This is a genomic window from Cyclobacterium sp. 1_MG-2023 (genome assembly GCF_030546805.1).
In the GTDB taxonomy this organism is placed as follows: domain Bacteria; phylum Bacteroidota; class Bacteroidia; order Cytophagales; family Cyclobacteriaceae; genus Cyclobacterium.
In genome coordinates, this window is record NZ_JAUOPC010000016.1 from 1 (window position 1) to 112,798 (window position 112,798).

Here is a 112,798-nt window from a genome sequence, read left to right on the forward strand (position 1 = left end):
GAGTTTAGCTCAGTTGGTTCAGAGCATCTGCCTTACAAGCAGAGGGTCGGGGGTTCGAATCCCTCAACTCCCACATCAAGCCTTTATCTTAAAGGCTTTTTTTATTTATGGATTGCCACTTTTATATATTGTTCTCCAAAACCAGAAACCGTTTCTACATCGGTGCTACTTGTGACGACCTTGACGAGAGGGTTCGAAGGCATAACTCATTACATAAAAAAGGCTTTACCGGAAAGCTTAATGACTGGAAGGTGGTTTATTCTGAAGACTTTAAAACTAAGGAGGAAGCCTTTGCCAGAGAGCGGGCAGTGAAAAAATGGAAAAGTCGAAAGAAAATAATAGCCCTAATTAACTCAGAAACTTAACGATATAGAGCATTCCGATTCACATCGGAAGGGTCGGGGGTTCGAATCCCTCAACTCCCACATCAAGCCTTTATCTTAAAGGCTTTTTTTATTTATGGATTGCCACTTTTATATATTGTTCTCCAAAACCAGAAACCGTTTCTACATCGGTGCTACTTGTGATAACCTTGACGAGAGGGTTCGAAGGCATAACTCATTACATAAAAAAGGCTTTACCGGAAAGCTTAATGACTGGAAGGTGGTTTATTCTGAAGACTTTAAAACTAAGGAGGAAGCCTTTGCCAGAGAGCGGGCAGTGAAAAAATGGAAAAGTCGAAAGAAAATAATAGCCCTAATTAACTCAGAAACTTAACGACATAGAGCATTCCGATTCACATCGGAAGGATCGGGGGTTCGAATCCCTCAACTCCCACATCAAGCCTTTATCTTAAAGGCTTTTTTTATTTATGGATTTCCACTTTTATATATTGTTCTCCAAAACCAGAAACCGTTTCTACATCGGTGCTACTTGTGACGACCTTGACGAGAGGGTTCGAAGGCATAATTCCATAAGAGAATAGACTAATTTTGCCCAAAACCACATTAAATAAAAAGGCTACCAATTGGTAGCCTTTTTATTCTTTATTACAATACTTTTTAGGAAGTTATAGGTCCAATTCGTAATAGGAACGTTGACCATTTGGATAAACTCCTAAAATAATTACTTCCTCACCTTCATAGCTCTTTAGTGCTTTAATAACATCCTCGCCACTAAGTATTTTTGTTCTACCTATTTTGGTGATAATAAAACCTTCCTGCACACCTGCTTCTCTCCATACTTTGTTATCTATGGATGTAATGGTTGCTCCACCTTCCAACTCAAGTCTTTCTTGATAATCTACTTTCAGGTCCTCAAAAACCACTCCTTCAAATTCAGTGATTTTTGGAAGCACTTTAACCACTACTTTAGTGTCGCCTGAAGTGTTCTTAAGTGTAGCAGTCGTTTCCATTTCCTTGCCATCTCTAAGGAATTTAACCACAACCTTGTCTCCCGGACGCTTTCTGGCTACTCTTTCCTGTAGAGAGGAAGTAGTATAGGTATCTGCGCCATCTACTCCTATGATAACATCCCCTCTTTTCAGACCGGCTTCTTCACCACCACTGCCTTCTCTTACTTCAACAACAAACACCCCTCTGTCAGCCTTGACTTCTTCACCAAGAGTTTCTTCAAGGTCTGCATTGACATCTTGAATGGTCACTCCTAACAAACCTCTTTGCACGGCACCAAACTCTAACAGGTCATCCATTACCTTCTTGGCGATGCTACTTGGTACTGCAAAGGAATAACCACTAAAACCACCAGTTCTGGAAGCTATAGCCGTGTTAATCCCAACAATTTCCCCATTTAGATTCACCAATGGGCCTCCGGAATTACCGGGGTTAACCGCAGCATCGGTTTGGATAAAGGATTCTACCTGTAGGTTATTTTCATCCCTTAATATTCCAATATTCCTAGATTTAGCACTTATTATCCCTGCTGTTACCGTTGAATTCAATTCATAAGGATTTCCTACTGCCAGCACCCATTCACCAATCTGCGCTTGGTCTGAATCCCCAAATGGAATATAAGGAAGATTATTGGCCTCAATTTTTAATAAGGCAAGGTCTGTGGTCGGATCTGCTCCTATTACCCTTGCAGTAAACCTTCGGTTATCTTCCAAAGTAATCTCCACCTTAGTGGCATTCTCTATTACATGGTTATTGGTGACAATATAACCATCCTCCGAAATCACGGCTCCGGAACCCGAACTTCTTCCTTCTCTGGGAGTAGACTCACCTCTCGGAGATCTAAAACCAAATAATTCTTCCATTGGATCCACTCCCTGCTGACTTCTACTTACTGTAACTGTACTTCTTACATGCACCACAGCAGGCGTAACCTGAGCCGCAGATGCTACGAAATTAATCCCTTCAGGAACCACAAAATTTTCATCATTAAGCCAATTTACTAAACTAGCATTTTGCTTTTCTGTAAAATTCGTAGATGTTTCTTGGTTGGGTTGCAATAGCCCAACCCCAAGCACAGCCACCAAGCCTCCAATTAAAGAAGCAAGCACGATCCCAAGGAAAAATTGTTTTCTATTCATTGTATACCTTTCTTTTAATTTACATCAATTAATACCTAGTATTTTATACTAAAATCACTTCTAAAACGATGCCACTTGTTCTTTAGGTTTCGTATTTAACAGCATTTAACATAAAAACGGAAATTTCTTTCAACTTATTCTCTATTGAATAACGGAAACCAAATAATCCACACATTCATTCAAATCAAAGCAGTTAACCTCTTGTATATTATTAACAGGATGTCAGGTCAAAAGGTTGAACCTTTATACAACCTTTTGGCTTTTTTTTCGAAAGAATGCAGCCAAACTTATCACATTGGCAAAAAAACCACAAGAATATGATAAAAAACATTCCTCGGAATATTAAATGACACCAAAGATGCTTATCAATAACTCACCTAATCCTTTGAATAAAATAATTCAATCCAAAACCATTCCAAATTTTAATTTCAAAAGGACTTAAAAGCACAAAATGACAGTTTGAAACTGTCATTTTGTCAATATTTTAAAGCCAAGTTGGATTTACTGAAGCGCATCAGCTAATCTAACTCTTAATTATTGATTTGTAAGTAAGTCCTTTCGGCTGACTTTTGCTATTGGGAAAAATCAAACTGAAAATAAAACCTATTGCAACACAACTCACCACTCCAATGGCTCCATAAAGGTAGCCATTCACCTCCGTAAATCTACTGACCAGAAAAGTTATACCGGCCCCTGATAAGGTGCCAATGACCACACCTGTAGCATTGGCTCTTTGACTGAAAATAGCCAATATAAAAACCCCTGCAAGGCAGCCACCAATCATCCCTAATAGTTTCTGGAAAAAGTCAAAAATAAACCCTACTTCAGTAGCTGCTATCCAAATGGCTGTCAGTGTACCAAAAACACCCATTATTATGGTAATGATTTTAGCCAATTTCAGATAGTCTTTGTCTTTTAACCCTGGCTTCAGGTATTTATGGATATCTGTAATATAAGCTGTAGCAATACTATTCATACTACTATCCAATGAAGACATACTTGCGGCAAAAATCCCAGCAATTACCAACCCGGCAATACCAAGAGGAAGTTCTGCTACAATATAATAGGGCAAAAGTTCCTCAGGATTAGCACTTCCAATTTTTTCCGGATTGGTAAGGTAATAGACGAAAAGCACCGTCCCTAAACCAAAAAACAAAAATATTCCCGGAATGGTAATAAGGCCATTGGTCCATAGACTTTTTGCAGCCTCCTTTTCATTTTTTACCGTTAAGTATCGCTGAATGACTACCTGATCAGAAGAATAAGGAATTAAATTCAAGAAGAAGAAACCTATGATGGCCACCCAAAACACAAGTTGGGTATAATCCCAGGACCAGTCAATTAACTTAAATTTCTCGAATCTCATACCCACCTCAACTACTGTAGAAAATCCCCCATCAATATTGGCAATTGCAATAAAAATGGAAAGCAAGGCTCCTCCCAACAATACAACTACCTGAATCACATCTGTCCAAATAACTGCTTCCATCCCTCCTAACACAGTATAAATGGTACTGAAAACACCCATTATGGCAATGCAAAGAAAGATGTCCATATTGGTAACTGAGGAGATTGCTATGGCAGGTAAATATAGCACTACTCCCATGCGTGCCAATTGCAGCAAAATAAATGTCAAACTCCCCAATAACCTAACCCTTACATCAAACCTTAATTCCAAATATTGATAAGCCGTAGTAATATTCAACCTTCTAAAAAAAGGCAGGTAATATTTAACTATCAAAGGGACAATTGCCAATATCATAAAAGATCCCACAGCTAAGCGCCAGTTGGTGGCGTAGACAATGACTGGAATAGCCATAAACGTAATGGCACTAAGTTGGGTACCATATATGCTCAGCCCTGCGGCCCACCAGGGAATTCGCTTACCGGCTAAAAAGTACTCTGTAGTCGTATTCTCCCTCCTAGAAAAATAAAAGCCTATCCCCAACATGCAGGCCAAATAGGCCCCTAAGGTTATCCAATTGGCCATACCAAATGGGTTTTGTGTGGCTAAGCCCATTACTTTTGGGGACCTAACCCCCGGCCCTTTTTCCCCATTAGGAACTACCCAATATCCTTCCCAAAAAACAGAAGGTGCAGTAACTCTAGAAATACCTTCAGGCATTTCTCCCATTTCCACCCATTCCTTCGCATTGCTATTGTAGGCCAACATCTTATCCAAAAAACCAGGATGACTGGCAGGATCCGTATGTAGTAAAGTTTCCCCATCCAAACCTCCTGCAATTAAAATATGATCTCCTCCTAGGCTAAATGCCGGTGAAGGCGCTGCTGCCACTCCTCTAGGCAAATCCTCTAATTTCTCCCAAATACCTTGACCCGGTTGCTCTCCCGGATTATACCTATAAGCATCCTTTAATAAAGTTCTTCCCAGACTTCCATCTGTATTATTAAAGAGAGAAAACCCACTAAAAATATAAAATGATCCTTTGTGAGAAGCTCCTACTGCTTGGATTCTAGGCATTCCGGGGAATTCAGGGCCTTCCTCCCATTTCATCTCCCCCTTTTTTTGCTTTAAATCAAGCATATAAAACTTTCTCTCTGCCAAACCTGTAGTTGTTTTCTGTCCTCCTAAAACATAAAAAACACCATTTACAATCGTTCCAGTCATGCTTGCCAACGGAATTGGGAGTTGTGGGTAATCATTGTCGACAACGACTTCTCCATCCCGATAAACCAAACTAATCACCAAATTGGTATGCGCCTGAGCATCATTACCACCAATGACCCAAACTTTATCCTTATATGTTCCTGAAACAGAATAAGCCAGAGGTTGGGGGAGTTTTTGCGTAGACAGTTCCCAGCCAGTCTTGGTGTTCTCCATGAAATAGATTTCATCATACCAAACTTTTTCTCCGCCTTCCCAAGGTCTTTTTCCCGGAAAATTGGCACCGCCACCTACCAATAACACGCCATTGCTTGTTCCGGCAAACATCCCTGCAAATCCTTCTTTATCAGGAATAGCGGGTAATTCCTCCCAAACTACTTCCTTACCAACTGCTTGAAAAACTATGAATATTAAGAATAGGCTGATTAAAAAGTGTTTTTCTAAGGTTGAATACATTTTTATCTCTAATTATCGTAATTTTTTTATTTAATTAAGCCTGATAGACTTTCCTGTAGAAGCGGATTCAAAAGCGGCAAATACCACTTTCATTACCTTTAAGGTGTGATTTCCTGAAGCCCTAGGCTCTCGATTTTCAAGTATAGCACTGGAAAATTCCTTCCATTGATTTACCAAAGCTTCGCTCATCCAATTTTTGGAAAAAGAGCCTGGTAGAAGGCTATACTTTTGATCTTTCCCCAAAAATGCACCTTGGGTATTGTCTATTTTTAAACTGCCCATACTTCCATTAAGATCCAAGCAAATATCATTCACCCCCTGCTTAAAACCTGTGTAATGCAGTGAGGCCTTTTGTCCATTTTTAAAATCCAGCAAAATCACTCCTCCATCATCCACTTCATCTTCATGAAAAGTATTGGTCATATGGGCAGAAACGCAACTTACTTCAGAAGGCACCAAAGCACATAAAGCATCCAATTGGTGAATAGCCACCGTAAGTAAATACCCTCCACCGGATATTTTCTTTAAATGCCAATCCTTCCTGTCCCCATGTTTCCAAAATGAAATTGAAGTAGCCTTGACCATAAATATTTCACCGATTTCTCCTGAGGCAATACATTGCTTTGCCGCTACAAAACCGGGGGAAAACTGAGCAACCTGACCAATCATTAATTTTACTCCTGATTGATTACAGGCATCATTAATGGCTTTACAATCCGCATAGGTGGAAGCCATTGGCTTTTCCAGCAGTATATGCTTTCCAGCTAAAGCAGCCTCAATGGCAATTTTGGTATGCAAATGATGAGGCGTGGCAATAAGCACCGCATCAATCTTCGGGTTATTTATTAATTCAAGGTAATTTGTCTCCCCCAAAAGCTTATACTTATCAGCAAGCTTGGCCAGTAAGGCCGGATCCCTTCTGCAAATTGCACTGATTTCAAGTTCCGGAATTTGCTGAATAGCTTCAATATGCCTAGAACTAAAATTTCCTGCCCCAATAATTCCTATACTTATCATTCTTTGCTTGGTTCCCCTCATTTAGGTTTATCACATTCCTTTTACACCAACATGGATTCGACTCAATCTACCCGGCCCCGGCTCACCCAAACCTCCGGTTATCCAAAGATATCCCTCTGCAAAGCAAAGGTTGCTGGTAAGCGGGATTCCTGAATCATAGCTCGCAAGTAATTCACCTGATTCAGAAAGAACCTGAATAGCCTGCATTCCATAATGAGCTACCCAAAGCCTTCCTTCTATATCCATTGCCAATCCATCCGGAAGATTTCCTGTCTCCCTATTCTTATCATTAAAAGGGAGAGTGGCCAGTATGGTCATGTAGTCAGGGCTGGATTCCGGAAGCTTAAGATTAATTTTAAGCACTCTATTTTTATAACTCTCAGCAATATATAAGAGCGATTTTTCCTTATGGTAAACAATGCCATTTGGGAAATCTATGCCGGAAGCAACAGCGAATGCCTCTCCATCCCAACCCACAAAATAAACACCTCCATTATGCCTTATGGAATCGGTAAAGAAAAAGCCTTTATCGGTATGAATAGCAATATCATTGGGACAATTGATCTTTATTCCATTTATAAAGGCAGGCGAAACATCTCCCAATTTTTTACCCATGGGATCATAATGTACAACTCTGGAAGTTAAACTGTCACAAAGTAAGTGGTCTCCATTGGCCATAATGGCTTGTCCGTTTGGCCGCTTACCTTTGCCCCACAAAATGGGTTCTCCACCTTCATACCTGTAAATCCCTTCACCGGCAAGGTTTGTATAATAAAGGGAACCATCATTGCCAAGAACAGGACCCTCCGTATAATAATCCAGTTCCAGCATGATTTGAGGTTGAATGGTCTTGGCCTCGGGAAGCTCTTGGAATGCATGATTTTCTCTTGTCATTTCACTTCAATTTTATCTAATGGAAACAAAGGTTTTCTCCTGTGTTGGTAGGTCAAACTCGCCATGTCGGCACGGGTAACACCCGGAGTGTTGGCCCTGATAATGGATTTACATACCGGCTGGTAGGCCGCCAATGGTGCATTAACTCCTTTGGCTACCAATACATCATAAGTGGTAGGATCAATATCAAAATGGATCAATTGCTGTAAACTGAATGGCACTATCCGTAAGGAGGTCAGCATAATGGTATTGCCCGCCTTGCTGGTTACAATTGCAGTTTCTCCCATATTGAAATTAACCTGCCCACCATGTCTTGGTTCTTTCTCTGTAAACTTCCCATCGACGATGCGTTCCAACTTTACATCCATAAGCATGGTTTTGCCGTGTAGATTGTCTGATTTTGCTCCAATTTTCACAGGAATATACCCCTCAGGGTTTTTGGCTTTTATTTCAGCCACAGCTTCTGGATCATAAATACACATAAAACCTTTTACTCCGGGACAGGATTCCAATACCTCTAGTAAAAAGGTACTGTCTGCAGGTGAACCTCCACCTACATTGTCTCCCATATCCAATATTAGCAAGGGCTTTTCTGCCTTACTGATATGCTCAGGCAATTCATCCAACCCTATCTTATTGCCCGAAAAATCTTCGTGATTTTTTAGCAAATAATCATTGAGAATTGCTGCATTTTTGTCAGCAAGTTTTTTATCATTATTGGTAATCACAATAAAACTGGTACCCATTTCCGGCACATCAGCATAAGGAAATCCCAAAACAACATTTGTGGACAAGACCTCAGGATCATCCATAATATTCCTTGCCAAGGCAAACAATGGTTTGCAAGGATCTGAACCTGTATGTTGCATTTCGATACTTATCGCAACATTTGTTTGAAAAAGGACCATTTCCGGTTTCACTTCACCCTTAAGGGTGTCTACCATAATTTTAGCAGCTGATCTTCCCGCATCCCTTTGATCCACATGGGGGTTGGTTTTATAGGCAACAAGTGCATCTAAGGCCTCCACCATCTTAGGACTTAAGTTGCAATGGGGATCAATCGTCCCTATAACAGGAAGATCAGGCCCCATAATCTCCCGAACCATTGTTAACCAATGACCATCAAAATCCAAATAAGGAACACTTACTGCAGCACCATGGGGCACTACCATCAAACCATCCAATGGAAGGTTCTCTTTCAAAGTACGGCTCAACTCTTCCAACAAACGCTCAGCCGTAGCTTCTGCAATGATTCCTCCGGGGGTAGCTTCTCCATAAAATATGGGAACAAGCGTTATATCATCCTCAGCGCTCAAAACCTCAACGATCCCACCAATCTCATGGAAAGCGGAGCGATATTCTTCAATAATATCTTCCCCATATAGCATATGCCCATTTTCAAAATCTTTCCAGGTTGTCTCCTGATCCAAAAAGGTATTTGACTCATGGTATACACCAATGATACCTATCCGCTTTTTTGAATTATTTTGCATGCGCCAATAGGTCAACTTCAAACTTCAGTAAAGTACCCAAACATCCTATCAAGGTTGTTCTAGCAGGGTAAGGTTCCTGAAAATAATCCTTATAAATGACATTGAATGCTGCCAAATCTTCCTGATTTCCAACATAATTTCTTACTTGAACCACGTCACTAAAATCCAAACCTGCCGCTGCCAATATCTTTCTGGCGTTTTCGAAAGACCTTCTCACTTCTCCTTCAAAAGTATCGTTAACAATATTTCCGTTTTCATCTACAGATGCCTGACCGGAAACAAATACCAAATCATTCACTTTAAGTGCCGGAGAAAAAGGCAAAGCACTTTTTGGAACACCTTCTCCTGAAACGACTTCTTTTTTTACCATAATATTATTGAATAGTTTTAATACAAATTATCACCTTTAATAAAGGTGGTTGGTTTTCAATTTCAATTTACCGATCTAAAATGTCAAATATTGTTTTTAAGTCATTTTATGCAAAAGAATTCCTTATAAACTGCCTCGATTATCTCGGATAGAGGCAAATCACAAGGGAATAATACCAACTAAAAGCTGAGACTTCAGTTCGTTTACCAAGAACCTGCAAACCCGGAACTATTCCCCCATTTTATTAAGAATTCAACTACACACCTAGGACTTAACCATCTATTTTAGCAGCTTTTATTACACGGTTTACTAATTCCTCCACTTTCTTCTCTTCCCAAACTTTATTGGTATTGCCAACAGGAGCAATCGATGGCCCGATATCAACACTGTATCTCATTTGAATGGCCTGTCTAAAGAAAGTCCAAATATTCGGTAAGGATTCAGCAATCACTTCTTGGAACACCAACATAAAGTCTGTTCCTAGTTTCACATTTCCATTTACGAATTCATTCCTAACATACTTGCACTCTCGCTCAAATACGTTATAGTAAGAACCGATCGCACCATTGGTGCCACATAATACGGCTTGACACATTAACTCATCTGCTCCACTAAAAAGCACCAGCTTACCTTTTGAACTGTAAGAAATCGTACTGATATCTAGCAGATTATTGGTGGTAAGTTTCATGCCAACCATATTGGGCATCTTCAGCAATTTATCAACAAAACCTACCAAGCCATCTGAAAAGCTAGCCGCCCCCAATTGGTAAGGAAAGAAAGGCAAATCGCTGGCTGTCGCGATTGACTCATAATGTTTCAAAGCCATCCCGGAACTCCCATCTGCGGGACCATAATACACAGGGGCCACAGAAGATATTCCGTCAACTTTACACTGAGAAGCATGTTTGGCCAAACGTACGGACTCCTGCGTAGTCATTGATCCAACCTGTACCATAATTGGCACCTTGCCGGCATTAACACTTGCAGTAATTTCCGTTACCTTTTTCCGATCTTCTTCACTAAGCAAAAACCCTTGCCCCGTGGAACCTAGCAGATACAAACCATCTACTCCTTGGGATAACAATTCCTCTACCCACTTCTCCAATTGCTTAAACTCAGGACGTCCATTTCCATCCATAGGCGTAAGCATTGCTGGCCACACCCCTTTTAAATTCTCATACATAGTTTACTTGATTTGTCTTTTATACTGCAAAATATTGATCCATTTCTTTATAACTTTCTAAATAACTTACCGGGTTTTGAACTATCAAATTATCGGTGGCTTCGGGGTCTTTGAAACCACTCCCCGAAACTATACAAACTGCGTTGGCATTTTTATCCAATTCACCATTTTCCACTGCTTTCATAAAACCGGCTAAAGCTACTGCGCCGGCAGGTTCAGCATATATCCCTTCTTTTATCGCCAATAATCGCTGGCATTCAAAAGTCTCTTCATCACTTACCAAAAAGCCATTCCCGGCAGTACTTTTACACGCTTGTAAAGTCTCATTTCCATCAATTACCACAGCTACCTGAAGTCCACTCACCTTGGTGGTGGCGTTTTCAACAGCTTTGGCTTCATCCAAGCCTTTCCTAAGGTTACCTGCTATCGTATCATTTCCTTCGGGCTGAACACAATGCACTCTAGGTACTTCAAAATCAGCATACTCTTCTTTCCATCTTTGGAAACCCCGGGCTACAGCCAAGGTCAAGCCTCCTCCCCCTGATGGTACAAATACATTATCTACCCTCTCCAAGTCTTCTGCAAGCTCAAAACTTAGGGTTTGCACACCTGTCATACCTACAGGACTGTATTTGAAGGCACTTACCTGTAAGCGGGTTTGATTTTCAGCTGCCACTTCCCCAAGCTTATTAAAGACCTTTTCTGTAGCCTCTTTGTTTTTCCCAAAACCTTTGATGACATACAAAGCGGCACCATAGGCTCTCATTTGTTTTAATTTCCCTTCAGGAGCTCCATCCACTATGGCTATTTTGCAAGGGATTCCTGCTGCTGCCGAATAGGCCGCAAGTGCTGCTCCTGTGTTCCCACTAGAAGTGGCCAAACAAAGTCTTCCCTTGTTCGCTAGTACATCTGCTACCGCATAGGCTGCAAAACGATCTTTGTAGGAGCCTGATGGATTCGCAGATTCCAGTTTAAAATAAAGGTTTGGAAAGCCCAAGGCCGGACCAATCTGTCTTGATTTAACCAGCGGGGTATTCCCCTCTCCCAAAGTAAAAGGTGCTATGCCTTCCGGGAGGTTTAATAATTGTGTGTATTTGTCTATTCCTTTCAAAATTCGTTGGGGAATTGTAGTTTTTTACTTTTATAACTGTTGAAATTATGTGCGAAGCCACCATCTATTGTCAATGATGTTCCATTGACAAATGAGGCCTTATCAGAAGCCAACCAGAATACGCCATTGGCAATTTCTTCGGGGCTGGCACTTCGTTGTAAAGGTGTCATGCCTTCCATTTCTCCGACCAAGCTTTCGCTCACATTGCTACCATTTTGGTCTTTGAAATCACTGCTCATAGCTGTGGTAACATTTCCGGGACAAACCGCTACTACCCTGATCCCCGACGAACCGTACAAGGCAGCCATTTCATAAGTTAAACTCAGCAATGCTCCCTTTGCGGCAATATAAGCCGGGCTTGTCCCTCCTGCTCTATTCGCCATAACGCTACTCATGTGAACAATCACACCTCCATTATTTGCTGATTCCATTTTTTTTGCTGCAAGTTTTGACAGAAATACCGGAGAGGTAAGACAAATTTTTATGGTCTTTTCCCAGTCTTGTATGGAAATGGTCTTTAAGGTCTCAATGGTTCTCCAAGCAGCATTATTAATCAACACATCTATTTTCCCCCATTTGCTGAAGGTTACCTCCACTATTTCATCAACAAAACCATCTATGGCCAAGTCCCCATGCAAAACCAGAACATTCTCCGGTTTTGAAATGGAGGTTGCCGCCGCCAACAATTCTTCTTTGTTTTCAGAAACCATGGTCACTAAATCCCCATTGGCAACAAATGCCTCGGTAATCGCCTTGCCTATGCCTCTGGATGCTCCGGTTACAATTACAACCCTTTGCTTTTTATCCGCTTCACTTTTCATCGTATACTTTTTTATTTACAGGTAAAATCCCAGCCAATGCTTCTCCTGCTTTGGCCATTGGTACTGCCCTTTTCAAGAATACCATCCCTGATTGCTGGGCTGGGATCTCTGCTCCTTTTTCACCATTTTCTCTTAATAAACACCCTAATTTATCCCCTTTTGTAACTAGATCTCCCAAATCTACAGAGGGTAGAAATATTCCTTCTTCCGGCGCAGGGTGCATCACCTGCAAATGACCGCTTCCCGGTTTATCATCTTCGATTTTAACCTTTGGTTTCACCTGACACTTCTGGTCCGACAACATACCAAAATACTGCAATACATTCTTACAGCCCTCTACCAGATCATTAACTCCTTCAGAGTGAAACCCAGCCCCTCTATACTCGCTATAAATAGCAGGCACATTGGCATCTCTAGCCACCGACAGGGTTCTTCCTTCCAATTCTGGACTTGTACCCCAAACAATAGGCAAGTTAAAGGCTTCTGCCATGGCTCTTTGTGTTTCCAATACCTTTGAGTTCGGGTGAAGCATATAACCTGAAAGTGGAGAGATGTCAAACAAATCACCTCCGGTATGCATATCAATAAAAAAATCTGCCTTTTTAATCATTTCGCTGATTTCCACCGCCACTTGTTCAGTAATGCTACCATTGGCATTTCCCGGACAAGTCCTGGCAAGGTCTAGGTGGTCTTCCCCAACTCGTGCTGCGGAGAAGTAGGCATTTCTATTGGTGATCGGTACAAGGGTAACAGAACCGGAAGCCAGCTTGCCTTCCAATTGATTCATTAGCTCTAATACCGCCAAGACAGGTTCGTATTCATCTCCGTGAACTCCTGCAATAATAAGCCCTTGTGGACCTTCTTTTGCGGATTTTATAACTCGGGAAGAAAATAATTCAGCCATTTCTTATTTAATTTTTTAACATTTCGATTTTCACTATTTCTTGACTTATTCTTTCAGCCATTAATGCATGTCCCTTGTCATTGGGATGCACTCCATCTAACAATAATTCTTCCCCCGATTTATCTTGTGCATAGTAAGCAGAAAATAGTTTGAAATTATCTATGAGTCCTGTATTGTATTTTTCCGACAATTTTTTCACAACTTCTACATATTGCGCCAACCTTACATTTTGGTATTCTGGATATTTACCCCTAAGCCCGTTTGGGGCTATTAAAATCACATCAACACCAATGCTCTGAAGCTCCTTAATCATAAATTTAAGGTTACGTTTATACTGCTTTAATGGAATCCTTGATTGTCCAACAGGCTCGGAACCATCAATATGGGCATCGTTTGTCCCAAAACCTATGATTACCAAATCAGGATCATGTGCCAGCACATCCGTTTCAAATCTGTCCCTAGCATGTTTTATTTTAAACAAATCGTGGTCTTTTATGCTGCCGGTATGACTTCCGGGAATCCCGGAATTAATCACTTCTGCTTCGATACCTTCCGCTGAAAGAAGTGAAGGCAGTCTTTGGGCAAAAACCTGATCAATGGTATTCCTTGTGGCAGTTATGGAATTGCCAAAAGCGACAATTTTAAGGGCTTGTTCTCCCAATGAAGAAGCTTCTACCTCAATTGGTTTTCCTCCATTTGTAGGCAAACAATCAGCCAAAACTGCAAAGGGAAATATCCATAGTAAAGCCAAAACAAGGACTGTATTTTTTCTCATATATAATTAGATGGTCTGCACAGATTTTCAAGACTAAATAAACTCAAAAGCACATTATTCCCCATAAAGCCAATCAAGGTCTAAAAGACTCAATCGCGTAATGGAAAGCCCGGTCCCTTCCGGTCTATTTCCTGCACAATAAGAGAGTAGCACCTGCTCATCATTGACAAAATGAATGGCTGTATAACAATACCAACCATCAGGATCATCTTCGAGTACTTTTTCTTTTTCCCAGGTTTTACCTTCATTCTTAGAAATGGCTATATTTAAAGGAGTCCTTTTCCCCTTGTATAATCCTTCCTTCACCCCATTATTATTCCAAACCATCATAAGGTCTCCAGTAGATGGTATCCTTGCGATAGTAGCAGGGGACAAGGGAGATGCGATTTTAGTAGGCTTTGCAGAAGTCCATTTTTCTCCTAAATTTTTTGAAAAAGCGGCGTATTGTACACCATCATCGGTACGGATGATCATCATTAGTTTTCCGTTTTTCAGCGCTATAAGTCCGGGTTCTTGTAAAATGACATTTTTAGGATTCCTTACTTCTTTACTTGATTTCCAAGTAGCTCCATTGTCATCTGAAAAATAAGTAAACAAGCGCCCATTATTGTTAAAATCTTCATCCTCTGCTGTTTGATGTAAAGCAACGGGCATAATGAGTCTACCATTGTCCAATTGTAACACCCTGTTATTGTTGAGCACGAAATAACCTTCCCTATCAGTGATACATGGAGTCGGTTCTGACCAGGTTTCTCCTTCATCTTTAGAGATTCGCATTAAAGGTATACAGTCACTTATTCCATTTTTTCTTGCATAGAACAAGGCAATTTCTCCGTTCTGAAGCCTAAGCAATGAAACAGACATTACATTCATTTTCCCATCATTGGGTACTATTACCTTATCATTATCAGTCCAGGTTTGACCATCATCTTCAGAATACCTCGCAGCCAAATGGGCGGAGCCAAAATCACTCCCGGACTTACCGGTAAAATGGGTATAAATAAACATGATTCTCCCATCCTTTAAGCGAACAAAATCTCCTTCGCTGTTACGGGGATTGTTTTCGCCCGGATTTAATTGCAGAACAGTTTTTACTTGCTGGGCACTAACCTCATCCAATAAATGAAAGCCAATCAATAGAAAAAGTAGTATTATTTTATATCTAGTCTTCATATTTAATTTTATTCAGCATTTAACACGTAATCCCCAAAATATTCTGGATAGTTCCAATGAAAGGCAGTGTCTTTTTGATAGCTATGGTCCGGATATACCTTATTTATTGAGTCAACTTCCGCCCTGATCCTTTTAAAATTAACTGAATCAATAAATGGATCTCTAGTTGTCACTCTCCAATTATTTAGCACTTGCTTTAACCTCTCCATCTCCTCGCGGTAATCGGGATCATCTGCCAGATTTTTAAACTCCCAAGGATCATTCTCCAAATCATATAATTCAAAGGCCGGTGGATTTTCCCACCTATCATAGACCGCTTTGATTTCATCTGTTGATGTAGCTATTTCTTCCCTTGAGGTGCCAGACAAAACCGTAGGGTAAATGTGATCCGTGTACACCGAAAAATAGGGGTCAGGTTCACCACTGTACAAATTGTGAATCAACTTGTAGTTTTTGCCCCGAACACTTCTTTTGGGATAAAAATATTTAGCCGTTCCAATCAAGCCACCTGCATAAATATACTCATGCCCAGTTGCTTCTCCCTTGCCCACCTTTATAAGTGATTTTCCCGGAAGCGCTGATTTTTCTTTGCCGGAAACCGCATCCACAATGGTTGGAAATATATCAATTACAGATGTCATCTGATCATTTATCACCTGCCCTCCGGTTAACCCTTCAGGCCAGGTAATTATCAATGGTATCTTTAGCCCTGCCTCATAATTTGTGGTTTTGCCTCTGGAAAACTGGGCTCCGTGATCACTGAGGTAAATAATCAGTGTGTTTTCAGCTTTCCCTGTTGCTTTAAGCGAGTCTAATAGCATACCTATTGATTCATCCAAACGATTAATCTGACTATAGTAATCCGCTGTCTGCTCTCTTAATCGTTCTGTGTTAGCACCTACAAAAGGAAGCGTACTTGAAAAATTATCCCCTGTAACTTCAATCGTCGGCAGGCCTTCAACCTTTCTTAGCAATGGAAAATGGGCATCCGGGAAATTGACCATAAGAAAAAATGGTTTTTCACCTGCAGCTCTTATAAACTCAGAAGCTTTAATCGCATAATCACCCATTTTTCCCTTGGCAAAGTTTGAACTCTCAATTTCATGAAAGTCGAATGGAAATGCAGATTCCGGATTGACATGCAGTTTCCCCAGGCAACCTGTACTATACCCCTCTTCTTTCAAATAGAAAGGGATATTCTCAAAGGCCTTATACATTTCAAAATCATGAGTAGCCAGGCCAATCTGTCCATTTTGATGGGGGTAAAGTCCCGTCAAAATTGATCCTCTGGAGGGGCTACAAACAGAATAAGTAGTGTACGCATCTAGAAAAATGACACCATTTTTTGCCAATGAGTCAATGTTAGGCGTCGTCACTATGCTATTACCGTAAGCTCCCAGGTCCTGTCCATGGTCTTCAGAAACGATTAAGATAATATTGGGCTTTGTTTGCTCACTATTTTTTAGCTCAGATTCGCATGAAGCCATCATTAACATGGCCAATAAGCCTGATAAAGTCAATTCAAATCTGTTGCTAAAAAAAACTCTCATAGTCACCTATTCTTTATAAAACCAGTCCGCTCCCAGTTTGGTTACTTTGGTAACCGAAAGGCCCGTTCCGGCAGGTCTGTCACCGGCACAGTAACCCAATAATACCTCATCACCCACGAAATCCATGGCTATGTAACAATACCATCCATCGGGATCATCTTCCAAAGTTTTAATATTTGTCCAGGTTTTACCTTCATCCTTTGAAATCGCTGAGTTAAGAGGCGTTCTGAGCTTAGCAATGTCGGGATCATCCGAAAGGTTATTATTCCATACTGCCAACAAATCTCCCGTTCCGGGTATTCTTTCTATAGTCGCCGGAGAGACCGGAGAAACCAAAGTACTCTCCTCCACTTCTGACCATGTTTTACCTTTGTCTTTTGAATAAGAATAGCACTGAACACCTGCGTTGGTTCGAATAACCATTAAAATGGACCCATCTTCCAACTCAACTAAACCCGGCTCTTGTAATACAATACCTTTGGGATTTGGCACTTGTGCACTTCTTTTCCAGTTTTGTCCATTGTCTGTAGATGAGTAAGAATAAACATCAGCTCCACCGCTCCACTCCATACCCGGACCTGCATGTTTGGCTACTGATAGCATTAATGTCCCATCTTCCAATTGAATAACACGGTCATTGTTTAAAACAAAATAACCTTCATCATCCGTTATACATGGAATAGGTGCTGACCAAGTTTGTGCTTCATCCTTTGAAATTCTCATGAATGGAATACAATCGTCGGTATTGTTTTTCCTTAAATAAAACATGGCGATGTCATCATTTTGCAAGCGAAGCAAAGAGACAGACATTACATTCATACCGCCTTCATTAGGCAAAATTTCCACATCTTCAGCAGTCCAGGTTTTACCCTTATCTTCTGAATACCTTCCTGCTAAATAGGCTGTTGCATGATCGCTTGAGGATTCACCATAGTAATGAGAATAGACAAATAGAATTTTACCGTCCTTCAATGTTATGAAATCACCCTCACTGTTTCTAGGATTATTGTCTCCAGGATTCAGTACCAAATTGCCTGGAACACTTATAATTTCTTTTTCGGTAGCATTGGATGTTTCCGTTTGGTCCTCCACCGATTTACCAGCACAACCATAAGTTACCAAAGCGGTTAAAACCAGCATTTTGATTGCTCCTTTTAATCTGTTCATTGCCATATTCATATCATTTAGTCTTAAAATTCATCCAAACTTAATTTCCGTACTACCAAAGGTATTTTTTCTTTTAGTCTCAATCTTTCAGCAGCCATGTATCCTAAGAGCACTTCATTGCCTATAAAGGAGATCGCTGTATAGCAGAAAAAACCTTCAGGATCATTTTCAAGAACTTTAAGATGCATCCAGCTTTTTCCTTCATCCTTAGAAATAGCTGCGGTGAGCGGTGTTCTGAAAGTGGCTGTCTCTTTTACTAAACCTTTATTATTGTTCCAGATCAACAACAGGTCCCCCGTTGCCGGAATTCTTTTTAGAGAAGCAGGAGCTCTTGGTGAAGCGATGTCAGAAGGATATACCTCTTCCCAGCTTAGACCCTTGTCTTTAGATTTGCTTAGGTACTGAACACCACGATCCGTTCGCAACCACATCAAAACCTCACCATTTTCCAATAAAACCACTCCGGGTTCTTGCACAACCACCTTGTCATTATTAGGCATTTCCTGACCCGAATGCCAGGTTTTCCCATTGTCATCAGAGTAATAGCAATAAATAGTCCCGCGCATACTAAAATCGTTGCCGGCAGTTTTATGTAGGGAAACAGGTGCCAGCAGTCTTCCACCGGGGAGTTGAATTACCCGATCATTATTTAGTACAAAGTATCCTTTTTTATCTGTGATTACAGGAACTGGGTCAGACCAGGTCTTGGCCTCGTCATTGGAAATCCGCATCATGGGAATACAATCATCCAAAGAATTTTTTCTGGCATAAAACAAGGCAATTGCACCGCTTTTTAACCTCAGGAAAGAAACAGACATCACATTCATGCCTCCTTCATTAGAAACGATTACCTCATCTTTTCCGGTCCAGGTATTGCCACCGTCCTCAGAATAACGCCCGGCGATCAATCCACTGGCATGGTCCCCTGATCCCCCTTCAAATTTGGAATAGGCAAATAAAATCCTTCCATCATTCAACCGGATAAAACTCCCCTCACTATTTCTAGGTGGCAGCCCATCTTCTCCAATATGAAGCACAACTTCTGATGGGTTGAGGAGTGTCTGAGCTTTAGAAAAACTCCCTGCCCCCAGAAGGGATATACCAAATAGTAATACTAACTTAAATTGCTTCATAATTAATGGTTTGCACCTTCTCATTTAGTGTTCTCCTTCATAATAAACACCTCCGCAGGTCGGAGCTTCAGGATCAAAAATCCCTAGGGATTTGAACATCAACCTTGCTATTTCTGAATGGCCATCACCATCCGGATGCAGTGGATCATTTAGCCATTCTTTATAGACCTTTACGCCATTTGGATTTTGGAATTCTTCACACCAATGGCCATAATTATCAACCAAAATCACCTGCTCTTTTTCCGCAATACTTTTTATTACTTTCACGTATTTCTCCAGACTTGCTCTAGAAGGATCTAAGGCTTCGATAATAGGATTAGGTGTATGCAGTATAGGAATGGCCCCAAGACTTCTAAACTTCTTCACCAAACTGATCATATTTTTCTCGAAAGCATCTACTGGGACCCTCCCCTTGGCGCAATCATTTGTGCCTATCATTATTGACACCACATCGGGCTTAAACTGGCTGACCCTCCATTCAAAATCGTCAAGGATATTCCGGCTTGTATTTCCACTGATTCCTGTATTGATAATAAGATCCCTTACTCTACCAAGCTCCCACCTTATCCGCTCCGAGAAAATTTCCGGATAGGAGCGATAGCCATAGGTATGTTTTGCGCCATGAGTAATGCTATCACCTGTAAAAACCCAAATCAACGAATTTTTCCCTTTAAGCAATAAGGCAATTTTCTCTTTGTCTATCTCTCCTGAATTAGGGGAAAAAGAACCTGCCTCTCTACCATTAAGCTTGGCTCTAAAGGACAATAGGGTCGGTAATGGGATTAGGCAAAGAGATTTTATAAAAAACCTTCTTCTGGAAAGGCTATTCATTTTTTATATTATTATTGATTGAAATCAAGCTTGTAATTTCCAAGCCTATTTTTTATTTAATAAAATCCTTTTCATACAACCTGACCCGAAGACCTCCTTGCATGGTGGTAATCCACAATTCACCCGGATTTCGTTCAAAAACGTAAGGGTACGAAATTCTTCTCAGCGGGGGATCCATATTTTTGCTTTTATCAATTTTAGCAATTACCGTAGGTGTAGACCATGTTTTCCCATCATCTTCTGAGAATGCCATAGACAATTCATCTCTGTGGTTACTTGCCGCCACTTCCGACCATTGGTTATCTCCCCCTCTTAGTGGGTATTGATCCGTACCTTCAGGAAACCTTCTATTCCACACCAAAACCAACCTGCCACTTTCCAGCCTTTTCAATAAGCCGGGAGCAGAACTTGCCGGTATATCTGTTGGTCGGATACCCTCCCAGGTTTTACCATCATCAGTGGAAAAAGCCTCCCAAAAAGTCCCCCAATTGGTCCGCATTAACAACCATAATTTCCCTAAGGGGAGTGATTCGAGCGTAGCTTCAGTTACTCCACTGTGATGCCCAATCCCTCCTAGGTCGATAATATTTGACCTTTCCCAGGTCTTGCCTTCATTCCCCGACTTATAAGTCAGCACCGTATGGTGTCCCGGGTGATGCCGCATCATCATTGAAGTGAAAACAACATTACCATTTTCAGTTTCTATCATGTCACGAACAGCTCCGGTCCATTCATTATGGAGCTTTTGAACGTCTTGCCAAGTTTTGCCACCATCTAAACTTCTAACGGTATAGGTAGGCAGTCTGGCACCTGGTGAATCTGAAATATCTTCATTCCATTCCCAGTTGGCCCGTTCTTTCAAGTTCATAAAAGCCAAAACAATCACACCATTGCTTGTTTTAAGAATGGCCCGTTCATCTGAAATCAGAAAGTTTTCCGGTTTTTCAAATACAGGGTACCTTTGCCAGGTTTTACCCTCATCGCCACTTATGACACAATCTGTTCCATCTACAGTTAGGATGTCACCATCGTCCAACTTGACAAATGGTCCCATCATCATGTCTTTCAATTCATCAACATCCGGTTGTACCAGTGCTCCAATGGAGATTGATTTACCATTGTCTGCATTTAAATAAGCATGCTGCGCCTTTCCCGAGAAGGAAAGGGCAGCTATGATCAAGGTTAGGGTTAGAATTCGGTGAATTTTAAACATGGTTGTCAGGGCTATTTATAGGTTTAGGGCTACATATTTATTACTGTTCGTAACCTGGGTTTTGGGTTATTTTCGAATTCAAACTAATGGTTTCTAAAGTAATTGGCCAAACCAAAAGATAATCTTGACCTTCTTTCCCCTGTAAGGAAGGTACTTTCTCGAATGCTTTGTCGAAACGAATAAGGTCCCACCATCTTTTTCCTTCAAAAGCCAATTCAAACAACCTCTCCTGTAAAATGGCCTCATCATTTTCTTCTTGAGAAGCACTTACAAATTCAAAACTAGAGAAATTCTCACCATAAGCTCTTGCTCTTATCTCATTCATTTCAGCTGAAGGATCCTGACCAAGGGCATTTTTTGCTTCAGCAATTAGCAATAATAATTCTGCATACCTGTAAATCACAATATCATCAAGGAACCATCTAGTACCTGAATCAGTATACCCATTGCCTTTTACTACAATTGTAGTGATAAAGGTTTGGGCTTCATCTGTGTCGTATATTTCAAAGAAACTACCATTCTTTCGGCTATCTTCATCCATAAATTGATCTCTCATTGTAGCAGATGGTGCCCACCAATTGTAACCTCCTGGGGTGCCAATGGTGGCAAGGGTTTCTTCTCCATAAGATTCTTTTAAATCTAGAGAATTAATGTACATGTCTGAATACATATTGTTAGAAACCTCAAAATCATTGAAATGTACAGAGAAAATAATCTCATTATTTCCCTTATTGTCAAAATCAAAAACCCTAGCGTAATCATCCAAAAGCTCAAGGTCAGCAGTTCTAGCTTCAGTCAAGGCACTCAATGCCGTCGTAATATCAGTGTCACCACCATCCATGGTTTTTCCCGTCCACAAATAAACGTCTCCTTTAAGCGTATTGACCGCTGGCTTGGACCACATCGAACGGCCATTATCAAAACCATTGTTTGGAAAAAGTTCAATGGCCTTTTCTAAATCCGCTTTTATCAATTCAAAAACGGAAGAAACAGCAGCCCTTTCTTGAAATGTAGTTTCTGCATCAAATCCTTCAACAGGTGTTGTAATCAAAGGAACACCTCCCCAAGTTTTGGCAAGAACAAAGTACATAAAAGCCCTCATGCTATAAGCCTGAGCCAGCAAATCATTTTTACTGTCTTCATTAGGGAAGGTAATATTGGGAACGTTAGTAATGACCAGATTGGCATAATTGATCACCTTATAGGACTGCAACCAATCAAGGTCTGCATTACTCTCATTCATGTCATTTTCAAAATACTTTCTTCTATAATCCGCATTTTGAAGTCCTTCACTCATGATCTCACTCCTAGCTTCTCCCATAAAATAGAGGGTTCTGCTAGACAAATCCCTAAACTGGTTGTACATCCCAATTACCCCGCCATAAGCATCTTGTTCAGACTGCCAAAAAGAGTTAGCGCCAATTGAACTAATAGGGGCTAATTCCAATGGCTCTGTACAGGAGTAATTAAGTAGAAAAATAGCGACTCCTAGGAGGTATATCTTTATATTAACTAATTTTTTCATGATATTTTATATTTGATCAGGACTTAATTAAAGAGAAAGGTTAATACCTAACATGATATTACGAGGAACAGGAAAACGCCCCCTATTCATTCCTCCTTCTTCTGGAGAAAGACCACTAAAATCAGTCAAATAAAATAAGTTGGTTCCTGTAAGATTGAGTCGGACACCTTCAATTCCTATCTTCCTGTACCAGCCGGCTGAATAATCGTAACTTAAGGTAAGTTCTCTTAAAGCTAAGAAATCACCTTTCTCATAATGCACAGAACTTCCTCCTCCGTTGTTTACGTTCCTTGGGTCACCTCTCCAATAGTTACTTTGTGCCACTTGATCTGCCCAGTAAAACTTAGGGACATCCGTTACATCTCCTTGGTTTTCCCAAGAACGTGCAATATTTGAGCTCATATTGGTATTCCCTACAAACTCTCCATCCAAATTGGCCCTTACATAGTTGTAGATGGTATGTCCGGTGGTATAGTCCATTCTCAAGTAAAGATTAATCCCTTTATAATTCACATTATTCGAAAATCCTCCGGTCCATTTCGGGAAAATATTCCCCATATAAACCCTATCTCTGGTGTCGATCACATCATTACCATCAACATCTAACCAGTTCACATCTCCTCCATACCTGGTTCGGTCAGGACCGGCCATGATCATATCCTGAGGGGCAGCCGCTGCTTCATCATCAGTAGCAAAAACTGACAGGTACTGATAGCCATACATTTCTCCAATCTGACCTCCTTCTTGTAAACCGCCTTTCCAAACATAATCACCAACCGAAGGATCATAAACATTAAAACCTCCAATTCTATTGTTTTCATTGTCATTTTCCGGAAGTTCCAAGATCTTATTTTTTACATAAGAAGCGTTGAATCCCAAGTTCCACATCCAATCCTTTGTTTCTAGGATGTTAAAATTAACTTCTAGCTCCACTCCTTTATTCTCTAAACTACCGAGGTTTGTTAAAACGCTGGTAAAACCTGTCAGCTTCGGCATGGCCAGGGTAGTAATTAAATTGGAAGTTTCTCTTTGGTAATAATCAAATAAAACACTGACGCGGTTATTGAATAAACTTGCATCAAAACCAATATCAAAGGTTCTGGATTGCTCCCATTTCAAGTCAGGATTTGCAATGGTCGTGTATTCGACAGCAGCATTTCCTTGGTAAATGGCTCCCACACTATAACCACCCTGTGCTTGAAAATCACTTAGATTACCAAGATTACCATTAAGGCCGTAACTCGCTCTTAATTTGAATTTATCAATTGCTGCCGGAGCATCCCAAAAGGATTCATTGTGTAAATTCCATCCCGCAGATACACCCGGAAAGAAACCCCATTTATAGGCAGAACCTAAATTAGAAGCTCCATCATACCTGGCACTTACAGATACAAGGTATTTGTTGTCAAAATCATAATTGGCTCTTCCAAAATAACCCAGAATCAGTTGCTTCCCTTTGGAGCTTGAAACTTGAACAGCTTCACCTGATGCATTCAAGGTGGGGATTAAATCTGTAGCTGCTCCTCTACCCTGGGCAAAAAGACTGTAATTGTCTCTTTGGTACATCGAGTAACCTAATGTAGCATTAAAGTTATGTAACTGAGAAAAACTTTTCTCATAGTTAAAAACGGCATCAAACTGCACTTGTTCCCAGTTGGTCTGACTTCCAGTAGCGTTTCTATCTTCCACCAATTGCGTTGGTGAATTGAGGTAGGACATCAAGAAAGTATTGGCTGTATTGGCTTTAGTATAAAGGGATGCCGAAGGCTCAAAGCTCAAACCGGGAGCAAGTTCCCAATTGGCTCCACCACTCAAGGTCATAAGCGTTAATGTATTGTCATTGGTACTGCGGCTTAAGTGATAAGCAGGATTACCTAGGGAACGACTCACCCCCGGAGACAAGGTCCCGTCCTCAAATGCATATTTTGCAGTAGGAGGAGTAGCGATGGATCTTTCGAACAAGTTATTTTCACTGTATACCAGATTATCAGTAGAACGTGTAAAGTTTAAACCTGCAAAAACAAATAACTTGTCACTTACTTGTAATCTACCATTCATATTGGCAGTAAATCTTTTATAATTGGTAGTTATCGCTATACCATCCATATCTGCATAGCCAACACCTATATTAAAGGTGGCTTTCTCCGTTCCTCCTGACAAATTCAAATAATGATCTTGCGTCATGGCTGTTCTAAACAGCACATCTTGCCAATCTACCTCATCAAAAATGATGGTTTTGCTGGGATCTACCGGATCAGGCATGCTTTGCCAGCCTTCACTCAGTTTGTATTCATTTTCAGGTGTTAAATATTGAGTGGTGTAGGCGGTATTATTGCTAAGGTCATTCCCAATACCATAACCAAATGCTCCATCTAATTGAGCAAGTCTCGATGGTGACTTAATTCCGGTAGCAGCCACACCAAGTCTTGAGTAATAAATATAATCTCTGGCAGATAATAAATCATATTTTTCACGCAGTTGGGATGCACCAATGGTATACCTGTAGGTCACCTTTGTGTCTCCGGCCTTCCCGGACTTTGTGGTTAAAATCACTACCCCATTCGAAGCTCTTGCACCATAAATAGCAGTGGATGCAGCATCTTTTAACACCTGCATGGATTCTATATCCATGGGGTTGATTCCCTGAATATCATCCCTGATTACTCCATCAACTACATATAGAGGCTCCGCGCCATCAGGATTATTGATGGAAGTGCCCCCTCTTACTATAATTCGAGGCGAAGCACCCGGTTGCCCACTTAGTGTTTGCACCCTAACTCCGGATACTGTACCCTGTAATGCAGAAGCTGCATTACCTAAGGGAGCATTTTCAAGTACCTTTGTATCCAATGTACTTACCGCGGAAGTTAATTTCTCCCTTGACTGCTCCCCATAACCAATAACCACTATTTCATCCAAAGCTCCCAAAGCAGTTTCCAAGGTCACGTCAATATTCGTTTGGTTTCCTACCGTGATTTCCTGTACCTGAAAGCCAATGGCTGAAAATTTTAAAACGGTATTGTTACCGGAAACACTTATGGAAAATTTCCCATCCATATCGGTAACCGTTCCAGTTGCGGTCCCAACGTTTATTATATTGACTCCCGGTATGGTTGTTCCATCTTCCTTGGAATAAACGGTCCCCGTGACAGTCTGGGTCTGTGCCCACGCCCTCTCAGCAGAGAAGGTTACTAATAGCAACATTATAAAAACGGATTGCCACCAATGTGTGTAGAGTTTCTGAATCATATTTGTCCTATTTTATATTATATTTTAACAATCTTCACCTGCAAACAACTTATTTATAGAGGTTAAAGCTTTCTTTTAATATGTATTACTTATTCAAATATAATGATTAATTCCAGTCCTCAAAATTCAGTCATCCAATATTTTAATGTTTTCACTAAAATAATACCCAAAAAAAATATTATTTTGTTTTTTATTGAAAATTAAGCATTTAATCGATCCTTATTTTTAATTGCTAGGCTTAAAAAACACTAAAAATATACTGCCAGAAAGGCTTATGAAAAAATCTACCTGAACTATAAATCCTTTTTTCACATGGTATCACGAAAAACATACCTTAAAAGTATTTCCTTTTATAACACTTTTCTGAGCGTTACTTCATTAGAACCAGAAATACCTAAGTCCAACAAGTCTTTTCCAACAGCATTCGCTAATTAAAATTTATTTTATTAAACTAATTCTTGAAATTCATCCATTTTTTGAAAGTAAAACCACAACAAAGCATCGGCTAAAAACGAAAAGCACCAACCAACTTTTTATTTATTATGTATTATATATCTATATTGAAAATAATTTTATTATTAATTTCATCAGAAAACACCCACTAATACGTTAATTTCTAAGGAAAAATGCTTTTTTTATTTTGCTATTGGGTATTGATTCGGTGGAGCTAATTGACTATTGCCCAAGTGATTTAATAACACTTATTATATTTGCAACATTCAGAAAACAAAAACACACAGGCGAATACATTTAATATTAAGCCTAAACCTGTTCTAGACACCTCTCATTCTTTAGTAGACAGGGTAGAACAAAACCTAAGAGAGTATTTTCAGAGGCCATCCTCAACCTGGCAAGGTCTAAACCATCATCACCCACACGAAATCCGTTTATAAAAGCCGGGTAATTTCTACGGAAACAATGGTAACCGTACCACGCGTTAGCTTCTTCAGAATCATCTTTATCAACCTCACTGCTGCAGCCATCGATTCATATTCGTCACCATGTACACCTGAAAGGATTAGCAAGAGCCCCCACATTTATGATTAGGATCGCAAAAGGCATTATGCTGGTCATAATATGTTGTGACATCAGGGCATTTCTCTTTGTTCGTTATTCTTTGCAAAACCTCAGAATTTTGCTGCTATCACTCTCAAACTCCACCAGATTTTCCTAGGTCAAAATCGAGCTACCATCGTTAGATGAACGACCTCTCAATTAGGATGGCCCGGCCACCTAATGTCATAAGAATACATAAAGAGATCACTATTTCTTTAAAGCCTCTTTTAGCCAAGGAACCGCGATCTCCGATTTAAAATAATGATTCGGCGCATCAACATTTGCAAATTTAAAAAACTCTTCCTTGCTCAGTCCCTCCGGTATGCTACCTTCAGTCAGCCTGTCTTTTCTATACTTTTCGTAGTAGGTAAAAACAAAATTCTTTTCTGCTCCGCTAATTTCGTAAGCTTTCCTGACTGCATGCAAGTCCACTGTAACACCACCTTCAGTGATAATCAGCGAACGAGGTGCCAAACTTGCAAGTAAGTCTGCATAGTCAAACCATTTCCATATTCCTGGAACACTATGACCCAACCAGTTTGCCACTGGACGGAGGCCTTTACTATCAGGTTTTGTTTCGGAAATTGACCTCCTTAAGGAGTTGCTCAAAAAATCATTGAAGACAATAGCCTTAATATCGGGATTCAGGACCGCTAACATCATAACAGGTTCTGTCCCCAGGGAATGTCCACTTAGTGCAATTCGATTCCGATCAATCAGGTTTAATCCTCTCATCCAATTTAAGATATGGTTTCCATTGAAGGAAGAAAAACCCATATAATGCCAACCCATATCAATCAGGTATCGCGACATCGTATTTCGTTCGAAATTTGGCGCAGACCCGAACCTTTCCAGGTCAGAAACTTCAGCGACACCTGGGTTGTCAATGGCAATTGCTAAAATTCCGTTCTGAGCATAAAATTTTGCCATATGGTTTTTTTCGGCATGTCGCGGAACAGCATAGTTTGGTTCCAATTCAGGCTCCCCTGCAAGGTTCTCCTTACTCCTGTTAGAGCCTGGATAGCATAAGACTGCCGGCGCGGGATTACCTGAAGATGTTCCAACGGGAACTAGCATCAGAATCGGCACGACACTGCCTGGTTGCGGATAAATTTCCCATTTTTCCAATGTGTAGCCGTCGCGTGCTTCACTTGATATCCGTTTCGGGGATGGCTGCTCCGGTACTGTAGGAAAGGCCATCAGTTCCTCTAACTTAGTTTGTACCCGCGTCTTCCACTCTCGAAGTTCCCGCTTTGAAAATGTTTCATCAAAGGCCAATCCTGGTTTTAAACTTCTCATGTGATGCTGTACAACCCCTCTGGTACTCATATACCTCCCATCCGGCCTGGCTGATTTGATCACCTTAAAATCTTCAGGATCAAATTCATTTTCCTGGGCCGACACGGGTGCCAGAAAAGAAAACAATAACAATAACGATAATGGAATTCTATATAGTTTGTTCATAATTTCAAACATTAAATTAATAACCTGGAGTTTGCTTCAGCGCCTGATTGCGCGTCAGTGTACCGATATCAATTGGCCAGTACAATTTATAATTCCCCTTTGCTGTTGTTTGCTTAAATACCTACCCCTTTTCGAATCGTCTAAGATCATCCCACCGCTTTCCTTCACCTAGGAATTCAAATAGTCATTCATCGAGTAAAACTTCATCAATCCCCCTATCATCACCAACTTTATCGGGATATCCATAGACGTTTCCGACAAAGTTACCCCCTTAAGCCCTTTCCCGAATCAGATTTATTTCGGTAGTGGGGTCTTCTCCTAGAAAGCTTTTAGCCTCTACCAATAGCAGAATCAAGTCAGCATACCGGTAAATAGGAAAATCGTCGACAAATTTTCTATTTCCGCCGTCAAACGTACCACTGTACTTCTTTAAGCAACACCCTGATCAAACATAATCGCCATTCCCTTGATTGTACACGTAATGAATAGAATAAAATTTACGCGAATCTTCATCATCAAAAATAATGGTCTTAGAAGGATCAACCGGATCAGGCATGCATTGCCATCCTTCACTCAGTTTGTATTCGTTTTCAGGGGTGAGATATTGCGTGGTATAGGCAGTATTATTGGTAAGATCATTCCCAATACCATAGCCAATAGCACCATCCAATTGAGCAAGCCGAGTTGGCGATTTCTCACCTGTCGCAGCAATCCCTAACCTAGAATAGTAGATATAATCTCTCGCAGAAAGCAGATCATATTTTTCTCTTACCTGTGAGTATCACCTGGCTTGGTCCCTGAAGCCGTTCCTACGCAGATAATGTTAACCCCGGGAATAGTTGTTCCATCCTCTTTAGAATAAAACGCCCCTCTCACGTTCTGGGTTTGTACCCAAGTCTTCTCAAGAGAGAAGGATACTAACAGCAACACTATAAAAACGTATTGCCACCACTGCATGTAGAGTTTCTCAATCCTATTTATTTTATTTTATACTTTGAATTGAAAATAATCAATTATTACCTACTTATTATCAGTAGGCACAGTATTAATAAATATGTATTATTTATTCAAATATAATAAAAAATTACTTTCCTCAAAATCCAGTCATCCAAAACTAAGGAGACCACACACCATTATTACCACTTCAAAATAATATTTTGAAATAAATGTGATCATTACGATAATAATTTAAATCTTAAACAAGTAGATAAGTTAAATATCCTGAACATACAACTTTAAACCAATTGCTATAAGAAATCCTTAAACGTGGATTCAATTTTATCCCACTTTTATTACCTGTATTTCATCAGACTTATTTGACCAGCGTATCCCGCAATGATATTAAAAACCCGATAAATCCGAAATGAAGCATTACCAATTACCTAAAGTACTTAAAATCAATATTATTAAAAAATCAAGTCATACAACATCGTTTGAAATAGCGCAAACCCCATCTGCACCTAGGCTTAACAAAAGCTTTCTGTAAATTTTATGTAGTATATATACCCTTTAAACTATTTTTTTTTGTAAATTTATCATGATTGTTCTCGACAACTCGTTAAGGCCAGAGAAATAAGCAGCATTTTCCAAAATTCCGGCCATGTCTTTTTAGAGCTAACCATCCCTCAAAGGATCAGTTTAATAATACTTATTATATTTGCAACATTCGGAAAACAAAAACACACAAGTGAGTACATTCAATGTCAAACCCAAACCCGTTCTAGACACTACCCTCTCTTTGGTAGACAGGGTAGAACAAAATCTAAGAGAGTACTTTGCAGAAGCCAATCTCCAGCCCGGCGATGCCATTCCAAAAGAATCGGAATTGGCCTTATCTATGGGGGTAAGTAGAACTGCTTTAAGAGAAGCACTCTCTAGACTTAGAACATTGGGTTTAATAGAATCCAAAAGGAACAGGGGCATCATTTTAACGCAACCGGATATTTTAGGGAGTTTTGAACGGGTGCTTAACCCAATGCTATTGGACAGTGCCACTTTACAAGACATCTTTGAATTACGACTTGTCCTAGAAATGGGCATCACAGATTTTCTATTTATTAGAAAGACCAAAGAGAACTTGGAAAAGCTTGAACTTCTTGTAACCAAAGAAGAAGAAACAAAGGATAAGTTTCTAAAAAACAGGTATGATGTAGAATTTCACTCCATGTTATATGAAATATCGGGAAATCAAACTTTATTGCGGTTTCAAAAAATGTTATTGCCAATATTCAACTTGGTTCATAGCGGGCAAATCATTAGTAAATCCGAAGTTAAAAATGCCGTCACTCATCGTGATTTGTTGACTGAACTACAAAAGGGATCACCAGCCGCATTTAGAGAAAAAATGAGTGCCCATTTGAAAGTCTATCTTGATAAAGTAGACGAATAAAAATAAAAAAACGGACAGAAAATTAATTCCGTCCGTTTTTCTCCTTACTTATTATTTCACTTAGTCTTGGTAGTCTTCAGCAACTTGCTTGGATACTCCTAAGCCATCAATTCCTAATTCCACAACATCTCCCGCTTTCAAATATCTTGGCGGCTTCAATCCCATACCCACTCCCGCAGGAGTTCCTGTACTAATGATATCACCCGGCAGCAAACTCATGTATTGACTGATATGGCTCACCAATTGAGGAATATTAAAAACCAAGTCTGAGGTATTGCTGTCCTGCAACATTTCCCCATTCACTTTTAACCATAACCTTAAATTATGCGGGTCAGCAATCTCATCTTTGCTCACAAGGTTTGGCCCAAGAGGAGCAAAAGAATCTGCACTTTTCCCTTTCAACCATTGACCTCCATGTCTTAGCTGAAAGTCTCTCTCACTGACATCATTGTGAACCACATAACCAAATACATGATCCATGGCATCTTCTTCAGAAACATAATTGGCTTTTTTACCAATTACTATTGCCAGTTCCACTTCCCAGTCGGTAGCATTTGAATTTTTTGGTATTACAATAGGATCAAAGGGACCCGAAAGCGCAGAAGTAGCCTTCATAAACAATACAGGTTGTTCAGGAACTGCCATACCACTTTCTTTGGCGTGTAAGGAGTAATTTAAGCCTACACAAATGATTTTTGAAGGAAATGGGACCGGAGATCCTAATCTGGCATCGGCAGAAATCTCAGGGCAATCCGTAGCATTTGCTTCCAGCCATTCTTCCAGTGCTTTAAGTTTACTCTCATCCCCTAAGAAGTCAGCCGTCCAGTCTGAACCAAAAGCTGAGCAATCAATTTTCTTTCCTTCTGAGGTTATCACTCCGGGCTTCTCCTGACCCACATTTCCAAATCTTATTAATTTCATCTTTTTATAATAGTTTTAAGTAATTACATTTTTAAGTTAGAAAACCCTCCATCTACCAGATAATCAGCACCAGTCAAGAACTTAGCCTCATCAGATGCAAGAAAATAGGCCATGTTGGCTACTTCTTCAGGTTTTGCCATTCTGCCAATTGGTTGAGTAGCTGCAAGTTGCTCAAACATTTCCTTCTCCTTACCCGGATAGGTTTTAGAAATATAATTGTCTACAAAAGGTGTGTGCACCCTTGCAGGGGAGATTGCATTGCAGCGGATATTATCTTTTATATAATCCCTTGCTATGGTAAGGGTCATATTGAGCACTGCACCTTTACTCATTGAATAAGCGAAACGGTCAGGAATACCGACTGTCGCCGCAATGGAGGCCATATTGATAATTACACCCCCCCCATTGGCTTTCATCCTGCCAATCACAGCCTTGGAGCAGTGAAAAACACCTTTAATATTTACAGCATATAGACGGTCCAAGTCTGCGCCCTCCGTAGATTCAAGATCACCAATATGGGATACCCCCGCATTGTTGATCAAAACATCAATCTCGCCTGAAATTGAATCAATAACTGCTGTAACCTGAGATTGATTGGAAACATCTGTTTGTTTAAAAAAAACATCATATCCTTTCTCTTTCAACTCACCGGCTACTTCTTCTCCATTTTCTTTATTAAAATCCAATACATAGACACTGGCACCTGAAGCAGCAAACTTCTCTACTATTGCCAAACCTATTCCACTGGCCCCACCTGTGACCAAAACGTTTTTTCCCTTCATTTATAGTAAAATATTATATCTTTTAATTGATCAATTCACCCTTGGTCTAATTTCCTAACATGGGAAATAGCCGTTTTAATTCTTCTTCTGAAGGCTGGGTCCCGTATTCACAAACTTCAAAGGCCTCTGCATACGCCACTTGAGCCGCCTTAGTAGCCCCATACCATTTCACCAAACTTTCCCTTACAGCAGCATTAATCCTTCCACCTCTTTTTTCTTTCAACCAAGCAATCCTTTCTGCTTTACCTTCGGGCACCTCATCTGCATACCCTCCAATCCAAGGCAACCACTCATAAAACTGAGACTCATGTGCGTCCAGTCCATGAATTTTTTTATCAATTACAGGAGTGATATCGATCGCTATATGCGGTTCGAAAGGATTTGGTTTTTGAAAATGATCTTGAAAATACAAAAACACCGGATTTTTGCTTAGCGGAGGAGTGTCAGCAGCCACATTTGGTACGCCCACCATATAGGCTGCATCCTGTACCAATACACCGGTATAGCGATGGTCAGGGTGGTAGTCGTTAGGTCTTGGAGCAATGACTACATCGGCATCCCACTCTCTAATTTTACGAATAAGCTGAAGTCTAATTTCCAGTGTTGGCAACAATTCTCCATCGTGATTGTCCAATACATCATAAACTACCCCCAGTCTTTTTGCCACTTCTTTGGTTTCTGCAATACGCCTTTTGGCTAGCATGCCACCGCCCTCTTCCATATGACCGGCATCACCGTTGGTGACAGAAACAAACTTTACCTGATGCCCCATCTCCACGAAAAGAGCTGCTGTGCCACCACTTTTTATATCACAATCATCAGGATGAGCACCGATCATGATGATTTTTAAAGGCGTTTCCTGGGCTCCTACTTTAGAAACCGCGAAAAGACAAAATAAAATTGCAATAAAACTTGATTTCATAATCAATATTTCTGTGGTTAAAATTTCAAAGTTGAAGATAGGCATTTAGGGCTGTTTTGCCAATCCGTCCATCCAAATTATCAGTCATTTGCCCCCCTAACTCAGAACTTATTCCTTATCTTTGCATCCTAAAATTTAAACTTGCAAATCAAAGTATCAGTATATGCTTCAGGTAAATGAAATAAGAGCAAACTTTGCGCATGCTTGCGAAAGGCTTAACGCCAGGAATATTGAAAATCCTGAAGAATTGCTCGGGAATGTTTTAAAATTAGAAGACCTAAGAAAACAAATCCAACTCGACAGAGACAATCTTCAGGCTGAATCCAACGCTATTTCTAAGCAAATCGGCCAATTAATGAAGTCTGGAAACAGAGAAGAGGCAAATAAGATAAAGGAGAGAACTTCTGAGATAAAACAACAGGTAAAAACGCTGGAAGAGCGATATTCCCAGACAGAGAAAGAACTTACCCAAATTCTTTATACCATTCCCAATATTCCTCATGCATCTGTTCCTGCCGGCAACTCAGATACAGATAATGAGGTAGTACTGGAAAATGGTACCATACCTAGCCTGGAAGACAGCAATAAAAGCCCTCATTGGGATTTGATAAAAAAATACGACATTGTTGATTTTGAATTAGGAGTCAAAATAACCGGTGCAGGATTCCCTGTTTATAAAGGCAAAGGTGCTAAATTACAAAGAGCATTAGTCAATTTTTTCTTGGATGAGGCAGAAAAAGCCGGTTATGCGGAAGTTCAACCTCCCATTTTGATCAATGAAGAAAGTGGCTATGCCACCGGTCAGCTTCCTGACAAAGAAGGCCAAATGTACTTTGCCCAAGAAGATGGGCTTTACCTCATCCCAACTGCAGAAGTTCCGATAACAAATATGTACCGTGGATCCATCTTGCAAGAAGAGGAATTACCTATCAAAAACACCGGTTATACACCTTGCTTTAGGAGAGAGGCAGGAAGTTGGGGGGCTCATGTTAGGGGCCTGAACAGGCTTCATCAATTCGACAAAGTGGAAATTGTACAGATTACGCATCCGGACAACTCTTACAAGACCCTTGATGAGATGAGCCTTCATGTACAAAGTTTGCTTCAAAAACTCGAATTGCCATATAGGGTGCTAAGGCTTTGTGGGGGTGATTTAGGTTTTACTTCTGCCTTAACTTTTGACATGGAAGTTTTTTCTGCAGCGCAGGAAAGGTGGCTAGAGGTTAGTTCTGTAAGTAACTTTGAAACCTATCAATCCAATCGTTTGAAGTTACGTTTTAAAAATAAAGATAAAAAAACAGTGTTGGCGCATACGCTCAATGGAAGCGCCCTTGCTCTTCCTAGAATTATGGCCGCTATATTGGAAAACAACCAAGGGGAAGAAGGAATCAAAATGCCTAAAGTTTTGGTACCTTATTTAGGGTTTGACACCATAAAATAAATCCTATGCCAATTTTTTTTCTGTTAAGATCTTTGAATTAAAAAAGGGCTTTCTTAATTCAAGAAAGCCCTTTTCACTGATTAATAGAGGGTTTGTTATATGGATAATTTTTGTTTCCATTCTTGAACTTCGGCATAACACTGATCAACAACGTCTTTTTGATCAGCGGTAAGTGGGTTTTTCGCACGTCTACTCACCAACTCCAAATCCAAGCCTTCCTTGTTGAGGTAATACCGCGAAGAAATCATATAATTTTTTGTTATTCTTGATTCCATATCCCGCAATTTTTCTTGCAACCAATCTACTTGCTCTTTTTTCCCTGAATTATCGGCATGCTTACATAGCCAAGCGATCACTTCGGGATAATAATTCCCTGCGATTGGAGACAAACCTGCTCCGCCATTGCGAAGAGAAGCTGCAGCACTTCCCATATGAGCATTGTACAATCCGAGCTTACTTCCTTTAGCAGTCTCAAGTTTTTCTATGATATTATCAATGTCCTCAGAGGTATCCTTATGGTAAACGAACCTACCGGATTCCAACAAAAATTTGAGAACAGGTTGAGAAAGAATTCTCTTGTATGGTGATGGACACTCATATGTTCCCAATGGAATATTTCCGGTCAAAGCCAGGTAGTCTTCCAGATTTTTGATTACCACATCATCAGATTCTCCTTTTTCTGCAAAGTGGGAAGTAATCATAATCACGGCATCTACGCCTGTATCTGCAATTTTTTTTGTAAATTCCGCTTTCTCTGCTGCGGTATTACCAAAGGAACCTGTTGCTACTACAGGGAATTTCCCATTGACTTTTTTTACTACCGTTTTTGTCACCTTCAACCTTTCCTCCGGGCTAAGATCATACATTTCACTGCTCAGGCAATTGGCAAATAATCCTCGAGCACCTGATTCAAGATAATAATCTGTCAGTTTTTTCAACCCTTTATAGTCAACAGTCATATCTGCTTTATAAGGGGTTAGCATTACAGGAATAAAAGCTTTTTCTACTGCTTTTGCCTTAATTGGTGAGTTGGCCAATAAACTATTCCAAGGAGCCAGCCCTACCATCGTACCTAATGCCATTTTTCCTAAAAATTTTCTCCTGTCATTGTCAAAATTCATGGTTTTTTTAATTGAATTGAACCTAATAATCGGGATTCAAAAGGTTTACATATTAATTTCAGTGATAAATATACTTTTTAATAATAACCGTGAAAAGCCAAAAATAGACCAGTGGCAATTCATAAATTATCCTTATGGGAGAAATTTTTATTCTTAGGTACCTATATTTGCTTTTACTATGTGGAAAGAAGTAGTATTACTGGTAAAAAAAGAAGCCCTATTGGAGTGGAGGCAAAAGTATGCCCTCAATGGAATACTTCTATACGTGACCAGTGCAGTATTCATCGCCTATTTAAGCATGGGAGCAGGCCAAGGCAAATTACAAGTTCCTATTTGGAATTCTTTGTATTGGATTATTATTTTATTTTCTGCAGTAAATGCAGTGGCAAAAAGCTTTGTTCAAGAACAACAAGGAAGGCAGTTTTACTATTTTATGATTGCTTCTCCGGAAGCAATTATTTTATCTAAAACCATTTACAATACCGGGCTCACCTTAGTATTAGCACTATTAGGCTACATTGTATTTGGAATTGTTTTTGGCAATCCGGTAGCCGACCAAACTTTTTTTCTATTAAACCTTTTGTTAGGAGCTATAGGGTTCTCGGCAGCATTGACAATGGTTTCGGCCATTGCCTCGAAGGCAGGCAATAATGGCACCTTAATGGCCATTTTGAGTTTCCCGGTGATGATACCCATTCTTTTAATGACCATTCAAGTTTCCAAAAGTGCAATCGATGGGTTGGACAGGGGTATAAGCGCAGAAAAGATACTAACATTGATGGCGATAAATGCCATCGTTACAGCTACCTCATACATCCTTTTTCCATATTTGTGGAGGAGTTAAAATTGCCAACCGCTGGCTGAGCTTGTCGAAGTCAGATGTGGTTTTTAATCGCCCATTTCCCCTCCAAATTTTGGTTAAAGCCGGGTGATATGGGATACCCCTTTATAAAAGGGCTGAAACTCGTTCTTATTGAGGTGGTATTTTAATTAAATGATTACGGTATTTCAAAAGAAAGGGTTAATGACTAAATTATCCAATCGAGTAAATCACCAATTTCAATTGCTCCTAACCTCATCTGGGAATCGCAATAGAATATCTCGTTTATGTTCTAGCCCAAATATTCACCTGTATAGGTTAAAAAAGGATACTTATACTTTGAATTAAAACCGAAGATATATTAAATAAATAATAATTTCATTTGATCAAGGATTTTTTCCTTCTCCAAAATCCTAGATTTAAGTAAAGAGTGTAAGCTAAGTAGAGAGGCTAATAGCTTGGATGGATTATACTCTTATTCTAAAACATGGATATAAAATAAACGAGACAGTAAGCATATTAGGTAAACTGATTACCTTGTTAATGGAAGACAATTAGAAAAACTGGAAAGAAGGGTTTCTTAAAGCAAAAACCTTATTAAGCGAAGCCATAGAAAGATCGATTTCGAAGATTCTTGGGGCATATAGTGGCATGGGTTCATTCAATTACACTTACTTAACAAAATTACTCGCGACAATGAAAATTATTCAAAACTTAGAACTCAATTATGAGAATTAGCAATGGAAGGTAAAATCGAATTAAGAAAAATATAAAAAAGCACAAAATGGATTTTCCACTAACTATTGGGCAAAATTTAGAAGCTTCTCGAATATGACCGCCATACTAAAACAAAACATATTAAACCATATTACTCTTTCAAAAAAAGAGATAGAAAATTTTTGCGACTTATTTCACAATAAAATGGTCCTAAAAAAACATTTCCTTTTGCGAGAAGGAGAGGTTTGCAAGTTTGAAGGATTTGTTACCAAAGGACTCTTCAGAGTATATCACATAGACAATAATGGTTTTGAACAAGTACTCTATTTTGCTCAAGAAAATTGGTGGATTGCAGATATTGACAGTTTCACTAATGAAAAGCCTTCACAACTTTATATTCAAGCCTTAGAAGATAGTGAAGTATTATTAATTTCAAAAAAAGATAAAGAATTTGCTTTTAATAACATTCCTAAGATTGAAAAATTATTCAGAATAATGACTCAAAAAACGCATATCGCGTTGCAAAGAAGAATGATTGATAATTTGAGTAAAACAGCAAACCAGAGGTACATTGACTTTATAGAAAAATATCCTAAGCTCTTTCAACGATTAACCAATGTTCAAATTGCAGCTTACTTGGGCATAAGTCATGAGTTTTTGAGTAAAATTAGACGAAAAATTGCTATTAAAAAATAGTTGAAAATTCACTTATTGAACTTGTTCAATGTTTTGAGACAGGTGGTATCGCATCTTTGTAACATAATTTAAAACAAGCAAAAATGAGATCGATTATTTCAACAGTATTATTAACAATTTTAATTTTATTCAAAATGGAAGCACAAGCTCAAAATTTCAAAACAATAGAAACAAGCAAATTTAAATTTCAAGTTTACAACGCCTCAGAAAATAGTTTTGGTGTTGCATCAGTAATAATTTCGGGCATGCATGATGCAGTATTAATTGACACTCAATTTACATTGGCAGATGCCGAAAAAGTTGCACAAGAAATAATAAACTCTGGAAAAAAATTGACAACAATATATGTTTCCCATGGAGATCCTGATTTTTATTTCGGGTTAGAAGTATTCAAAAAATATTTCCCAGAAGTTACAGCTTATGCTTCACCTTCAACTGTGGAGCATATAAATGCAACAGCTCAAAAAAAATTGGAAGTTTGGGGCGAAAGATTAGGAGATAAAATTACATCTAATGTTGTTTTACCTCAGGTTCTTAAAGGAAATTCTATTGATTTAGAAGGCGAAAAATTGGAAATCATTGGGCTAGACAATTTCCCAAAAAGAACTTTTGTATGGATTCCTTCAATAAGAACAGCTTTAGGAGGTATTAATGTTTTTGGTACAACATTTAATGCGTGGATGGCAGATGCACAAACTACAGAGGTACGTAACAATTGGATCTCAATCTTAAATACGATCAGCGAATTAAAACCTGAAATAGTAATCCCTGCACACGCAAATACGAGTTCAGATTTCATTATTGATGCTGTAAACCACACAAAAAATTACATTCAATTTTATGAAGAGGCTTTGAAAAGCAATAAAACTTCTGAAGCGTTAATAGCAACTATAAAAGCAAAATATCCAAATTTAACTTTTGAAACAGCTTTAATACTAGGGGCAAAAGTGAACACAGGAGAAATGAAATGGTAAAATCCACAATAATTATCAACTTGACAATACTAAAAGTATTGTCAAGTTGATGTATTAAACAAGAAGTTATGACAAATTTAGAAATAATAAAAAGTACCTATGAAGGCAATACTTCAGAAGAGAACGGTAAGAATTTAGCCAAATATGTAGCCGAAAATATCAGTTGGACAGAAGCTAAAGGCTTTCCGTATGCAGGAACTTATATTGGTTTAGAGAGTGTTACTGAAAATGTTTTTAAACGCTTGGGTAGCGAGTGGATCGATTATAAATTTTCACCCGAAGATTATATTGCAAATGAAGACAAAGTAGTTGCTTATGGCACCTATTCAGGTACTTATAAAAAAACGAACAAGCATTTTGGAGCACGGGTTGCCCATTTATGGAAACTAAACAATGGCAAAATTATCAGTTTTGAGCAGTTTGTGGACAGTAAATCGGTTGACGAAGCAATACGTTAAAACTATACCCCCATTAAGCCCGGTGACCAAGCCTATCGATGTCATAGGTAAATGCATTCTTATTAATAACCCCTTTGTTCTCTAAATTTTGGCTAAAGCCCCACTATAGGGAGATTCACTTTCTAAAAGATAATTATCCTCATAATAGCTTCAATCTTTATAACCCTTATTAAGTAAAAGGGTTCGTATAGCCTTTCCCGATTTATCAGGAAGAGGGATATTCGCAAGAAATTCCGGCTATTTGAAGATTTAGTTATAGCACTGCTATGACTATTCGGAAAATAGCAACAAAGTAGCTGATTTTAAAGTGGTTTCAACACGTAATAGATACCTTATTACTTAATTCGGTTTTATCCATAATTAATTTTCCAGCCATTCATCCGAGAATACCCTATATCCGATACCTAATCTACCATGACCTCCACGACTGAAGAAAGTAATCATTGATGTATTGTTTAATTTCCCTAAGGTGCTGTAAGAAAAATAGGAAGGTTCAATAACCTTTGATTTCCAAGTAATCCCCTCATCATCACTGTAAAATACCGCACCTCTGATACGGTCATCATCCCAATCTATTTTCTGTTGATTATTATCCTGAAGTCCGAGCGGAATTGAGAAATACAATCGATTATTCCTTCTTGTCAAAGTTCCATGACAGGCTATTTCGCTAATGTCAATTAAAAATGGATCCGACCAGGATTTCCCACCATCGCCACTTAGATTGGCTATTCGCTGATTTCGCCCTAAACTCATCATTTCTACAGAATTATATTCCTTGTAATTTTCAAAATTATTTATTCTCCGAACCATAAGGATTTCATTTCCTTCCTTTATAGAAACTGCAGAAGCCTCATTCGCTAGATAATCAGTGATCATCCCATCCATTTTCCATGTTTCCCCAAAATCATCGCTATAAATAATTCCTGAACCTGAACATTTATAATCCCTAAAATTATTTGTGACTTCTTTCCCAGAAGGTACTGAGTAAATTGGAGCAGCAATGATCATCCTCCCCTTGTTTGGACCCTTTGGTATTTGATGAACTTGTCCAATTGTATTCATAAAAATAGGAATGTACCCATTGTATTCTTTAAAAAGTGGTGTATTGTCTCCATTGAGATACTCCATTGTCCAAGATTTACCATCATCCAAAGAGGTATACTTGACCAATACAGAAGCTTTATCCTTTCCTATGTCCTCAATATCAATACCAGTAGCTTCCTTTAATTTGGAAAAATCATCCTTATAAAACTCTTTTGTTACCTTTAATCCAACACAGGTTAGGAAAGAAATTTTTTCTTCTCCTCCTATACTTGCGGAATAGGGAGATATGGCAAAAAAGTTCATTGGTGAAGAAATCACTTCCACTCCTTCCCATGACTTTCCAAAATCATAACTTTTGTTCATGAGAATCACTTTGGGTTCATTGTCTTCACCATCAAATAGTCGACCCTGACAAAACACCAATAATGTTCCTTTTTCCGTAACCACAAACGAAGGCTGGAATGTTTTGCTAACTGTCAAGCCCCCCACCTTCAGCCCAGGCTCAAAAACCATCTGAAGATCGTTTAATCCATCAATTGCAGCAATTCCCAGCCCTACCTGAGAATATGCATAACACTGGATGAGGACAACTATAACCAAAGTCCATACTTTTTTCATGTGATTGGTAATAAAATTTTTCATTACTACAAAAGCTATAACCTATTAAAATCACCCTATATACCCGCGTTGGACGTAAATGACTATTGGCATAAACAGGAATCGTATTATCAGGGATATCTAATCAGTCAAATTAGATAAATTTGTCCATACCTTCAATAAACAAAAATCCGATTTGTAAAAAGATCAAAAAACAAATGCATAAATTCGTCCTGAAGGCTAACACAAACAGAAAAGAAAATTTTCATTTCTTTAGCCAAAAGACTTAATTTAAGCCTAACAATTGACCAACCTAATTTAAGATGAAAAGCATAAAAATCAACTCCTTAAAAACTTACAAGAAAGGTGAAATCCTTTTAAAACAGGGAGAAACTGCTAAATATGGGTACTTGGTAAAAAAAGGTTGCTTAAAAAGTTACACAGTAGACAATGTCGGCAAAGAGCATATTATGCAGTTTGCACCCGAAAATTGGATGATTTCAGATTTGGATAGCTTTACCAATCAGGTACCTTCCTCAGTCTCTATTGAGACGATTGAGGATTGCGAGATATTTTTAATTTCCAAATCAGACTTTATAGATATTGATAGCTTTGATAAAGAGGTGGTGGTAGACATCGCCAATAAGTTCAGGAACAACCTTATTGCATCCAACAAAAGAATTCTGGGACTACTAAGTGCTACATCTGAACAGCGTTACATCGATTTTACAGAAACATATCCCACATTGGTGCAAAGGCTCCCTTTAAAACTAATAGCTGCCTATATTGGGGTTACACCGGAATACTTAAGCGGTATTAGAAGAAGAATGGCTAAAAAAAGTGAGCATTAAATACCTTTCTTAAGGTATCTTATTTTTTACCGATTCACTTTACCGCAACTTTGTGCCATTATCAATTAAAAACATTTAAAAAAAATGGCAAATCAAGAAAACAACAAAGCAATACATATCTCTCTTTGGATTGCACAAGTACTATTGGCAGTTATGTTTATAATGGCAGGCTTAATGAAAGCTACACAGCCTATTGAAGCATTGGCAGAATCACTCCCATGGGTTTCATCAACTTCCTTAGGATTGGTTAGGTTTATTGGTGTTAGTGAATTATTAGGCGGTATAGGTCTAATCCTTCCTTCCTTGCTTCGTATCAAACCTTTTTTAACGGTATGGGCAGCAATCGGACTTGCAGTAGTTATGGTATTGGCAGCGATTTTTCATGCTTCCCGAGGTGAATACTCAGGTATTGGAGCTAATTTGGTATTTATGGCAATTGCTTTATTTGTAGCTTGGGGAAGAACAAAAAAAGCCCCCATTCTCGCAAAATAAATTCCCCAGCGAATTGATCGTCAATCATCAATAGCCCCCAGCTTCAGCTGGGGGATGGTGTGGGAGTAACTGATTTTGGACTTTAGCCCAAGCGATAACCCCCTATTGGTAATTTAAAGGAGCTGAATTCCAGTGGTTGAGCTTGTCGAAGCCAGATGTGGTTTTTAATCACCCATTTCTCCTTCAAATTTCGGTTTTAAAGCCTGATGGAATCACCTTTCACTTGAAATCAGGCAATCCCAGTCCATAATCCAAAGTGATTCCATGACTTTGGTCATATTGTTGCCTTTTTAATCAAAATTACGTTAAAAATATGGACTTAAATTAGTTACAAAACGTTATTCTCCCATGCCTTCGAATCGGAGATAAAACACTTTTTCCTTGATTAGTAGACCCGTTTATGAATTAAAGGCTTCTGAGAAAAGTAAAATAAATTCGTCCGACCATGAAAAAAAGCATCATCATTTTAATCATTGCATTTATCGGTATTAGTTCAGGCTTCGCTCAGGATTGGCAGACTGATTTCTCAAAAGCGAAAGAATTGGCCACTAAAGAAAAAAAGCCCATTATTTTGGTATTCCAAGGATCGGACTGGTGTGCGCCTTGCATTAAATTAAGTCGGGAAATTTGGAGTACCGAAACATTTATAACCTACGCTAAAGACAACTACATAATGTTTCAGGCCGATTTCCCTCGTAAAAAGAAAAATGCTCTTCCGGAAAAACAAGCTGCTGCCAACGCAAAGTTGGCTGAGATTTATGATAAAAATGGCGTTTTCCCATTGGTAGTTGTACTGGACAATAGAGGAAACTTATTGGGAGAAACGGGCTATAAGAAAACCACACCAAAAGCTTATATTCAGGAATTGGACAGTTTTATCAAGTAAAATGAGACTCATTGTTACGCTCATTGTAATTTCACTATCATTTACATCTCAGGCACAACAAGCTCACAAACGCACCCTGAAATTAATGGGGAGCAGATTTGATATCACGGTCGTTGCCGAAGATTCTATTACAGCAAAAAATTATATAGAAAGCGGAATAGAAGAAATCGACAGAATAGAAAAATTAATCTCTTCCTGGGATGAAAATTCTCAAACTTCAGAAATAAATAAATACGCTGGAATCAAACCAGTCAAAGTTGAGGCTGAACTATTCAACCTTATTGAGCGGGCCATGATGATTTCGAAATTGACGGATGGCGCGTTTGATATAACTTATGCCTCAATGGATAAAATCTGGAAGTTTGATGGCAGTATGAGAAAAATGCCTTCAGAGGAAGACATACGTGCTTCAGTAACCAAAGTTGGTTATAATAATATTTTGCTAGACAAAGAAAAGCTTACTGTGTTTCTCAAAATTAAGGGAATGAAAATAGGTTTTGGGGCCATTGGGAAGGGTTATGCAGCAGATATGGCAAAGAAATTACTTGTAGCTAAAGGAGTTACTTCTGGCATTATCAATGCTTCGGGCGATATGAATTCCTGGGGCAAGCAAGTAGATGGCAACGAATGGAAAGTGGCCATTACCAACCCACTCAATAAGAACAAGGTTTTTGCTTTGTTACCAATCAGCAATGGTGCTGTTGTCACCTCTGGAGACTACGAGAAATATGTTGAATTTAACGGCAAAAGGTATTCACACATTATTGACCCAAGAACAGGATATCCTTCAACTGGAATAATTAGTGTAACTGTTTTTGCGCCAAAGGCAGAACTCGCAGATGCCCTTGCTACTTCAGTATTTGTAATGGGCAAAGAAGCAGGATTGGACCGCATCAATCAACTTCCCAACATAGAATGCATCATTATAGATGACAAGGGAAACATTTCAAAATCGAATAACATAGCCATCGATAAATTATGAAAAAAATAATTTTAATATTCTCCATTATCACTTGTCTTTCAAATAGCTGTATGGTTGTAAAAGGATATGAGAAAATAAACATCAATGATCCGGACATGGGGCTTTCTGATAAGAAGTTTGACCGAAATGTAACCACTATGCATTCATACAGAGAAGCTGCAGTTGGTGCCAACGGTGGAAAAACTGGTGGTGGATGTGGCTGTAATTAATTAAACAAGAAATATGCATACCTTAAAATATATCATACTCCTTTGCTTGGTTACAACATCATTTGCAGGTTTTGCTCAAGATACTACCCAGGTATATAAAAAACGGGTATTAGAAAGCGCGGAAGTCGATATTCTATCGAGTTATTATAGTCAGGGCGGTGATAATGCCGCTGTAAGTGGTGGCATTGGAACCGAAGCTTTAACCGATTTCACTACCTCATTTATAATTTCTATCCCTTTAAACGATGATGACATTTTAACCATTGACGCAGGAATATCTGCATATACCTCTGCTTCATCCAGTAATATAGATCCATTTGATGGCGGAAATGCAGATGCTTTTCAGGCCTCCTCTGGCGCTTCCAAAAGTGATGTTTGGACAAATTTCACAGGAAGCTATAGCCATAGTTCTGACGACCGCAATTCCATTTGGTCTACAAGCATATCCTTCACCAATGAATATGACTATTTTTCAATAGGTGCAGGAGGCGCTTATACCAAACTCTTCAATGAGCAAAATACAGAACTTAGTGTAAAAGGGAATGTGTTTTTTGATTCCTGGACTACAATTTACCCAATAGAATTAAGACCTTTTTCGGGCGGAGAAAATGGTTTAACAAACAACTTATTTACTAACAATACCCTTACAGGCAACCCTAATTACAGTCCTATTTTTAATGAATATGCTGCCAAAGGACGAAATTCTTATTCGATGGGATTAGGAATTTCTCAAATCCTTCACAAGAATGTTCAAGGTTCAATGGCCTTGGATTTTGTACAACAGCAAGGCTTACTCTCTACTCCATTTCAAAGGGTCTACTTCAGCGATGTAGCAGACTCATTTATAGATGATTTCCAATTGGCAGACGCCAATGAGCGGCTTCCCGACAATAGGTTTAAAGTGGCGATTGGTGGGCGACTTAATTGGTACTTAAATGAGAGGCTTGCACTCAGAACATTTTACAGGTATTATTTCGATAACTGGGGAATTACTTCCTATACAGCCAGTATTGAGGTCCCAATCAAAGTTAGCAGTAAGTTTACTTTATATCCATCTTACAGATTTTATAACCAAACTGCTGCTGATTATTTTAATCCCTATGAAGGAGCAATGTCAACAGATGAATTTTACACTTCTGACTATGATTTGTCTGAATTCTCTGCCAATCAGTTCGGGTTTGGGGTCTCCTATACTGATATTTTCACCCAAGCCCATATTGCGAAATGGGGATTGAAGAGTATTGACCTTAAATTCTATCGGTACGACCGGAATACTTCATTTCGCTCCAATATGATTTCAGTGGGATTTAAATTCGTAAGGGATTAAGTGGAATAAAATATAAACCGAATTGATCCAACAAAATACTTAGAACTGTGCAGCAAAAAACATTAATTAAAAAGAAATGGCACTTCGATTTTAGAAAAAATATGGACACATTTTCAACCTTGGCTAAAGCCAATCCGATAAAAAATCAAAAAAATAGAATTTCAGAGGAATTTGCTTCTTTTGGAGCAATACACCTGAAAAATACAAGTCTGGAAAAGTCTACTAATTTTTGGACCAAAATAGTAGGTATGAAACTAAGAAAAAGTACTGAAAACAGTGCTGAATTTGGCACTGAAACCAAGACGTTGGTAGTCGTACACCAAACTGCCAAGACTCCTTTTAAAAAAGGCTATAGCGGGATTTACCACTTTGCTATTCATGCACCAAACAAAGGTGAATTTGCCAGAATGTTGCATCGTTTACATGACAACTACTATCCCTACTCACCTGTGGATCACACCATGTCAAAGTCACTTTATTTAGACGATCCAGATGGAATCAATGTGGAATTCACACTGGAAACTCCTGAAAGGTTCAAAAAAGTGATAAGTGACGGAGGAATCAAAATTGAAGATGCTACCGGTAACATCCTAGGTGCTTCGGTCTACCTCGACTTAGACAAGATACTGGAAAATTTGGAGAACAAAGATCTAGATAAACCGCTTTCCAAGCATACCTATATTGGCCATTTACACCTTTACGCCAACAATGTTCAAAAAGCCAATGCTTTTTATAAAAAATTAGGTTTTACTCAATTCAATAACTTCCCAGAATTTATGTTTGCCGATTTGGGCGCAGGAGGTCCTTACCAACACCGTTTGGCGATGAATTCCTGGCATGGAATGGAAAAACCATTGGCCCCAGCTGATCATGCTGGAATGGCTCATTTTCAACTTAACTATAGCACCAAAGAAAAACTAAGCGAGGCCTTAAATAATGTGACTGTATTTGAAGAAAAAAATGGATCCTATTGTGTATATGATCCTACAGGTAACAAGCTGCTTTTAACGATTGAATAATTGAAAAAGGGTAAAACCTGTAAAAAAGAACATTGCTTTACATTTAAAGAACAAGGTCTATGGTGAAAAGAACTTCTGAAAACTCCTCTTTATATGAATAAAGACAAATCAAAATGCGACGAAACAAGTGGGAAGTTAGTCCCCATTATCAACCTTAGTAATTGTGGTGATAAGGAAGATTGTATCCCTGCTTGTCCCTATGATGTATTGGAAATTCGTACAATTACTGCCGAAGATCGATTAACGCTGAATTTAAAAGGGAAATTAAAAACATTTTTCAAACCAAAAAAAGCCTATGTAAAAGCCCCGGATTTGTGTTATGCCTGTGGTATATGTGTTCAGGTTTGCCCAGAAAAAGCTATCAAACTTGCGCGAAGAAGCCTTTAATCTTTTATCCTATAATGGATTGCTCTTTCTCTCCAGTCTCAATTGTAGGATAGGCTACTGAAATCGTTAAATGGCCCTTATAAGATGGTTTTGAAAATACTTACCGATTAACCTTATTTTTGGGGCTTTAGAGGCATCCATTTCCCCTCCAAATTTTGGCTAAAGCCAGATGAAATGATATTGTCCTTTATAAATGGGCTCAAGCCCATTGCTATTGAGGGGTTTTCATGAATCAATTGGTGTGGAGGGAAAGCTGGGCTTTAGAACGAAAGTTGGAAACTTTCGGCATTTTAGGTCTAAGTTATGCTTCGCTAAACTTAGATCAGTGCATCCCAATGCAGCTCTGCAGACATAAGTATTTCCTTTAGAGGACAGACGGGTCAAACTATCTGAAAGAAAACCAATCATTTCCACTTTTTAAAGAAATTTCCGAAACCAAATTAAATATCAGTATCCAACACTTTAACTAAAAAAAGCAACCTTTCTAATGCTTCGAAAAAGCAGTTTATATGCTTTCTTAAAGCTGCACTAAAAACAGTAATATCATTTACACTTACCGGTAAGCAAATAAACGGGATAAAAGTAAATAAATCACTTAATATGCCCTATTTTTGCGTGTTGATTCAATGAGGTCATAAATAATCCCCCCACCTGTACCCACTGTAGTTGTATATGCAGGCATTCAAGGATATTTATCTAGGGATGAAAGCAATGGGAAGGACTTGACCCACTAAAACACTATCGAATATGAAGGCTTATTGGTGGAAAATATTAGCCATATTATTGCTGGCTTATACCATAATTGAAGGTTTATTGATTGATGTTCCCAGACTTCCCATTCTGAATGAAACCATCAGAGGATTGTTCTTTCATGTGACCATGTGGTTTGGGATGTTAATTATGCTGGTTGTGGCTGTAGTATATGGTGTAAGACATTTGAGAACGGGGAGCCTTGCTGACGATGACATGGCAGTTGAATTCACCAATGGGGCCATACTTTTTGGAGTCATTGGCATAACCACAGGCATGGTCTGGGCCAAGTTTACTTGGGGTGATTTTTGGACCAATGACCCTAAGCTCAATGCTTCAGCCATAGGATTGCTAATGTATTTCGCCTACCTGGTTCTTCGAAACTCCCTTACAGATGTTTACCAAAGAGCCAAAATCAGTGCTGTTTACAGCATTTTCGCTTTTGCGGTATTCATCCCTTTGATATTTATCCTCCCTAGGCTTACAGACAGCCTTCACCCCGGCAATGGTGGCAATCCAGGATTTAACGCTTATGATATGGACAGCAACCTTAGAAAGGTTTTTTATCCTGCCATTATCGGATGGACCTTATTAGGCGCTTGGATCAGTACAGTTAGGGTGAGGATTAGGCGCTTGGAAAGAAATTTAGAAGACAAATTGATCAATCAGTAATATGAAAAAGTTCATTATTATTTTCCTGTTTTTTATCAGCTTTTTCGTAAAAGCACAGGACAAAATAGGGATTACAGAAGAGGATTACCAAAATTCCGGTGTCGAGATGGCGGATAAAATGCGTTCTGAAGGAAAAATTTACGTATTAGTCAGCATAATTGGAATTGTTTTGGGAGGAATTCTCGTTTATGTGATACAAACTGACCGTAAAATCAGTGGTTTGGAGAAAAAATATAACGATTAAATCATGAAAAGAGGACATATTTTAGGCCTAGGCATTATTGCTGTTGCGATTGTCATCATTATCACTTCCATTGGTGATGCCAGCACATATGAAAGTTTTTCTACAGCCAAAACAATGGCTTTGAATGGAAAAACGGAAGCAATTCATGTTGTGGGTCAACTTAAGAAAGGTCAAAACGGTGAAGTAGAAGGTATTGAGGTGGGGGAAGACAAAACTTCTTTTACTTTCGTTATGGTAGACAATGATGGAACGGAGCAGCAGGTCTATTACAATGAACCTGTGCCCGCAGACTTTAAAAGATCAGAACAAGTAGTAGTCATAGGTACATACAAATCCAAAGAAATGTTTGTGGCGGAAAAAATCTTGATGAAGTGCCCTTCAAAATACCAGGAAACTGATGTAAAACCAAGCGCATCTTGATTACTTCCTGAACTATTATCCACTCAAAAAGAACCTTATAATGATGAATACCTTTATAGGTAACCTGGGGCATTTTATGGTAATTCTGGCTTTTGTCAGTGCCTTGGTCTCAGCTGTTTCCTACTATTATTACACCCGTGCGAGTGAGTTGGATAAACCATCCTGGAGAAATTTCAGTAGAATCACCTTTTATATCCACGGATTTGCAGCGGTATCCATAGCCTTCTGTTTATTCGAAATTATCTACAACCATCGCTTTGAATACTTTTACGCCTATTCACATTCCTCTAAAGGCCTGCCTGTACATTATATGATTTCCAGCTTCTGGGAAGGACAGGAAGGGGCATTTATCCTATGGATTTTCTGGGATGTTGTATTAGGACTGATTATTATTCATACCAATAAATTCTGGGAAGGCCCGGTAATGTTGGTATTTGCACTCGTACAGGCCTTTTTGGTTTCCATGATATTGGGAATTGTTATAGGCGACCTAAAAATTGGTAGCTCTCCATTTATGCTATTGCGTGAAGTTTCGGAGGCACCAATCTTTCAAATCAATCCGGAATACATTCCTGAAGACGGCACCGGTTTAAACCCATTGTTACAAAATATCTGGATGGTCATTCACCCGCCAACTTTGTTTTTGGGTTATGCCTCTACTTTGGTTCCTTTTGCATTTTTGATTGCAGGCTTGACACTCAAGCGATATTCTGAATGGATCAGACCTGCATTGCCTTGGGCTATTTTCTCTGCCATGATCTTGGGTATGGGGATAATTATGGGGGCCTATTGGGCCTATGTAACCTTAAATTTCGGAGGATATTGGAATTGGGATCCTGTAGAAAATGCAGTTTATGTACCATGGCTTATCATGGTGGCTGCCATACATACCATGATCACCTTCAAAAAAAGCAGTACAGCATTGAAAACATCAATGGTACTGGTAATTGCATCATTTATATTGGTATTGTATGCCACCTTCTTGGTAAGAAGCGGCGTATTGGGTGACTCTTCTGTACACTCCTTTACAGACCTAGGCCTGTCCGGACAATTACTCATTTATATGCTGTTCTTCTTGGCCATAGCCATCTTTCTTACCGTTAAAGAATGGAAACACATTCCAACTTCTGAGAAAGAGGCCTCTGTATATTCCAGAGAGTTTTGGATATTCATTGGCGCCACCACCCTTGCCTTGATGGCTTTTCAAGTAATTGTCCCAACTTCTATCCCTGCATACAATGCCTTGGTGGAAATATTTGGAGGGCTGTCAAATTTGGCTCCTCCGGCTGATCAGATAGGCTTCTATACAAAGTTCCAGCTTTGGTTTGCCGTCGCTTTGGCTTTATTAACAGGGGTTGGACAGTTTTTCTGGTGGAACAAAATGTCGAAAGACGACCTGAAAAATGCTTTGGTCACTCCATATATTATTTCTATGGTTTTGGCTGCCATAATCATTACCCTAGGCAAAGTTTACGACATTACCTATATCGTAATTGTTCTCTCCGGGGCATTCACTATTGTAGCCAATGGTACCATTCTACTCAAATTACTAAAGGGAAAGACATTCAAGTTGGCGGGGGGATCCCTTGCCCATATTGGCTTAGGAATGATCCTGATAGGTATCATGTTTTCTTCAGGTTATTCAGATACCATTTCTATCAACATGTCAGGATTGACTTACAAAAAGGATTGGGAAGATGACCTGAACAAGGAAAATGTACTACTTTGGATCAACAAACCACTTCAAATGAAGGACTATGAAGTCATCTACAGGGGCCGGTATAAGAAAGTAGTGGGTGTTCCGGGCTATGTTAAAGCAGACGCCATGGAATCCTTGGAAGGAATCAATGAAGCCTTGGCACTTGAAAACATTGAAGTTGATGGTAAAGCCTATTTCCAAAAAGGGGATACCTTAGATTTAGTCCTTGAGGAAAACTCCTATTTTAAGGTGGAGTACTACCAAGGCGAAGAGTTGAAATTCACGCTTTTCCCAATGTCACAGCCAAACCCAACCATGGGCTTGATCTCATCTCCGGACTCCAAAAAATATTTGACCAAAGACCTTTACACCCATGTATCGGCCATCAATGATTACGAAGAACCGGAATGGAATGACGACCAATTCATTAATGCAGCTCCTGGGGAGCAATTCTTTATCAATGACTTTGTTACCCAGTTTGAAAGTGCAGATGTAGTCAATGAAATTGATGGAGTGGCTTTAGAGGAGGGTGACATTGCTGTAAAAGCGGTGCTTAGCATAATGGATTATGATGTTAAGAAGGAACTGTCTCCTGTGTTTTTGATCCGTGGAAATCAAGTAGGTAAAATTGATTATATAGACCATGACCTAGGCATCAAGGTGGAAGTGGATAATATTGTTCCGGAAGAAAACAAATTTGTATTTAAGGTCAATACTTATCAAAAAGACTACGTTGTAATGAAAGCAGCAGTAAAACCAATGATCAATGTATTATGGCTTGGTACTGTCATTATGCTGATTGGTTTTTCGGTAGCCATTTATAGAAGATTTGATGAATTCCAAAAGATGAAAGCAAAAGGCCTGGAATAACGGCTGTTAAATAAAAGGTTTAAATTTTAACCCCTAATTAACATTAGGGGTTATTTTTTTATAAATTTATACACATGAAGCTTACGGTATCGGTCATAGGAACGGGAAATGTAGCCTGGCATCTATCTTCTGCATTAGAAAATGCAGGACATGAGGTTTTGGAAATTTATGGCAGAGATATCCATAAAGCCAACCAGCTTGCCTCAAGGCTTTATGCAACAGAAGCTCAAGATCATCTTGATTTTACTGAAAGCCATGCCAAGCTTTTCATTATTGCAGTAAGCGACCAAGCTGTATCCTCTGTAGCAGAAGCTATTTTACTACCTGAGGAGAGTATCTTGGTGCATACCAGCGGTACATTGGCTTTGGATATTTTATCCTACAGTTCAGCAGATTATACCGGTATTTTATATCCTTTACAAGGATTTACTAAAACCAGAGAATTATCATTTGAAGAAGTACCTTTTCTTTTGGAGTCTGGAGATAAAGGGACTTTGAAAACATTAAAAAAACTTTGCAAAAGCCTTAAATCCCCTGCTTATGAAATCCGATCCAAAGAGCGCAAATCAATACATGTAGCAGCGGTATTCGCCGCCAATTTCACCAACCACATGATCTATTTGGCGCAATCCATTATGAATCGGCACGACTTAGATTTTAATATTTTAAAACCGCTGATTATTGAGCAAATGAATAAAACACTCCAATTAGGTGCAGCTGATGCTCAAACAGGACCGGCAATAAGAGACGATATTGATACGATGGAAAATCACCACGATTTCTTGGCCTACGATGAACAGCTTGCAGAGATTTACAGAAGTATTTCTCAGAGCATTATGGACAGGGAAGAACTTTAAACACTGTCTCCCAATTCATTGCACCCAACAATAACCCATATAAAATTTGACCATATTACCTTGATTGAATGTAATCTCATTAGTTTTGTAACATGAAAAATCCAAAGGCGTCACCTGTTTTTACTTTTGGGGGGTTTGTAAAGATTATCCGTCTAGAAAACCTACTTCTAGTTGCCTTTGCACAATTAATGACCGCGTTCTTTTTGGTGGGCACAACCAAATCCGGCCTACCTGTTTTAGAAGATTATCACCTCTACTTGCTGATTATATCTACTGTAATTCTTACGGCTTCAGGTTATATGATCAATGATTATTATGATGTTAAAATTGATTATGTAAATAGACCTAAGGCAGTTGTGATTGGCAAGGGCATGAAAAGGAGAATGGTAATGATCCTTCATACAATAATGAATTTTATAGGCATATTGATTGGTACAGTGGTCCACCCTAAAATTGGTGCCATCACCTTTGTTGCTGCCTTTTTATTGTGGCTCTATAGTAACACCCTCAAACGCTTGCCCTTCATTGGTAACTTGACAGTAGCTTCCTTAACCGGTCTTGCCATTTGGATTGTTGGTATTTATTATCAAAAATCTGAATTATTAATCCTCACCTATGCATTATTCGCCTTTTTCATTAACTTAATGCGAGAGATCCTAAAGGATATTGAGGATCGAAATGGAGATAGGAAGCATGGATGTAAGACCTTACCCATTGTCCTGGGATTTAGGAAAACCAAAACCATAATATTTATTATTGCTTTCTTTTTTGTGGCCTCTATTTTATTTGTCACTTTCAAAATTAATGAACCGCAACTCTTTCTTTATTTCGGTGCCTTAAGTTTACTGTTCATCTTCTTTATGGTGAAAATTTATAAGGCAGATCGAAAATCTCATTTTACTGAATTGAGTACCATTTCAAAAATTCTTATGCTCACAGGTATACTGAGCATGGGGTTTCTATAATCACTAATTCAAAACTTATTAACCATGAAAAACAACCTTCTAATCCTATTTCTAATCACTTTGCCTTTGCTTTTTTCTTCTTGCTCGGGAAGTGAAAATCAATCCGACACAGAGGCAGAAGCCCTCACCGAAGAAAAACCAAAACTTTTCCCTGACGAAATTACAAAATTCACACCCCTACCTGAAAACCCAATTTTTACAGCTGCAAATGAAGGAGACTGGGATAGTGGCATAAGAGAAAGAGGTTTTATCATGAAAGAAGAAGACGGCTATCATATGTGGTACACCGGCTTTGATAAATATGATGATAACAGGATGCTCAAATTAGGCTATGCTTTCTCGGAAGACGGCATTGAATGGACACGTTATAAAGACAATCCTATTTTTAGTGAAAGTTGGGTGGAAGACATGATGGTGTGGAAAGAAGATGGAGTTTATTATATGTTTGCAGAAGGAAGGGGAGATATTGCCAAAATGCTAACCTCTACAGACCGAATCCACTGGGAAAACCAAGGAGACATTGATATAAGAAAAGTGGATGGCAGTCCGATAAGTGACGGACCTTACGGAACACCTACAGTATGGGTAGAAGATGGAGTATGGTATCTTTTTTACGAACGAGGAGATCTGGGCATCTGGCTGGCCACCTCAAAGGACCGGAAGGTATGGACAAATGTTCAGGATGACCCAATCATTAAAATCGGTCCCGAAGCTTATGACAAGTATGGGGTGGCTGTAAATAAAGTAATCAAATATCAAGGCAACTATTACGCTTATTACCATGCCACATCATTAGAGGACTGGAGTGATTGGACAATGAATATGGCAGTATCTCCGGACTTAAAGACTTGGACAAAATACTCAGAAAACCCAATCATGGGTGACAATAAATCCAGTGGTTTTCCTGTATATGATGGAGAAAAATTCAGGTTTTACACCATGCATCCTGAGGTAGTTATCCATTACCCTAGCAAATAAGATTTATTTAAGTTCGCAATTATGGGATTGAGATTAAAGATTACTTTGTAATTTTACAAAAAGGAATAAAACCAATTGAACATTGAAAAACATTGCCATTCTCGCTTCCGGTAGCGGTTCAAATGCAGAGAAAATTATCAATCATTTTCAGGGCTCTACCAAAGCTCGCATTTCATTAATTGCGTCAAATAAAAAGGCCGCCTATGTGCTTGAAAGAGCGAAAAAGCATGGTGTTCCCTCCCATACTTTCACCAAAGCGGAGCTGGAAAGCGGCAAACTTACCGAACTCCTTATCAATCAAAAAACTGACTTTGTGGTGCTTGCAGGCTTCTTGCTTCAAATCCCTGAAGATTTAATCAAAGCTTTTCCCAATCAAATGGTTAATATTCATCCTGCCTTATTGCCAAAATATGGGGGGCGGGGTATGTATGGAGACAATGTTCACAAGGCTGTTAAAGCTGCAGAGGAAAAGGAAACAGGAATTACCATCCACCTCGTCAATGAAAACTATGATGAGGGGAAAATTATCTTTCAAACGGCTGTAAAAATAGATAAAACAGATACCCCGGAACAAATTGCTGAAAAAGTCCATGTTCTGGAACATAAATACTATCCAAAAATCATTGAAAGTCTGATTTAATGCCTTGATTTTCCTAACTTTGTCACTTCATAAAGTTAAGTTCAAAAGTAAACACCAAACAATTCCCTTTTCTATCAATTTATCTTAATATAAAAATTTAGAGATAGAACTGAATATAAAAAATTACTATAGTAATGGCTGAAAAAAAAATACAATCTGCGCTTATCTCGGTATATTATAAAGACAACCTGGAACCGATCATTGAACAGTTAAAAAACCAGGGAGTAACCATCTATTCTACCGGTGGTACCCAGAAATTTATCGAAGACCAAGGTGCTGATGTAATCCCTGTAGAAGAGTTGACGGGCTACCCTTCCATATTTGGAGGTAGAGTAAAAACACTTCATCCTAAAGTTTTTGGAGGCATATTGCACAGAAGAGACAATAAAGGAGATATAGGGCAGGCCGAAGAATATGGTATTCCGGCTATTGACTTAGTAATTGTAGATCTTTACCCGTTTGAAGAGACTGTAGCCTCCGGGGCATCTGAGGAAGACATCATTGAAAAGATCGACATTGGAGGCATCGCTTTAATTAGGGCAGCAGCCAAGAACTTCAAAGATGTAACCATCATAGCTTCCAAGTCTCAATATGGTGAATTAGAAGATAAACTAAAAAACCAAGATGGAGCACTTTCATTGGCAGACCGCAAGTATTTTGCTGCGCAAGCTTTTAAAGTTTCTTCCAATTATGACACACATATATTCAACTATTTTAATCAGGAGGAAAATATACCTGCATTAAAAATTAGTGAAGAATCTGCCAAAGATTTAAGGTATGGAGAAAACCCACACCAAGAAGCACGTTTCTATGGTGACATCAATGCCTTATTTGACCAATTAAATGGCAAAGAATTGTCCTTTAATAATTTGGTGGATGTGGATGCTGCTGTTTCCCTAATTGCAGAATTCCAAGAAGAGACTGCTTTTGCCATCCTTAAGCACACCAATGCCTGTGGTGTTGCTCTCGGAGAAAGTGTAAAAGAAGCCTATGATAAAGCTTTTGCTGCTGACACGATTTCTGCCTTCGGTGGGGTGTTGATTACCAATAAAACGGTGGACTTGGCTGCGGCTGAAGCCATGCACAGCTTGTTTTTTGAAGTATTAATAGCGCCTGATTTTGACCAAGATGCTTTGGATTTGCTCAAAGGAAAGAAAAATAGAATCCTTTTGAAGCAAAAAATGAATATCGAAGGGACAAAGCAAGTTAAAACATTATTGAATGGATTTGTGGAACAGGACAAGGACCTGAAAACAGAATCTAAAGATCAATTTAAGGTCGTAACCAAGCTCTCTCCAACAGAGGCTGAAAAGGACGCTTTGGTATTTGCTTTAAAGATCTGTAAACATACCAAATCAAACACCATTATTCTAAGTAACCACGACCAGCTATTTTCTAGTGGTGTAGGACAGACCAGTAGAGTAGATGCATTGAAACAAGCCATAGAAAAAGCAAAAGCTTTTGGTTTTGACCTTAAAGGAGCGGTAATGGCATCTGATGCATTTTTCCCTTTCCCAGATTGTGTAGAAATCGCAGGTAATGAAGGTATATCAGCAGTGGTACAGCCCGGAGGTTCTATCAAAGACAAGGACAGTATTGCTTATTGTGATGCCAACGGCATGAGCATGGTGATGACAGGCGTCAGACATTTTAAACATTAATTGAAAATAATCCTCTTTGCATTGGATGCCAAGAGGATTATTTATTGGATTCAACTGGAAAATACAGTTTTCCAGTGTTTTTCCTTTTACATTGCCGGTATATTAGGTCCGGTAAATAACAAAGGAAAAACGAATTTAAAATAAGGCTTGAAAGCTCCTGAAATTAGCCTATATTAAGGTTGAGGGATGAAAGGAATATGGAGGGGTAAGAAATTGCAGTTTTCCCAGTTAATCATAGCATAACTATTGCTTAATTCGTGATAAATCTGATAATAACGCCTCGCCGGAACTTGGAACTTAAGCCAGCTTCGGATATTTATTCGGATTTAATTGCGTTAAATTTAAAGTAACAATAATCATTTAATTTAGAACAGATCAAAATGGGATTATTCGACTTTTTCTCAAGTGACATCGCCATTGACTTAGGAACAGCCAATACGCTGATCATACATAAAGAAAAAATTATTGTGGATGAACCATCCATAATCGCTATAGATAAAACCACCAATAAAGTATTGGCGGTAGGTCGTGAGGCCATGAACATGCATGAAAAAACTCATGAAAACATCAAGACCATCCGTCCATTAAAGGACGGGGTGATTGCAGATTTTTATGCGGCTGAGCAAATGATCCGGGGTTTAATTAAAATGATTCCGGGCCACAACAAAGGCATGTTTCCCCAATCTCATAGAATGGTCATCTGTATTCCTTCCGGTATCACGGAGGTAGAAAAACGAGCCGTAAGGGATTCGGCAGAACATGCAGGTGGTAAGGAGGTTTATATGGTTTATGAACCAATAGCTGCTGCTATAGGTATCGGGATTGACATAGAAAAACCTATGGGATCCATGATCGTAGATATTGGTGGAGGTACTACTGAAATTGCCCTAATTGCCCTTTCCGGGATAGTTGCAGACCAATCCATAAGGGTTGCCGGTGACACCTTTACTAAGGACATTTTAGATTATATGAGAAGGCAGCACAACCTGCTTATAGGAGAGAGATCTGCAGAGAAAGTGAAGATTGCGATTGGTTCTGCCTTAACAGAGCTGGATGATCCGCCGGAAGATTATGAAATCAGAGGTAGAGATTTGATGACAGGCATCCCTAAGGTAATTAAAGTTTCTTATTCTGAGATCGCTTTTGCCTTGGACAAGTCGGTATCTAAAATCGAAGAGGCTGTACTTAAAGCATTGGAGATAGCCCCCCCTGAACTTTCTGCAGACATTTATGACAATGGTATCCACCTAACTGGAGGGGGAGCTTTGTTGAAAGGTTTGGACCGAAGGTTGCATCAAAAAACCAAGCTGCCCATACACATTGCTGAGGATCCATTGAGAGCCGTGGTGAGGGGTACAGGAAATGCCTTGAAAAATATCAACCAATTCAGAACTGTTCTCATGACTTAAAAAGAAAATGCAACAAATCTTTCTATTTTTATATAGACTAAGGGCATTTATTCTTTTTCTGATTCTGGAATTACTGGCATTGGGGATTATTTTCACGCATAATTCACCCCAAGGAGCAGTTTATTTTAATAGTAGCAATAAATTTACGGGGCGATTATTGTCTTCAAAAAACAATTTTGTCTCGTATTTTACCCTCAATTCTACCAATAAAGCATTGGCTGAAAAAAATGCCTCCTTGCTTAATCGGTTGGATAGAATGACTGCTATTACTGATTCCGCTCATTTCAATTTAGACAGTTCCCTTAGTAATAATTTCAACTTCTGGTCGGCAAGGGTGATAAATAACTCAATCAACCTAAGTCAAAATTATATCACGCTGAATAAAGGCAGTTTAGACGGTGTGGAGGAAGGCATGGGGGTTTTCAATGAACAAGGAATTGTTGGTCGGGTAAAAGGTACGAGCAGTCATTTTTCTTCTGTAATATCTTTGTTGCACACAGACCTTCTGATTTCATCCAAAATAAAGAAATCAGAAGTCTTTGGCTCTACAAAATGGGATGGCGTAAACTCCAATGAAGCAAAACTGCTTTACGTTCCCCGCCATGTAAAGGTGGAACCTGGACAAGAAATTGTAACTTCGGGATACAATGCAGTATTTCCTGAAGGCTTACCCATTGGTAAAGTGAAGGAAGTTTCCCAAGGAAGTGAGACCAATTATCTAGACATTACGATTAGTTTAGGAGCGGACTTTAGTAAACTCAACTTCGTATATCTGGTAAAAAATGATCTCCGTGAAGAAATAGATAGTTTGGAAATGGAAATGGTGACCCCTAATCAATGACAACAATTAAAATACTCAAGTATAGCTTAAGCTTTTTTATTTACTTTCTGATTCAGGTATTTATCCTGAAGGATTTGGTCTTATTTGGTTATGCATTTTGCTTTTTATACGTGTTTTTCCTTCTAAACCTGCCCCATGAAGTCCCCACAATCCCGCTCTTGTTAATTGGTTTTTTCTTGGGCTTGCTAATCGATTTATTTTATGACAGTTTCGGAATTCATGCCGCCAGCACTGTTTTTCTGGCTTTTGTTCGCAATACCTGGATAAAAGTAATCATGCCCACAGGAGGATATGATGATAACGTGCCCCCTACTTTATTAAATACTGGAATAGGCTGGTACATTTTTTATAGCTTACCACTAATCCTCATTCATCATTTTATATTTTTTTATATTGATAGTTTAGGAACACAATTGTACCTCCCGCTCGTTATAAGAGTATTGAGCAGTATGGTTTTCACATTTCTATTGGGAACCATCGTTCAGGCTATATTTTACAAAAAAGAAAGGGTAGTATAAATGTACACAGGTAGGTCTTTAGTCGTTGCCATAACCATTGGGGTAATTGCTTTAATTTTATTGGGCAAATTATTTTTGATACAAGTAACGGATGATAGCTATCTAAGAAAAGCAGAGCGAAATGCCATTCAGAGAGTAGTAGACCACCCTTACCGGGGCTTGGTTTATGACAGAAACAATTCATTAATGGTATTCAATGACCCTGTCTTTGACCTAATGGTTATCCCTAAAGATTTCAGCCTAAAAGATACCACCAGGTTTTGTGAGTTATTTGAAATAGAAAAAGAAAATTTAATTAAGAATTTCACTGCCGCTAAACAATATTCTTGGGTAAAACCATACCCTTTAATCAAGCAAATTTCTAAAGAGGATTTTGCCAAAGTCCAAGATTTTCTCATCGATTACAAAGGCCTTTTTGTTATGACCAGATCTGTGCGTTCCTACCCGAGATCTTCAGCAGCGAATGTTTTGGGTTATATTGGAGAAATCAGCGGTTCTCAACTTTCCCGAGACAGTAGCAACTATTATGTCCAGGGTGATTATGTAGGCCATAGTGGAATCGAAGCTTATTATGAACCTGAGCTTCGTGGTAAAAAAGGCGTAAAATACAAATTGGTCAACGTAAGAGGAATAGAAAAAGGAGCCTTCAAAAACGGTGATCTAGACACCATGTCTGTTCCTGGTGAAAACCTCCAGTCTACCATAGACTTAAACTTGCAACTTTATGGTGAACAGCTTATGGAAGGTAAGCGAGGCTCCGTGGTGGCCATCGAGCCTAAGACCGGAGAGATTCTTTCTATCATTTCTGCTCCCTCTTATGACCCCAATGTACTCACCGGAGCAAAGTTTGGAGAAAACTATGAAGTTTTGAATAAAGACCCGGAAAAACCATTATTTAATCGACCAATCATGGCCATGTATCCCCCGGGTTCAATATTTAAGATTGTACAATCCCTAATCGGCCTTCAAGAGGGAATCATCACGCCAAACACGACTTTTGCTTGTAACAAGGCATTGGTTAATTGCCACAATCACCCCTCTCCTGTAAACCTTTTTGGTGCCATCAGAAATTCATGCAATCCCTATTACCATCAAGCATTTAGGCAAGTAATCAATCAGGAAATTTCTTCCAACACCTATACGGATACGCAAATAGGATTGGACAAATGGAGAGAGTCTGTGCTGAAATTTGGATTGAGTAATCGACTTGGGATAGATACCCATGGTGAAAAGTCGGGTTCAATCCCTTCAAGTGCCCTCTATGATAAAATTTATGGGAAAGGGCGTTGGAAATATTCAACCATTTACTCTTTGTCTATTGGGCAGGGTGAAATGTTGGTTACGCCACTTCAAATGGCAAATCTAGCAGCCATTTTTGCCAATAAGGGCTATTATTATACGCCGCATCTGGTTAAGGCCATCAACGACGATCCCTCCAGAATACCGGATAAGTTCAAAGAAAAAAGAGATTCCGGAATTGATGCCAAACATTTCGATTTGATACAGGATGCAATGGCCGAGGCGCTATATGGCACTGCCACCAGGGCCATAATGGAAGACATAGAAATTGCCGGAAAGACCGGAACAGCCCAAAACCCTGCGGGAGAAGACCATTCGGTTTTTATTGCTTTTGCTCCCAAAGATAATCCGAAAATTGCCATTTCAGTCTATGTGGAAAATGCAGGATGGGGAGGAAGAGCAGCGGCAAGTACTGCGAGCCTTTTGATAGAAAAGTACCTGACAGGGGAAGTCAATAGACCGGAGTTGGAGGAATATGTGCTAAAAGGAGATTTTATTTACTAAGTGAGACAGAAAGACACCAATTTACATAAAATAGACTGGGTTACCATAGGGCTATATTTTGCACTTGTTTTCATTGGCTGGCTAAATATTTATGCTGCAGTATATGATGAACAAAACGCCACATCCATATTTGACTTTTCCATAAATTCAGGGAAACAATTGATATGGATTGGAACGGCCGTAATATTGATCATTATCATTATGGTAGCAGACTACCGACTATTCCACAACCTTAGTCTGGTATTGTATGCTGTTTTTATCCTTATACTTTTGCTCACCCCTTTTATAGGTAAAGAGATCAATGGCCAAAGGGCTTGGTTTGAACTGGGGATTTTCAGGTTACAGCCAGCAGAGTTTACCAAATTTGCCACAGCATTGGTTTTGGCCAAGTTAATGGAAAATCCAAGTTTTGATTTAAGTAAGCTTAAAGATCAAATGAAAGCTGTAGGGCTGATCTTTCTTCCCATTGCGCTTATCTTACTTCAGCCTGACACAGGTACAGCCATGGTCTACAGTGCTTTTTTTATCATGCTTTACAGGGAAGGCATGCCTCAGAAGTACTATGTTATCGGCTTGTCTTTGGTGGGATTGACGATTCTTACCTTAGCCATTGAAAACAATCTTTATCTGTTTGGAAGCATTGCTGCGCTTATCCTCCTATTGATAATATTGAGTAAAAAGTCGTGGAAAAATGCTTTGGGATTTCTTCTATTAGGCTGCATCATGACCGCCTATGCCTTAAGCCTGGACTATGTAGTAGAAAAGCTCCCCGATCACCAACAAAACAGAATCATGGTATTGTTTGATCCGGGTGTAGACCCTTTGGGTGTTGGTTGGAATGTTACTCAATCTAAAATCGCCATTGGTTCCGGAGGTTTATTGGGGAAGGGTTACCTAGAAGGCACCCAGACAAAATTTGACTTTGTCCCTGAACAGCACACAGACTTTATTTTTTGTACTTTGGGAGAAGAATTTGGATGGATAGGCAGCCTGGTTATGATTTCCTTATTTGTGGCTTTATTGCTTCGGCTCGTCTTTCTGGCAGAAAGACAGAAAACACGCTTTTCAAGGATTTATGGGTATTGTGTGGTAAGCTTATTGTTTTTCCACTTTACGATCAATATAGCCATGACCATCGGCCTATTTCCTGTAGTAGGTATTCCCCTTCCATTTTTTAGTTATGGCGGATCTTCTCTTTGGTCATTTACTATATTGCTATTTATCTTCATTAAGCTTGACTCCAATAGAATTCAAATACTTGGAAGGAGTTACTAGCTATAGAACTGAACCTTGACAGCCTTACTATGCAAACAAAGAATTCTATTGGCTAAGATAGCTCAAACGGATTGTGCAATAGGATTCATGAATGGGTTGCAATCTCCAAACAGCAACGGAGTGACCTATTTTGAATTGGTTACACCAAGTAATAAAAGCTCTATTGCATATTGCGGGTTTATACATTTAATCGCTGTCCTATAAATGGAAGCTATTTTGGCGGTACTGTTCTTCTTCAACAATACCGCCAAAATTGTTCTCCACCAAGGTTAGTGATTTATCTATCGAAGTTAAAACCAAATTTAAGTAGCCGGGGTGTTGCCTAAGAGAATAAAAAGCCCTCCAGCTAAAGCAGCACCTAAAAGCGGACCTACAATAGGCACCCAACTGTAACTCCAATCAGAACTGCCTTTTCCCTTGATAGGAAGTAATTGATGCATGAACCTAGGCCCCAAGTCTCTGGCCGGGTTGATGGCATAACCTGTGGTACCACCTAAGGAAAGACCTATTACCCAAACTAAAAAGGCAACAGGCAAAGCACCTATGGAACCCAGTCCAATTGGAGTGCCATTTCCATCATCTATAACCGGACCGGTGGAATAAAGAATAACAATAATGAGTACGAAAGTACCGACCACCTCAGAAATAAAGTTTGAAGACAAATTCCTAATAGCAGGAGCTGTACCAAATGGAGCGAATTTTAACCCAGGGTCCTCGGTAATGTCAAAATGATCCTTATAAATCAAATAAGCCACTCCGGCTCCGAGCATTGCGCCCAACACTTGGGCCAAAACATAACCCGGTAGCAACTCCCATCCAAAATCACCTACAACAGCCAATGCCAGGCTAACTGCAGGATTCAGGTGAGCCCCACTATGCGGTCCTGCCACTACCACACCGATAAAAACCCCTAAAGCCCAAGCAGTCGTAATGACTATCCATCCTGAATTTTGACCTTTGGTTTGGTTTAATACTACATTGGCTACTACCCCTGACCCCATGGCCAATAGCAAAGCCGTTCCTATAAATTCAGCTATATAGACGTTCATAATTAATCGTTTAGCCAGTTTAATGAACGTTCTACTGCTTTATGCCAATAGTTTAAGGTTGGTTGCATGCTTGCAGCATCCTGCTTGGGTTCAAAAGATTCATCCGCTTTCCATAGCCCTCTGATTTCATCTAAATCCTTCCAATAACCAACAGCAAGCCCTGCAAGATAGGCGGCTCCCAATGCCGTGGTTTCGATGATTTCCGGCCTCTTAATCGAACATTGGTTTAAATCTGCTTGAAATTGCATTAAGAAATTATTGGCAGTAGCTCCACCATCTACACGCATTTCTTTGGTTTCTTCACCTGCATCTTTTTCCATGGCCTTCAATACATCATGCACTTGAAATGCAATGGCTTCCAACCCGGCCCTGGTCATATGTGCTTTAGTGGTTCCTCTGGTGATACCAAAAAATGCTCCCCTGGCTTCCTGGTCCCAATAGGGTGCTCCCATCCCCGTTAAAGCAGGGACAAAATACACGCCTCCATTGTCTTCCAAACCTGAAGCCATTGCTTCACTGTCCTTGGCATCTTGAAACAAGGATAACCCATCTCTAAGCCATTGAATGCCTGCTCCACCAATAAATACACTTCCTTCCAAGGCATAATTGACCTTGTCTCCTATTTGCCAAGCCACTGTTGTCAAAAGTTTGTTATTGGATTTCACAGGCTTTTCACCTGTATTCATTACCAAAAAGCAACCGGTCCCATAGGTGGTCTTGGCCATGCCCGGATCTGTACACAGCTGCCCAAAAAGGGCTGCCTGCTGGTCACCGGCAATGCCTGCGATAGGGATTTTTGCAGACAATAAATTTCCGGAAGTATGTCCATACACTTCACTGCTTGATTTAACTTCAGGCAAAATAGAAGCCGGAATACCCAAAAGATCAAGCAATTCCTGATCCCATTGTCTTTCATGGATATTGAAAAGCATGGTTCTGCTGGCATTGGTAATGTCTGTAATATGCTCTTTTCCTGCAGTCATTTTCCAAACAAGCCAGCTGTCCACAGTACCGAAACACAGCTCTCCTTTTTCGGCTTTTTCCTTGGCACCATCAACATTCTCAAGTATCCATTTGATCTTAGTCCCTGAAAAATAAGCATCGATTATCAAGCCCGTCTTGCTCTGAACCAAATCGGAATGGCCTTCCTCTTTTAGTTTGTTACAGTAAGCAGCTGTTCGTCGATCCTGCCATACAATGGCGTTGAAAACAGGCTCTCCTGTCTCTCTGTCCCAAATAATGGTTGTTTCTCTTTGGTTGGTGATGCCTATGGCTGCAACTTGGCTCGAGGTAATATTGGCTTTGGTTATGGCTTCGGTGGCCACTGAGGCTTGCGAAGTCCATATCTCCTTAGGATCGTGTTCAACCCAGCCGGTTTTCGGAAAAAATTGTTCGAAATCTTTTTGAGCGGAAGCTACAATTTGGCCTTCCTTGTTGAAAATTATGGCCCTTGAACTGGTGGTCCCCTGGTCCATGGCCATTAAGTATTGGTTATTTGGGTTCATTGAGTTTTAGCTATTTTATTAAGTACTTCTTGGCTAATTTATTAAATTCTTCCAACTCTTCAGTTATCCAAGCCTCATCTTTCTTAAGTTCTTTTGCCATAATCTCGGCTACTTTAGGGGCCATTTGCATGGAAGCTTTGGCATCAAGTAATAATATCCTACAACGTCTCGAGAGGAAATCTTCAATTTTCAAAGCCATTTCTTCCCTTACAGCCCACACCACTTCCGCGGCGGTATAAGGATAGGCTTCATGCAATCGTTCCTTCAATTCAGGTCTTTGCTTTTGCAAGTCCAAAACCAAAGCAGCATCTGCTCCATATAATTGCAAATGTCCCTCAATTTCTTCTTCACTATAGCCATGAAGATGCTTTTCTGCAGAGCTGCTTGCTAACTTTTGCAAACCATGATTTTTAAAATGGGCATCTACCGTATCTTCGCCCATTTTTCTAAAGGTAGTCCACTTGCCACCTGTGATGGTTATTAGATTGCTTTTTGAAACAATAACTTTGTGACTTCTGGAAATTTCCTTGGTTTTGGTACTGCCCTCTTTTGGAGCCGCAAGTGGCCTAAGACCTGCGAAAACTGAGAGCACATCCGATCGCTTTGGAGGTCTTACCAAATAGTTTTTGGCTGTTTCCAATATAAAATTAATTTCGGAAGCCAAAGGTCTTGGCTCCATCTTAGGCTTTTTCACCAAAGTATCAGTAGTACCAACTACCAATTTCCCTTCCCAAGGTACTGCAAATAAAACCCTCCCATCAGAGGTCTCCGGAATCATTAAGGCATCTTCTCCCCCCAAAAATGAACTGTCCATTACCAAGTGAATACCTTGACTAGGTTGTATCATTTTAGGAGCCTCAGGATTGTCCATTTGTAGAATTTTGTCTGCAAATACTCCGGTGGCATTGACAACAGATTTAGCAGATATCCTGTAATTGGTTTTGCCTATTAAATCCCTAAATACCAACCCATTAATTTTTCCATCTTCTCCCTTGGTCAACTTATTGACCCTGGCATAATTAAGGATACAGCCTCCCATTTCTATACAGGTTTTTGCAATGGCCAAGGCTAGCCTTGCATCATCGAATTGTCCATCATGGTACAAAATCCCACCTTTTAAGCCTCTTTGTTTGATTTGTGGTAGCCTTTTAATTGTCTCTTCCTTAGAAACAAACATGGATTTCCCCAAGCGTAAACTACCGGCCATCCAATCGTAAATTTTAAGCCCTAGCCCATACTTCAAGCGGTCAAAATAGGTATATAGTGGGATTACAAAGGGTTGATTAATGGTTAGGTGTGGCGCATTTTTCAATAAACGCCCGCGCTCCTTTAAGGCTTCTAATACCAAACCCACTTCTCCTTGTGCCAAATAGCGCACCCCGCCGTGCACCAATTTTGTACTCCTGCTGGAAGTCCCTTTAGCAAAATCTGATTTTTCTAGCAATAAGACTTTTAATCCTCTGGACAAAGCATCCAGTGCAACCCCTAACCCGGAGGCTCCCCCTCCAATAATTACCAGGTCCCAACTTCCCTTCTCCTCTTTGATTCTCGATAAACTGTTTTCTCTATTCATTGCCGGCTATTTACTCCACTAAAGTAACACAAAGAGAAATAAAAAGAAACAAAAGGAAATCATTTTCGTATATTTGAACCTCATTATTTCTCGAATTATGATCATTGCTAAAAGACACAAATACATATTGGACAAGCTTAAGGAAGCAGGTTATGTAAGTGTAGCTGCTTTGAGTAGAGAAATGGATGTCACAATGGTTACGGTGAGAAAAGACCTTAGAATTTTAGAAGAAAAGGGCTTGCTTTTCAGAACGCATGGAAGTGCCACTCCGGTATCTCCTTATGTCAACGACAAACCTGTCACAGAAAAAAGGCTGGTTCAAGTCAGCCAAAAGAATGCCATAGCAAGTAAGGCAACTGAACTACTTGTTCAAGATGATGTGATAATCATCGGCTCAGGCACAACCGTTTTGGCCTTTGCCCAATCCATACCAAGGACACTTTCTCTCACAGTGTTAACCGCGGCGATGAATGTGAGCATGGCATTAATGGATGTTCCTAAGGCTGAGGTTGTACAATTGGGCGGTGTGGTACGTAAGAGTAGCAGCTCAGTTGTGGGTCATTTTGCCGAAAACATGATAAAGGATTTTGCTTGTAGCAAACTATTTATCAGTGTAGATGGCATTGATCCTGAATTTGGCCTGACTACTTCCAATTTATTGGAAGCACATCTAAACAGCATCATGATTGCTTCAGCCCAAAAAACCATAGTTTTAGCAGACAGCAGCAAATTTGGTAAAAAAAGCTTTGGAAAGATTGCCAAGATTGAAGACATAGACACCTTAATCGTAGACAAGAATTTATCCACACATTATGTAGAGATGCTGGAAGAAAGAGGGGTTGAAGTCATATTGGTATAGGTGATTCGCTTTCTAGGAAAAATAAACCTATCATATTTTTAGTTATTCACTTCAAAAACCTCAGTTTTTATGATCATCTCACTCAAATCAGAAAATTTAATATCAAAGGTGAAGGTTTGATTGATGGTACTATCAGGTTGCCCTGATAGTTGGAAATTAATACTTGAGCCAATATTTCCAAAAAGCTCTATATCACTATTTTGCTTTTTGATATACTCAGGTATCGTAAGGTTTCCATTTATTTTAAATAGCTCATTCAGTTGCTCCCCAGGTAAGAATTCATTCCCTTGAGCATACACAGTTGATTCAGAGGTGATGACTATTGATTCAATTGCCTGAATAGGTTCAGGTAAGCGGGGACTACAAGCCATGGCAGTATTAATAAAGGAAAACCCAGGTTGAGCTATGGATGCCATGACTTCAGTATAATCCAGGTCAGCAATCCCAATTTGAATGGCCGCTAGATCGAAGTCAGTCGATTTTGTTTCAATGAAACCAGTAGAAGTTAAGCTACCTACTAAGACATACAACTCGGTGATTTTGGACTCCATGGGACTAAAAGGTCCACAATCATCAACACACGAAAATGGAATATTTGTCAGAACAACAAGGCTTAGTAAAACTAAAAGTCTTTTCATATGGTAAGGGGCCAAATCAACTGATACTTAACAAAAGAAGGCTTATCACAAGTTAATTAAATATCAATTCCCATAATTAGGATCACATGTATTTTCTTTAAGAAAAAGGGTAGGTATTAAATTAAATGAGCAGATTACTATTTCCCCCAATCAATCAAATGAATAATAGGATTTGGTTCTTCACCCTTGGTTTCGGAGACTCCATCCGTAATTAAATAAGAAACCCCATTTGACTTTGGAAGATAATGCCCTTCTAGGTTGTTTACTTTCACCCCATCCTTCACCAGCCAGGAACTTTCTTTTTTTCTGTTGTAACCAAAGAGATATGTATTCCCTTCAAAATAGTAGGTCACTAAATAATACATTTGATTGACCTCAATCCTTTCAATAAAAAACACTCTTTTTCCTTCCTCATTGACTATATTTTCAGAGAATTCGAACTTTAATAATGGAATAAAATCACCATTTTCATTGAGCTTAAACAGTGTATCTCTTTCTACTTGCTCCCTGAATGGACCAAGGGGGAAAAAGAAATAATTAATTGAATCAGGTCGAGTTATAAAAGATGGATGACGCCAAATGGTATTAGCGCCTCTACTCAACTTCGTCATTAAAGGTTTTAAACTATCTAAAGTAACAAATCCCCTGTCCTGATGAAAAATATTATTGATTGAAACTAGGCCCGAAGTTTCATCTTGAATAATGTCATCTGTTATTATCACATACCCATCTGGTGTTGGCGAAATATAAATGGGTGGGGAAGGTAAGCTTTCAGATTCAGCCAATAAATCACCATTCTCATTGAATTTCAAACTCTTTCTCAAAACATAATCTGTAACAACAATTGACTGATCCGTTGGATCAACAATCATGGACCTTACCTGTCTGTAGTTTCCCGGAGCTTCCCCATTTTCTCCTATTTTTTTGATATACTTCCCGGAATGGTCAAATTGAAGTATGCCATTTGCATGATTGATATAAATGAAATTTTCAGAGACGGCAATATTGTCTATATAACCTATTAAACTTTCTTCTGTAATTTCTAAAGGAATGCTGGTATAATTTGCTGCAATATCCTTAAGAAACACTTCTGTCTGATTGTAATGTTCAATCCGAATGGTTTGCAACCCATCCGTTTGTTCAGTCCCTCCTTTGTCCTGACAGGCATTGAATAAGCCTAATGCAAAAAAGACAATCACCATTACCTTCCTATTTATCATTTTTTTATTGGGTTTTAGAGACGACATATAATAGACCTTTTATTTCGTGGTATAATCAGCTCAAAATCAACCACTATTAACCTAAAAATAGCCAAGCGAATAGTCCAACTATCAATATAGTAACATTTAATAGGTATAAAAACCAATTGCATTTAAATGCTTCTATATCTTTATTAATAGACCATAGATCGAATCATACAGGAGAAGATTACATTAAAGTCAAAAAATAAATTTACTCCTTCAAAAGCCTACCATCACCCAGTTCAATGATGCGTGATGTTTTGTGTGCAAAATCCATGTCATGAGTCACCACTAAAAGTGTTTTGTTGTAGGCTTCGGTAAGCTCTTTAAAAATATTGAACACAATATCTGCATTTTTACTATCCAGGTTTCCGGTGGGCTCATCACACATGATAATTAAAGGATCATTGATCATGGCCCTGGCAATGGCTACTCGTTGCTTTTCTCCGCCTGATAGTTGATAGGCCATTTTATGGGCCAGTTTTTCAATCCCTAAATCTTTCAAAAATCCATAAGCATTGTGTTCCAGCTCTTCTTCACTTAATTTATCCAACTTAAACCCCGGCAACATTACATTCTTGAGGGCGGTAAATTCATTCAACAAATAATGAAATTGAAATACAAAGCCTATTTTCTCATTCCGTAAGGAAGCCAATTCTTTTTCTGATTTACCCCTAACACGTATTCCGTCTATTAGAAGTTCACCGGTAAAGTCAGTATCCATGGTGGAAAGAATATAGAGGAGCGTGGATTTTCCACTGCCTGATTTACCTATAATCGACGCGTACTCCCCTCTTGAAAGACTGAAGGAAACTTCTTTCAAAACATCAACTTTTACTGGATTCAGAAAAGATTTGCTGATTGATTTCGCCTCTAAAATAATATTCTTTCCCATTTATTTCCCTCTAATAATGATTACAGGGTCAACCTTACTTGCTTTTTTGGCAGGAAACCAGCCGGCCAAAAAGGTTGTCACCAAGGCGAATATTGCTGCTATGGAATAGTATTGTATGCCATAATCAATAGGATAGGTAGTTACCGCCGGCATGGTTGGGGAGTCAAATGGGATGGCATCTATGGTGATGGAAAGCAAGAAACCGAAAAGCACACCAACAAATCCTCCGACAATCCCAATACTCAGGCTGATTGAAATGAAAATCTTCTTCACATCAATACCGGCAAATCCTGTAGCTTTAAGTATGGCAATGGTATCCATCTTTTCATAAATGAGCATATTAAGAATATTATAAATACCAAATCCGGACACGATCAATAATGTAACCCCCACGGCATAGGAAATAATAGACCGCACACCACTTCCTGTTTCAAACTGAGCATTGGCCGTTTGAATATCTTCTGCATCAATTTTGAAGAAATGTTCATACTCTCTGGCGATTGCCGGCGCTTGGTTTAAATCCTTTAGTTTTACTTGGATGTCACTAATGTAATTATTGTTTTCTCCGAGTATTTTTTGGGTAGTTGACAAGCTGGCGAAACTCTGTACCTTATCTATCTCCGAAATTCCGGATTGAAAAAAGCCAATAACTTTTAAGGAAAACTGCTCGCCCTCTGTGCTGGTGACGGTGACAATATCACCTACCTTAGCCCGCATGGTATTGGCAGCTCCTTGACCCAATATTATGCTATTGCTGACATTATTTAGGTCCAAAGAATTTCCTCCAAGGATATAGTCATTGAAGGAGAAATAAGCTGCTTCCTTCTCAGGGTTTATCCCGTTTATAATTCCATTAAGATCTATATTGCCTAAATTATAAAAAACTTGAGCAGTAACTTTAGGTGCCACTCCCAATACCCTGCCATCATTAGAAAGCTTATCGATTATCTGCGGAGCATTGTATATTTCTTTTCGTGTATTGGTAGGTTTAACAGATTGGATAAAGTTATAATGATCCTTGAAATCTTCGCTTAATTCAATGGGTTGCACCTTGGAAGGAAGTATATCATTATAAAGCCTTACATGAGGTGTCCTATTCAAGACTATACCATCTAATAGTTGATTTAAACCCTCCATAAAACCCAATAGAGAAATAAAAAAAGCAATGCTAAAAGTAACACCTACAGCAGCAACAAGTGTTTGCTTCCATCTGGCTCGCATCAAGGCCCCGGAAATCTCTGTGATGTGTTTAACCTTCATTATTCCGGCAGTTCTATCCTTGTATTACTATCGATACCATCTTTAATTTCTACCAAATCATAATCCATCAATCCAGTTTCAACTGATTGGAGCGCTCCGCCTTCCAGAATTACCGAAGAATCATTGCGTAAATAATTTCTTGGGATGGTTAAAACCTCTTCTTTGGTTTGGATTAAAATACTGGCCTCAACTGTCAGATTAGGGAAAAGTTGAGCTGGCCTTTTGGTAAACTTCGCATCTGCCTGAAAGGACCTTGTACGTGTATTCATCATAGGGTCAATGGCAACAATCTCAGCTTCGAATACTTGAGACTGGTAACTGTCCATTCTAATAAATACCCGCTGACCTTTTTTCACCTTCACCCTATCTAATTCATCAATATTCAGTTGAATCAAAAAATCATCACCTCCGATCACAGCGGCTGCCTCTGAACCATTGATTAAATCCCCCTCTTCTCTATTTACCTTATAAACCACCCCATCCACTTCACTCTTAATGATATAATCGTTTTCCAATAATTTCGCGATTTCCAAATTGTTTTTGCTTTGCTCAGACTGTAGTTCAAGTTGCCTCTTTATCTCCTCATAATTGGTGTGGGCAGTGGCCAAGTTTAGTTGTGCATTTTCATAGTCCAATTGCCTTTTTTCCAAGGTAACTTTAGTGCCTATACTTTTGCCCCATAGCTTTCTTTGCCGCAGGTACAATAAGGAATCATTGGTCAATTTCTTTTTGGCCAGGTCTATGGCTTTTTTCGCATCAAGCAATTTATTTTCGTTTACCGAAAAATCAGCGGCTACCGATGCGAGCCTCGCATTTTCAGTAGCTATTTTTAAGTTTTTATTGTCCAATTGAAAAATTGGATCTCCCTTTATAACCAATGAACCTTCTCCTACAAAAACCTTTTCAATTGGGCCATTTACTTTTCCGTGGACTTCGTATTGGTTTTCACTTTTTATAGCTCCTGAGGCATATACACTTTCCGTGATATTTTTCACTTCAGGCCTAATGATATCACTTTTATTGCTGCAGGAGAACAAGAGGGATACAAACAACAGCAGTACAACTAGAATACAATTATTCATTCATCTTTTTTTATCAATCCAATTCTCACTTTACTGCGCATATAGCAACAGGTAGGTGATATTGGATTTAGGCCGAAGTCAAGCCCTTTCCAGCCTTTAATTAATGTAATTTCCTATTAATTTAGTAAGTATAAGTAAAAGATATATTATAATCAACCTATTTAAACGGCCTTAATAAAACCCACTTATCCACAATTGAAATGGAAGGATGCCATCCCAAACCAAATAGCATTAAAAACATAGATGAAGGAACGATGGAGCAGCATGCAAAAAACTTGAAAAGAATCAAATAACATTTATTGTCAATCTCAAGCTTTGCCTGTCGGTTTGATCAATAATTCATTGACGTTCACTGTGGCCGGTTGATTTAAGACATATAACACTGCATCAGCAATGTTTTCCGGTTGAAGCTTGGCTTCCTCTCCTCCATAACCTTTGTCCTCCAGCAATTCTTTGTCAGTAATATCATCCCTGAGATTGGTGTCTACTGTTCCCGGCTCGATGGAAGCCACTCGAATATTAAATTCCGGAGACAACTCCATGCGCATAGCCCTTGACAAGGCAATTAGTGCCGCTTTAGACGCCCCATAAACAGCTCCTCCTTGATACAACTCTTTACCGTCTACAGAGGTAATGTTTACTATATGTCCGGACTTTTGCCGCTTCATATTCGGCAAAACTTCATAAATACAACGAAGCACTCCCTTCACATTTACATCTATGGTCTGCAACCATTCCTCAAGGTGCCTGTTCTTCATATAACTCAACGGCATTACACCGGCAGCATTTACTAGAATATCAATTTGACTGTATTTGTTTCCAATTATCTTAAAACCTTGGGATACACTTTGGCTATCACTTACATCCATTTCCACCGCCATGCTTTCGTGAGGCAATTTTGATTGGATGTCTTGTAACTTTTCAATGCTTCTACTGGCCAATATCACTGTACATCCATTTTCGGAAAGTGTGGTCGCTATTGCCTTTCCAATGCCACTACTTGCTCCTGTAATTACTGCAATCTTGTTTTCAAACTTCATAATAGTTGGATTTAGCTAAATATTCATTTGGAATATCCGGTTCAAAAATCAAACCATTCTCCTTAATGGGAAACTAAATCTACAGGATTAGAAGCTTTTACCTTAAGGTAGTCCACAAGAAACACTCTTTCATAAGGCGAAAGTAAAGAGCGCAGTATCAACCCTTTTATCCATTCTTTTTACCTTCTCCCTTTTCTGTATGGATAAAAGCATCCAAACGTTTTTGATAGGTAGCCTTGTCGTCTTCATAAACAGGCATCAGCCCCTTTTTCTCAGGAAAGGTTTCCATATGTAGTGTTTGTGTAGGGAAAGCAAACCTTACCCCAAGCTCATTGGCCAGCCTAATGGCAGACAAGATCAATTCTTCTCTGGCCTTTAATTCTTCCGGCCAAGAAGGCACCTTAAAAAAGACATAAAACATGATGTCCAGACTATAGGCTGAAAGATTATTTAAGTAAATATTATAATAGTCTTTTCTGGTTTTAGGATGATTTTGAACAATCTTTCGTAAGCCACTTAAATAAACTTCAATTAACTCCGGGGGAGTATCATAGGTAATGGTAATATTGGTATAAAATCTCCGGTATTTTCTCAGTCCATGGTTGTCTACGGTGGCATCAGCAATTTTACCATTGGGGATATAGACCAGTGAGTTTCTAAAAGTCCTGACCCTGGTTGATCGAAAGCCTACTTCTTCTACTGTACCGTCTACTTCCCCGCTAGTAATCCAATCCCCTACCTGAAAAGGTTTGTCAATAAAAATCATGACCGAACCGAAAAAATTCTTGATGGTATCCTGAGCGGCTAAGGCAAAAGCAAGACCACCAATGGACAAACCGGTAAGGAAAGGTACGATATCGATCCGTAAGCCATATTTCAATATAAATAGAGACCCAATGACAATAACAAATGTCTTAAGGGTCTTTCGTACCAAAGGCACCAACTGGTCATCTAAGGTGGAAGTTGTTTTATCCGCCATCCTTGCCATGTAAGCAGAAAGCACATTGACCAACTTATAAAAGATAACCGTAACAATAAATGGTTCGGCTGCATTAAGAAGGATAGTAACCCAAGAGGCAACACTAATAGGCAGTTGTAAAACCCTAATAAATATTGCCAAGAGCAAAATAATAATATAAATACTTATTATTCTTGCCACCGGCAGTAAATACTGCTTAGCAATTTGGCCATAACCGGATTTGATAAGAAAGTAATAAAAAAGCCGATCAATCAGCAGCGTAAAAAGTTTATGGCTTGTAAAAACCATCAACACCAAAAAGAATATGCCTATTAATTGCCATAGGTAAAGCCCAAAGTAATTTTGATTGCCCAACCTAGGCAGTATTTCTAGCAATTTGGCTGTACCCATCGGGTAGGTCTCCTGATGCAAGGCTTTGATATTTTTTACCGTCGCGGAAGAAAATTTCCAGCGGTTGCCAACTTTTACCAAATAAACCGAGGGAAGTATTAACTCATCAAAGACATACACATGCTGCCCATTTCTCAGCGTATCTCTATACTCAGCAGTATTTGGGACAGTATTCATCCGCACATAAACACCTTTACCATCAAATATCTGCTTTAACTTAACTGCCAAAGCTGCTGCATCCTGCCCCTCGCTCCCCTCCATATCCAATGCCTTAGCGGCGATTTCCGGATTATAGTTGGGCTCATTCAGGTTATAAAAAAAAGTATATGTTGTATGATAGGGAGAACTGAAATTATTGTGATCTGTGGTATCTTCCAGCACCAGGGAACCGGAATTGAATACTTGTGCTTGCAAAGATGATACAAAGCCTAAAAAAATAAAAAACCCAATTCCAATTATATTTCGCATGCAATTATTCATTGTTAAAATTCTCTCTTTAATAAAACCAATCTTTGATCTGTTTTTATAATGGTATTTTGTATTCGTAAAGTTTATCTCCAAAAAGGGTCACCAAAGTATAAGCATTGTCGCTACCCGAAAAGTGGATCCAAAGGCTCTGACTAACGCTTATCGGCTTCTGGTTAATTAACTGGCCTTTGGCATTATAAAGATAGGCGAATTCCTGAACCTTATCTAAAACGGCAAAAATCTCATTCGCCTCTCCAAAAGAAAAATATTTATATTCCAAATCGTTTGATGGAATGCTCATTTCAAACAGTTGTTCCTCATTCGGCCGAAGCACCTTGAGTTTGTTGTACTCCTCTACTACCCATACATATTCGCTTTTACTTTGATCATTTACTAGGCTAAACTTAGTATCCGTATCAGGACGGAGCAGTTGGTTTCTATAAGTAATTTCCCCATTAAAATTTAACTTTAGTACCTCCCCTTCCTCATTTATGGTGACAAGTTTAGAAGGCTCATTGTTGTTTCCTTCTTCAATGGCGTACCCTGTATTTACACCGTTTCCAAGGAGTATTCCTCCTCCTACCCTCAGCTCTCCTCGGCGGTTGTACAGGTTTAGCTTGCCATTGGTATGAAGGCTTATCATAAAGTCTCCCAAATCGGCTTCCCTATGGTGGCTCGGTAAATAACTGAGCGGCCCACTATTATTGTCATTGGGATTCCAGCCGTCCAATACATTGCCTTTCTTGTCATATAAAAACAAGTCCCCGTCCGTAGTGGCTACAAAAAATCTGTAATTTCTGTTATTGTCGTAATCCAATACGTTCAAATGCGCTATTTCTTTTTCCGCTTCTACAGGGAAGGGGTATCCAGGCAGCAAGTTCCCATACCTATCCAAGGCATAAATAAAGTCTTTGGTTGCAAAAACAACCTGGAGCTTACCATTTTTATAATAGTCTATTTGATGTACATCACCCACGATTGCTCCCGGAATTTGTTGTGCGAAGACCTTCTCTCCTTCCTCACTAATCAAATGGATAAAATGATCCTCATCCTGAACCAAGAAATCAGTGCTTTTGTCATTAAAATTCCGAATGCCGGAAGGCCCGAATATGAGCTGCTTACCAAAGTCAGTACTATTAGATTCGGAAAGGACCAATTGCTTGTTGGTATCTGCTTCTCCCAAATCAATATTTAACTTAATGGCTGCATTACCTTCTTTAAAAATTGAGATATTAAGCCAGTCGAAGGAACCAAATACAGGTTCATATTTCTGAAAAACAGGGCTCCAAGAAGGGTCGCTATTTCTAATTAAAATGGGGTAAAAACGGTCATTGTTTACAATTATCCGGACAGGAGACCCGTTATTTTGATCCTTTAAAATATCCTTATAGGCCAGAGACTTGCCCCATGTATTGTCATTGTAATGATCTTCCAAAAGGTTTTTTACCGTCTTGAGACTATTGCCAATTATCAAATGATTGCCCGTCATGGAAATATAGCTCCTAGAAAACCCGGTGAAGTTCCCTTCAAAGACATGGGCCGGAAATTCTTCTATATCAAGCATAAATATTTCCTTGCCCATGAAATATTCTTTGAAAAGTTTAGTACTATCATTCTGACTCACTTCTAAGGCAAATTTCTCCAAATTTTGGTACCTGCGTTCAGTGTTTTCAGGATTAAGCAAAAGAATTTGATTCGGGTTTTTATCAAAAAGATTCTCCTCAAGCACCATGGTTGCTTCTCCCCCCAACCCATTGATAAAATCTTGTATTTCTTCACTTTCTTCCAGCGTTGTTGCAACCAGAGGCCTTGGATTAAAGGCCCTATTTGGTACTTGTTTGAACCCATTAAAATTGGGAAACAAATACCGCGTAATCCATGCCGCCCTATTGCTAATGACCGGAGCAAAAGAAATTCCACTTGGGGTTTCCCCTACAGTTTCTATTGTACCGGATTCCCCTTCGGTAAAAAATTGACCACTAAAAGATATGGATGAATCCCTAAAGGAAGGAATTAAATTAGCAGACAGTTTATTCTCTCTTAATTTTCGCAACAATAATTCCGCATTGTTGGCAGTCAATTCATTTACCAGAGCAGCAAAACCTTCCCCAGAAAGTCTCAATACTCCTTGGGGATTCAATGGTTTAGAAGGTTGAAACAAATGAGGATAGGATTGCTTGAAGTTTTTCAACTCAAGGGATTTGGCATACCTTATTCCATCTTCTACCAAAAACGAAGTATGGCTTCCCATAAGCACATTCTCATAAAGGGCGAATGTAAAGGCCTGCGATTCCGTCTCAGTTTGTATTTCGTAAAGCTCTACCCCACTGTAAAGCCTCCTTTTCAAACCATTACCCCCTTGGTTTGGGCTAGGCTTAAGTTTTTCAATAAACTCTAAAAACTGCTCATCGTTGAATGCTACGGCAATTAAAAAACCAAAGGCGCCCTTTCCTGTGGGGTGTAAAGAAAGCCTAAACCGCTGGCCCTTGAGGTATTTGTCAAGATTACCATTTTTACCGGTGACACTGTCTAATAAAATTAGTTGAGACTCCACCGTTGCCAAGGCAGGGATATTGTGAAGTTTTTCCCAAACAGGCTGGTTGACCAAATTATTCCAATAGCCTACCGGATCATTTGTCTCAAAAACAAAAATGGCATTTGGTGGAATAACTTCCATACCATTTAATTTGGAGTCAAAAAAATCGCTCTTTATCAGCAAAAAGCCGAGAAATCCAAACACCAAAATTAATAAAATTACCAGCAGATTTTTCAATAGGCTATTGTCTTTTAATGTTTATCAACTACTATCAAAACAACAAAAAAATCCCAACTATTCAAAGTTGGGATTTTCATAAAAAAGGTTAATTATTCAATTATTTGTTACCGATTTTATCCAAAACCGACATCACTTCTTTCACATGATTTCTAGAAACTTCTAATAATGCTTTTTCATCATCATTCAAGTCCAATTCAATCACTTTCTCAATACCATTTTTACCAAGGATTACCGGCACCCCTAGATAACAGTCATCAATTCCATATTCTCCTTCAAGCTTAACACATACAGGGAATACTCTTTTTTGATTTTTTACAATCGCTTCTACCATTTGAGCAGCAGCAGATCCGGGAGCATACCATGCAGAGGTACCCATCAACTTCACAAGTTCTCCTCCTCCGGATTTTGTTCTAGCGATAATCGCGTCTAAAGTATCCTTATCGATCAATTCAGTAACAGGGATACCTGCAACTGTAGTGTATCGAGGCAATGGTACCATGGTATCTCCATGTCCCCCCATCAATATCGCTTGGATTTCTTTAGGAGAGATATCAAGTGCCTCAGCCAAGAAAGCCCTATATCTTGCTGTATCTAGGATACCAGCCATACCAATCACTCTTGTTCTTGGTAATTTAGAAACGATATGCGCTTGGTAAGTCATTACATCCAATGGATTGGAAACGATGATGATAATGGCCTCAGGAGAATGTTTAATCACATTTTCTGTAACCATTTTCACAATTCCTGCATTGGTTTCGATCAAATCATCTCTGGTCATGCCCGGCTTACGTGGTAAACCTGAAGTAATCACCACCACATCAGATCCGGCAGTTTTAGAATAATCATTTGTACTCCCGACAGTCCTGCTATCATACGCATTGATAGGGGCTTTTTGCCAGATGTCTAAAGCTTTGCCTTCAGCCACACCTTCTTTGATGTCTACTAAGACAATTTCCTCTGCTATTTCTCGGTAAGCCAATACATCAGCACATGTGGCACCAACATTTCCGGCTCCGACTACGGTTACTTTTGTCATCTTTTATAATCGATTTAGATTAATGTTTTATCAAAATTTGCGCTAAGATATTAAAGAATGTGCTTTATATGAAGGAAACCTTATAATTATTCAAACATCTGTCCAAGGTTAAAAAAACCATAGGACTTCTTGTAAGAAGAAAAAAGCTGTTGATTTCTGCGGTCATAGAAGGTGGCCAGAGAACTCATCATTTTAGCCTTTATCTTTTGATTGCTGTGAAAGATATCCAAGACAGCATAATTTGGAATCACCCATAACACAGCCTCCTCTGTGCTTACTATAGCCGTATAAATTCTTTTGGAGTTTTCGAGTAGGGAATTTTCCCCAAAAGGCTCCCCTTCATTAATTTTAATAATGGTTTCAAAATCCGTTCGGATATCGATATTGAGGGTTACTTCACCTTTTTCAAGGATATACAGTGCCTGACTGGGATCATTTCTAAAAAACACCACCTCATCTTGCACATATTTTCTTTGGTGAATAGCCGGCAGGAATTGCGACATCTCGTCAAAAGTTAAATGCGTGAAAAACTTGACTTTTCCTAAAAAGGCGAACTTCTTTCGCTCTGACGGACTATAGGTTTTCTTAAAAGGATTTTTCATTGTTTAGTTTTTTAACATAAAACACCTTCTTGGTTCTACTGCTAATTTTGAACCTGTCATCAATTCTTAAGCCCACTAGCCAAACGATCTTGTCACCGGAACACATAACCTTCACTTCATTTTTTTTAATTAGTGGCACTTTTTTGTCGATCAAAAAATCACTTACCTTCTTAAAATTCTGCATCCCTAAAGGCATGAATTTATCCCCTTTTTTCCAGTTTCTCAAGACCAAAGGGAATTCCAATAAATCAAAATCCAATAAGGCATTTTGAGCTGAACGATCCAACACTGCTGCCTTATTTAGTTGGGAACAACTGTACCTTTGCTTTCCTCTCAAAGCAAAACCATCATCAGCAAAGCCTATTTCGATACGATCAGCCTCCTCTGTTTGTTTTCCTAAAATCAAACAATCCCTATCGATATTTAATAACCAGCCTTCTGAAAGAAATTGTCTACCTGCCTCTTGACGTTCTACAGCATACAAGATATCCTCTATCTGCGCATATACAAAACCTTTTTTTCTCAACCAATAAAAAAGCAATGATGATTTTCCCGGTAAGCCGACCAAACTTGAAAATGGCAGCACCTCATACCCTTCTTCTGAAACAACATGTTCATTGACCCAGAGGTCGAAAAAATGAAAAAATGCCTTTCCTGTGTCTTTCAGCCTGTCAAAGCTATATTGGATTAATTCAGGTCCTTTTGGGTCAAATTCAAGAAGCAAAGGCAAAAATTTATGCCTGATAAAGTTTCTTTTATAAATGGTTTTGGCATTGCTCTGATCTTCTCTCCATTGCAGCCCATTGCTTTCCAGATAAGTCTTTATTTCATTCCTAGAAAAGGGAAGCAATGGCCTTCGAATAAAATCTCTTTTACTACTCATGCCATATACACCTTCTATTCCTGTTCCTCGCAACAAGTTGAGCATTACGGTTTCTATTTGATCATCAGCATGATGGGCAACTAACACCCCATCAGTCTCTAAACAGGAATTGAGTTCCTTAAACCAACTGTACCTTAGCTCTCTTGCCGCCATTTGCAGAGAAATCCCATGGTTACCCATATAGGCATGGGTGTCAAAAGCCTTGGTGTGCACAGGTACACCCAGTTGCCTGCCTAAGTTAATTACGAAAAGCTCATCCTCATCACTAGCTACTCCACGCAGTTGAAAATTACAATGTGCTATTGAGATTTTAAAGCCGGCCTTAGTAAGCAAATGGGCTAAAACGACACTATCCACCCCACCACTAACCGCGACAAGATAGGGCAATTGCACATCTAAAATTTTATTTTTGCGTACATGATTGATAAATCGTTCCAGCATAAACCAAAAGTACTATTTTATATTAATTTTGCCTCGGAAATCAATTCGAATGACAAAAATCAAAATTATTTTATTTTGCATACTTACTAGCTTGGCCCTATCAAAGGCAATGGCTCAGGAAAATAATGGTCGCCTAGAAATCCTACAAGCTGACTCACTTTTGGGTGGGGAAGGTTTTGAAAGGTTAATCACAGATGTAATAATGAAACACAAAACTTCATTGATCTACTGTGACTCTGCACATTTTTATTCTGAGGAGAACCTTGCCAAACTTTTCGGTAATGTGAAAATCGATGACAAACAAGATTCAGTTACCGTTACTAGCCGCTACGCAGAATATGATGGCGACACCCAGCTGGCTTTGTTGAGAAACAATGTGGTGCTGGTCAACGAAGGCACCACCCTATATACCGATTTCCTTGATTATAACAGAGCCACAGGCGAAGCCATCTATTTCAATTCCGGAATGGTCAAAGACAGTACCAATGTTTTGACCAGTGAAAAAGGGCTGTACGAAACACAAATTGAAAAAATAACTTTCAATAAAAAGGTGGTCTTGGAAAATCCTGACTACACCATGAAATCAAATACGCTGTATTACTATACCACCACAAAAATTGCAGAAACTGAAAAGCTTACCAACATCCTTTCCAAAGATGGCAATAAGCTGAATGCCCAAAAGGGAAGTTTTTATGATACTGAAAATAAAATTTTCCGCTTTTATGATGGGGATGTAGAATCCGAAAACAGTATTGTGTACGGGGAGACGCTTTTCTTTGACGAAAAGTCCCAATACTATGAAGCCAAAAAGAATGTAAGTATCCTAAACAAGGAAAGAAATGTAGAAGTATTTGGTGATGAAGGAAAATATTGGGAGGAGAGGCAGTACTCTGAGGTTTATGGAAAGGCATTGGTAAGGAAATATTTTGACGCAGATACCTTGCTTATGATTGCCGACACCCTTATCACTCAAGACGGAGAGAATGCTGAAGAAAAGTATACCCTAGCCTATCCCAACATGCGTTTGATTAAATCTGAACTGGCAGGGCGATCTGATTCTATGGCTTATATTTATGCCGATTCAACTGTTCACTTGTATTCAGATCCGGTACTTTGGAGCAATAAAAGTCAAATCACAGCTGACAGTATTAATTTCTTGATTTCCAATCAAGAGATAGATCGGGCATTATTAAAGGACAATGCTTTTGCTATCACCAGAGACACCATAGGAAACTTTAACCAGATCAAGGGAAGAAAGATGACCGGGTATTTTATAGAGAGCGAAATGGACAAACTTGATGTAGAAGGAAATGGAGAGTCCTTGTATTTTGCGGTAGAAAATGACACCACAATCAAGGGTTTAAACAAATTGTTGTGCGGTAGAATAATCATGGAGTTCAAAGGGGGAACTGTCTCTAGGATTAGCCATACCATAAAACCTGAAGCATCCTTTACACCACCGCATTTATTTGAAGAAGGGGATCAAAATTTAGAAGGTTTTTCATGGAGGTCTGACGAAAGACCCAGTCGAAAAACTATAAATGACTGGAGAACACCAAAAATAAGGGACAAAAACCGGTATAGTTTTTTTGATGAGCCTGATGTTATGCTCCCTTACCCTGAGAATGATGAACTACAAATTATTACCGATAATTAAATCGAATTACAGTACATCTTACATTTTTTTGAAGTTTCGGATTCCGGAGAAAATTTTCCAACGGTGATTTGTGAAAAAAATTTTATCATTGTTAACATTTTTTAACCCAAACCTACCTATAAAGTGGAACCAATTTGGTATTTTTATACGTATATACTTCTAAACGAGGGAGAAAATCTTTGTTAACGAAACAGGAAATTTATTGAACTAGACTTTACATGAAATTATTTTTATCACTTTTAATCACCTTACAGTTGTTTGCGCTACAGTTTGTAGACGCAAGACAAGTTCGTGTGTTGAGTGATAAAATTGAATTCAATGGTAAAGTGAACACCACCCAAAGAAAAACACTTATCCTACAAAACGATGCCAAAGAAAGTGCCACCTATTATCTTCGCTACTTGCAAGGCAATGTTGGTTCTTCACAAAACATTCTTATTTGTATCGGCGATAACTGCTTTGACCCGAGAAAGGATCTTTCACAGATTAGGTTTACACTTGAGCCCGGGGAAGTCACTACAAATATCTATATAGAATTTGAGTTGGGTATCACAGCCACCAAAGGAACATTTGATTTACATTTCTTCAACACCTCCAACAACAGGGATGCGTTTATAGTTGAAAATGTTTACAATGTAGTTTCTGATCAACCATCAGATAATTTTAGTCATAAAGATGTGGACTTGGATGAAATCTATCCTAATCCAAGTGTAAGAACTGCACAGTTGGATTATAAAATTAAAAACTCGAGCGCGAATGTTCGCGTAGTGATCAATAGTTTCATAGGGAATCCCATTTATGATTTTAGGCTCGATCCTTCACAAGAATCTTTGATAATCCCCGTTACAGACCTGAACCCGGGTACTTATTTCTATACTTTGATCGTTGACAATAAAAATATTGTCACTAAAAAACTCTACGTCAAAAGATAAGTATAGGCATTCACGTAGAAACCTCCTTGATAACCAATTATTAATCCATTATATTTGCAGGTCAAATGATAAAAGCACACCATTACATATTAATTTTCTTTGCTTCTCTGCTAACTTTTAGCTGTGGCGAATTTTACAAACTAGAGAAAAGTACCAATTGGGACGAACTTTATGAAGCAGCTAACCGCTACTATGATGAAGGGGAGCACAACAAAGCCATTATTCTATATGACCGGGTATTACCTGTAATCAAAGGAAGTGGTAAAGCAGAATTGGCAGAATTCAATTACGCTTATGCTCATTTTAGAACCAAAAGATACATTGAAGCGGCAGAATATTTCAAAACTTTTTTTGACACCTATAATCGTTCTCCATTGGCCGAAGAGGCCTTGTTTATGAATGCTTATTCATTGTATTTGGATGCACCTGATTTTAATTTAGATCAAAGGAGTTCAAAAGAGGCAGTAAATGCGATTCAGTTGTTTATGAACAGATTTCCTGAATCTGATTCTTATGAGCGTGCAATTTCAATGATTGATGTTCTCCAGAAAAGATTTGAAGAGAAAGCATATACCGAATCAAAAATGTATTATCGCCTTACCGAAGGTTTATTTCCGGGCGATTTTTACAGGGCTTGCATAGTCAATTTCCAGAATTTTGCTAAATCCTATCCCGATAGTGACTACAATGAAGAACTTGCTTTCAAATTGGTAGAAGTAAGTGCGGCATATGCAGAAAGAAGTGTTTTCGATAAAAGAGAAGAAAGATTTGAGCAATCGCTTGGCTTTGCAGATGATTTTAAGAAAAAGTATCCGGAAAGCGAATACGTAGAAGAAGTAATAGAAATTCAATCTGAAGCCAAGGAGAAACTTGATGACCACTATGCCTTAAAGGCTCAGTATGATGCCAGAACCGCAGAGGCGCTTAAAAGGAGAGAAGAAGAACAAAAAAACCAAGAAGCTACAGAAGCTTTAAAAAAAGTAGGCAATTAAAAACCGATTAAATATGGCAATCAATCAGTCAATTATTACAAGAGATTTGGACAAAGTAGCTGAGAAATCAGGAAACCTTTACCAGTCTATTTTCACTATCTCTCAAAGGGCAAAGCAAATTTCATCTACGATGAAAGAAGAGCTAAACAATAAACTTTCAGAATTTGCTTCTACGGTAGACAACCTTGAGGAAGTATTTGAAAATAAAGAGCAAATTGAAATATCTAAATTCTATGAAAGAATGCCGAAGCCAAGTACTCTGGCAATGGAGGAATTCATGGAAGATAAAGTAATGTTTAGATTCCCTGAAGAAGAGGAAAGCAATTCATAACATGCCGTTATCAGGCAAACGTATTCTATTAGGTGTAACTGGGGGAATTGCTGCTTACAAAGCAGCACAACTTGTTCGCTTATTGGTAAAGTCACGGGCAGAGGTCAAAGTTGTAATGACGGCTTCTGCTCGTGACTTTATTACACCACTTACCTTGGCCACCTTATCCAAAAATCCGGTATCGATAGATTTTTTCAATCAAGAAACGGGTGAATGGACCAATCATGTGGCCTTAGGGGCTTGGGCTGATATATTGGTGATCGCCCCATTATCGGCAAATACCTTATCCAAATTGGCCAATGGCCAAAGTGACAGTTTACTGTCGTGTACCTATCTTTCTTGTACCAGTCCGGTACTACTAGCCCCGGCAATGGATTTGGACATGTACCAACACCCTTCTGTCAAACAAAACCTCGCCACACTTGAAGGCTATGGCAACCATATTATGGAAGCCACAAGTGGAGAATTGGCCAGTGGATTAATTGGTCAAGGAAGGATGCCCGAACCGGAAGCAATCTTTGCTTCAATTCATGATATCTTAAACCCTAAGCTTAGTTTCCAGGGTAAAACTATACTCATTACTGCAGGTCCTACTCAGGAAGCAATAGATCCTGTAAGGTATATCAGCAATCATTCAAGTGGCAAAATGGGTATTGCATTGACAGAGAAAGCGGCAGAAAAAGGAGCTAAAGTAACTTTGATTTTAGGCCCCACAGCCTTAAAACCAAAACCCCATCCTAACATCACTATCGTTCGGGTCACAAGTGCGTTAGACATGTTTAAAGCCAGTCAAAAATATCATAGTGAAGCTCAGGTGGTAATATTTTGTGCTGCAGTGGCTGATTATAGGATAGAAAAACCCTCTGAAGAAAAAATCAAGAAAAAAGAAAGTGCCCTTCAAATCAGTTTAATTAAAAACCCAGACATTGCTAAAACTTTGGGTGCCCATAAAAAGCAGGGGCAATTGCATATTGGTTTTGCTTTAGAAACGGATGAGGGGTTAAGAAGTGCTGAAAATAAACTTAAAGAAAAAAACTTTGATTTTGTGGTCCTAAATTCACTTCTTGACTCAGGAGCAGGTTTTCAAAAAGACACAAATCAAGTTACTATATTGTCTAAAAATAACGAAAGAATTAAAACCCCGGTATTGTCCAAGGAAATGTTGGCTATCCAGCTGTTGGATCAAATTGCTTCACTTCTAGAAAACAAGTTTGACAATACTGACGTTTAAATTGGAGTGATCACAAACCTTTTGGGTTAACCAATTAGGTGTTTTGAGAGAATCTATTTTAATCATTGCTGAAGATGAGACTCACCTCAGCATTACCGAAGCAGCTGATTGTTTGTTTAACATTTCAGTAGGTAACGAAAGGCCTTGCTCCTTTCAGATTTTATGAGTTTCCATTCAGCTTACAAAAGAGATCAAATGGTACGCCTCACAGTCTTCATATTGCTTTTTGGGCTATTTTTAAGCCCTATAAAGTTGCTTTCCCAGCAACTCAACTTCACTGTAACAATAAATAGTGAACGTGCAAGAACCCAGGATACAGATATTTTTGATCAGATGAAATCTGCTTTTGAGCAATTCCTTAATGGTCGAAACTGGACAGATGCAGAACTCAAACCTCAGGAAAGGATAAAAGGCAACTTATTGATTACCATCAACGATATGCCACAGGTAGGCTTATTCAATGCGACAGTTCAAGTCCAGACAGTGAGGCCAATCTATGGTTCCAATTATGAAAGTTTAATCCTGAACTTTGCAGACCGCAACTGGACCTTTGAATATACGGAATCCCAACCCTTGGAATTCAATCAGTTTTCATATTTAAATAATATCACCTCACTATTAGCCTACTATGCCTTTATCGCCATAGGGATAGATCATGACTCCTTTTCGCCTCGCGGAGGCGATCCATATTTTGAAGTCGCTAACAATATTGTGGCCAATGCCCAGCAATCTTCAAGTTCAGGTTGGAACCAAAACCCCTCAGACAAAAGAAACCGGTACTGGCTGGCAAATGATCTTTACAACTCCCAAGTGATGGTACCTGTTAGGGATGCCTATTATTTGTACCACAGGATGGGGCTTGATTTATTAACTACTAAGCCATCAGAAAGTTATCAAAACATAGTAGAGGCAATCAAAATGGTGCAGGAAGCCAACAAGGTGCAACCAAATAGTATTCTAACAATTAGTTTTATGGACGCTAAATCGGATGAAATTAGCAAGATTCTTAAGGCTGCTCCTATGGAATTGAAAGAAGAAGCCGTAGAAGTTTTGCTAAAGGTAGATCCTAACAATGCCAGAAAATACAATGACATTTTGAAAGGATAATCCTCAATTTTGGTTAATTTTGACACCTTAAACGAAACCAAAGCAACATGTTAACCAACCTTAGCATAACCAATTATGCTTTGATAGAAAAATTAGAAATGGAGCCCTGTGCCGGTCTCAATATGATCACCGGTGAAACAGGAGCAGGTAAATCCATTATGCTTGGTGCTGTTGGCTTACTATTGGGAAATAGGGCTGATACCAAGGCATTATTTGATGAGCAGAAAAAATGCATCATAGAGGGTGTATTCAATATACATAATTATGGATTAGAAAGATTCTTTGAAAAGGAGGAGTTGGATTATGAGCCGGCCTGTATTATTCGGCGGGAAATTTCGCCATCGGGGAAATCCCGTGCTTTCATTAATGACACTCCTGTAAGGCTGGAAAATTTGAAAGTATTGGGGAAAATCCTGATGGATGTTCATTCCCAAAATGAGACTTTATTGTTGGGAGCTTCTTCCTACCAACTCTCTCTGATAGATGCTTTTGCTAAGGTTAACAAAGAAAAAGAAGCTTATTCTACACAATATCATGCCTACATAAAAACACAAAAAAAGGTGCGTTTGCTAGAACAAGAAAAGCAACAATACCAGCAAGAAGCTGATTACAATCAGTTTCAGTTGGAAGAGTTGTCTAGTTTAAACCTAAAAGAAGGGGAACAAGCCTCTTTAGAAGCAAAAGAAGAATTATTAAACCATGCTGAAGAAATAAAATCCCGAGCCTCACAGGCATTGGACAATCTCGAAAATGAGGAGTTGGGTGCAATGCAGCAATTGGCTGCAGCCAAGCAACATTTCCAATACCTACAAAAATTCGGGAAAAATTTTGAAGATTTAAACCAGAGGTTTGAAAGTCTACTAATAGAACTAAATGATATTTTAGAAAGCCTTTCTTTGGAGGAACAGGAAATTGAAGTGGATTTTGAAAAGTCCGAGTGGGTAAGAGAAAGGCTAAGTAAAATCTACCAGCTACAGAATAAACATGGCTTAAAAAGTGATAAAGAGCTCTTAGATTTGGCCTCATCTCTTGCGGACAAGGTATTTAAAGGAGATCACATAGAGGAAGAACTGGCCAATCAACAGGACATACTCAGGCAATCCCAAGAAAAGCTTAATGCAATGGGCCAGAAGTTGTCCAAGAAGAGGCAGGCAATATTTAATGGTTTTAGCAAAGAGATACAATTCTTATTGGGGCAGTTAGGCATGGAAAATGCCAAGGTGGAAATCCTTAGAAAAGAAGTCCCGGCAAATGAATCCGGTATCGATGACATTGATATCTTATTTTCAGCCAACAAAGGAATTCAGCCCCAGCCAATTGGGCAAGTTGCCTCAGGGGGTGAATTTTCAAGGCTTATGTTTGCCATTAAATATGTTATGGCAGATAAAATGGCCTTACCTACACTAATATTCGACGAAATAGACACAGGAATATCCGGAGAAATAGCCCTACAAATGGTCCGAATGATGCAAGAAATTGCTACAAAACACCAGGTCATCTGTATAAGCCATTTGCCTCAAGTGGCGGCAAAAGGAGAAAAGCACTATTTCGTATACAAAGACAATAGCTCACAGAAAACAATTAGTAAAATAAAATTATTAAACCCTGAAGAAAGATTACTTGAAATCGCTAAGATGATTTCCGGGTCAAACCCCTCTACTACCGCCTTTGAAAATGCAAAAGAGTTGCTCGCGAAATAGACAATTACATCCCTTTTCAAGAAGCCAAGTGGAAAATGTTTCACCCATTATTAGTTAATTTTATAGAATATTATTTAATTGAAGTTAGAAAATCAAAATAATACAATGCCTGAAAATTTATTAAAAGGAAAAAAAGGAATTATTACCGGTGCACTTGATGAAAATTCTATTGCCTGGCAAACGGCCTTAAAAGCAAAAGAACAAGGTGCAAAATTTGTTCTTACCAATGCCCCAATTGCCATGCGAATGGGTGCCATTCAGGAATTAGCTGATGAATGTGGGACAATCGTTATCCCCGCCGACGCTACATCCGTTGAAGATATCGAAAAATTATACGATGAAGCAAAGGAATATTTGGGCGGAAATTTTGATTTCTTGCTCCACTCCATAGGCATGTCTCCTAATGTACGTAAAGGAAGATCCTACGGTGACCTAAATTACGATTGGGTGCAAAAGTCATATGATGTTTCAGCTGTTTCTTTCCACAAAATGCTACAAGTGGCAGAGAAAAAGGACATCTTAAATGAATGGGCTTCTGTTATTGCATTAAGTTATATTGCAGCAGAAAGGTCTTTCCCTTTTTACAGCGATATGTCTGAAGCCAAAGCCATCCTTGAAAGTATTGCTAGAAACTACGGTTTAAGGTATGGGAAAAATAAAAATGTAAGGGTCAATACCATTTCCCAATCCCCTACTAAGACCACTGCTGGTTCAGGTATTGGAGGATTTGATGATTTCTTTGATTTTGCAGCCTTGGCGTCACCTCTTGGCAATGCTTCGGCAGAATCTTGTGCAGAATACATTGTCTCCATGTTTTCCGATTATACCAGAATGGTAACCATGCAAAACCTATTCCATGATGGTGGATATTCTACTACCGGTATTACACAAGACCTAATTGATGCCTACGTAGCCAATAAAAAGTAATATAACTTATACTCAATAATAAAAAAGCCCCAAATGCTATCGATTAGCGTTTGGGGCTTTTTTATGTATTATTGTTTTTACATTTTCTCAATTTGTTCGGCCAACCAATCTCCTACTTCAGAAGTTTTATAGGATTTCTCCCCTTCTGAAAGATCTTCAGTTACCACACCTTTTTCTAAAGACAAATTAACCACATCTGATATTGCTTTAGCTTCATCCATTAAATCAAAAGCATACTCAAACATCATGGAAGCAGACAATACAGCTGCCAATGGATTGGCAATGTCTTTCCCTGCTGCTTGTGGATAAGATCCGTGGATAGGTTCAAAAAGCTTGGTTTTAAGACCAATTGAAGCAGATGGCATCAATCCCATAGACCCACTAATTACAGAAGCTTCATCCGTAAGGATATCACCGAAAAGGTTTTCTGTAATCAAGACATCATAGGCTTTTGGCCATTGAACTAACCTCATGGCAACAGCATCCACAAATTCATATTCAACTTTCACGTCAGGATATTCAGGCGCCAGTCGTTGTACAGTTTCTCTCCAAAGGCGAGATGTAGCCAATACGTTAGCTTTATCAACGCAGGTCAATAGCTTCCTTCTCTTTCTAGCAAACTCAAAGCCCATTCTAGCCAGTCTTTCAATTTCCTCTACTGAGTATACACAGGAATCAAAAGCTTTTGTTCCTTGCTCATTTCTACCTCTTGGTTCCCCAAAATAAATACCACCTGTCAACTCCCTTAAGAAAACCAAATCTGTACCTTCAATTCTTTCTTTTTTCAAAGGAGACTTGTGAAGTAATGAAGGGAAAGTGAATGTAGGACGAACGTTGGAAAAAAGTCCTAATTTTTTCCTCATTTCCAATAAACCTTGCTCAGGCCTTACTTTAGCACTAGGATCATTGTCGAACTTAGGGTGGCCTATGGCACCAAAAAGAACGGCATCTGCTGCAACACAGGCATCATGTGTGGCATCAGGGTAAGGGTTACCTACTGCATCAATAGCGGCAGCACCTGTGATGGCTTCATTGTATGTGATTTTATGTCCAAATTTCTTAGCGACAGCATCCACAACTTTTACTGCCTGATTGATTACTTCAGGGCCAATACCATCACCAGGTAATAGGGCTATATTCATTTCCATAAGGATTCTTTTTTTCAGTTTTGTTACTATTTTTGATTTGTTCTATGATATTAAGCATTTTTTCGGTGGCCATCATGGCTGCGATGGTCTGGTCACTATCCAAACCTTTGGTCTTGAAGATCCTTCCATCCAAATCCCAGGTAACCACACATTCTACAAAGGCATCGGTCTTACCACCCGGAGGGATGCTAATATGAAAGTCAGTCAACTTTGGAAGTTGCATGTCCAGTCCCTTGTAGATCTTCTTTAGGGCTTTCATAAAAGAATCATACTGCCCATCACCTGAGGCATTCTGTTCATAATAGTTGTCGAATATTTTGACCCGCAACTGAACGGAAGGCTTTAAACCTTTGGAATGCACCATATGGTATCCATCAATAACAATGTCTTTATTAATGGAATTATTTTGAAGTACATCTGAGATTATATAGGGAAGGTCTTCCGTTGTAACCCGCTCCTTTTTATCTCCGAGCTCAATGATTTTTTGTGTAACCTTTGTCAATTCTTCAGGCTCGAGAGAAATGCCTAGCTCTTCCAAGTTTTTGGAAATATTGGCTTTCCCTGAAGTTTTTCCTAAAGCATATTTCCGCGTTCTCCCAAAACGTTCTGGGAGCAAGTCGCTGAAGTACAGGTTCTTTTTATTGTCACCATCTGCATGTACACCTGCAGTTTGAGTAAATACATTCTCCCCAACCACCGGTTTATTTGCAGGAATTCGCAATCCTGAAAATTGCTCTACCAGCTTACTTATCCTGTAGATTTTACTTTCGTTAACATTGAGGTGACAAGGTGTAAAATCCTTTATTACTGCTACTATGGATTCAAGGGGAGCATTGCCAGCTCGCTCTCCTAACCCATTGACAGTGGTATGTATGCCTTTGGCACCGGTATTTACCGCGTGAAGTACATTGGCAACAGACAGGTCATAATCATTGTGCGCATGGAAATCAAAATGCACTTCCGGAAATTTTTCACAAATCAGCTCCAGAAACTCCTTAACTTCATCCGGACAGAGTAGCCCAAGAGTATCCGGAAGCATAATTCTTTTGACCGGTTGCTGGGAGAGGAACTCAATCATGGAAAGGGCATAATCTCTAGAATTACGCATGCCATTGCTCCAGTCCTCCAAATAAACGTTTACTTCAATGCCATGTGCTCTTGCATAGGAAATGCACTTTTCTATCTCTGCAAAATGAACTTCGGGTGTTTTCTTTAGCTGATGCGTCAGGTGATTGAGGGAACCTTTTGTAAGCAAATTCATTACTTTGGCACCTGCTTCGACCATCCAATCTACAGATTTAGGAGTATCTACAAATCCTAAAACTTCAACGCTACCCAAAAATCCTCTCTCCTCAGCCCAATTTGTGATCCTTTTGACTCCTTCTAACTCACCTTCTGAAACTCTCGCTGAAGCCACCTCAATTCGGTCCACCCTTAACTCTTCCAGCAAAAGCTTCGCAATCTGGAGTTTTTCTGAAGGAAGAAATGACACCCCAGAGGTTTGCTCTCCATCCCTCAGGGTGGTGTCCATGATTTCTATATTCTTTTCTCTACGCATTCCCTTACCTTTAACCTGACACAATTGAAACTTCGAAACTCAGAGCAAGGTTTACCTTTTGGCTTCGAATGCTACTATTTCTTCTTTAAGGTTCAGCAAATAATCAATATCATCGAACCCATTTTTCATGTTTTGCTTTTTGTAAGAATTGATATCAAAGGATTCTGATTTTCCGGTAGATAGCAGGGTAATGGTTTGTTTATTAATATCCACCTCTATTTCTGCTTCAGGATTCGCTTCTACAGCTGTGAATAATTCTTCTGCAAATTCCGGTGATATGGTAACTGGAAGCACGCCAATGTTCAAGCAATTGTTTTTGAAAATATCAGCAAAGAAACTTGAAACCACACATCTAAATCCGTAATCATAAATGGCCCATACCGCATGCTCACGACTTGAACCTGATCCGAAATTCTTACCTGCTAAAAGTATCTTACCACTATAAGTCGGGTCATTTAAAACAAAATCCGGTTTAGGATTTCCTTCTTTATCATAACGCCAGTCTCTGAAAAGGTTGTCTCCAAATCCCTTTCTCTCTGTAGCCTTTAAAAACCTGGCCGGAATAATTTGGTCAGTATCTACATTTTCTGAGGAAAGAGGAACTACCCTACTGGTCAAAACATCAAATTTATCGTATGCCATGGTATTATTTTTCTTGTACTAATTCTTCTATTATATCCCTTGGGTCTGTAATCATACCTGTAATGGCTACGGCCGCTACGGTTAAAGGTGAAGCCAGTAAAGTTCGGCTTCCCGGTCCTTGACGTCCTTCAAAGTTTCTGTTTGAAGTTGATACAGCATATTTTCCTGAAGGAATTTTATCGTCATTCATGGCCAAACAAGCAGAACAACCAGGCTGTCTTAATTTAAAGCCTGCATCTTCCAAAATTTGGACGATACCTTCTTCTATAGCCATTTTTTCTACTTCTCTGGATCCAGGAACAATCCAAGCAGTAATATTGTCTGCTTTCTGTTTTCCTTTTACAAATTCAGCCACTGACCTTAAATCTTCTATACGTCCATTGGTACAACTACCCACGAATACATAGTCAATTTTTTTGCCTTCCATAGCCTCTCCAGGCTGAAAGCCCATATAATCCAAGGACTTGATATAAGATTTATTTTCACTCTCATTCATCCCGTCTGTGGTTGGGATATTCCCTCTCACTTTCACTCCCATACCCGGATTGGTACCATAAGTGATCATCGGCTCAATGTCTGCAGCATCATAATGGTATTCTACATCAAATGTAGCTCCCTCATCTGTCTGAAGTGTTTTCCAATGTGCAACAGCCTTGTCCCACTCTTCTCCTTTAGGTGAATATTGTTTCCCTTTAAGGTATTCAAAAGTGGTTTCATCAGGGGCTATTAAGCCACCCCTTGCCCCCATCTCAATACTCATATTACAGATGGTCATTCTCGCTTCCATGCTCAAAGACCTGATGGCACTTCCTGCATATTCGATGAAATACCCTGTCCCACCACTGGCAGAAATTTGAGCAATGATATACAATATTATATCCTTAGAGGTAACCCCTTTGCCTAATTCACCATCGATGGTAATTCTCATTTTCTTAGGCTTTGCTTGCATGATGCATTGGGTAGCAAAAACCATTTCAACTTCTGAAGTACCTATACCAAAAGCAATGGTACCAAAAGCTCCATGTGTGGAAGTATGACTATCTCCACAAACTATGGTCATTCCAGGTTGGGTAATGCCTAACTCGGGTCCGATTACATGAACAATTCCATGGTGATCAGTACCAAGATCGTGAAGATCTATTCCGTGCTTCTTACAATTTTCCCTTAACTTTTCAACTTGCATTCGGGAAAGTTGATCCTTGATCGTTTTGTCCTGATCAACAGTGGGTACATTATGATCGGGAGTAGCAATGGTCCTTTCCGGGAACATAACCTTATTCCCTCTTTTTTCAAGGTTTAGGAATGCAACAGGGCTGGTTACTTCGTGGATAAAATGCTTATCTATGAAAAACACATCCGGACCACTTGGGATAGACTGGATCACGTGCGCATCCCAAATCTTATCAAATAATGATTTCTTCTCCATTATATTTAGATTTTTGTCAAATTTATTTGACAGGTAATTTATTTAAAGCATCAATAAATGCCTTGGCTGAGGCCAATACTATGTCTGTTTCAGATCCGAACCCATGATAGGGCCGTTCATTATGCATCAATCTCATATGTACTTTACATATATCATCACTTCCCTTAGTAATGGCTTGGATCAAAAATTCATCCAATATTACCTGCTGAGGAATTAGCTTCTTGATGGATTTAATGACAGCATCTACGGGGCCATTTCCGTCGGATTCACTTTTCTTTTCTTCTTCACCGATTGCAAGAACAACTTTCGCATGACCACCTTCTCCTTCACTTCCTTCGTAGTAAACTTCTTTCATTTCTATGAAAGGAGCATGTTCCAGGTGCTCACCTAATAATGACAATAGGTCTTTTCTTCCTATATCTCTTTTTGAGTCTGCAAGGGTCAAGAAATCAGCGTATATCTCATCCAATTTTTCTTTGTCAAATTCAAACCCCAGTAATTTGAGGTGATGTTTTAACGCTGCCCTTCCACTTCTTGCTGTTAGGACAATGGATGATTCTTCTACACCTACATCTTTGGGATCGATAATTTCATAATTCTCCCTATTTTTCAAGACACCATCTTGGTGTATTCCGGATGAGTGTGCAAATGCATTTCTACCTACAATCGCCTTGTTTGGCTGTATAGGCATATTCATGAGTTTGGAAATAATCCTACTCGTTTCGTAAATTTTCTTGGTATTGATTCCGGTATATACCGGTACCTCTTTGTGGCTTTTTATGGCCATCACCACTTCTTCCAATGAAGTGTTGCCGGCACGTTCGCCTATGCCATTCATGGTCACTTCCACTTGTCTGGCACCGTTAAGTACGCCAGAAAGGCTATTGGCAGTGGCCAAACCAAGGTCATTGTGACAGTGGGTAGACAAGATGGCCTTGTCTATATTTGAAACATTTTCCTTGAGAAAACGAATGATATTTCCGTACTGCTCTGGAAGACAATAGCCTGTAGTGTCCGGAATATTGATGACTGTAGCTCCTGCCTTGATCACGGCTTCAACAATCTTTGCAAGAAATTCAGGATCTGCTCTACCGGCATCCTCAGCATAAAATTCCACTTCACCTACAAGGTTCCTAGCAAACTTTACTGCCTTGATGGCTTTTTCAAGCACGGCATCAGGCGTACTTCTAAACTTATGCTCAATGTGGTAACCAGAGACACCTATACCTGTGTGAATCCTGCTTTGTTTGGCAAACTTTAATGCCTCAGCAGCCACTTCTATGTCTTTCTCAACAGCTCTGGAGAGTGCACAGATGATAGGGTCTTCTACTGCTTTTGATATTTCCACAACAGAATTGAAATCCCCAGGGCTGGATACAGGAAATCCAGCCTCAAGGATATCAACTCCCAATGCTTCCAAAGCCTTGGCTACTACAATTTTTTCCCTGGTATCGAGTTGGCAACCCGGCACCTGTTCTCCATCCCTAAGGGTGGTATCAAATATCCAAAGCTTTTCTGACATCGTTATTTTTTAATTGTTTTCTGGTCTTAATTTACGGACAGTTGCTCCCGCTTGCCACATTTCAGAATCTCTCAATTCTTTCAATTCTTCTTCTAATTTCACCCTATAATCCGGCTTACTGTTAGCTTCAATAGATTTGGCAGCTTCTTTTCCTGTCTTTACACTGTTGTATAAATCTTCAAATACAGGTTTGGTAGCATCTCTGAAAGGTTTCCACCAATCCAATGCACCTCTTTGAGCTGTTGTTGAACAGTTGGCATACATCCAATCCATTCCGTTTTCAGCCACTAAAGGCATCAAACTTTGGGTCAATTCTTCAACAGTTTCATTGAATGCTTCTGAAGGTGTATGACCATTAGCTCTTAATACTTCGTATTGAGCTGCGAAAATACCCTGAATAGCTCCCATCAAAGAACCTCTTTCACCTGTAAGGTCAGATGTTACTTCTTTGTAGAAATCGGTTTCGAACAAATATCCTGAACCTACACCTATACCCAAAGCAACTACTCTTTCTTTTGCTCTTCCTGTAGCATCTTGGAAAATTGCGAAAGATGAGTTCAAACCTCTACCTTCAACAAACATTCTCCTCAATGAAGTTCCTGAACCTTTAGGCGCAACCAAAATCACATCCACATCCGCTGGAGGAATGATACCTGTCTGCTCTTTATAAGTAACACCAAAACCATGAGAAAAGTAAAGTGCTTTTCCAGGAGTTAGGTGTTTCTTTACTGTTGGCCATAAGGCAATTTGTCCGGCATCAGACAACAAGAATTGAAGAATTGTTCCTTTTTCACAGGCTTCCTCCAACTCAAAAAGTGTTTCACCGGGTACCCAACCATCAGCAACAGCCTTGTCCCAAGTTTTGGAATCTTTTCGTTGTCCAACAATGACATTAAAACCATTGTCTTTTAGATTTAGTGCCTGTCCTGGGCCTTGAACCCCATATCCTAATACGGCGATTACTTCGTCTTTTAGGACTTCCTTGGCTTTCTCAAGAGGAAATTCTTCTCTTGTCACTACGTTTTCTTCAACTGTACCGAACTTCAGTTTCATAACTATAAATTAAAATTGATTTTAAATTGGTATTATAAATATTTATCAATACTCACCATTGGCTTGGCCACAGCTACTCTGCCGGACCTAACAAATTCCAGAACATTAAATTCTTTTAATACTTCCAGCAAATCCTGGGTGTCTTCTTTATGGCCCGTCATTTCTATGACCACAAAATCCTTCTCGGCTGAAATAATCTTCGCATTGTACTGACGAATTACTTTCTCCAAACCTGGATCTATACTGTCAATCGGAATTTTGTACAAGGCAATCTCTTGAAATACCATTTCATCATCCACGTAATAAAAGGCTTTGATTACATCAATGATTTTCTCGATTTGCCTTGACAACTGAATTACTTGTTCTTCAGTTGTATTCACCTCAATGGTGATCCTATAAATCCCCTCTTCTCTACTTTCTGAGGCAGTAAAACCATCAATATTAATTCCCCTACGGGTAAATATTAAAGTAATTCTACTAAGTATTCCTATGAAATTTTCTGTAAATACAGAAATCGTGTATCTTCTTTTCATCTGGTTATTTAAGTCTAACTTCTTCAACAGAACTACCAGTGGCAATCATGGGGAAAACATTGTCCTCTTTTTCTACTTTAACCTCTAGGAAATAAGGTCCATCATGTACGAACATCTCAGCTACGGCCTGGCGTAAATCAACTCTTTCATCTACTATCTGAACCTTGAAATTATAAGCTTCCGCAATTTTAATAAAATCAGGGTTGTCCAGTTCTGTAAAAGAGTACCGTTTGTCAAAAAACAACTGCTGCCACTGCCTTACCATACCCAGGAAATTATTGTTAAGCAAAACAACTTTTACTGGAGCTTTGGTTTGCATAATGGCCCCAAGCTCTTGAATGGTCATCTGAATGCCTCCATCTCCCACTACACAGATTACTTCTTTGCTGTAATCATGGAGCTGAGCTCCCAAAGCGGCAGGTAGAGAAAATCCCATGGTGCCTAAGCCCCCGGAGGTAACCTGTGTCCTAGAGGTCTTGTATTCAAAATATCTCCAAGCTACCATTTGATGCTGACCTACATCAGTAACCAAAATAGCATCGTCAGCCTTAAACTCATTGATATGTCGAATCACCTCACCCATGGTCAAACCATTCTTGGTAGGGGACAAGTCATTGCCCACAACTACTCTTTTTTCCTCAGCTTCAAGCGCTCTGAATTGCTTGAACCATTCGGGATGCTCTTTCTTTTCTACCTTCTCAACAAGCTTTTCTAAACTGACTTTACAATCACCTAAAACAGGTACATCGGCTTTAACAATCTTGTTAATTTCTGCGGGATCCAATTCAAGATGAATAACCTTGGCTTGTTTGGCATAACGCTTAACATCTCCCGTTACCCGGTCGTCAAACCGCATACCCACACTTATCAAGACATCACATTTGTTGGTGAGCATATTCGGCGCATAATTGCCATGCATACCCAATTTACCTACGTAGTTTGGATGTTCTTCTGACAAAGCTCCTGTTCCCAACAAAGTACAAGCAGCAGGAATCCCTGTCTTATCCAAAAATGCTTTTAACTGACTTTCAGCTTTACCCAATATTACACCCTGACCGTATAAAAGATAAGGTCTTTTGGCATTATTGATAAGTTCAGCTGCAGCATCAATCACACTGTCTTCCACCTTAGGATAAGGTCGGTAAGAGCGAATATTAAGACAAGGAACATAATTGTAATCCCCTAAGGCTACCTGAGCATCCTTTGTTATGTCTATCAATACCGGCCCCGGTCTTCCGGACCTTGCAATATGAAAGCCTTTGGCAATGGCTGGAGCGATATCCTCCACCCTTCTTACTTGTATATTCCATTTGGTGGCAGGCATTGAAATCCCTACCACATCTGTCTCTTGAAATGCATCTGTTCCCAGAAGTGGTGACAACACCTGTCCTGTAATACAGACCAGAGGTGTACTGTCAATTAAGGCATCAGCCATGCCTGTTATTAAATTGGTTGCTCCCGGACCGGAAGTGGCCATACAAACCCCTACTTTACCGGAAACTCTGGCATATCCCTGGGCAGCATGAATAGCGCCTTGTTCGTGTCGGGTGAGGATATGCTGGATCTGATCCATATAATCATAGAGTGCATCATACACCGGCATGATAGCCCCTCCCGGGTAGCCAAAAATAAATTTGGCATTTTCTGCTACCAGGGATTTGATTACAATTTCTGCCCCTCTTATCTGTGAATCATTCATAGTCGTTAATCTTTATCCGTAACGCATCCTTCAGATGCCGTAGAAACTAACTGAGAATATTTTTTTAATGTTCCATTTAAATGGCTTAAGTCTTTATTTACCCAAGTTTTCTTTCTCTCTGCAAAAGTTTCTTCAGATACATCACAAGAGATTTCAAGTGTCTCTCCATTAATGGTAACCATATCGCCATTCTGTAAAAGTCCAATTGGACCACCTGTATATGCTTCCGGCGTTACATGACCTACAACAAAGCCATGTGTACCTCCTGAAAATCTTCCATCTGTAATCAATGCTACATCAGCACCCAATCCTGCTCCAATGATGATAGAAGTAGGCTTAAGCATCTCAGGCATTCCAGGCCCACCTTTTGGACCTACAAACCTGATGACGACCACATCACCTTTCTGAACTTCCATGTTTTTCATGGCATCATTGGCCTCCTGTTCTGAGTTGTAAACCTTTGCAGGTCCTGTAAAAGAGACGCCTTCTTTACCTGATATCTTGGCCACCGAACCCTCAGGAGCAAGGTTGCCTGTCAATATACAAAGGTGCCCTGTTTCTTTTACAGGTGAATCTATTGGATTGATAACACTTCCTTTGGCTACTTTAATAGGCGCAATATCAGCCAAATTTTCAGCTATAGTTTTGCCTGTAACTGTCATGCAATCTCCGTGTAGCAACCCGTTGTCTAGCAGGTAACGCATAAATGCAGGCAAACCTCCCTGATCGTGTAAGTCCTCCATCATGTATTTACCACTAGGTTTGAAATCACCTAATACAGGTGTGGTAGCATTTATCTTTTTGAAATCTTCCAAACCAAAGTCAATTTCAGCAGTTCGTGCAATGGCCAACAAGTGCAATACCGCATTGGTACTTCCTGCAAGTGCTACGACCACCCTTACGGCATTTTCTAAACTTTTCTTGGTAACAATATCTTTAGGCTTCAAGTCCAAGGCCAATAAGTTGGCTATGAATTCACCTGCGGCTTCACATTCTGCTGCTTTTTCTTGTGAATTGGCAGGATTAGATGCACTGTAAGGAAGTGAAAGTCCCATAGCTTCTATGGCAGAAGACATGGTATTGGCGGTATACATTCCCCCACAAGCACCAGCTCCGGGACATGCGTTTTTGATTACACCTGTATAATCCTCATCAGATATTTCATTTTTGATTTTCTTGCCATAGGCTTCAAAAGCCGAAACAATATTCAGTTTTTCACCTTTATATTTTCCGGACCTGATGGTACCACCATAAACCATGATAGAAGGCCTGTTGACCCTTAGCATGCCCATAACTGCACCCGGCATGTTTTTATCACAACCAGCTACGGTAATTATCCCGTCAAATGAATGACCTAGAATAAATGACTCTACGGAATCAGCAATGATCTCTCTGGATGGAAGACTATAACGCATTCCCGAAGTACCCATTGAAATCCCATCACTAATACCTATTGTATTGAAGACCAATCCAGTCAGTTTTGACTTTCTAGTAGATGCCTTTATGGCTCTTGCAAAGTCATTAAGGTGCATGTTACAAGGATTACTTTCATATCCGCAACTAGCCACCCCCACAAAAGGTTGCTTCATCTGCTCATCCGTCAGGCCTGTTGCGTACAACATGGCCATTGATGCCGGATTCTCTTGATTATCGCTTACCTCCCAACTATTCTTTTTTGAATTGCTCATTATAACTGAATTATTTTTAACAACTGGCTTATAAAAAAAAGTGCTTCACTCGAATGAAGCACTTTGATTGATTTTTTCTATTGGCAATAGATCAGCGCTTCATCACTTACTAAATGATAATGACAATTAGGACGACAAGGCTGACAACTACTAACATATCTCTTTTAAGAGTATTATTTCTGACTTTATTTTATACTATTATAATGCAATATTAAAACCCTTAATCCACACTTACAATATTTTAATTCTTTTTTTAATTTCTCGAAAATAAGAAAATAATGTAAATGAAAATAAATAAAAAATTAAAGCCTTAAATAGTAGATTATCAAAAATTTTATTTTAAAAAAATTAATTAAGGTAAAAAAATTCAAAATTTTATTCTGATGCAAACTTTTGTTAATTTTTCCGCAAAAAAACCGACTTTCAGGTGATACTTACCAACTTTAAACATAAGTAGGCCAATAACTAAAAAAATACCTTAAAAAGCTTCATAGAAAATCCACAGCTTTGTTTTAATTTTAATGTCTAAAGCTATACAAATATGATCATTTTTCCCAATGCCAAAATCAACCTTGGTTTACATGTCCTCAGAAAAAGAACCGATGGTTTTCATGACATCGAAACGTGCATGTACCCTATTCCTTTAAAAGAAGCTTTGGAAATAATCCCTTCCAAATTCTTTTCTTTCAGTCATAGTGGTATCTCTATTCCAGGAGGTTCTGACAGCAACTTGATCGTAAAAGCTTACCAGCTATTATCGGTAGATTTTCCTGAAATCCCGGCAGTTGCTGTGCACTTGCATAAAAGCATACCCATCGGTGCAGGACTGGGCGGAGGCTCTGCCGACGCAGCTTTTACCTTAAGCCTGTTGAACCAACTTTTTTCGTTAGGGCTAGAGACCAAACAATTGGAAAAATATGCCTCACAATTGGGTAGTGACTGCCCGTTTTTTATACAAAACAATCCGCAAATGGCAGAAGGACGGGGTGAAAAACTAACACCCTTGCCTATCGATCTTTCAGCAAATTGGCTATGCTTGATTCACCCGGGTATCCATATAGGCACAAAAGAAGCTTATGGAGGCATACAACCCAGACTTAGTGAGAAGGATTTAAAAACCATTCTTTCGGATCAGTCATCATGGAAATCACAGCTAGTCAACGACTTTGAGAAAGGTATTTTCGCCAGCCACCCTGAAATTGCTGCCATTAAAGAAAAACTATATGAAGCTGGTGCTTGGTATGCCGCTATGTCCGGTTCCGGCTCTGCAGTTTTTGGATTATTCAAAGATCGTCCGGAAGCCATTGATTTACCGGAAAATTATTTTGTATTCACTGAAAAATTACCTTAAAGAATCAAACGATTTTTAAATGTAAGAGCCGATCCTTAATTATTAACCTTCTTTTGCGCTCAATGGATTTTTCTTGGGGTGCCCCCTAGCCTTCTTTTTTGGACATAGCGAATCAACGGGTAGATGCAGACTGAAGCCAAAATTATCAGGGTCCCCAAGTAAAATTCCGGAGTCATTTTCTCTTTCTCTCCAAAAATGATAAAAGCCAATAGAATGCCATAAACAGGCTCCATATTTACTGTCAAATTCACCGCAAAGGCTGTCAAACGTTTCATCAAATTCACCGACAATGTAAATGCAATAACTGTACATACTTGTGACAAAACCAGTAGCCAAAACCAATCTAAACCTTGTGGAACCCAGGAAAAACCAGCTTCTGTAAACCAATTGGAATAAAATGGAATAAAGGCAGTGGTAAAAACAAAGGCCCCTATCATTTCATAAAAAGTAATAATAAAGGGACTATGGCTTTTAGTTAGTCTCCCATTAATCACCGTAAAACAGGCACTCAACAGCGCAGAAACAACGGCCAAAAAGAGCCCCAAAGCATACCCGGATTCAAACTTAAAAATAACTATTAACCCAAGAATTACGATCAAGCCAAGCACTACTTCATACCATTTTATCGCTTGTTTATTTACAATGGGTTCAATAATGGCAGTCCATAAAGAGCATGTGGCCATCCCTGCCAAACAAACAGAAGCGGTCGACACTTGCGCCGCCCAAAAAAACAAAATCCAATGCGCCCCAATAAGGCCTCCGGTTATCAGAAATTTAAGCAGGGCATTCCACCTTACCCTTATATCTCTCTTCTTAAATTTTAGTAAAACATACAAACCTGCGCTTGCAAGCATGGTTCGAAAAAAAACGATCTCAACAGCAGGAAGACTTATCAGCAAGCCCAAAATTGCCGTAAATCCCCATATTAGAACCACAAGATGAAGCCATAAGTAATCTTTTACCATAAGCCATATTTATCTTGGAACTGTTTTGTATAGGACCAGTCCGGTAATTCCAAAAACAATATTAGGCATCCACACGGCAAGGACCGGATAAGCAGTACCTGCTTCCGCAAATGTTCTTGAAAGTAAAAAAAGTATGATATAAACGAAAGCAAGCATAAAGCCCAAGGCTATTTTAAATCCTGATCCGCCTCTGGTTTTTCTAGCGGAAACAATGACCCCTATAAAAGTCAATAGAATCGCAGCGAACGGTGACATGAAGCGTACATATTTTTCTATTTTGTAAAAACTTACATTGTCCGCCCCTCTATCTTCAAGAATCAAAATTTGATTGGAAAGATCTGGTAGGGTTAGGGTTTCATGATGATTGAGAGGAAGGTCAAAATCATCGGGAGTAATGGACAGGGTGGTATCCATGGCATCTCCTGTAGTCCATGTCTCCCCCATTTCATTAAACTCTCTCAACCTCCAGTTCCGCGCATTCCAGACATGTTTGGCTGTATCCCAAACAATTCTTTCTGCTGAAAATTTTGAGATTAGCTTTCCTTCCTTGATATTTTCCAAAGTAAAATCATGCCCTTGATTTACAGAAGTAAAATACCTCCTCATATAGGCAAATAAATTCGGTGCGACCTTAATATGAATATTTTGCTGGTTGACATCTTGACCTTTGTCCAGGTATTCAACCCTAAATTTTGAAACCCCCTCAGTGGCAACCGGTAACACCCAGCCATTTAGAAAGAAACTTACTACGGCGATCAAGAAAGCGGAAAAAAGGAAGGGTAGAAGCATTCGTAAAAAACTCACTCCACTACTGAGAATAGCTATGATCTCAGTCCGTCCTGCCATTTTAGAAGTAATGAAGATCACAGAAATAAAGACAGTAATTGGTGTAAGTAAGTTGTTTAGATAAAGACCATAGTTGAGCATGTATTGCAAAATCTCAGAAGCAGGCACTTCATTCCGAATATAGGTATCATTCTTTTCGGTAAAATCTAGTACCAAAACGACCAAAATCAACATCAAAACCACAAACAAGTAGGTTTTGAGAAAATCTTTAATGATTAACTTATCCAATAACTTCATACCAATTGGTCTTTCTCTAGTCTTGAAAATGAAACGGCTACATTAAAAGGAATCTTATAATCTTCGGCTTACTTTTTCTACCATCGCATTTTTCCAAGAGGTAAAATCTCCCGCTTGGATCCGTTCTCTAGCCTGTGTCACCAACCAAAGATAGAAGGATAAATTGTGAATACTCGCGATTTGAGCAGCAAGCATTTCTTTACTTATGGTAAGGTGCCTTAGGTAGGCTTTCGAATAAAAATTACTTACATGCGAATGAAAGCCACTGTCAATGGGTGAAAAATCCATTTTCCACCTTTCGTTCCGAATATTGATAATACCTTCGGTTGTGAAGAGCATGCCATTCCTAGCGTTCCTGGTAGGCATCACACAATCAAACATATCAATCCCAAGTGCTATGGACTCCAAAATATTGGCCGGTGTCCCTACGCCCATAAGGTATCTGGGCTTCTCTTCAGGCAATATATCCGTCACCAAATCTGTCATTTCATACATCATCTCGGCCGGCTCACCAACAGACAACCCTCCTATGGCATTGCCTTCTCTGTCCTGATCACTTACAAAACGCGCAGCATCCTGACGCAGGTCTTTAAAAGTACTTCCTTGAACAATAGGAAACAAAGATTGACTATAGCCATATTTCCCGCTAGTGCTATCAAAACGCTCAATACACCTTTTCAACCACCTATGGGTGAGATGCATGGAGTTTTTGGCATAACTCCATTCACAGGGATAAGGCGTACATTCGTCAAAAGCCATGATAATATCAGCTCCAATGGTACGCTGTATATCCATCACAGATTCCGGGGTAAAATGATGTTTGGATCCATCAATATGGGATTTAAAAACCACCCCTTCTTCTTTTATTTTCCTGTTTCCTTCCAAGGAGAAAACCTGATACCCTCCACTGTCAGTTAGGATAGGACTAGACCATCCAATAAATTTATGAAGCCCTCCTGCTTTTTCAAGCACCTCCAATCCGGGTCTTAGATAAAGGTGATAAGTATTGCCCAAAATAATCTGAGCTTTCACATCATAGGTCAATTCTCTTTGGTGAACAGCCTTAACAGAACCTGCGGTCCCTACAGGCATAAAGATCGGTGTTTGAATGGTGCCGTGGTCGGTCTGAATTTCACCGGCTCTGGCTTTTGACTTTTGATCCTTGCTTACAAGTTTAAATTTCATTCCTCCCTTTCATTGAATTATCCCTCATTTACTTATTATATTTGAATCCGAATTAGGCTGTAGTGAAATTTGTAGGCATTTTAAATATTTAGAATAAGTCAATATTTTAAATTTTGCCATTATCTTTCCGTGCACTATTCGATTTTCAGCTATTCAGTTCTCTTTTTAATAGAAACAAGCATAACGGAAAGTCAATGCTTGCCACAAATGGAACACAAAAATAACTGCAATAAAACAAAAATTTGAGCTTTTTGAATTAATCTTATAGAACTGACAGTAAGCATAAACATGGAAAACACATTATGGTGGATATTTTTTTTGGCTTCAGGGCTACAGTTTACTTACTTGATGGTAGTTTTTGGCAGGTTTGCATTCTTTTATAAAAGGCAAGAAGAAACTGAGCAAGACTTAAATTTGAGTGGGGTAACTGTAATTATTGCAGCAAAGAATGAAGCCGCACACCTGAAGGACCTTATCCCCTTACTTATGGAGCAGGACTATCCTACCTTCGAAGTATTGGTAGTAAATGATTGTTCAACAGATGAATCTGAGGATATATTAAGGGCACTTTCCAGCAAATATAACCAGCTAAGGATTGTAAACATTAGGTACACACCCCAGCATGTAACGGCTAAAAAGTATGCCCTTACCTTGGGTATTAAAGTTTCCAAATACGACACAATCCTTTTGACAGATGCAGATTGCAGACCGGTATCCTCACAATGGATCAGAAAGATGTCTGCTCCCATACGGAATGAAGGTAAAACTTTTGCTCTTGGTCACGGATCTTATCTGACACTTCCCGGCTTACTGAACAAAATCATCCAATATGAAACCATATTGACAGCCATTTACTATTTTTCTTTCGGTCATTGGAAGTCTCCCTTTATGGGGGTGGGCAGAAACCTATGTTATCGGAAGCATTTTTTCATGGAAAAGAAAGCTTTTAAATCCCTATGGCACATAGAAGGAGGGGATGATGACTTGTTTGTAAACAGGTACGCAACTGCAGCAAACACTGCTATTGTTGCACAGCCTGATAGCATTACCATCTCTCAACCCAAGACCAATTTTAAGGATTATTTTATGCAAAAGAAAAGGCATTTCCATGCCGGCAAATATTATCGTACCCGAGACAAACTAAAACTCGGTTTGTATTCGTTAAGTCATTTAGTATTCTGGTCTTCTGCTATAGGAATTGTAATTCTTGAAAGCACTTGGGAACCAATTGCCCTAGTATTGGGGTTAGTTTTCTCTAGAGCAATGCTCCAGTATTTAATTATTCACCGGGTTAGAAAAAAATTAGAGGGGACTGGGAAGGTAATATGGACCTTATTTTTTGATTTGATGTACATGATTTATTTTTGGACCTTGGGAACAAAAGGTTATCTGTCAAAAACAGTTAAATGGAAATAAACGAAAGAAGTTTTTCAGATAAAGCGTTAGAAGATTTCGAATTGATCGACAAAGCGGTCAATGACAAAGACCAGCAAGCGTACGCCTCGCTTATGAAGCGGTACAAGAAGGCCGTGTACTTTATGATCTTAAAAATGATCAGAGGTGCTGACGATGCCGAAGACCTTACCATGGAAGCTTTTGCTAAGGCCTTTAAAAATCTTCATAAATTCAAAAAAGACTATACGTTTAGTACGTGGCTCTTTAGAATTGCGACCAACAATACCATAGATTTTATTCGCAAGAAAAAACTCAAAACCATGAGTTTGAACAACACCATGACTGATGATGGTGGCAATGCGGTAAATATCGATGTGGAAGATGATGACAACAATCCTCAGGATGAGTTTATCAAAACGCAAAGAAAAGAAATGGTGAGAATCTTTGTAGACAAGCTACCTGCAAAATACCGAAAACTAGTAAAACTCAGGTATTTTGACGAATTGTCCTATGATGAAATTGCAGCCGAACTAGACAAACCCTTGGGTACAGTAAAAGCACAACTCCACCGTTCTAGGGAGTTGCTCTTAGAAATCGCTGAAGGGAAAAACAAACATATTTAATTCAATGAATCCAGACCACAAGCTGATCCAGCAATACTTCCCTGAATTGAACGCCCAACAGAAGGAGCAGTTTGCACACATGGGAGAACTTTACTTTGATTGGAACAGTAAAATTAATGTTATCAGCAGAAAAGATATGGACAGCTTCTATGTCCACCATGTATTACATTCTTTAGGCATCGCCAAGACAGTTTCTTTCAAGCCCGGAACCAAAATACTTGACATCGGCACCGGGGGAGGTTTTCCGGGAATACCCCTAGCTATTCTTTTTCCGGAAGTTCAGTTTCATCTGGTGGACTCTATAGGAAAAAAAATATCCGTGGTAAAAGATGTGGTCAAGCAGTTGGGCTTAAAAAATGTAGAGCCCCAACAGGTCCGTGCTGAAAATCTAATGAGTAGAAAATATCATTTTGTAGTAAGCCGAGCCGTAACGCAAATGGAGAAATTTTATCCTTGGGTAAAAGGCAGGTTTAGAAAAGAAGATGTTCATGATGAGTTTCAGAATGGAATTCTGTACTTGAAGGGTGGAGATGTGGATGAAGAACTGGAGGCCCTACACCTAAATTATGTAAGTTATCATCTTGAAGACTACTTTGAAGAACCATTTTTTGAAACCAAAAAGGTGGTCTATATTCCTTATGAAGGTAAAAGGTAAATCAAATATCAAGACCTGTCTTTTCAATTACTTAAAAAAATAACCCGGTAAAAGAGTCATTACTGACCCCTTTCACGGGTTATTTTTTTAGCTTCAAAGAGCGATTTTTTTACTTTACAAGAACAATTTCAATACTTGATTCACTCACAGTAAGCCCTTCTTCTTGTAAGCGTTCAAATTCTGAAGCATCAATTACTCCTTTTAGTGTGAGCATGCTTTCAGAGTTGTCAACAACATCCAGTATTACCACCTCTTCATTATCGGTAATCACCAATTCATCACCAATCAATTCCCAGTTACCTGAAAAGATTTCAACACCTTCCACAGGGATATTCTCACTTTGAAGGGGGACGCCCAATGCACTTACCGAGACATCGAATACAAAACTTCCGGTGGCAGAGACCAGTTGATCGCCATCACCGAAAGTTAGGCTCATGTCATAATCTTGACCTACTCCGTCTATGCTTACAGGCACACTCGTAGATGAGCCTGGCACCTCAACAGTTCCTCTTCCTGTTAAGGTGGCCTCATGAAGTTCCCATTCGGTATTGGTCAATACTAGTAGGGGTCTTTCACCGTCTGCGTCGCTCGTGCAACTCCCACTACATAGGAGCACCAATAATAAAAGTGAATATAGAGGGGTTTTCATAATTATTTCTTTTTGTAGGTAATTTTAACTGGCACTCCGGTAAAATCAAAATTCTCTCTCAACCTGTTTTCCAAGAATCTGGTATAGGGAGATTTAATATATTGCGGCAAATTACAGAAAAAGGCAAATACCGGATTTTTGGTAGGCAATTGGGTGATGTATTTAATTTTTATATACTTCCCTTTATTTGCCGGTGGTGGGTACTTTTCTATTTCCGGTAATAATAACTCATTCAATTTAGAGGTAGGTACCTTCCGTTGCTTATTATCATAAACATTCATCGCCAGTTCCATGGCTTGGTAAATCCTTTGCTTGGTGAGTGCGGAAATAAAGATGATGGGTATCCATTTATTTTCACCCAACTTTTCGGTCATATTGTCTTTAAACTTCTGCATGGTCTTATGGTCTTTCTCCACCAAATCCCATTTGTTCACCATGATCATCAAGCCTTTATTGTTTTTTATAGACAAAGAGATTAGGTTAACATCTTGAGCCTCCAAACCTCTGGTTGCATCCACCATAATAATGATCACATCCGAATCTTCAAGGGTTCTTAAAGATCGCATGACAGAATAAAACTCAATGTCTTCTTTTACTTTGGATTTTTTTCTAATGCCGGCAGTATCAGTAAGTATATAATCCTTCCCATACAATTGGTAGCGTGTATGGATCGCATCTCTGGTTGTTCCAGCCTCATCTGTGACGATGGACCTTTCTTTTCCTATTAAGGCATTAAGAAAAGAGGATTTACCGACATTTGGCCTACCCAAAATCGCTAATTTAGGAATCCCTTCATCGGGGTCTCTTTCTCCCTCATCAGGGAATTTTTGAATTACATCATCCAGTAAATCTCCCAAACCACTCCCACTGGTTCCGGTGGTCGGGTAAATGATTTCCTCTCCTATCCCAAGGGCATAAAACTCATTGGCCATCAGCATACTCTCCATATTATCTGCCTTATTGGCCACGATAAAAACAGGCTTATCTGTACCCCTTAGTTCTTTAGCAAACTCTGCATCCAGATCAGTAAGCCCAACCATACAATCTACCACAAACAAGATCACAGAAGCCTCATCAATGGCTAATTTTACTTGTTTACGGATCTCTTTTTCAAAAACATCTTCTGAACCCTTTACATACCCACCGGTATCAATAACAGAGAAAAACTTCCCTCCCCACTGTGCATGCCCGTAATGCCTATCTCTGGTCACCCCACTTAGGTTGTCTTCAATGGCTTTTCTTTCTTCTACAAGTCTATTAAAAAGTGTGGACTTGCCCACATTAGGTCTCCCTACAATTGCTACTATATTGGCCATAATTTTATTTATTATTGGTCGTAACCAAATTTTCTCAGTTTGTTTTTATTCTTTCTCCAGTTATCTTCCACCTTTACGAAGGTTTCAAGAAAAACTTTTTTGCCAAAAAATTTCTCCATTTCAATCCTGGCTTGTGTACCCACTCTTTTCAAGGCTTTCCCCTTGTCTCCAATGATTATACCTTTCTGACTGTCCCTTTCCACAAAAATAACAGCCCTCATTCGAATTAAATTTTCAGTTTCTTCAAAATCTTCAATTCGAACTTCAGTACTGTAAGGTATCTCCTTTTTGTATTGGACAAATATTTTCTCTCTAACGATTTCAGAAGCAAAGAAACGTTCAGGACGGTCACTTAGTTCTTCTTTGTCATAAAATGGTGGATGTACTGGCAAACGATCCAAAATTTCCTGCAAAATCTTTTGAAGGTTGAATCCCTCCAAGGCCGAAATCGGAATAACCACATCGGCATTTATCTTTTCCGTCCAATATTCGGTTACTTCAGCAAGTTTTTCCTCTTTGTTCAGGTCAATTTTATTGACAATGAGCAAAACAGGAACAGCTGCATCATTGACCTTTTTGATAATATCTTCAATTTCTTCGTCATTCTCAAAAAGATCCGTAACAAATACGATTACATCTGCATCTTCAAGTGATAGGTTTACAAAGCCCATCATGCTTTTGTGCAGTTCATATTTCGGCTTTAACATGCCCGGAGTATCGGAGAAGACGATCTGATACTCAGGTTCATTCATTATCCCAAGGATCCTGTGCCGTGTGGTTTGGGCTTTGGATGAAATGATAGAAAGCTTTTCTCCGAGCAAGGCATTCATAAGTGTAGATTTGCCCACATTGGGTTTACCTATAATATTTACAAAGCCTGCTTTATGTGTGTTCTCCAACATGGTTTCAGATTTTTTTTACAAAGGTACTTGATTTTTCATAATATGTCCTTACCTTTGTACCACAATAAAGGAAAGGGCAACAAAAAACGTTTGAAGCCGTAAACTTTAAGAGAGCGATACTAATAAATTATTAAAGATATATCGCGGGATGGAGCAGTTGGTAGCTCGTTGGGCTCATAACCCAAAGGTCACAGGTTCGAGTCCTGTTCCCGCTACACAGAACCCCTTATACGTCAAGTATTTGGGGTTTTCTTTTTTTTTAGGGGAGTTATATAAATCCTCGCTAAGGCGCTAAGATTTTAATAACCTTCTTTGCGACTCCTCGGCTCTGCGCGCAATTTTTAATGTTTATTTAACCCCATATCCTCGCAAAGGCGCTAAGACGCAAAGGTTTTGAATCCTCATCTTTGCGACTCCGCGGCTCTGCGTGCAAATCCTAAAGTTTATTTAACTATAAATCCTCGCTAAGGCGCTAAGATTTTAAACACCCTTCTTAGCGACTCTGCGCGCAATTTTTAATGTTTATTTAACCCCATATCCTCGCAAAGGCGCTAAGACGCAAAGGTTTTGAATCCTCATCTTTGCGACTCTGCGACTCTGCGTGCAAATCCTAAAGTTTATTTAACTATAAATCCTCGCTAAGGCGCTAAGATTTTAAACACCCTTCTTAGC

General features: G+C 39.2%; 99 protein-coding genes, 2 tRNA genes and 2 pseudogenes. 47 read left to right on the forward strand and 56 right to left on the reverse strand.

The features are described from left to right. From Q4534_RS20815 to Q4534_RS20830, 4 genes are all read left to right on the forward strand, one after another. Positions 1 to 73 (forward strand) — tRNA-Val (locus Q4534_RS20815). 34 nt (positions 74 to 107) lie between these two features. After that, positions 108 to 365 carry a GIY-YIG nuclease family protein gene (locus Q4534_RS20820; protein WP_303615085.1) on the forward strand — a complete coding sequence of 86 codons (258 nt, stop codon included), beginning with the start codon at positions 108 to 110 and terminating at the stop codon, positions 363 to 365. A 94-nt stretch (positions 366 to 459) separates the two neighbouring features. Further along, positions 460 to 717 carry a GIY-YIG nuclease family protein gene (locus tag Q4534_RS20825; RefSeq protein ID WP_303615086.1) on the forward strand — a complete coding sequence of 86 codons (258 nt, stop codon included), beginning with the start codon at positions 460 to 462 and terminating at the stop codon, positions 715 to 717. Positions 718 to 811: 94 nt separating this feature from the next. Beyond that, a complete protein-coding gene (locus Q4534_RS20830) occupies positions 812 to 925 on the forward strand; it encodes a GIY-YIG nuclease family protein (RefSeq protein ID WP_303615087.1) in 114 nt (37 codons plus the stop codon). 84 nt (positions 926 to 1,009) lie between these two features. Here the strand turns inward: Q4534_RS20830 and Q4534_RS20835 are convergent, their stop codons facing one another. The 22 genes and pseudogenes from Q4534_RS20835 to Q4534_RS20935 form a co-directional block, all read right to left on the reverse strand. Continuing rightward, the gene (locus Q4534_RS20835) at positions 1,010 to 2,491 is read right to left on the reverse strand and encodes a Do family serine endopeptidase (RefSeq protein ID WP_303615088.1); all 1,482 of its coding nucleotides are present in this window, start codon (positions 2,489 to 2,491) and stop codon (positions 1,010 to 1,012) included. 523 nt (positions 2,492 to 3,014) lie between these two features. Next, entirely contained in the window at positions 3,015 to 5,573 is a 2,559-nt protein-coding gene (locus Q4534_RS20840) for a sodium:solute symporter family transporter (RefSeq protein ID WP_303615089.1), read from the reverse strand. A 30-nt stretch (positions 5,574 to 5,603) separates the two neighbouring features. Next, on the reverse strand, positions 5,604 to 6,590 hold the full coding sequence (locus Q4534_RS20845) for a Gfo/Idh/MocA family protein (RefSeq protein WP_303615090.1): 987 nt from the start codon (positions 6,588 to 6,590) through the stop codon (positions 5,604 to 5,606). A gap of 30 nt (positions 6,591 to 6,620) precedes the next feature. Further along, a complete protein-coding gene (locus Q4534_RS20850; RefSeq protein WP_303615091.1) occupies positions 6,621 to 7,484 on the reverse strand; it encodes an SMP-30/gluconolactonase/LRE family protein in 864 nt (287 codons plus the stop codon). Continuing rightward, on the reverse strand, positions 7,481 to 8,977 hold the full coding sequence (locus Q4534_RS20855; protein WP_303615092.1) for a M81 family metallopeptidase: 1,497 nt from the start codon (positions 8,975 to 8,977) through the stop codon (positions 7,481 to 7,483). The genes Q4534_RS20850 and Q4534_RS20855 overlap by 4 nt, the downstream gene beginning before the upstream one ends. After that, positions 8,967 to 9,347 (reverse strand): RidA family protein, encoded by a 381-nt coding sequence (locus tag Q4534_RS20860; protein WP_303615093.1) that lies wholly within the window; start codon positions 9,345 to 9,347, stop codon positions 8,967 to 8,969. The genes Q4534_RS20855 and Q4534_RS20860 overlap by 11 nt, the downstream gene beginning before the upstream one ends. A 271-nt stretch (positions 9,348 to 9,618) precedes the next feature. After that, positions 9,619 to 10,530: a dihydrodipicolinate synthase family protein gene (locus Q4534_RS20865; protein ID WP_303615094.1), complete on the reverse strand. Its 912-nt coding sequence runs from the start codon at positions 10,528 to 10,530 to the stop codon at positions 9,619 to 9,621. Positions 10,531 to 10,549: 19 nt separating this feature from the next. Then, positions 10,550 to 11,641: a pyridoxal-phosphate dependent enzyme gene (locus tag Q4534_RS20870; protein WP_303615095.1), complete on the reverse strand. Its 1,092-nt coding sequence runs from the start codon at positions 11,639 to 11,641 to the stop codon at positions 10,550 to 10,552. After that, complete coding sequence (locus tag Q4534_RS20875) at positions 11,638 to 12,462, reverse strand: SDR family NAD(P)-dependent oxidoreductase (RefSeq protein ID WP_303615096.1); 825 nt, start codon at positions 12,460 to 12,462, stop codon at positions 11,638 to 11,640. Before Q4534_RS20875 ends, Q4534_RS20870 begins: the two co-directional genes overlap by 4 nt. Beyond that, complete coding sequence (locus tag Q4534_RS20880) at positions 12,452 to 13,366, reverse strand: succinylglutamate desuccinylase/aspartoacylase family protein (protein ID WP_303615097.1); 915 nt, start codon at positions 13,364 to 13,366, stop codon at positions 12,452 to 12,454. Before Q4534_RS20880 ends, Q4534_RS20875 begins: the two co-directional genes overlap by 11 nt. Before the next feature lie 7 nt (positions 13,367 to 13,373). Then, on the reverse strand, positions 13,374 to 14,141 hold the full coding sequence (locus tag Q4534_RS20885) for an SGNH/GDSL hydrolase family protein (RefSeq protein WP_303615098.1): 768 nt from the start codon (positions 14,139 to 14,141) through the stop codon (positions 13,374 to 13,376). A gap of 54 nt (positions 14,142 to 14,195) precedes the next feature. Then, entirely contained in the window at positions 14,196 to 15,314 is a 1,119-nt protein-coding gene (locus Q4534_RS20890; protein ID WP_303615099.1) for a sialidase family protein, read from the reverse strand. A gap of 8 nt (positions 15,315 to 15,322) precedes the next feature. Then, positions 15,323 to 16,864 (reverse strand): sulfatase, encoded by a 1,542-nt coding sequence (locus Q4534_RS20895; protein ID WP_303615100.1) that lies wholly within the window; start codon positions 16,862 to 16,864, stop codon positions 15,323 to 15,325. A 6-nt stretch (positions 16,865 to 16,870) separates the two neighbouring features. Continuing rightward, on the reverse strand, positions 16,871 to 18,031 hold the full coding sequence (locus Q4534_RS20900; protein WP_303615101.1) for a sialidase family protein: 1,161 nt from the start codon (positions 18,029 to 18,031) through the stop codon (positions 16,871 to 16,873). Between the two features lie 23 nt (positions 18,032 to 18,054). Then, positions 18,055 to 19,164, reverse strand: a complete 1,110-nt coding sequence (locus tag Q4534_RS20905) for a sialidase family protein (RefSeq protein WP_303615102.1) — start codon at positions 19,162 to 19,164, stop codon at positions 18,055 to 18,057. Between the two features lie 24 nt (positions 19,165 to 19,188). Beyond that, a complete protein-coding gene (locus tag Q4534_RS20910; RefSeq protein ID WP_303615103.1) occupies positions 19,189 to 19,995 on the reverse strand; it encodes an SGNH/GDSL hydrolase family protein in 807 nt (268 codons plus the stop codon). 52 nt (positions 19,996 to 20,047) lie between these two features. Then, positions 20,048 to 21,208, reverse strand: coding sequence for a sialidase family protein (locus Q4534_RS20915; protein WP_303615104.1), 1,161 nt, complete (start codon positions 21,206 to 21,208; stop codon positions 20,048 to 20,050). A gap of 40 nt (positions 21,209 to 21,248) precedes the next feature. Further along, on the reverse strand, positions 21,249 to 22,733 hold the full coding sequence (locus Q4534_RS20920; protein WP_303615105.1) for a RagB/SusD family nutrient uptake outer membrane protein: 1,485 nt from the start codon (positions 22,731 to 22,733) through the stop codon (positions 21,249 to 21,251). A 27-nt stretch (positions 22,734 to 22,760) separates the two neighbouring features. After that, positions 22,761 to 25,982: a TonB-dependent receptor gene (locus Q4534_RS20925; RefSeq protein WP_303615106.1), complete on the reverse strand. Its 3,222-nt coding sequence runs from the start codon at positions 25,980 to 25,982 to the stop codon at positions 22,761 to 22,763. Between the two features lie 1,263 nt (positions 25,983 to 27,245). Then, positions 27,246 to 28,502 (reverse strand): alpha/beta hydrolase family protein, encoded by a 1,257-nt coding sequence (locus tag Q4534_RS20930; RefSeq protein ID WP_303615107.1) that lies wholly within the window; start codon positions 28,500 to 28,502, stop codon positions 27,246 to 27,248. A gap of 271 nt (positions 28,503 to 28,773) precedes the next feature. Beyond that, positions 28,774 to 28,932 (reverse strand): annotated as a pseudogene (locus tag Q4534_RS24130) (RagB/SusD family nutrient uptake outer membrane protein); the annotation flags it as partial. Positions 28,933 to 28,947: 15 nt separating this feature from the next. Continuing rightward, positions 28,948 to 29,172, reverse strand: coding sequence for a hypothetical protein (locus tag Q4534_RS20935; protein WP_303615108.1), 225 nt, complete (start codon positions 29,170 to 29,172; stop codon positions 28,948 to 28,950). Between the two features lie 1,017 nt (positions 29,173 to 30,189). On the opposite strand from Q4534_RS20935, the gene Q4534_RS20940 reads away from it, so the two are divergent. Next, a complete protein-coding gene (locus Q4534_RS20940; protein ID WP_303615109.1) occupies positions 30,190 to 30,891 on the forward strand; it encodes a FadR/GntR family transcriptional regulator in 702 nt (233 codons plus the stop codon). Between the two features lie 60 nt (positions 30,892 to 30,951). Here the strand turns inward: Q4534_RS20940 and Q4534_RS20945 are convergent, their stop codons facing one another. From Q4534_RS20945 to Q4534_RS20955, 3 genes are read right to left on the reverse strand one after another with little or no spacing between them, the layout of a single operon-like run. Continuing rightward, a complete protein-coding gene (locus Q4534_RS20945) occupies positions 30,952 to 31,812 on the reverse strand; it encodes a fumarylacetoacetate hydrolase family protein (RefSeq protein ID WP_303615110.1) in 861 nt (286 codons plus the stop codon). 23 nt (positions 31,813 to 31,835) lie between these two features. Further along, entirely contained in the window at positions 31,836 to 32,594 is a 759-nt protein-coding gene (locus Q4534_RS20950) for an SDR family NAD(P)-dependent oxidoreductase (RefSeq protein WP_303615111.1), read from the reverse strand. 46 nt (positions 32,595 to 32,640) lie between these two features. Next, positions 32,641 to 33,516: a PIG-L deacetylase family protein gene (locus Q4534_RS20955; protein WP_303615112.1), complete on the reverse strand. Its 876-nt coding sequence runs from the start codon at positions 33,514 to 33,516 to the stop codon at positions 32,641 to 32,643. 163 nt (positions 33,517 to 33,679) lie between these two features. Here Q4534_RS20955 and serS point away from each other — a divergent pair, with 163 nt between their 5' ends. Continuing rightward, positions 33,680 to 34,957: a serine--tRNA ligase gene (gene serS / locus Q4534_RS20960; RefSeq protein WP_303615113.1), complete on the forward strand. Its 1,278-nt coding sequence runs from the start codon at positions 33,680 to 33,682 to the stop codon at positions 34,955 to 34,957. A 95-nt stretch (positions 34,958 to 35,052) separates the two neighbouring features. Here serS and Q4534_RS20965 read toward each other — a convergent pair whose 3' ends face one another. Continuing rightward, on the reverse strand, positions 35,053 to 36,078 hold the full coding sequence (locus Q4534_RS20965; RefSeq protein WP_303615114.1) for a dihydrodipicolinate synthase family protein: 1,026 nt from the start codon (positions 36,076 to 36,078) through the stop codon (positions 35,053 to 35,055). Positions 36,079 to 36,256: 178 nt separating this feature from the next. Between Q4534_RS20965 and Q4534_RS20970 the strand changes: the two genes are divergently transcribed. From Q4534_RS20970 to Q4534_RS20985, 5 genes and pseudogenes are all read left to right on the forward strand, one after another. Next, a complete protein-coding gene (locus Q4534_RS20970) occupies positions 36,257 to 36,922 on the forward strand; it encodes a heme exporter protein CcmB (protein ID WP_303615115.1) in 666 nt (221 codons plus the stop codon). 549 nt (positions 36,923 to 37,471) lie between these two features. Next, positions 37,472 to 37,636, forward strand: a pseudogene (locus Q4534_RS24140) (hypothetical protein); the annotation flags it as partial. A 93-nt stretch (positions 37,637 to 37,729) separates the two neighbouring features. Beyond that, complete coding sequence (locus Q4534_RS20975; protein ID WP_303615116.1) at positions 37,730 to 38,311, forward strand: Crp/Fnr family transcriptional regulator; 582 nt, start codon at positions 37,730 to 37,732, stop codon at positions 38,309 to 38,311. An 83-nt stretch (positions 38,312 to 38,394) separates the two neighbouring features. Beyond that, on the forward strand, positions 38,395 to 39,285 hold the full coding sequence (locus Q4534_RS20980; RefSeq protein WP_303615117.1) for an MBL fold metallo-hydrolase: 891 nt from the start codon (positions 38,395 to 38,397) through the stop codon (positions 39,283 to 39,285). A gap of 68 nt (positions 39,286 to 39,353) precedes the next feature. Then, positions 39,354 to 39,743, forward strand: coding sequence for a nuclear transport factor 2 family protein (locus Q4534_RS20985; RefSeq protein ID WP_303615118.1), 390 nt, complete (start codon positions 39,354 to 39,356; stop codon positions 39,741 to 39,743). Between the two features lie 360 nt (positions 39,744 to 40,103). Here Q4534_RS20985 and Q4534_RS20990 read toward each other — a convergent pair whose 3' ends face one another. Then, the gene (locus Q4534_RS20990) at positions 40,104 to 41,429 is read right to left on the reverse strand and encodes a sialidase family protein (protein WP_303615119.1); all 1,326 of its coding nucleotides are present in this window, start codon (positions 41,427 to 41,429) and stop codon (positions 40,104 to 40,106) included. Between the two features lie 278 nt (positions 41,430 to 41,707). Here Q4534_RS20990 and Q4534_RS20995 point away from each other — a divergent pair, with 278 nt between their 5' ends. From Q4534_RS20995 to rodA, 22 genes are all read left to right on the forward strand, one after another. Continuing rightward, positions 41,708 to 42,235, forward strand: a complete 528-nt coding sequence (locus tag Q4534_RS20995; protein ID WP_303615120.1) for a Crp/Fnr family transcriptional regulator — start codon at positions 41,708 to 41,710, stop codon at positions 42,233 to 42,235. 84 nt (positions 42,236 to 42,319) lie between these two features. Further along, positions 42,320 to 42,727 (forward strand): DoxX family protein, encoded by a 408-nt coding sequence (locus Q4534_RS21000; RefSeq protein ID WP_303615121.1) that lies wholly within the window; start codon positions 42,320 to 42,322, stop codon positions 42,725 to 42,727. 445 nt (positions 42,728 to 43,172) lie between these two features. After that, entirely contained in the window at positions 43,173 to 43,613 is a 441-nt protein-coding gene (locus tag Q4534_RS21005; protein ID WP_303615122.1) for a thioredoxin family protein, read from the forward strand. A 1-nt stretch (position 43,614) separates the two neighbouring features. Beyond that, positions 43,615 to 44,595: an FAD:protein FMN transferase gene (locus Q4534_RS21010; RefSeq protein WP_303615123.1), complete on the forward strand. Its 981-nt coding sequence runs from the start codon at positions 43,615 to 43,617 to the stop codon at positions 44,593 to 44,595. Next, on the forward strand, positions 44,592 to 44,804 hold the full coding sequence (locus tag Q4534_RS21015; RefSeq protein ID WP_368509167.1) for a DUF4266 domain-containing protein: 213 nt from the start codon (positions 44,592 to 44,594) through the stop codon (positions 44,802 to 44,804). The genes Q4534_RS21010 and Q4534_RS21015 overlap by 4 nt, the downstream gene beginning before the upstream one ends. 13 nt (positions 44,805 to 44,817) lie before the next feature. Next, entirely contained in the window at positions 44,818 to 46,131 is a 1,314-nt protein-coding gene (locus Q4534_RS21020; protein WP_303615125.1) for a DUF3570 domain-containing protein, read from the forward strand. A gap of 101 nt (positions 46,132 to 46,232) precedes the next feature. Continuing rightward, complete coding sequence (locus Q4534_RS21025; RefSeq protein WP_303615126.1) at positions 46,233 to 47,150, forward strand: VOC family protein; 918 nt, start codon at positions 46,233 to 46,235, stop codon at positions 47,148 to 47,150. 93 nt (positions 47,151 to 47,243) lie between these two features. After that, positions 47,244 to 47,537: a ferredoxin family protein gene (locus tag Q4534_RS21030; RefSeq protein WP_303615127.1), complete on the forward strand. Its 294-nt coding sequence runs from the start codon at positions 47,244 to 47,246 to the stop codon at positions 47,535 to 47,537. A gap of 747 nt (positions 47,538 to 48,284) precedes the next feature. Further along, positions 48,285 to 48,959, forward strand: coding sequence for a cytochrome c biogenesis protein CcsA (gene ccsA, locus Q4534_RS21035; RefSeq protein ID WP_303615128.1), 675 nt, complete (start codon positions 48,285 to 48,287; stop codon positions 48,957 to 48,959). Between the two features lies 1 nt (position 48,960). Then, positions 48,961 to 49,203 carry a CcmD family protein gene (locus Q4534_RS21040; protein ID WP_303615129.1) on the forward strand — a complete coding sequence of 81 codons (243 nt, stop codon included), beginning with the start codon at positions 48,961 to 48,963 and terminating at the stop codon, positions 49,201 to 49,203. 3 nt (positions 49,204 to 49,206) lie between these two features. After that, positions 49,207 to 49,623 (forward strand): cytochrome c maturation protein CcmE, encoded by a 417-nt coding sequence (locus Q4534_RS21045; RefSeq protein ID WP_303615130.1) that lies wholly within the window; start codon positions 49,207 to 49,209, stop codon positions 49,621 to 49,623. Between the two features lie 40 nt (positions 49,624 to 49,663). Further along, the gene (gene ccsA, locus Q4534_RS21050; RefSeq protein ID WP_303615131.1) at positions 49,664 to 52,192 is read left to right on the forward strand and encodes a cytochrome c biogenesis protein CcsA; all 2,529 of its coding nucleotides are present in this window, start codon (positions 49,664 to 49,666) and stop codon (positions 52,190 to 52,192) included. Between the two features lie 74 nt (positions 52,193 to 52,266). Continuing rightward, entirely contained in the window at positions 52,267 to 53,049 is a 783-nt protein-coding gene (locus Q4534_RS21055; protein ID WP_303615132.1) for a Rossmann-like and DUF2520 domain-containing protein, read from the forward strand. Between the two features lie 92 nt (positions 53,050 to 53,141). Next, positions 53,142 to 54,014 carry a geranylgeranylglycerol-phosphate geranylgeranyltransferase gene (locus tag Q4534_RS21060; RefSeq protein WP_303615133.1) on the forward strand — a complete coding sequence of 291 codons (873 nt, stop codon included), beginning with the start codon at positions 53,142 to 53,144 and terminating at the stop codon, positions 54,012 to 54,014. A 24-nt stretch (positions 54,015 to 54,038) separates the two neighbouring features. Continuing rightward, entirely contained in the window at positions 54,039 to 54,992 is a 954-nt protein-coding gene (locus Q4534_RS21065) for a glycosylase (protein ID WP_303615134.1), read from the forward strand. A gap of 82 nt (positions 54,993 to 55,074) precedes the next feature. Then, on the forward strand, positions 55,075 to 55,632 hold the full coding sequence (purN, locus tag Q4534_RS21070; RefSeq protein WP_303615135.1) for a phosphoribosylglycinamide formyltransferase: 558 nt from the start codon (positions 55,075 to 55,077) through the stop codon (positions 55,630 to 55,632). A 134-nt stretch (positions 55,633 to 55,766) separates the two neighbouring features. Continuing rightward, a complete protein-coding gene (gene purH / locus Q4534_RS21075; RefSeq protein ID WP_303615136.1) occupies positions 55,767 to 57,293 on the forward strand; it encodes a bifunctional phosphoribosylaminoimidazolecarboxamide formyltransferase/IMP cyclohydrolase in 1,527 nt (508 codons plus the stop codon). 380 nt (positions 57,294 to 57,673) lie between these two features. Next, on the forward strand, positions 57,674 to 58,702 hold the full coding sequence (locus Q4534_RS21080; protein ID WP_303615137.1) for a rod shape-determining protein: 1,029 nt from the start codon (positions 57,674 to 57,676) through the stop codon (positions 58,700 to 58,702). A gap of 7 nt (positions 58,703 to 58,709) precedes the next feature. Beyond that, positions 58,710 to 59,543, forward strand: coding sequence for a rod shape-determining protein MreC (mreC, locus tag Q4534_RS21085; protein ID WP_303615138.1), 834 nt, complete (start codon positions 58,710 to 58,712; stop codon positions 59,541 to 59,543). After that, entirely contained in the window at positions 59,540 to 60,061 is a 522-nt protein-coding gene (locus Q4534_RS21090; protein WP_303615139.1) for a rod shape-determining protein MreD, read from the forward strand. Before mreC ends, Q4534_RS21090 begins: the two co-directional genes overlap by 4 nt. After that, positions 60,062 to 61,864 carry a penicillin-binding protein 2 gene (mrdA, locus tag Q4534_RS21095; RefSeq protein ID WP_303615140.1) on the forward strand — a complete coding sequence of 601 codons (1,803 nt, stop codon included), beginning with the start codon at positions 60,062 to 60,064 and terminating at the stop codon, positions 61,862 to 61,864. Beyond that, the gene (rodA, locus tag Q4534_RS21100) at positions 61,865 to 63,139 is read left to right on the forward strand and encodes a rod shape-determining protein RodA (protein WP_303615141.1); all 1,275 of its coding nucleotides are present in this window, start codon (positions 61,865 to 61,867) and stop codon (positions 63,137 to 63,139) included. A 302-nt stretch (positions 63,140 to 63,441) separates the two neighbouring features. On the opposite strand, the gene Q4534_RS21105 is transcribed toward rodA, so the two are convergent. The 3 genes from Q4534_RS21105 to Q4534_RS21115 are packed head-to-tail and all read right to left on the reverse strand — an operon-like array spanning position 63,442 to position 67,266. Then, positions 63,442 to 64,188, reverse strand: a complete 747-nt coding sequence (locus Q4534_RS21105) for an MIP/aquaporin family protein (protein ID WP_303615142.1) — start codon at positions 64,186 to 64,188, stop codon at positions 63,442 to 63,444. A gap of 2 nt (positions 64,189 to 64,190) precedes the next feature. Next, complete coding sequence (glpK, locus tag Q4534_RS21110; protein WP_303615143.1) at positions 64,191 to 65,693, reverse strand: glycerol kinase GlpK; 1,503 nt, start codon at positions 65,691 to 65,693, stop codon at positions 64,191 to 64,193. Positions 65,694 to 65,703: 10 nt separating this feature from the next. Further along, the gene (locus tag Q4534_RS21115) at positions 65,704 to 67,266 is read right to left on the reverse strand and encodes a glycerol-3-phosphate dehydrogenase/oxidase (RefSeq protein ID WP_303615144.1); all 1,563 of its coding nucleotides are present in this window, start codon (positions 67,264 to 67,266) and stop codon (positions 65,704 to 65,706) included. A 97-nt stretch (positions 67,267 to 67,363) separates the two neighbouring features. Here Q4534_RS21115 and Q4534_RS21120 point away from each other — a divergent pair, with 97 nt between their 5' ends. Continuing rightward, entirely contained in the window at positions 67,364 to 68,125 is a 762-nt protein-coding gene (locus Q4534_RS21120) for a DeoR/GlpR family DNA-binding transcription regulator (protein WP_303615145.1), read from the forward strand. Between the two features lie 38 nt (positions 68,126 to 68,163). Here Q4534_RS21120 and Q4534_RS21125 read toward each other — a convergent pair whose 3' ends face one another. The 11 genes from Q4534_RS21125 to tilS all read right to left on the reverse strand — a co-directional run bounded on the left by Q4534_RS21125 (position 68,164) and on the right by tilS (position 81,856). Then, a complete protein-coding gene (locus Q4534_RS21125; RefSeq protein ID WP_303615146.1) occupies positions 68,164 to 68,763 on the reverse strand; it encodes a hypothetical protein in 600 nt (199 codons plus the stop codon). Positions 68,764 to 68,900: 137 nt separating this feature from the next. Beyond that, on the reverse strand, positions 68,901 to 69,983 hold the full coding sequence (locus Q4534_RS21130; protein WP_303615147.1) for a 6-bladed beta-propeller: 1,083 nt from the start codon (positions 69,981 to 69,983) through the stop codon (positions 68,901 to 68,903). Between the two features lie 232 nt (positions 69,984 to 70,215). Continuing rightward, positions 70,216 to 70,899: an ABC transporter ATP-binding protein gene (locus Q4534_RS21135; protein WP_303615148.1), complete on the reverse strand. Its 684-nt coding sequence runs from the start codon at positions 70,897 to 70,899 to the stop codon at positions 70,216 to 70,218. After that, on the reverse strand, positions 70,900 to 72,159 hold the full coding sequence (locus tag Q4534_RS21140) for an FtsX-like permease family protein (RefSeq protein ID WP_303615149.1): 1,260 nt from the start codon (positions 72,157 to 72,159) through the stop codon (positions 70,900 to 70,902). Then, complete coding sequence (locus Q4534_RS21145; protein WP_303615150.1) at positions 72,159 to 73,241, reverse strand: efflux RND transporter periplasmic adaptor subunit; 1,083 nt, start codon at positions 73,239 to 73,241, stop codon at positions 72,159 to 72,161. Before Q4534_RS21145 ends, Q4534_RS21140 begins: the two co-directional genes overlap by 1 nt. A gap of 308 nt (positions 73,242 to 73,549) precedes the next feature. Then, on the reverse strand, positions 73,550 to 74,281 hold the full coding sequence (locus Q4534_RS21150; protein ID WP_303615151.1) for an SDR family oxidoreductase: 732 nt from the start codon (positions 74,279 to 74,281) through the stop codon (positions 73,550 to 73,552). Positions 74,282 to 74,447: 166 nt separating this feature from the next. Beyond that, positions 74,448 to 76,118, reverse strand: a complete 1,671-nt coding sequence (locus tag Q4534_RS21155; RefSeq protein ID WP_303615152.1) for a mechanosensitive ion channel family protein — start codon at positions 76,116 to 76,118, stop codon at positions 74,448 to 74,450. 55 nt (positions 76,119 to 76,173) lie between these two features. Then, on the reverse strand, positions 76,174 to 78,795 hold the full coding sequence (locus tag Q4534_RS21160; protein ID WP_303615153.1) for a hypothetical protein: 2,622 nt from the start codon (positions 78,793 to 78,795) through the stop codon (positions 76,174 to 76,176). A 196-nt stretch (positions 78,796 to 78,991) separates the two neighbouring features. After that, complete coding sequence (gene mdh / locus Q4534_RS21165; protein ID WP_303615154.1) at positions 78,992 to 79,930, reverse strand: malate dehydrogenase; 939 nt, start codon at positions 79,928 to 79,930, stop codon at positions 78,992 to 78,994. A gap of 86 nt (positions 79,931 to 80,016) precedes the next feature. After that, positions 80,017 to 80,532 carry a Crp/Fnr family transcriptional regulator gene (locus tag Q4534_RS21170; RefSeq protein ID WP_303615155.1) on the reverse strand — a complete coding sequence of 172 codons (516 nt, stop codon included), beginning with the start codon at positions 80,530 to 80,532 and terminating at the stop codon, positions 80,017 to 80,019. Further along, positions 80,516 to 81,856, reverse strand: a complete 1,341-nt coding sequence (gene tilS / locus Q4534_RS21175) for a tRNA lysidine(34) synthetase TilS (RefSeq protein ID WP_303615156.1) — start codon at positions 81,854 to 81,856, stop codon at positions 80,516 to 80,518. Before tilS ends, Q4534_RS21170 begins: the two co-directional genes overlap by 17 nt. Before the next feature lie 49 nt (positions 81,857 to 81,905). Here tilS and Q4534_RS21180 point away from each other — a divergent pair, with 49 nt between their 5' ends. From Q4534_RS21180 to Q4534_RS21215, 8 genes are all read left to right on the forward strand, one after another. After that, on the forward strand, positions 81,906 to 83,513 hold the full coding sequence (locus Q4534_RS21180) for an OstA-like protein (protein ID WP_303615157.1): 1,608 nt from the start codon (positions 81,906 to 81,908) through the stop codon (positions 83,511 to 83,513). Positions 83,514 to 83,731: 218 nt separating this feature from the next. Continuing rightward, on the forward strand, positions 83,732 to 84,445 hold the full coding sequence (locus Q4534_RS21185; RefSeq protein ID WP_303615158.1) for a T9SS type A sorting domain-containing protein: 714 nt from the start codon (positions 83,732 to 83,734) through the stop codon (positions 84,443 to 84,445). Positions 84,446 to 84,510: 65 nt separating this feature from the next. Further along, a complete protein-coding gene (locus Q4534_RS21190) occupies positions 84,511 to 85,437 on the forward strand; it encodes an outer membrane protein assembly factor BamD (protein WP_303615159.1) in 927 nt (308 codons plus the stop codon). A 13-nt stretch (positions 85,438 to 85,450) separates the two neighbouring features. Beyond that, positions 85,451 to 85,768 carry a DNA-directed RNA polymerase subunit omega gene (locus tag Q4534_RS21195; protein ID WP_303615160.1) on the forward strand — a complete coding sequence of 106 codons (318 nt, stop codon included), beginning with the start codon at positions 85,451 to 85,453 and terminating at the stop codon, positions 85,766 to 85,768. A gap of 1 nt (position 85,769) precedes the next feature. Then, on the forward strand, positions 85,770 to 86,999 hold the full coding sequence (gene coaBC / locus Q4534_RS21200; RefSeq protein ID WP_303615161.1) for a bifunctional phosphopantothenoylcysteine decarboxylase/phosphopantothenate--cysteine ligase CoaBC: 1,230 nt from the start codon (positions 85,770 to 85,772) through the stop codon (positions 86,997 to 86,999). Between the two features lie 195 nt (positions 87,000 to 87,194). Continuing rightward, positions 87,195 to 88,106, forward strand: coding sequence for a DUF4835 family protein (locus tag Q4534_RS21205; RefSeq protein ID WP_303615182.1), 912 nt, complete (start codon positions 87,195 to 87,197; stop codon positions 88,104 to 88,106). Positions 88,107 to 88,153: 47 nt separating this feature from the next. Beyond that, the gene (gene recN, locus Q4534_RS21210) at positions 88,154 to 89,806 is read left to right on the forward strand and encodes a DNA repair protein RecN (protein ID WP_303615162.1); all 1,653 of its coding nucleotides are present in this window, start codon (positions 88,154 to 88,156) and stop codon (positions 89,804 to 89,806) included. 105 nt (positions 89,807 to 89,911) lie between these two features. Further along, complete coding sequence (locus Q4534_RS21215) at positions 89,912 to 90,733, forward strand: enoyl-ACP reductase (protein WP_303615163.1); 822 nt, start codon at positions 89,912 to 89,914, stop codon at positions 90,731 to 90,733. A 77-nt stretch (positions 90,734 to 90,810) separates the two neighbouring features. On the opposite strand, the gene leuB is transcribed toward Q4534_RS21215, so the two are convergent. The 9 genes from leuB to ilvD are packed head-to-tail and all read right to left on the reverse strand — an operon-like array spanning position 90,811 to position 102,002. Next, positions 90,811 to 91,881 (reverse strand): 3-isopropylmalate dehydrogenase, encoded by a 1,071-nt coding sequence (leuB, locus tag Q4534_RS21220; protein ID WP_303615164.1) that lies wholly within the window; start codon positions 91,879 to 91,881, stop codon positions 90,811 to 90,813. Further along, the gene (locus Q4534_RS21225; protein ID WP_303615165.1) at positions 91,850 to 93,439 is read right to left on the reverse strand and encodes an alpha-isopropylmalate synthase regulatory domain-containing protein; all 1,590 of its coding nucleotides are present in this window, start codon (positions 93,437 to 93,439) and stop codon (positions 91,850 to 91,852) included. Before Q4534_RS21225 ends, leuB begins: the two co-directional genes overlap by 32 nt. Positions 93,440 to 93,490: 51 nt before the next feature. Next, the gene (gene leuD / locus Q4534_RS21230) at positions 93,491 to 94,081 is read right to left on the reverse strand and encodes a 3-isopropylmalate dehydratase small subunit (protein WP_303615166.1); all 591 of its coding nucleotides are present in this window, start codon (positions 94,079 to 94,081) and stop codon (positions 93,491 to 93,493) included. A 4-nt stretch (positions 94,082 to 94,085) separates the two neighbouring features. Next, positions 94,086 to 95,507 (reverse strand): 3-isopropylmalate dehydratase large subunit, encoded by a 1,422-nt coding sequence (gene leuC, locus Q4534_RS21235; RefSeq protein WP_303615167.1) that lies wholly within the window; start codon positions 95,505 to 95,507, stop codon positions 94,086 to 94,088. Positions 95,508 to 95,529: 22 nt separating this feature from the next. Continuing rightward, a complete protein-coding gene (locus Q4534_RS21240) occupies positions 95,530 to 97,029 on the reverse strand; it encodes a 2-isopropylmalate synthase (RefSeq protein WP_303615168.1) in 1,500 nt (499 codons plus the stop codon). 9 nt (positions 97,030 to 97,038) lie between these two features. Further along, positions 97,039 to 98,082 carry a ketol-acid reductoisomerase gene (gene ilvC, locus Q4534_RS21245; RefSeq protein ID WP_303615169.1) on the reverse strand — a complete coding sequence of 348 codons (1,044 nt, stop codon included), beginning with the start codon at positions 98,080 to 98,082 and terminating at the stop codon, positions 97,039 to 97,041. 32 nt (positions 98,083 to 98,114) lie between these two features. Beyond that, positions 98,115 to 98,615 carry an acetolactate synthase small subunit gene (gene ilvN, locus Q4534_RS21250; protein WP_303615170.1) on the reverse strand — a complete coding sequence of 167 codons (501 nt, stop codon included), beginning with the start codon at positions 98,613 to 98,615 and terminating at the stop codon, positions 98,115 to 98,117. A 4-nt stretch (positions 98,616 to 98,619) separates the two neighbouring features. Next, positions 98,620 to 100,314 (reverse strand): biosynthetic-type acetolactate synthase large subunit, encoded by a 1,695-nt coding sequence (gene ilvB, locus Q4534_RS21255; protein WP_303615171.1) that lies wholly within the window; start codon positions 100,312 to 100,314, stop codon positions 98,620 to 98,622. A 5-nt stretch (positions 100,315 to 100,319) separates the two neighbouring features. After that, positions 100,320 to 102,002, reverse strand: a complete 1,683-nt coding sequence (gene ilvD / locus Q4534_RS21260; protein ID WP_303615172.1) for a dihydroxy-acid dehydratase — start codon at positions 102,000 to 102,002, stop codon at positions 100,320 to 100,322. Between the two features lie 541 nt (positions 102,003 to 102,543). Between ilvD and ispE the strand changes: the two genes are divergently transcribed. Next, the gene (gene ispE, locus Q4534_RS21265) at positions 102,544 to 103,353 is read left to right on the forward strand and encodes a 4-(cytidine 5'-diphospho)-2-C-methyl-D-erythritol kinase (protein WP_303615173.1); all 810 of its coding nucleotides are present in this window, start codon (positions 102,544 to 102,546) and stop codon (positions 103,351 to 103,353) included. Between the two features lie 59 nt (positions 103,354 to 103,412). Here the strand turns inward: ispE and Q4534_RS21270 are convergent, their stop codons facing one another. The 3 genes from Q4534_RS21270 to tgt are packed head-to-tail and all read right to left on the reverse strand — an operon-like array spanning position 103,413 to position 106,586. Then, positions 103,413 to 104,318 (reverse strand): DMT family transporter, encoded by a 906-nt coding sequence (locus Q4534_RS21270; RefSeq protein ID WP_303615174.1) that lies wholly within the window; start codon positions 104,316 to 104,318, stop codon positions 103,413 to 103,415. Between the two features lie 9 nt (positions 104,319 to 104,327). After that, positions 104,328 to 105,401 carry an LptF/LptG family permease gene (locus Q4534_RS21275; RefSeq protein WP_303615175.1) on the reverse strand — a complete coding sequence of 358 codons (1,074 nt, stop codon included), beginning with the start codon at positions 105,399 to 105,401 and terminating at the stop codon, positions 104,328 to 104,330. A 54-nt stretch (positions 105,402 to 105,455) separates the two neighbouring features. Next, positions 105,456 to 106,586, reverse strand: a complete 1,131-nt coding sequence (gene tgt, locus Q4534_RS21280; RefSeq protein WP_303615176.1) for a tRNA guanosine(34) transglycosylase Tgt — start codon at positions 106,584 to 106,586, stop codon at positions 105,456 to 105,458. Between the two features lie 288 nt (positions 106,587 to 106,874). Between tgt and Q4534_RS21285 the strand changes: the two genes are divergently transcribed. The 3 genes from Q4534_RS21285 to rsmG are packed head-to-tail and all read left to right on the forward strand — an operon-like array spanning position 106,875 to position 109,259. Then, a complete protein-coding gene (locus tag Q4534_RS21285; RefSeq protein ID WP_303615177.1) occupies positions 106,875 to 108,002 on the forward strand; it encodes a glycosyltransferase in 1,128 nt (375 codons plus the stop codon). Continuing rightward, complete coding sequence (locus Q4534_RS21290) at positions 107,993 to 108,604, forward strand: RNA polymerase sigma factor (RefSeq protein ID WP_014020404.1); 612 nt, start codon at positions 107,993 to 107,995, stop codon at positions 108,602 to 108,604. The genes Q4534_RS21285 and Q4534_RS21290 overlap by 10 nt, the downstream gene beginning before the upstream one ends. A gap of 4 nt (positions 108,605 to 108,608) precedes the next feature. After that, a complete protein-coding gene (rsmG, locus tag Q4534_RS21295; RefSeq protein ID WP_303615178.1) occupies positions 108,609 to 109,259 on the forward strand; it encodes a 16S rRNA (guanine(527)-N(7))-methyltransferase RsmG in 651 nt (216 codons plus the stop codon). Between the two features lie 109 nt (positions 109,260 to 109,368). On the opposite strand, the gene Q4534_RS21300 is transcribed toward rsmG, so the two are convergent. From Q4534_RS21300 to era, 3 genes are read right to left on the reverse strand one after another with little or no spacing between them, the layout of a single operon-like run. Then, complete coding sequence (locus Q4534_RS21300; protein ID WP_303615179.1) at positions 109,369 to 109,908, reverse strand: hypothetical protein; 540 nt, start codon at positions 109,906 to 109,908, stop codon at positions 109,369 to 109,371. 2 nt (positions 109,909 to 109,910) lie between these two features. Next, the gene (der, locus tag Q4534_RS21305; protein WP_303615180.1) at positions 109,911 to 111,224 is read right to left on the reverse strand and encodes a ribosome biogenesis GTPase Der; all 1,314 of its coding nucleotides are present in this window, start codon (positions 111,222 to 111,224) and stop codon (positions 109,911 to 109,913) included. An 11-nt stretch (positions 111,225 to 111,235) separates the two neighbouring features. Further along, the gene (gene era / locus Q4534_RS21310) at positions 111,236 to 112,126 is read right to left on the reverse strand and encodes a GTPase Era (protein ID WP_303615181.1); all 891 of its coding nucleotides are present in this window, start codon (positions 112,124 to 112,126) and stop codon (positions 111,236 to 111,238) included. 142 nt (positions 112,127 to 112,268) lie between these two features. On the opposite strand from era, the gene Q4534_RS21315 reads away from it, so the two are divergent. Beyond that, positions 112,269 to 112,341: transfer RNA gene (locus tag Q4534_RS21315), tRNA-Met, on the forward strand. The last annotated feature ends 457 nt before the right edge of the window (positions 112,342 to 112,798 follow it).

Coding starts and splice junctions, on each gene's coding strand:
- Q4534_RS20820 (WP_303615085.1), top strand. CDS start 108: ATGGATTGCCACTTTTATATATTGTTCTCCAAAACCAGAAACCGTTTC.
- Q4534_RS20825 (WP_303615086.1), top strand. CDS start 460: ATGGATTGCCACTTTTATATATTGTTCTCCAAAACCAGAAACCGTTTC.
- Q4534_RS20830 (WP_303615087.1), top strand. CDS start 812: ATGGATTTCCACTTTTATATATTGTTCTCCAAAACCAGAAACCGTTTC.
- Q4534_RS20835 (WP_303615088.1), bottom strand. CDS start 2,491: ATGAATAGAAAACAATTTTTCCTTGGGATCGTGCTTGCTTCTTTAATT.
- Q4534_RS20840 (WP_303615089.1), bottom strand. CDS start 5,573: ATGTATTCAACCTTAGAAAAACACTTTTTAATCAGCCTATTCTTAATA.
- Q4534_RS20845 (WP_303615090.1), bottom strand. CDS start 6,590: ATGATAAGTATAGGAATTATTGGGGCAGGAAATTTTAGTTCTAGGCAT.
- Q4534_RS20850 (WP_303615091.1), bottom strand. CDS start 7,484: ATGACAAGAGAAAATCATGCATTCCAAGAGCTTCCCGAGGCCAAGACC.
- Q4534_RS20855 (WP_303615092.1), bottom strand. CDS start 8,977: ATGCAAAATAATTCAAAAAAGCGGATAGGTATCATTGGTGTATACCAT.
- Q4534_RS20860 (WP_303615093.1), bottom strand. CDS start 9,347: ATGGTAAAAAAAGAAGTCGTTTCAGGAGAAGGTGTTCCAAAAAGTGCT.
- Q4534_RS20865 (WP_303615094.1), bottom strand. CDS start 10,530: ATGTATGAGAATTTAAAAGGGGTGTGGCCAGCAATGCTTACGCCTATG.
- Q4534_RS20875 (WP_303615096.1), bottom strand. CDS start 12,462: ATGAAAAGTGAAGCGGATAAAAAGCAAAGGGTTGTAATTGTAACCGGA.
- Q4534_RS20880 (WP_303615097.1), bottom strand. CDS start 13,366: ATGGCTGAATTATTTTCTTCCCGAGTTATAAAATCCGCAAAAGAAGGT.
- Q4534_RS20885 (WP_303615098.1), bottom strand. CDS start 14,141: ATGAGAAAAAATACAGTCCTTGTTTTGGCTTTACTATGGATATTTCCC.
- Q4534_RS20890 (WP_303615099.1), bottom strand. CDS start 15,314: ATGAAGACTAGATATAAAATAATACTACTTTTTCTATTGATTGGCTTT.
- Q4534_RS20895 (WP_303615100.1), bottom strand. CDS start 16,864: ATGAGAGTTTTTTTTAGCAACAGATTTGAATTGACTTTATCAGGCTTA.
- Q4534_RS20900 (WP_303615101.1), bottom strand. CDS start 18,031: ATGAACAGATTAAAAGGAGCAATCAAAATGCTGGTTTTAACCGCTTTG.
- Q4534_RS20905 (WP_303615102.1), bottom strand. CDS start 19,164: ATGAAGCAATTTAAGTTAGTATTACTATTTGGTATATCCCTTCTGGGG.
- Q4534_RS20910 (WP_303615103.1), bottom strand. CDS start 19,995: ATGAATAGCCTTTCCAGAAGAAGGTTTTTTATAAAATCTCTTTGCCTA.
- Q4534_RS20915 (WP_303615104.1), bottom strand. CDS start 21,208: ATGTTTAAAATTCACCGAATTCTAACCCTAACCTTGATCATAGCTGCC.
- Q4534_RS20920 (WP_303615105.1), bottom strand. CDS start 22,733: ATGAAAAAATTAGTTAATATAAAGATATACCTCCTAGGAGTCGCTATT.
- Q4534_RS20925 (WP_303615106.1), bottom strand. CDS start 25,982: ATGATTCAGAAACTCTACACACATTGGTGGCAATCCGTTTTTATAATG.
- Q4534_RS20930 (WP_303615107.1), bottom strand. CDS start 28,502: ATGAACAAACTATATAGAATTCCATTATCGTTATTGTTATTGTTTTCT.
- Q4534_RS20945 (WP_303615110.1), bottom strand. CDS start 31,812: ATGAAATTAATAAGATTTGGAAATGTGGGTCAGGAGAAGCCCGGAGTG.
- Q4534_RS20950 (WP_303615111.1), bottom strand. CDS start 32,594: ATGAAGGGAAAAAACGTTTTGGTCACAGGTGGGGCCAGTGGAATAGGT.
- Q4534_RS20955 (WP_303615112.1), bottom strand. CDS start 33,516: ATGAAATCAAGTTTTATTGCAATTTTATTTTGTCTTTTCGCGGTTTCT.
- serS (WP_303615113.1), top strand. CDS start 33,680: ATGCTTCAGGTAAATGAAATAAGAGCAAACTTTGCGCATGCTTGCGAA.
- Q4534_RS20965 (WP_303615114.1), bottom strand. CDS start 36,078: ATGAATTTTGACAATGACAGGAGAAAATTTTTAGGAAAAATGGCATTA.
- Q4534_RS20970 (WP_303615115.1), top strand. CDS start 36,257: ATGTGGAAAGAAGTAGTATTACTGGTAAAAAAAGAAGCCCTATTGGAG.
- Q4534_RS20975 (WP_303615116.1), top strand. CDS start 37,730: ATGACCGCCATACTAAAACAAAACATATTAAACCATATTACTCTTTCA.
- Q4534_RS20980 (WP_303615117.1), top strand. CDS start 38,395: ATGAGATCGATTATTTCAACAGTATTATTAACAATTTTAATTTTATTC.
- Q4534_RS20985 (WP_303615118.1), top strand. CDS start 39,354: ATGACAAATTTAGAAATAATAAAAAGTACCTATGAAGGCAATACTTCA.
- Q4534_RS20990 (WP_303615119.1), bottom strand. CDS start 41,429: ATGAAAAATTTTATTACCAATCACATGAAAAAAGTATGGACTTTGGTT.
- Q4534_RS20995 (WP_303615120.1), top strand. CDS start 41,708: ATGAAAAGCATAAAAATCAACTCCTTAAAAACTTACAAGAAAGGTGAA.
- Q4534_RS21000 (WP_303615121.1), top strand. CDS start 42,320: ATGGCAAATCAAGAAAACAACAAAGCAATACATATCTCTCTTTGGATT.
- Q4534_RS21005 (WP_303615122.1), top strand. CDS start 43,173: ATGAAAAAAAGCATCATCATTTTAATCATTGCATTTATCGGTATTAGT.
- Q4534_RS21010 (WP_303615123.1), top strand. CDS start 43,615: ATGAGACTCATTGTTACGCTCATTGTAATTTCACTATCATTTACATCT.
- Q4534_RS21015 (WP_368509167.1), top strand. CDS start 44,592: ATGAAAAAAATAATTTTAATATTCTCCATTATCACTTGTCTTTCAAAT.
- Q4534_RS21020 (WP_303615125.1), top strand. CDS start 44,818: ATGCATACCTTAAAATATATCATACTCCTTTGCTTGGTTACAACATCA.
- Q4534_RS21025 (WP_303615126.1), top strand. CDS start 46,233: ATGGACACATTTTCAACCTTGGCTAAAGCCAATCCGATAAAAAATCAA.
- Q4534_RS21030 (WP_303615127.1), top strand. CDS start 47,244: ATGAATAAAGACAAATCAAAATGCGACGAAACAAGTGGGAAGTTAGTC.
- ccsA (WP_303615128.1), top strand. CDS start 48,285: ATGAAGGCTTATTGGTGGAAAATATTAGCCATATTATTGCTGGCTTAT.
- Q4534_RS21040 (WP_303615129.1), top strand. CDS start 48,961: ATGAAAAAGTTCATTATTATTTTCCTGTTTTTTATCAGCTTTTTCGTA.
- Q4534_RS21045 (WP_303615130.1), top strand. CDS start 49,207: ATGAAAAGAGGACATATTTTAGGCCTAGGCATTATTGCTGTTGCGATT.
- ccsA (WP_303615131.1), top strand. CDS start 49,664: ATGATGAATACCTTTATAGGTAACCTGGGGCATTTTATGGTAATTCTG.
- Q4534_RS21055 (WP_303615132.1), top strand. CDS start 52,267: ATGAAGCTTACGGTATCGGTCATAGGAACGGGAAATGTAGCCTGGCAT.
- Q4534_RS21060 (WP_303615133.1), top strand. CDS start 53,142: ATGAAAAATCCAAAGGCGTCACCTGTTTTTACTTTTGGGGGGTTTGTA.
- Q4534_RS21065 (WP_303615134.1), top strand. CDS start 54,039: ATGAAAAACAACCTTCTAATCCTATTTCTAATCACTTTGCCTTTGCTT.
- purH (WP_303615136.1), top strand. CDS start 55,767: ATGGCTGAAAAAAAAATACAATCTGCGCTTATCTCGGTATATTATAAA.
- Q4534_RS21080 (WP_303615137.1), top strand. CDS start 57,674: ATGGGATTATTCGACTTTTTCTCAAGTGACATCGCCATTGACTTAGGA.
- mreC (WP_303615138.1), top strand. CDS start 58,710: ATGCAACAAATCTTTCTATTTTTATATAGACTAAGGGCATTTATTCTT.
- Q4534_RS21090 (WP_303615139.1), top strand. CDS start 59,540: ATGACAACAATTAAAATACTCAAGTATAGCTTAAGCTTTTTTATTTAC.
- mrdA (WP_303615140.1), top strand. CDS start 60,062: ATGTACACAGGTAGGTCTTTAGTCGTTGCCATAACCATTGGGGTAATT.
- Q4534_RS21105 (WP_303615142.1), bottom strand. CDS start 64,188: ATGAACGTCTATATAGCTGAATTTATAGGAACGGCTTTGCTATTGGCC.
- glpK (WP_303615143.1), bottom strand. CDS start 65,693: ATGAACCCAAATAACCAATACTTAATGGCCATGGACCAGGGGACCACC.
- Q4534_RS21115 (WP_303615144.1), bottom strand. CDS start 67,266: ATGAATAGAGAAAACAGTTTATCGAGAATCAAAGAGGAGAAGGGAAGT.
- Q4534_RS21120 (WP_303615145.1), top strand. CDS start 67,364: ATGATCATTGCTAAAAGACACAAATACATATTGGACAAGCTTAAGGAA.
- Q4534_RS21125 (WP_303615146.1), bottom strand. CDS start 68,763: ATGAAAAGACTTTTAGTTTTACTAAGCCTTGTTGTTCTGACAAATATT.
- Q4534_RS21130 (WP_303615147.1), bottom strand. CDS start 69,983: ATGATAAATAGGAAGGTAATGGTGATTGTCTTTTTTGCATTAGGCTTA.
- Q4534_RS21135 (WP_303615148.1), bottom strand. CDS start 70,899: ATGGGAAAGAATATTATTTTAGAGGCGAAATCAATCAGCAAATCTTTT.
- Q4534_RS21140 (WP_303615149.1), bottom strand. CDS start 72,159: ATGAAGGTTAAACACATCACAGAGATTTCCGGGGCCTTGATGCGAGCC.
- Q4534_RS21145 (WP_303615150.1), bottom strand. CDS start 73,241: ATGAATAATTGTATTCTAGTTGTACTGCTGTTGTTTGTATCCCTCTTG.
- Q4534_RS21150 (WP_303615151.1), bottom strand. CDS start 74,281: ATGAAGTTTGAAAACAAGATTGCAGTAATTACAGGAGCAAGTAGTGGC.
- Q4534_RS21155 (WP_303615152.1), bottom strand. CDS start 76,118: ATGCGAAATATAATTGGAATTGGGTTTTTTATTTTTTTAGGCTTTGTA.
- Q4534_RS21160 (WP_303615153.1), bottom strand. CDS start 78,795: ATGGAAGTTATTCCACCAAATGCCATTTTTGTTTTTGAGACAAATGAT.
- mdh (WP_303615154.1), bottom strand. CDS start 79,930: ATGACAAAAGTAACCGTAGTCGGAGCCGGAAATGTTGGTGCCACATGT.
- Q4534_RS21170 (WP_303615155.1), bottom strand. CDS start 80,532: ATGAAAAATCCTTTTAAGAAAACCTATAGTCCGTCAGAGCGAAAGAAG.
- tilS (WP_303615156.1), bottom strand. CDS start 81,856: ATGCTGGAACGATTTATCAATCATGTACGCAAAAATAAAATTTTAGAT.
- Q4534_RS21180 (WP_303615157.1), top strand. CDS start 81,906: ATGACAAAAATCAAAATTATTTTATTTTGCATACTTACTAGCTTGGCC.
- Q4534_RS21185 (WP_303615158.1), top strand. CDS start 83,732: ATGAAATTATTTTTATCACTTTTAATCACCTTACAGTTGTTTGCGCTA.
- Q4534_RS21190 (WP_303615159.1), top strand. CDS start 84,511: ATGATAAAAGCACACCATTACATATTAATTTTCTTTGCTTCTCTGCTA.
- Q4534_RS21195 (WP_303615160.1), top strand. CDS start 85,451: ATGGCAATCAATCAGTCAATTATTACAAGAGATTTGGACAAAGTAGCT.
- coaBC (WP_303615161.1), top strand. CDS start 85,770: ATGCCGTTATCAGGCAAACGTATTCTATTAGGTGTAACTGGGGGAATT.
- Q4534_RS21205 (WP_303615182.1), top strand. CDS start 87,195: ATGGTACGCCTCACAGTCTTCATATTGCTTTTTGGGCTATTTTTAAGC.
- recN (WP_303615162.1), top strand. CDS start 88,154: ATGTTAACCAACCTTAGCATAACCAATTATGCTTTGATAGAAAAATTA.
- Q4534_RS21215 (WP_303615163.1), top strand. CDS start 89,912: ATGCCTGAAAATTTATTAAAAGGAAAAAAAGGAATTATTACCGGTGCA.
- leuB (WP_303615164.1), bottom strand. CDS start 91,881: ATGGAAATGAATATAGCCCTATTACCTGGTGATGGTATTGGCCCTGAA.
- Q4534_RS21225 (WP_303615165.1), bottom strand. CDS start 93,439: ATGCGTAGAGAAAAGAATATAGAAATCATGGACACCACCCTGAGGGAT.
- leuD (WP_303615166.1), bottom strand. CDS start 94,081: ATGGCATACGATAAATTTGATGTTTTGACCAGTAGGGTAGTTCCTCTT.
- leuC (WP_303615167.1), bottom strand. CDS start 95,507: ATGGAGAAGAAATCATTATTTGATAAGATTTGGGATGCGCACGTGATC.
- Q4534_RS21240 (WP_303615168.1), bottom strand. CDS start 97,029: ATGTCAGAAAAGCTTTGGATATTTGATACCACCCTTAGGGATGGAGAA.
- ilvC (WP_303615169.1), bottom strand. CDS start 98,082: ATGAAACTGAAGTTCGGTACAGTTGAAGAAAACGTAGTGACAAGAGAA.
- ilvN (WP_303615170.1), bottom strand. CDS start 98,615: ATGAAAAGAAGATACACGATTTCTGTATTTACAGAAAATTTCATAGGA.
- ilvB (WP_303615171.1), bottom strand. CDS start 100,314: ATGAATGATTCACAGATAAGAGGGGCAGAAATTGTAATCAAATCCCTG.
- ilvD (WP_303615172.1), bottom strand. CDS start 102,002: ATGAGCAATTCAAAAAAGAATAGTTGGGAGGTAAGCGATAATCAAGAG.
- ispE (WP_303615173.1), top strand. CDS start 102,544: ATGATCATTTTTCCCAATGCCAAAATCAACCTTGGTTTACATGTCCTC.
- Q4534_RS21270 (WP_303615174.1), bottom strand. CDS start 104,318: ATGGTAAAAGATTACTTATGGCTTCATCTTGTGGTTCTAATATGGGGA.
- Q4534_RS21275 (WP_303615175.1), bottom strand. CDS start 105,401: ATGAAGTTATTGGATAAGTTAATCATTAAAGATTTTCTCAAAACCTAC.
- tgt (WP_303615176.1), bottom strand. CDS start 106,586: ATGAAATTTAAACTTGTAAGCAAGGATCAAAAGTCAAAAGCCAGAGCC.
- Q4534_RS21285 (WP_303615177.1), top strand. CDS start 106,875: ATGGAAAACACATTATGGTGGATATTTTTTTTGGCTTCAGGGCTACAG.
- Q4534_RS21290 (WP_014020404.1), top strand. CDS start 107,993: ATGGAAATAAACGAAAGAAGTTTTTCAGATAAAGCGTTAGAAGATTTC.
- rsmG (WP_303615178.1), top strand. CDS start 108,609: ATGAATCCAGACCACAAGCTGATCCAGCAATACTTCCCTGAATTGAAC.
- Q4534_RS21300 (WP_303615179.1), bottom strand. CDS start 109,908: ATGAAAACCCCTCTATATTCACTTTTATTATTGGTGCTCCTATGTAGT.
- der (WP_303615180.1), bottom strand. CDS start 111,224: ATGGCCAATATAGTAGCAATTGTAGGGAGACCTAATGTGGGCAAGTCC.
- era (WP_303615181.1), bottom strand. CDS start 112,126: ATGTTGGAGAACACACATAAAGCAGGCTTTGTAAATATTATAGGTAAA.